The sequence below is a fragment of the Geodermatophilus sp. SYSU D00965 genome, assembly GCF_054050075.1.
In genome coordinates this window covers 1-114,403 of the sequence record NZ_JBJGYQ010000008.1, presented here as the reverse complement: position 1 = coordinate 114,403, position 114,403 = coordinate 1, and the positions used below count along the sequence as shown (strand labels likewise).

Annotated in this window: 107 protein-coding genes and 3 tRNA genes (1 of these 110 cut by a window edge); 64 read left to right on the top strand and 46 right to left on the bottom strand. The window is 74.7% G+C overall.

All coding sequences use genetic code 11. From position 1 onward, the window contains the following. A protein-coding gene (locus ACI789_RS09670) for a MarR family winged helix-turn-helix transcriptional regulator (RefSeq protein ID WP_457008399.1) crosses the window boundary here: on the top strand, positions 1–421 show its 3' portion. It extends 77 nt beyond the left edge of the window; 421 of the gene's 498 nt are visible here — the last part of the coding sequence; its start codon lies beyond the left edge, outside the window; it ends in the stop codon at positions 419–421. Positions 422–541: 120 nt separating this feature from the next. Here the strand turns inward: ACI789_RS09670 and rplI are convergent, their stop codons facing one another. From rplI to rpsF, 4 genes are all read right to left on the bottom strand, one after another. Continuing rightward, positions 542–997: a 50S ribosomal protein L9 gene (gene rplI / locus ACI789_RS09665; RefSeq protein WP_457008397.1), complete on the bottom strand. Its 456-nt coding sequence runs from the start codon at positions 995–997 to the stop codon at positions 542–544. 2 nt (positions 998–999) lie between these two features. Continuing rightward, entirely contained in the window at positions 1,000–1,236 is a 237-nt protein-coding gene (rpsR, locus tag ACI789_RS09660) for a 30S ribosomal protein S18 (RefSeq protein WP_012951016.1), read from the bottom strand. Between the two features lie 71 nt (positions 1,237–1,307). Continuing rightward, complete coding sequence (locus ACI789_RS09655; protein WP_457008395.1) at positions 1,308–1,787, bottom strand: single-stranded DNA-binding protein; 480 nt, start codon at positions 1,785–1,787, stop codon at positions 1,308–1,310. 2 nt (positions 1,788–1,789) lie between these two features. Beyond that, the gene (rpsF, locus tag ACI789_RS09650; protein ID WP_456920295.1) at positions 1,790–2,077 is read right to left on the bottom strand and encodes a 30S ribosomal protein S6; all 288 of its coding nucleotides are present in this window, start codon (positions 2,075–2,077) and stop codon (positions 1,790–1,792) included. Positions 2,078–2,272: 195 nt separating this feature from the next. Here rpsF and ACI789_RS09645 point away from each other — a divergent pair, with 195 nt between their 5' ends. After that, positions 2,273–3,085, top strand: coding sequence for a deoxyribonuclease IV (locus tag ACI789_RS09645; protein WP_457008393.1), 813 nt, complete (start codon positions 2,273–2,275; stop codon positions 3,083–3,085). Between the two features lie 182 nt (positions 3,086–3,267). On the opposite strand, the gene ACI789_RS09640 is transcribed toward ACI789_RS09645, so the two are convergent. The 3 genes from ACI789_RS09640 to ACI789_RS09630 form a co-directional block, all read right to left on the bottom strand. Continuing rightward, the gene (locus ACI789_RS09640) at positions 3,268–4,803 is read right to left on the bottom strand and encodes a glycosyltransferase family 87 protein (protein WP_457008391.1); all 1,536 of its coding nucleotides are present in this window, start codon (positions 4,801–4,803) and stop codon (positions 3,268–3,270) included. 24 nt (positions 4,804–4,827) lie between these two features. Continuing rightward, positions 4,828–7,272, bottom strand: a complete 2,445-nt coding sequence (locus tag ACI789_RS09635; RefSeq protein WP_457008389.1) for a transglycosylase domain-containing protein — start codon at positions 7,270–7,272, stop codon at positions 4,828–4,830. A 167-nt stretch (positions 7,273–7,439) separates the two neighbouring features. Next, positions 7,440–7,853 (bottom strand): DUF5318 family protein, encoded by a 414-nt coding sequence (locus tag ACI789_RS09630; protein WP_457008387.1) that lies wholly within the window; start codon positions 7,851–7,853, stop codon positions 7,440–7,442. Positions 7,854–7,997: 144 nt separating this feature from the next. On the opposite strand from ACI789_RS09630, the gene ACI789_RS09625 reads away from it, so the two are divergent. The 3 genes from ACI789_RS09625 (at position 7,998) to ACI789_RS09615 (ending at position 10,708) form a co-directional block, all read left to right on the top strand. Beyond that, positions 7,998–8,627 (top strand): PadR family transcriptional regulator, encoded by a 630-nt coding sequence (locus tag ACI789_RS09625; protein WP_457008385.1) that lies wholly within the window; start codon positions 7,998–8,000, stop codon positions 8,625–8,627. A 93-nt stretch (positions 8,628–8,720) separates the two neighbouring features. Then, positions 8,721–9,800: an inositol-3-phosphate synthase gene (locus ACI789_RS09620; protein ID WP_456920301.1), complete on the top strand. Its 1,080-nt coding sequence runs from the start codon at positions 8,721–8,723 to the stop codon at positions 9,798–9,800. 146 nt (positions 9,801–9,946) lie between these two features. Then, entirely contained in the window at positions 9,947–10,708 is a 762-nt protein-coding gene (locus tag ACI789_RS09615) for a hypothetical protein (protein ID WP_457008383.1), read from the top strand. A 134-nt stretch (positions 10,709–10,842) separates the two neighbouring features. Here the strand turns inward: ACI789_RS09615 and ACI789_RS09610 are convergent, their stop codons facing one another. Then, complete coding sequence (locus ACI789_RS09610) at positions 10,843–11,415, bottom strand: YqgE/AlgH family protein (protein WP_457008381.1); 573 nt, start codon at positions 11,413–11,415, stop codon at positions 10,843–10,845. 210 nt (positions 11,416–11,625) lie between these two features. Here ACI789_RS09610 and ACI789_RS09605 point away from each other — a divergent pair, with 210 nt between their 5' ends. After that, positions 11,626–12,879 (top strand): MFS transporter, encoded by a 1,254-nt coding sequence (locus ACI789_RS09605; RefSeq protein ID WP_457008379.1) that lies wholly within the window; start codon positions 11,626–11,628, stop codon positions 12,877–12,879. Positions 12,880–12,921: 42 nt separating this feature from the next. Here the strand turns inward: ACI789_RS09605 and ACI789_RS09600 are convergent, their stop codons facing one another. Together ACI789_RS09600 and ACI789_RS09595 are read right to left on the bottom strand one after the other, a co-directional pair. Beyond that, positions 12,922–13,857, bottom strand: a complete 936-nt coding sequence (locus ACI789_RS09600; RefSeq protein WP_457008377.1) for a hypothetical protein — start codon at positions 13,855–13,857, stop codon at positions 12,922–12,924. 90 nt (positions 13,858–13,947) lie between these two features. Beyond that, positions 13,948–15,429: a CCA tRNA nucleotidyltransferase gene (locus ACI789_RS09595; protein WP_457008375.1), complete on the bottom strand. Its 1,482-nt coding sequence runs from the start codon at positions 15,427–15,429 to the stop codon at positions 13,948–13,950. Positions 15,430–15,596: 167 nt separating this feature from the next. On the opposite strand from ACI789_RS09595, the gene ACI789_RS09590 reads away from it, so the two are divergent. From ACI789_RS09590 to ACI789_RS09550, 9 genes are all read left to right on the top strand, one after another. After that, complete coding sequence (locus ACI789_RS09590; protein WP_456920307.1) at positions 15,597–16,073, top strand: NUDIX hydrolase; 477 nt, start codon at positions 15,597–15,599, stop codon at positions 16,071–16,073. 58 nt (positions 16,074–16,131) lie between these two features. Next, positions 16,132–18,501, top strand: coding sequence for a DUF6049 family protein (locus tag ACI789_RS09585; RefSeq protein ID WP_457008373.1), 2,370 nt, complete (start codon positions 16,132–16,134; stop codon positions 18,499–18,501). Further along, positions 18,498–20,633: a murein biosynthesis integral membrane protein MurJ gene (gene murJ / locus ACI789_RS09580; RefSeq protein WP_457008371.1), complete on the top strand. Its 2,136-nt coding sequence runs from the start codon at positions 18,498–18,500 to the stop codon at positions 20,631–20,633. The genes ACI789_RS09585 and murJ overlap by 4 nt, the downstream gene beginning before the upstream one ends. 71 nt (positions 20,634–20,704) lie before the next feature. Further along, positions 20,705–22,351: a hypothetical protein gene (locus tag ACI789_RS09575; protein ID WP_457008369.1), complete on the top strand. Its 1,647-nt coding sequence runs from the start codon at positions 20,705–20,707 to the stop codon at positions 22,349–22,351. Positions 22,352–22,460: 109 nt separating this feature from the next. Further along, a complete protein-coding gene (trxB, locus tag ACI789_RS09570; protein WP_457008367.1) occupies positions 22,461–23,435 on the top strand; it encodes a thioredoxin-disulfide reductase in 975 nt (324 codons plus the stop codon). Positions 23,436–23,542: 107 nt separating this feature from the next. Continuing rightward, the gene (gene trxA, locus ACI789_RS09565; RefSeq protein WP_456920312.1) at positions 23,543–23,869 is read left to right on the top strand and encodes a thioredoxin; all 327 of its coding nucleotides are present in this window, start codon (positions 23,543–23,545) and stop codon (positions 23,867–23,869) included. 267 nt (positions 23,870–24,136) lie between these two features. Next, a complete protein-coding gene (locus tag ACI789_RS09560) occupies positions 24,137–25,237 on the top strand; it encodes an N-acetylmuramoyl-L-alanine amidase (RefSeq protein ID WP_457008365.1) in 1,101 nt (366 codons plus the stop codon). Between the two features lie 316 nt (positions 25,238–25,553). After that, positions 25,554–26,837, top strand: coding sequence for an aminotransferase-like domain-containing protein (locus tag ACI789_RS09555; RefSeq protein WP_457008363.1), 1,284 nt, complete (start codon positions 25,554–25,556; stop codon positions 26,835–26,837). Continuing rightward, positions 26,834–27,823 (top strand): D-alanine--D-alanine ligase family protein, encoded by a 990-nt coding sequence (locus ACI789_RS09550; protein WP_457008361.1) that lies wholly within the window; start codon positions 26,834–26,836, stop codon positions 27,821–27,823. Before ACI789_RS09555 ends, ACI789_RS09550 begins: the two co-directional genes overlap by 4 nt. Before the next feature lie 125 nt (positions 27,824–27,948). Here ACI789_RS09550 and ACI789_RS09545 read toward each other — a convergent pair whose 3' ends face one another. From ACI789_RS09545 to rpmH, 8 genes are all read right to left on the bottom strand, one after another. Further along, entirely contained in the window at positions 27,949–28,995 is a 1,047-nt protein-coding gene (locus tag ACI789_RS09545; RefSeq protein WP_457008359.1) for a ParB/RepB/Spo0J family partition protein, read from the bottom strand. Beyond that, the gene (locus tag ACI789_RS09540) at positions 28,992–30,059 is read right to left on the bottom strand and encodes a ParA family protein (RefSeq protein ID WP_457008357.1); all 1,068 of its coding nucleotides are present in this window, start codon (positions 30,057–30,059) and stop codon (positions 28,992–28,994) included. The genes ACI789_RS09545 and ACI789_RS09540 overlap by 4 nt, the downstream gene beginning before the upstream one ends. 75 nt (positions 30,060–30,134) lie before the next feature. Next, positions 30,135–30,806, bottom strand: a complete 672-nt coding sequence (rsmG, locus tag ACI789_RS09535) for a 16S rRNA (guanine(527)-N(7))-methyltransferase RsmG (protein WP_457008355.1) — start codon at positions 30,804–30,806, stop codon at positions 30,135–30,137. A 74-nt stretch (positions 30,807–30,880) separates the two neighbouring features. After that, the gene (locus tag ACI789_RS09530) at positions 30,881–31,567 is read right to left on the bottom strand and encodes a Jag family protein (RefSeq protein ID WP_457008353.1); all 687 of its coding nucleotides are present in this window, start codon (positions 31,565–31,567) and stop codon (positions 30,881–30,883) included. Between the two features lie 84 nt (positions 31,568–31,651). Next, entirely contained in the window at positions 31,652–32,761 is a 1,110-nt protein-coding gene (gene yidC, locus ACI789_RS09525) for a membrane protein insertase YidC (RefSeq protein WP_457008351.1), read from the bottom strand. Further along, on the bottom strand, positions 32,754–33,101 hold the full coding sequence (gene yidD, locus ACI789_RS09520) for a membrane protein insertion efficiency factor YidD (RefSeq protein WP_457008349.1): 348 nt from the start codon (positions 33,099–33,101) through the stop codon (positions 32,754–32,756). The genes yidC and yidD overlap by 8 nt, the downstream gene beginning before the upstream one ends. Then, a complete protein-coding gene (gene rnpA / locus ACI789_RS09515) occupies positions 33,098–33,481 on the bottom strand; it encodes a ribonuclease P protein component (RefSeq protein WP_457008347.1) in 384 nt (127 codons plus the stop codon). The genes yidD and rnpA overlap by 4 nt, the downstream gene beginning before the upstream one ends. Position 33,482: 1 nt before the next feature. Next, a complete protein-coding gene (gene rpmH, locus ACI789_RS09510; RefSeq protein ID WP_456920323.1) occupies positions 33,483–33,620 on the bottom strand; it encodes a 50S ribosomal protein L34 in 138 nt (45 codons plus the stop codon). Between the two features lie 585 nt (positions 33,621–34,205). On the opposite strand from rpmH, the gene dnaA reads away from it, so the two are divergent. The 7 genes from dnaA to ACI789_RS09475 all read left to right on the top strand — a co-directional run bounded on the left by dnaA (position 34,206) and on the right by ACI789_RS09475 (position 43,672). Next, entirely contained in the window at positions 34,206–35,963 is a 1,758-nt protein-coding gene (gene dnaA / locus ACI789_RS09505) for a chromosomal replication initiator protein DnaA (protein ID WP_456920324.1), read from the top strand. Between the two features lie 959 nt (positions 35,964–36,922). Continuing rightward, positions 36,923–38,083: a DNA polymerase III subunit beta gene (gene dnaN / locus ACI789_RS09500; protein ID WP_456920325.1), complete on the top strand. Its 1,161-nt coding sequence runs from the start codon at positions 36,923–36,925 to the stop codon at positions 38,081–38,083. Positions 38,084–38,219: 136 nt separating this feature from the next. After that, positions 38,220–39,152, top strand: a complete 933-nt coding sequence (gene gnd, locus ACI789_RS09495; RefSeq protein ID WP_457008344.1) for a phosphogluconate dehydrogenase (NAD(+)-dependent, decarboxylating) — start codon at positions 38,220–38,222, stop codon at positions 39,150–39,152. A 65-nt stretch (positions 39,153–39,217) separates the two neighbouring features. Next, positions 39,218–40,420: a DNA replication/repair protein RecF gene (gene recF / locus ACI789_RS09490; protein WP_457008342.1), complete on the top strand. Its 1,203-nt coding sequence runs from the start codon at positions 39,218–39,220 to the stop codon at positions 40,418–40,420. Beyond that, entirely contained in the window at positions 40,420–40,923 is a 504-nt protein-coding gene (locus ACI789_RS09485; RefSeq protein WP_456918006.1) for a DUF721 domain-containing protein, read from the top strand. The genes recF and ACI789_RS09485 overlap by 1 nt, the downstream gene beginning before the upstream one ends. A gap of 44 nt (positions 40,924–40,967) precedes the next feature. Then, positions 40,968–41,906 (top strand): hypothetical protein, encoded by a 939-nt coding sequence (locus ACI789_RS09480; protein WP_457008340.1) that lies wholly within the window; start codon positions 40,968–40,970, stop codon positions 41,904–41,906. Continuing rightward, positions 41,903–43,672, top strand: a complete 1,770-nt coding sequence (locus ACI789_RS09475) for an ABC transporter ATP-binding protein (RefSeq protein ID WP_457008338.1) — start codon at positions 41,903–41,905, stop codon at positions 43,670–43,672. Before ACI789_RS09480 ends, ACI789_RS09475 begins: the two co-directional genes overlap by 4 nt. Before the next feature lie 193 nt (positions 43,673–43,865). Here the strand turns inward: ACI789_RS09475 and ACI789_RS09470 are convergent, their stop codons facing one another. After that, complete coding sequence (locus tag ACI789_RS09470) at positions 43,866–45,449, bottom strand: SDR family oxidoreductase (RefSeq protein ID WP_457008336.1); 1,584 nt, start codon at positions 45,447–45,449, stop codon at positions 43,866–43,868. A 67-nt stretch (positions 45,450–45,516) separates the two neighbouring features. Between ACI789_RS09470 and ACI789_RS09465 the strand changes: the two genes are divergently transcribed. The 7 genes from ACI789_RS09465 to ACI789_RS09435 all read left to right on the top strand — a co-directional run bounded on the left by ACI789_RS09465 (position 45,517) and on the right by ACI789_RS09435 (position 53,210). Next, positions 45,517–46,932, top strand: coding sequence for an APC family permease (locus ACI789_RS09465; protein ID WP_457008334.1), 1,416 nt, complete (start codon positions 45,517–45,519; stop codon positions 46,930–46,932). Positions 46,933–47,224: 292 nt separating this feature from the next. After that, positions 47,225–49,258, top strand: coding sequence for a DNA topoisomerase (ATP-hydrolyzing) subunit B (gyrB, locus tag ACI789_RS09460; protein WP_457008332.1), 2,034 nt, complete (start codon positions 47,225–47,227; stop codon positions 49,256–49,258). 109 nt (positions 49,259–49,367) lie between these two features. After that, a complete protein-coding gene (gene gyrA, locus ACI789_RS09455) occupies positions 49,368–51,836 on the top strand; it encodes a DNA gyrase subunit A (RefSeq protein WP_457008330.1) in 2,469 nt (822 codons plus the stop codon). A 172-nt stretch (positions 51,837–52,008) separates the two neighbouring features. Next, on the top strand, positions 52,009–52,722 hold the full coding sequence (locus ACI789_RS09450) for a DUF3566 domain-containing protein (protein WP_457008328.1): 714 nt from the start codon (positions 52,009–52,011) through the stop codon (positions 52,720–52,722). A gap of 70 nt (positions 52,723–52,792) precedes the next feature. Further along, a tRNA-Ile gene (locus ACI789_RS09445) sits at positions 52,793–52,866 on the top strand. A 101-nt stretch (positions 52,867–52,967) separates the two neighbouring features. Then, on the top strand, positions 52,968–53,108 hold the full coding sequence (locus ACI789_RS09440) for a DLW-39 family protein (RefSeq protein WP_456917998.1): 141 nt from the start codon (positions 52,968–52,970) through the stop codon (positions 53,106–53,108). Between the two features lie 29 nt (positions 53,109–53,137). Continuing rightward, a tRNA-Ala gene (locus tag ACI789_RS09435) sits at positions 53,138–53,210 on the top strand. An 18-nt stretch (positions 53,211–53,228) separates the two neighbouring features. On the opposite strand, the gene ACI789_RS09430 is transcribed toward ACI789_RS09435, so the two are convergent. The 3 genes from ACI789_RS09430 to ACI789_RS09420 all read right to left on the bottom strand — a co-directional run bounded on the left by ACI789_RS09430 (position 53,229) and on the right by ACI789_RS09420 (position 54,433). Beyond that, positions 53,229–53,465, bottom strand: a complete 237-nt coding sequence (locus ACI789_RS09430; protein ID WP_457008326.1) for a hypothetical protein — start codon at positions 53,463–53,465, stop codon at positions 53,229–53,231. An 80-nt stretch (positions 53,466–53,545) separates the two neighbouring features. Next, positions 53,546–53,920 carry a DoxX family protein gene (locus ACI789_RS09425; RefSeq protein WP_457008324.1) on the bottom strand — a complete coding sequence of 125 codons (375 nt, stop codon included), beginning with the start codon at positions 53,918–53,920 and terminating at the stop codon, positions 53,546–53,548. A gap of 66 nt (positions 53,921–53,986) precedes the next feature. Continuing rightward, positions 53,987–54,433 (bottom strand): DUF6223 family protein, encoded by a 447-nt coding sequence (locus ACI789_RS09420; RefSeq protein WP_457008322.1) that lies wholly within the window; start codon positions 54,431–54,433, stop codon positions 53,987–53,989. A gap of 83 nt (positions 54,434–54,516) precedes the next feature. On the opposite strand from ACI789_RS09420, the gene ACI789_RS09415 reads away from it, so the two are divergent. After that, complete coding sequence (locus ACI789_RS09415) at positions 54,517–55,398, top strand: sigma-70 family RNA polymerase sigma factor (RefSeq protein ID WP_457008320.1); 882 nt, start codon at positions 54,517–54,519, stop codon at positions 55,396–55,398. 55 nt (positions 55,399–55,453) lie between these two features. On the opposite strand, the gene ACI789_RS09410 is transcribed toward ACI789_RS09415, so the two are convergent. Both ACI789_RS09410 and ACI789_RS09405 read right to left on the bottom strand, forming a co-directional pair. Continuing rightward, positions 55,454–55,879 carry a cupin domain-containing protein gene (locus ACI789_RS09410; protein ID WP_457008319.1) on the bottom strand — a complete coding sequence of 142 codons (426 nt, stop codon included), beginning with the start codon at positions 55,877–55,879 and terminating at the stop codon, positions 55,454–55,456. A gap of 31 nt (positions 55,880–55,910) precedes the next feature. Then, positions 55,911–56,321: a VOC family protein gene (locus ACI789_RS09405; RefSeq protein ID WP_457008317.1), complete on the bottom strand. Its 411-nt coding sequence runs from the start codon at positions 56,319–56,321 to the stop codon at positions 55,911–55,913. Positions 56,322–56,538: 217 nt separating this feature from the next. On the opposite strand from ACI789_RS09405, the gene ACI789_RS09400 reads away from it, so the two are divergent. From ACI789_RS09400 to ACI789_RS09390, 3 genes are all read left to right on the top strand, one after another. Then, positions 56,539–57,033: a DUF1059 domain-containing protein gene (locus tag ACI789_RS09400; RefSeq protein WP_457008315.1), complete on the top strand. Its 495-nt coding sequence runs from the start codon at positions 56,539–56,541 to the stop codon at positions 57,031–57,033. Between the two features lie 96 nt (positions 57,034–57,129). Next, positions 57,130–57,663 carry a peptidylprolyl isomerase gene (locus ACI789_RS09395; RefSeq protein ID WP_457008313.1) on the top strand — a complete coding sequence of 178 codons (534 nt, stop codon included), beginning with the start codon at positions 57,130–57,132 and terminating at the stop codon, positions 57,661–57,663. Positions 57,664–57,797: 134 nt separating this feature from the next. After that, positions 57,798–58,556, top strand: coding sequence for a rhomboid family intramembrane serine protease (locus ACI789_RS09390; protein WP_456917992.1), 759 nt, complete (start codon positions 57,798–57,800; stop codon positions 58,554–58,556). On the opposite strand, the gene ACI789_RS09385 is transcribed toward ACI789_RS09390, so the two are convergent. Next, positions 58,557–58,991, bottom strand: a complete 435-nt coding sequence (locus ACI789_RS09385) for a PH domain-containing protein (protein WP_457008310.1) — start codon at positions 58,989–58,991, stop codon at positions 58,557–58,559. It lies immediately after the preceding gene. Between the two features lie 94 nt (positions 58,992–59,085). On the opposite strand from ACI789_RS09385, the gene ACI789_RS09380 reads away from it, so the two are divergent. Then, positions 59,086–60,243, top strand: a complete 1,158-nt coding sequence (locus ACI789_RS09380) for a thiolase family protein (RefSeq protein WP_457008308.1) — start codon at positions 59,086–59,088, stop codon at positions 60,241–60,243. Positions 60,244–60,805: 562 nt separating this feature from the next. Here ACI789_RS09380 and crgA read toward each other — a convergent pair. Beyond that, positions 60,806–61,078 carry a cell division protein CrgA gene (gene crgA, locus ACI789_RS09375; RefSeq protein ID WP_456917989.1) on the bottom strand — a complete coding sequence of 91 codons (273 nt, stop codon included), beginning with the start codon at positions 61,076–61,078 and terminating at the stop codon, positions 60,806–60,808. Positions 61,079–61,147: 69 nt separating this feature from the next. Here crgA and ACI789_RS09370 point away from each other — a divergent pair, with 69 nt between their 5' ends. After that, on the top strand, positions 61,148–61,912 hold the full coding sequence (locus ACI789_RS09370; RefSeq protein WP_457008306.1) for a DUF881 domain-containing protein: 765 nt from the start codon (positions 61,148–61,150) through the stop codon (positions 61,910–61,912). Between the two features lie 83 nt (positions 61,913–61,995). After that, positions 61,996–62,652 (top strand): aminodeoxychorismate/anthranilate synthase component II, encoded by a 657-nt coding sequence (locus ACI789_RS09365; RefSeq protein ID WP_457008304.1) that lies wholly within the window; start codon positions 61,996–61,998, stop codon positions 62,650–62,652. Between the two features lie 59 nt (positions 62,653–62,711). On the opposite strand, the gene pknB is transcribed toward ACI789_RS09365, so the two are convergent. The 7 genes from pknB to ACI789_RS09330 all read right to left on the bottom strand — a co-directional run bounded on the left by pknB (position 62,712) and on the right by ACI789_RS09330 (position 72,378). Further along, a complete protein-coding gene (gene pknB, locus ACI789_RS09360; protein ID WP_457008302.1) occupies positions 62,712–64,667 on the bottom strand; it encodes a Stk1 family PASTA domain-containing Ser/Thr kinase in 1,956 nt (651 codons plus the stop codon). Between the two features lie 133 nt (positions 64,668–64,800). Continuing rightward, complete coding sequence (locus ACI789_RS09355) at positions 64,801–66,663, bottom strand: serine/threonine protein kinase (protein WP_457008300.1); 1,863 nt, start codon at positions 66,661–66,663, stop codon at positions 64,801–64,803. Further along, on the bottom strand, positions 66,663–68,105 hold the full coding sequence (locus ACI789_RS09350; protein WP_457008298.1) for a peptidoglycan D,D-transpeptidase FtsI family protein: 1,443 nt from the start codon (positions 68,103–68,105) through the stop codon (positions 66,663–66,665). Before ACI789_RS09350 ends, ACI789_RS09355 begins: the two co-directional genes overlap by 1 nt. Beyond that, entirely contained in the window at positions 68,102–69,520 is a 1,419-nt protein-coding gene (locus tag ACI789_RS09345; RefSeq protein WP_457008296.1) for an FtsW/RodA/SpoVE family cell cycle protein, read from the bottom strand. Before ACI789_RS09345 ends, ACI789_RS09350 begins: the two co-directional genes overlap by 4 nt. A gap of 43 nt (positions 69,521–69,563) precedes the next feature. Then, positions 69,564–70,952, bottom strand: coding sequence for a PP2C family protein-serine/threonine phosphatase (locus tag ACI789_RS09340; RefSeq protein WP_457008294.1), 1,389 nt, complete (start codon positions 70,950–70,952; stop codon positions 69,564–69,566). A 55-nt stretch (positions 70,953–71,007) separates the two neighbouring features. Continuing rightward, positions 71,008–71,469, bottom strand: a complete 462-nt coding sequence (locus tag ACI789_RS09335) for an FHA domain-containing protein FhaB/FipA (RefSeq protein ID WP_456917981.1) — start codon at positions 71,467–71,469, stop codon at positions 71,008–71,010. Between the two features lie 96 nt (positions 71,470–71,565). After that, positions 71,566–72,378: an FhaA domain-containing protein gene (locus ACI789_RS09330; RefSeq protein WP_457008291.1), complete on the bottom strand. Its 813-nt coding sequence runs from the start codon at positions 72,376–72,378 to the stop codon at positions 71,566–71,568. Positions 72,379–72,552: 174 nt separating this feature from the next. Here ACI789_RS09330 and ACI789_RS09325 point away from each other — a divergent pair. After that, positions 72,553–72,635: transfer RNA gene (locus tag ACI789_RS09325), tRNA-Leu, on the top strand. Between the two features lie 70 nt (positions 72,636–72,705). Here ACI789_RS09325 and ACI789_RS09320 read toward each other — a convergent pair. The 3 genes from ACI789_RS09320 to ACI789_RS09310 form a co-directional block, all read right to left on the bottom strand. Beyond that, the gene (locus ACI789_RS09320; protein WP_457008289.1) at positions 72,706–73,188 is read right to left on the bottom strand and encodes a DUF1707 SHOCT-like domain-containing protein; all 483 of its coding nucleotides are present in this window, start codon (positions 73,186–73,188) and stop codon (positions 72,706–72,708) included. Between the two features lie 90 nt (positions 73,189–73,278). Then, positions 73,279–73,758: a pyridoxamine 5'-phosphate oxidase family protein gene (locus ACI789_RS09315; protein WP_457008287.1), complete on the bottom strand. Its 480-nt coding sequence runs from the start codon at positions 73,756–73,758 to the stop codon at positions 73,279–73,281. A 112-nt stretch (positions 73,759–73,870) separates the two neighbouring features. Beyond that, a complete protein-coding gene (locus tag ACI789_RS09310) occupies positions 73,871–75,034 on the bottom strand; it encodes an acyl-CoA dehydrogenase family protein (protein ID WP_457008285.1) in 1,164 nt (387 codons plus the stop codon). An 84-nt stretch (positions 75,035–75,118) separates the two neighbouring features. On the opposite strand from ACI789_RS09310, the gene ACI789_RS09305 reads away from it, so the two are divergent. The 9 genes from ACI789_RS09305 (at position 75,119) to ACI789_RS09265 (ending at position 82,112) form a co-directional block, all read left to right on the top strand. Beyond that, positions 75,119–75,718 (top strand): TetR/AcrR family transcriptional regulator, encoded by a 600-nt coding sequence (locus tag ACI789_RS09305; RefSeq protein ID WP_457008283.1) that lies wholly within the window; start codon positions 75,119–75,121, stop codon positions 75,716–75,718. 10 nt (positions 75,719–75,728) lie between these two features. Continuing rightward, positions 75,729–76,208 (top strand): GNAT family N-acetyltransferase, encoded by a 480-nt coding sequence (locus tag ACI789_RS09300; protein WP_457008281.1) that lies wholly within the window; start codon positions 75,729–75,731, stop codon positions 76,206–76,208. Between the two features lie 141 nt (positions 76,209–76,349). Continuing rightward, positions 76,350–76,925 carry an RNA polymerase sigma factor gene (locus ACI789_RS09295; protein WP_457008534.1) on the top strand — a complete coding sequence of 192 codons (576 nt, stop codon included), beginning with the start codon at positions 76,350–76,352 and terminating at the stop codon, positions 76,923–76,925. Continuing rightward, complete coding sequence (locus tag ACI789_RS09290) at positions 76,915–78,072, top strand: hypothetical protein (RefSeq protein ID WP_457008279.1); 1,158 nt, start codon at positions 76,915–76,917, stop codon at positions 78,070–78,072. The genes ACI789_RS09295 and ACI789_RS09290 overlap by 11 nt, the downstream gene beginning before the upstream one ends. Positions 78,073–78,117: 45 nt before the next feature. After that, positions 78,118–79,041 (top strand): aldose epimerase family protein, encoded by a 924-nt coding sequence (locus ACI789_RS09285; protein WP_457008277.1) that lies wholly within the window; start codon positions 78,118–78,120, stop codon positions 79,039–79,041. 1 nt (position 79,042) lies between these two features. Continuing rightward, positions 79,043–79,762, top strand: coding sequence for an MOSC domain-containing protein (locus ACI789_RS09280; protein ID WP_457008275.1), 720 nt, complete (start codon positions 79,043–79,045; stop codon positions 79,760–79,762). Positions 79,763–79,823: 61 nt separating this feature from the next. Further along, positions 79,824–80,084, top strand: a complete 261-nt coding sequence (locus ACI789_RS09275; RefSeq protein WP_457008273.1) for an RNA-binding S4 domain-containing protein — start codon at positions 79,824–79,826, stop codon at positions 80,082–80,084. A gap of 40 nt (positions 80,085–80,124) precedes the next feature. Then, positions 80,125–81,315 carry a pyridoxal phosphate-dependent aminotransferase gene (locus ACI789_RS09270; protein WP_457008271.1) on the top strand — a complete coding sequence of 397 codons (1,191 nt, stop codon included), beginning with the start codon at positions 80,125–80,127 and terminating at the stop codon, positions 81,313–81,315. After that, positions 81,312–82,112 carry a nitrilase-related carbon-nitrogen hydrolase gene (locus tag ACI789_RS09265; RefSeq protein WP_457008269.1) on the top strand — a complete coding sequence of 267 codons (801 nt, stop codon included), beginning with the start codon at positions 81,312–81,314 and terminating at the stop codon, positions 82,110–82,112. Before ACI789_RS09270 ends, ACI789_RS09265 begins: the two co-directional genes overlap by 4 nt. A 33-nt stretch (positions 82,113–82,145) precedes the next feature. Here ACI789_RS09265 and ACI789_RS09260 read toward each other — a convergent pair whose 3' ends face one another. Then, positions 82,146–83,246 (bottom strand): YsnF/AvaK domain-containing protein, encoded by a 1,101-nt coding sequence (locus ACI789_RS09260; RefSeq protein ID WP_457008267.1) that lies wholly within the window; start codon positions 83,244–83,246, stop codon positions 82,146–82,148. A 143-nt stretch (positions 83,247–83,389) separates the two neighbouring features. On the opposite strand from ACI789_RS09260, the gene ACI789_RS09255 reads away from it, so the two are divergent. Continuing rightward, positions 83,390–85,006 carry a CYTH and CHAD domain-containing protein gene (locus ACI789_RS09255; protein ID WP_457008265.1) on the top strand — a complete coding sequence of 539 codons (1,617 nt, stop codon included), beginning with the start codon at positions 83,390–83,392 and terminating at the stop codon, positions 85,004–85,006. Positions 85,007–85,074: 68 nt separating this feature from the next. Next, entirely contained in the window at positions 85,075–86,268 is a 1,194-nt protein-coding gene (locus ACI789_RS09250) for a metallophosphoesterase (protein ID WP_457008263.1), read from the top strand. A 4-nt stretch (positions 86,269–86,272) separates the two neighbouring features. Here the strand turns inward: ACI789_RS09250 and ACI789_RS09245 are convergent, their stop codons facing one another. Beyond that, complete coding sequence (locus tag ACI789_RS09245) at positions 86,273–86,839, bottom strand: TetR/AcrR family transcriptional regulator (RefSeq protein WP_457008261.1); 567 nt, start codon at positions 86,837–86,839, stop codon at positions 86,273–86,275. A 113-nt stretch (positions 86,840–86,952) separates the two neighbouring features. Between ACI789_RS09245 and ACI789_RS09240 the strand changes: the two genes are divergently transcribed. The 4 genes from ACI789_RS09240 (at position 86,953) to ACI789_RS09225 (ending at position 88,967) form a co-directional block, all read left to right on the top strand. Further along, a complete protein-coding gene (locus ACI789_RS09240) occupies positions 86,953–87,216 on the top strand; it encodes a DUF167 domain-containing protein (protein ID WP_457008259.1) in 264 nt (87 codons plus the stop codon). Positions 87,217–87,267: 51 nt separating this feature from the next. Further along, positions 87,268–88,008, top strand: coding sequence for a GntR family transcriptional regulator (locus ACI789_RS09235; RefSeq protein WP_457008257.1), 741 nt, complete (start codon positions 87,268–87,270; stop codon positions 88,006–88,008). Between the two features lie 34 nt (positions 88,009–88,042). Further along, a complete protein-coding gene (locus ACI789_RS09230; protein ID WP_457008255.1) occupies positions 88,043–88,510 on the top strand; it encodes an SRPBCC family protein in 468 nt (155 codons plus the stop codon). A gap of 187 nt (positions 88,511–88,697) precedes the next feature. Further along, positions 88,698–88,967: a GlsB/YeaQ/YmgE family stress response membrane protein gene (locus ACI789_RS09225; protein WP_456917952.1), complete on the top strand. Its 270-nt coding sequence runs from the start codon at positions 88,698–88,700 to the stop codon at positions 88,965–88,967. A 25-nt stretch (positions 88,968–88,992) separates the two neighbouring features. Here the strand turns inward: ACI789_RS09225 and ACI789_RS09220 are convergent, their stop codons facing one another. Beyond that, positions 88,993–89,631, bottom strand: a complete 639-nt coding sequence (locus ACI789_RS09220; RefSeq protein ID WP_457008253.1) for an MBL fold metallo-hydrolase — start codon at positions 89,629–89,631, stop codon at positions 88,993–88,995. A gap of 117 nt (positions 89,632–89,748) precedes the next feature. On the opposite strand from ACI789_RS09220, the gene ACI789_RS09215 reads away from it, so the two are divergent. Continuing rightward, a complete protein-coding gene (locus ACI789_RS09215; protein WP_457008251.1) occupies positions 89,749–89,979 on the top strand; it encodes a hypothetical protein in 231 nt (76 codons plus the stop codon). A gap of 71 nt (positions 89,980–90,050) precedes the next feature. Here the strand turns inward: ACI789_RS09215 and ACI789_RS09210 are convergent, their stop codons facing one another. Beyond that, complete coding sequence (locus ACI789_RS09210; RefSeq protein ID WP_457008249.1) at positions 90,051–92,615, bottom strand: LuxR C-terminal-related transcriptional regulator; 2,565 nt, start codon at positions 92,613–92,615, stop codon at positions 90,051–90,053. Then, positions 92,612–94,582, bottom strand: coding sequence for an Hsp70 family protein (locus tag ACI789_RS09205; RefSeq protein ID WP_457008247.1), 1,971 nt, complete (start codon positions 94,580–94,582; stop codon positions 92,612–92,614). The genes ACI789_RS09210 and ACI789_RS09205 overlap by 4 nt, the downstream gene beginning before the upstream one ends. A 267-nt stretch (positions 94,583–94,849) precedes the next feature. Here ACI789_RS09205 and ACI789_RS09200 point away from each other — a divergent pair, with 267 nt between their 5' ends. The 3 genes from ACI789_RS09200 to ACI789_RS09190 all read left to right on the top strand — a co-directional run bounded on the left by ACI789_RS09200 (position 94,850) and on the right by ACI789_RS09190 (position 99,499). Next, positions 94,850–95,995 carry an IniB N-terminal domain-containing protein gene (locus ACI789_RS09200; RefSeq protein ID WP_457008245.1) on the top strand — a complete coding sequence of 382 codons (1,146 nt, stop codon included), beginning with the start codon at positions 94,850–94,852 and terminating at the stop codon, positions 95,993–95,995. 109 nt (positions 95,996–96,104) lie between these two features. Then, positions 96,105–97,916 carry a dynamin family protein gene (locus ACI789_RS09195; RefSeq protein ID WP_457008242.1) on the top strand — a complete coding sequence of 604 codons (1,812 nt, stop codon included), beginning with the start codon at positions 96,105–96,107 and terminating at the stop codon, positions 97,914–97,916. Further along, complete coding sequence (locus tag ACI789_RS09190) at positions 97,913–99,499, top strand: dynamin family protein (protein WP_457008240.1); 1,587 nt, start codon at positions 97,913–97,915, stop codon at positions 99,497–99,499. Before ACI789_RS09195 ends, ACI789_RS09190 begins: the two co-directional genes overlap by 4 nt. Here the strand turns inward: ACI789_RS09190 and ACI789_RS09185 are convergent. From ACI789_RS09185 to ACI789_RS09170, 4 genes are all read right to left on the bottom strand, one after another. Next, the gene (locus ACI789_RS09185) at positions 99,404–99,844 is read right to left on the bottom strand and encodes a hypothetical protein (RefSeq protein ID WP_457008238.1); all 441 of its coding nucleotides are present in this window, start codon (positions 99,842–99,844) and stop codon (positions 99,404–99,406) included. The genes ACI789_RS09190 and ACI789_RS09185 overlap by 96 nt on opposite strands. A 377-nt stretch (positions 99,845–100,221) precedes the next feature. Next, a complete protein-coding gene (locus ACI789_RS09180; protein WP_457008236.1) occupies positions 100,222–100,998 on the bottom strand; it encodes an enoyl-CoA hydratase-related protein in 777 nt (258 codons plus the stop codon). Positions 100,999–101,091: 93 nt separating this feature from the next. Further along, complete coding sequence (locus ACI789_RS09175) at positions 101,092–102,756, bottom strand: AMP-binding protein (RefSeq protein WP_457008234.1); 1,665 nt, start codon at positions 102,754–102,756, stop codon at positions 101,092–101,094. A 5-nt stretch (positions 102,757–102,761) separates the two neighbouring features. Then, the gene (locus ACI789_RS09170) at positions 102,762–103,760 is read right to left on the bottom strand and encodes a cyclase family protein (protein ID WP_457008232.1); all 999 of its coding nucleotides are present in this window, start codon (positions 103,758–103,760) and stop codon (positions 102,762–102,764) included. A 309-nt stretch (positions 103,761–104,069) separates the two neighbouring features. Between ACI789_RS09170 and efeU the strand changes: the two genes are divergently transcribed. The 5 genes from efeU to ACI789_RS09145 all read left to right on the top strand — a co-directional run bounded on the left by efeU (position 104,070) and on the right by ACI789_RS09145 (position 111,094). Further along, the gene (gene efeU / locus ACI789_RS09165) at positions 104,070–104,969 is read left to right on the top strand and encodes an iron uptake transporter permease EfeU (protein WP_457008230.1); all 900 of its coding nucleotides are present in this window, start codon (positions 104,070–104,072) and stop codon (positions 104,967–104,969) included. Beyond that, positions 104,956–106,128 carry an iron uptake system protein EfeO gene (gene efeO, locus ACI789_RS09160; RefSeq protein ID WP_457008228.1) on the top strand — a complete coding sequence of 391 codons (1,173 nt, stop codon included), beginning with the start codon at positions 104,956–104,958 and terminating at the stop codon, positions 106,126–106,128. Before efeU ends, efeO begins: the two co-directional genes overlap by 14 nt. Before the next feature lie 78 nt (positions 106,129–106,206). Beyond that, on the top strand, positions 106,207–107,493 hold the full coding sequence (gene efeB / locus ACI789_RS09155) for an iron uptake transporter deferrochelatase/peroxidase subunit (protein WP_457008226.1): 1,287 nt from the start codon (positions 106,207–106,209) through the stop codon (positions 107,491–107,493). Positions 107,494–107,712: 219 nt separating this feature from the next. Beyond that, entirely contained in the window at positions 107,713–109,362 is a 1,650-nt protein-coding gene (locus ACI789_RS09150) for a protein kinase domain-containing protein (protein ID WP_457008224.1), read from the top strand. Positions 109,363–109,438: 76 nt separating this feature from the next. Then, positions 109,439–111,094: a protein kinase domain-containing protein gene (locus tag ACI789_RS09145; RefSeq protein ID WP_457008222.1), complete on the top strand. Its 1,656-nt coding sequence runs from the start codon at positions 109,439–109,441 to the stop codon at positions 111,092–111,094. Between the two features lie 14 nt (positions 111,095–111,108). Here ACI789_RS09145 and ACI789_RS09140 read toward each other — a convergent pair whose 3' ends face one another. After that, positions 111,109–111,807, bottom strand: coding sequence for a hypothetical protein (locus ACI789_RS09140; RefSeq protein ID WP_457008220.1), 699 nt, complete (start codon positions 111,805–111,807; stop codon positions 111,109–111,111). Positions 111,808–111,933: 126 nt separating this feature from the next. Here ACI789_RS09140 and ACI789_RS09135 point away from each other — a divergent pair, with 126 nt between their 5' ends. The 3 genes from ACI789_RS09135 to ACI789_RS09125 all read left to right on the top strand — a co-directional run. Then, a complete protein-coding gene (locus tag ACI789_RS09135) occupies positions 111,934–113,205 on the top strand; it encodes a competence/damage-inducible protein A (protein ID WP_456917934.1) in 1,272 nt (423 codons plus the stop codon). After that, positions 113,202–113,588: an SRPBCC family protein gene (locus ACI789_RS09130; RefSeq protein WP_457008218.1), complete on the top strand. Its 387-nt coding sequence runs from the start codon at positions 113,202–113,204 to the stop codon at positions 113,586–113,588. Before ACI789_RS09135 ends, ACI789_RS09130 begins: the two co-directional genes overlap by 4 nt. Before the next feature lie 397 nt (positions 113,589–113,985). Continuing rightward, positions 113,986–114,403, top strand: a 418-nt coding sequence (locus ACI789_RS09125; RefSeq protein ID WP_457008216.1) for a DUF222 domain-containing protein, incomplete at its 3' end; no start/stop codon positions are given.

Below are 114,403 nucleotides of genomic sequence, written 5' to 3'. Positions count from 1 at the left end.
GGCGGTCAACGACCTCGTCCTCGCACACCTCGCCGAGTGCGGTCACGCCGCGGTCCGGCCGGCCCACGGCGCGGTCTTCCAGTACCTCGACGACGCCGGGACGACGGTGAGCGTGCTCGCCGAGCGGGCGCAGATGACCAAGCAGGCGATGGCGGAGCTCGTCGCCCACCTGGAGCGGCACGGGTACGTCACCCGGGTCCCCGACCCGGCCGACCGGCGGGCGAAGCTGGTCCTGCCCACCGAGCGGGGGCGCGAGGTCGTGACCATCGCGCAGAGCCTGGTCCCCGAGCTGGAGGAACGGGTCACCGGTGCCCTGGGTGCGGAGCGCGTGCACGCGCTCCGCGACGACCTGGAGGCGATCCGCCGGTCGGCCACCGAGGAGCTCGCCCGGCAGTCGGGCCGGCGCGCGGGCGACGGCTGACCCCAGGGACCGACCGCGAGGCTGAGGCCCCAGGAACGCCGTGAGGGGCGCCGGACCGGGGTCCGGCGCCCCTCACGGGCGGTGTCGTGCGGCCCCTGCAGCGGTGGCAGGGGTCCGTGCTCAGCCGGCGACGACCTCGATCGCCAGCTGGGTGGTCACCTCGGGGTGCACCCGCACGGTGACGGTGTGCTGGCCCGTGGTCTTGATGCTGCTGGGCAGCTCCACCCGGCGCCGGTCGAGCTCGGGGCCACCGGCGGCGGTCACGGCGTTGACGACGTCGGCCGTGGTGACCCGGCCGAACAGCCGGCCACCGTCACCGGCGCGGGCCGGCACGCGGACGGTCAGGCCCTTGAGGCGCCCGGCCACGGCCTGGGCCTCCTCGAGCGAGCGCACCTCGCGGACGGCACGCGCCCGGCGCAGGGACTCGACCTGCTTCTCGGCACCGCGGGTGGCGACGATCGCCAGGCCGCGGGGCAGGAGGTAGTTGCGGGCGTACCCGCCCTTGACCTCCACCGTGTCACCGGAGGACCCGAGACCGGTGACCTCCTGCGTCAGGATCAGCTTCTGGGTGCTCATGGTCAGCGCGCCGTCGAGGTGTAGGGCAGCAGGGCCATCTCACGGCTGTTCTTGACGGCCGTGGCGACGTCCCGCTGGTGCTGGCTGCAGTTACCACTCACGCGGCGGGCACGGATCTTGCCGCGGTCGGAGATGAACTTCCGCAGCAGGGTCGTGTCCTTGTAGTCGATGTAGGTCGCCTTGTCCTTGCAGAACTGGCAGACCTTCTTCTTGGGCTTGCGAACGGGGGGCTTGGCCACCGGGGTTCTCCAGATACGAGAGGTTCAGGTAACGAGTGGCCCCGCTGCGGAGGGGGCAGCGGGGTCCTTTCTCAGAAGGGCGGTTCGTCCGACGGCGGGGCCGGGGTCGACCACGGGTCGCTGGACCCGCCGCCACCGCCGAAGCCTCCGCCACCGCCGCCGCCGAAGCCGCCACCGCCCTCGCCGCGCGAGGCCTTGGTGACCTTCGCGGTGGCGTAGCGGAGCGACGGGCCGACCTCGTCGACCTCGAGCTCGACGACGGTGCGCTTCTCGCCTTCCTTCGTCTCGAACGACCGCTGCTTGAGCCGGCCGGAGACGATCACCCGCGAGCCGCGGGTCAGCGACTCGGCGACGTTCTCCGCCGCCTGCCGCCACACGTTGCAGCGCAGGAAGAGCGCCTCGCCGTCCTTCCACTCCTGCGACTGACGGTCGAAGGTCCGCGGCGTGGAGGCCACGGTGAAGTTGGCGACCGCGGCGCCGGACGGCGTGAACCGCAGCTCGGGGTCCGACGTCAGGTTGCCGATGACGGTGATGACGGTCTCGCCGGCCATGGTCAGTGGACCTCGGGCCGCATCAGCTTCGTGCGCAGGACCGACTCGTTCAGGTTGAGCTGACGGTCGAGCTCGGCGACCGCGGCGGGCTCGGCCTGGATGTCGATGACGGCGTAGATGCCCTCGACCTGCTTCTTGATCTCGTAGGCCAGCCGGCGGCGGCCCCAGATCTCGGTCTTCACGGTGCCACCGGAGTTGGTGACGACGGTCAGGAACCGGTCGAGCGAGGGCGCGATGGTGCGCTCCTCGAGATCGGGGTCGAGGATGACCATCAGTTCGTAGTGACGCACGGAGAACCCCACCTCCTCTGGTCTGGCGGCTGCAGTCGGTCTGCAGCAGGAGGGTCGTACACGCGTCGCGCGCCCCGTCCGGTGACAGCCACCGGGGGAACGCGCTCCGACCAGGGTACTCCAGCTGTCAGGTCTGCCGTTGGTCACGTCGTCCACTGGCCCGGGACGGTCAGCAGGGCGAACTAAGGTCGGCGCGTGGCAGTTCACCCGATCGGCGTACACGTCGGCCCCGGCCTCACCGAGGACAACGAGCTCGACGCCGGCGGCCCGCTGGCCCGGGCCGCGGAGATGGACGCCGACGGCGTGCAGGTCTTCCTCGCCGACCCGCAGGGGTGGACCGCGCCCAAGCCGCGCCCGGACGCCGCCGACCTGCTCGCCAGCGACGTCGTGGTCGTCGTCCACGCGCCGTACGTGCTCAACGTGGCGACGACGAACAACCGCATCCGCATCCCCAGCCGCAAGCTGTTGGACAAGCACGCGCAGGCCTCCGCGGCGATCGGCGCGCTGGGGATGGTGGTGCACGGCGGCCACGTGCTGGCCAAGGACGACCCGGCCGTCGGCGTCGACAACTGGCGCAAGACCTTCGCGCGGCAGGCCGAGGACGGCGGGTTCCCCGTTCCGCTGCTCATCGAGAACACCGCCGGCGGCGGCAACGCCATGGCCCGCGACCTCGACGCCATCGCCCGGCTGTGGGAGGCGGTCGGTGAGTTCGGCGCCGGCTTCGTGCTCGACACCTGCCACGCCTGGGCCGCCGGCTGGGACCTCGCCACCGCCGTGGACGACGTCCGGGCGATCACCGGCCGCATCGACCTGGTGCACCTGAACAACAGCCGCGACCCGGCCGGTTCCAGCCGCGACCGGCACGCCCCGCTGACGTCCGGCGAGATCCCGTTCGGCCTGCTGGCCGACGTCGCCCGCGCCGCCGACTGCCCGGTGGTCCTCGAGACCCCCGGCGACCCCGCCGAGCACGCCGCCGAGATCCAGGCGCTCCGGGCGGCCCTGGCCTGACGGGGAGGCCCGGCTCAGCCGGGGGACGGCAGCCGGCCGGCGTGGACCGGTCGCGGGGGCCGGAGGCCTCCCGACCGGGACACGGGCAGCGGCTCCGCTCAACCGGGGGACGGCACCTGACCGGCGTGGACCGGTCGCGGGGGCCGGAGGCCTCCCGACCGGGACACGGGCAGCGGCTCCGCTCAGCCGGGGGACGGCACCTGGCCGCGGTGCGGCCCGGAGGGTCGCAGTGTCATCGCGTCGGGGGCGTGGTCGAGCACGCCGCCGGCCGGGTCGTCGACGCCCGGCCAGCCGGTCCGGACGACGTCCCCGTCGGGGTGCCAGACGTCGCGCACCACCAGCGCCATGAGGACGACGACGGCGGCGTCCCGGATGGTGACCGCGAGGAAGAACCACTCCACCTCGACGCCGCGGTTGTCCGTGCCGAGGTACCAGAGCATCCGCGGCACCCACAGCAGCGCCTCGGTGGCCTGCCAGAGCAACAACGAGCGCCACCGCGGCCGGGCCAGCACCGCCAGCGGCAGCAGCCACAGCGAGTACTGCGGGCTCCACACCTTGTTGACGAGCAGGAACCCGGCGAGCAGCAGGAAGGCCACCTGGGCCACGCGGGGCCGCACCGGGGCGGCGAGGGTCAGCCAGGCCACCGCGGCCACGAGCGCGACGAGCGCGAGGGCGACGACCGCGTTGAGCACCGCCGGCGTCTCGCCCTCGGCCGGGACCCCGCCGAACAGCCGCCCGCCGGTGACGGTGATCGCGATGTTCCACAGCGTGTCCGGATCGGCCGGCCGCTCGCTGTTGAGCCGGAAGAACCGCGCCCAGTTCTCCGGGGCGAGGACGGCCACCGGCACGTCGACCAGCAGCCAGGCGGCGCCCGCCGCGACGGCGGTCCCCAGCCAGGTGCGCAGCCGCCCGGCGCGCAGGCACAGCAGGAACAGGGCGCCGAGCAGCACGACCGGGTAGAGCTTGGCCGCGACGCCCAGGCCCAGCAGCGCCCCGGCCAGCACCGGCCGTCGCCGCGCCCACGCCCACAGGCCGAGGGCGGCCAGCGCCACGGCCAGCAGGTCCCAGTTGGTGAAGGCGTGCACGAACAGCAGCGGGGAGAGGCCGACCATGGCCGCGTCCCAGGGCCGCCGTCCCGACGTGCCGAGGACGGCGCGGGTCACCAGCAGCGCGCACAGCGAGAGCAGCAGGCAGGTGGCGACGTAGTACGACTGCACCGCCGGGACGTCGGGCAGCACACCGACGGCGGCCGCGAGCGCGTCGTAGACCCGGCCCAGACCGGCGGCGACGGCCATGAAGGCGCCGGTGAGGACCGGGTACTCGACGGCGGAGTCGAGGTAGGGCACCTCACCCCGGTCCAGCCCGTGCAGGCCGAACAGCGGCACGGTGTCCGAGTAGCAGAAGTGGGTGTACTGCACCGAGCCGGCCCAGTTGCCGTCGGAGCAGGGCGCCTGCTTGACCCAGGCCACGGCGAGCACGGCCGTGGTGAACAGCAGGCAGACGCGCAGCGGCGTCCAGAACAGCGCGCGCCCGGTGACCGCGTGGCGGCCCCACGGGCCCCCGACGGCCTCGCTGGCCTGGATCGCGACCGGGTCGGTCCAGGTGGGGACGACGCGGTCGGGCCGGCCGGGGTCGGCGTCGACGACCCCCGGAGACGCCGAGGGCCCGTCCGCCGGCTGTGCTGCCGGATCGGACGGGCCCGTCGGGGTGCTGCTCACGGGGCTCAGTCTGCCCCGCGGCGGTCAGCCGGCCGGTTGCACCGGGACGGCGGGTTGACCGTTCTCGGTGTCCGCGTCGTCGCCCTCGGAGGTGTCCTCGCCGGTGTCGCCGGTCTCGTCCTCGGACGGGACGTCGTTGCCGCTGTCGGCGTCGTTGCCGCCGCCGTTGTCGGCGTCCTCGCCCCCGTTGCCGTTGCCGTTCCCGTTGTCGCCGTTGCCGTTCCCGTTGCCGCTGTCCTGGGAGTCGTCCTCGGAGTCGTCCTGCGTCGGCTCGGCGGGCTCGGACGACCGGGTCGGCGCCGAGGAGGTCCGCTGCGGGGTGGACTGCGTCGTGGGCGCGGGCACACCGACGCCGGTGTCGCCCCTGATGAGCGCCCGGTCGGGCAGGTCCTCCTCCGGCGTCCCGTCCAGCACGGTGTTCATGAACTCCTGCCAGATCGCCCCGGGCAGGCCCGAGCCGTAGATGATCTGGCCGCCCGTGGTGACGATCGGGTCGCTGGGGGAGTCGTTGCCCATCCACACCGCGGTCGAGATCGACGGCGTGTAGCCGACCATCCAGGCGTCGGAGTTGTCCTCGCCCTGGCCCTGCGTACCGGTCTTGCTGGCGACCTCGCGGCCGCCGTCGAGCGCCCGCCGCGAGTAGGACGCCACGCCCTTGAGCGCGTAGGTGACGTCGTTGGCGATGTCGGCCGGGATGGCCTGGTCGCCGGTGTCGCCGTTGTAGTCCAGCAGGACGGTGCCCTGGTTATCGGTCACCCGGGTGACGAAGAACGGCTCGTGCTCGACGCCGCCGTTGGCGAAGGTGGCGAAGCCGTGCGCCTGGTCGATCGGGCGCATCTCGTACTCGCCGATGCCGATCGCCGACCCGGTGTACCCGTCGGAGTTGGCCAGCGTGGTCTTGTCCTTGAGCGCACCGCCCTGCCAGGTCTCGGGCAGCCCGGTCGCGGCCAGCGCCGTCTCCCGGACCTTGTCCGGGCCGACCTCGTAGGCCAGCCCGTAGAACGTGGTGTTCAGCGAGCGGGTCATGGCCTCGACGAGGGTGCAGGCGCCGCAGGAGGCGCCGCCGGAGTTGCGCACCAGCGCGTCCCGGTCGGGGAACTTCTGCGGCGAGCTGCCGTCGCGGCGGGCGTTGACGCTGATCCCCTGCTCGAGGGCGGTGGCCAGCGTGTAGGGCTTCATCGACGAGCCGGGCTGCCGCTGGGCCTGCGCGTAGTCGGTGCCGGTGCCGTTGCGCCCACCGAAGTAGGCCTTCACCGCGCCGGTGTGCGGGTCGACCGAGACCAGCGCCTGGCGCAGCCCCTCGGGCTCACCGGCCATCACGGTGTCGACGGCGGCGATCGCGGCGTCCTGGTAGCGCTTGTCGACCGTCGTGGTGATCCGCAGGCCACCGGCGCGGATCTGCTGCTCGGTGTAGCCCTTGGCCTCGAGCTCGGCCATGGCGCGCTGCACGACCAGGCCCTCGGGACCCTCCGGGATGCCCAGCGACGAGCCGCCCTTGGGCAGCACCTGCGGGTAGACCGAGGCGTCCCGCTCGGCCTGGGTGAGCCAGCCCTCCTCGACCATCGCGTCGAGCACCAGGCCCCAGCGGTCCTGCGCGGCCTCGGGGTTGACCTCGGGGTCGTAGTTGCTGGGGCTGCGGACCAGGACGGCGAGGACGGCGCCCTGCTGCGGGGTGAGCTCGGCGGCGGGGACGCCGAAGAAGGTGTTCGCGGCGGCCTCGATGCCGTTGGCGCCGCGCCCGAAGTAGATGGTGTTCAGGTAGTTCTCGAGGATCTCGTCCTTGTCGTAGTTGTTGTCCAACTTGATGGCGAGGAAGAGCTCCTGGAACTTGCGGCTGAACGTCTGCTCCTGGGTCAGGAACGCGTTCTTGACGTACTGCTGGGTGATCGTCGACCCGCCCTGCGTCGAACCGCCCGTGAGGTTGTTCCACGCGGCCCGGACGATGCCGGTGAACGAGATGCCGGGGTCGGAGTAGAAGCTGCGGTTCTCCGCGGCGAGGATCGCGTTGCGGGCCGGCTCGGAGACCCGGTCGAGGGGGACGTTGGTGCGGTTGCCCCCGTCCACGCCCAGCCGGGCCATCTCCGTGGTGCCGTCGGCGTAGTACACGACGGTGGTCTGCGCGTTCTGCACCGAGCTCGGGTCGGGGACCTCGGTGGTGGCGTACACGACGCCGACGAAGACGCCGAGGAGCACCAGCATCCCGGCGAAGGCGGCGGCGAGGACCTTCAGCCGGCGGCGGCGCTTCTGCTTCTTCGTCCGGGCTGCCTTGCCGTTGGCGGCCGGACCCCTGCCGGCCGGCTTCGCGCCTCGTGCGGCGGGAGCGCCGGTGCGCGACGTCGTCGTCCGGGCTCCGCGGCCGGCCGGCGGACGCCGGTTGCCGCCGCTGCCGCCGCCGGTGCGACCGGGCGGCGGTCGGCGGTCCGAGCCGCCAGGCGGCCCGACCGGGGAGGTCTCGTCGTGGGGAGGCACGAAGGGGCCCCTCTCTGACTCGTTGGTGGACACGGGACACACGCGTCCCGCACCAGGGTGTCGTCTTCAGCTGTGGAATCGGGGGAGGACCCGCGACAGCGCCGTCCCACAGCGGTCCCGTGAGACGGAAGGGTCCACCGGGGCGTCTTTGTTCCCCGGCGCGGCGACTACTCCGTCGCCGCGCGCCGGCGGGTGCGGCGGGGCGAGCGCCCCGGCTCCGGCTCGGCGCCCAGGAGGTACGAGCAGTCCAGGTGGTTCCAGCCGCAGCTCCGGCACACCTGGACGGCGTAGACGGTGAACTCCTCCTGCGCAGCATCCATGCGGGCGAGCTCGGCCTGCGTCTTGGCCTGACCCGCCGTGGGCCCGAGGTGCTCGCCGTAGACGTAGCTGACCAGCGTGAGACGGTCCTTGCGGCACACGGGGCAGGTGACGTCGGTCGCCTCACCGTGGTACCTGGCCGCGCGGGTGAGGTAGGGACTGGCGTCGCAGACCTCGAAGAGCCCCGTGCGTCCGGCGTACACGTCGGCGAGGACGGCTCGCCGCTGCAGCGAGTAGTCCACGACGGATCGACGTCCGGGCACGGCGTCAATGTACGCACCGGGGACGACGTCCGACGCCTCCTCGGGTGCTGACCGGCGATCGGACCGCCGTCTCCGGTTGCCGACCCGATCACGAGGAGATGTATCGTCCCGATACATCGGATCGTGGGGCGAAGGGGAGGCGACGTGCTCGAGTTCGCCATCCTGGGCCTGTTGCACCAGCACCCCATGCACGGCTACGAGCTGCGCAAACAGCTCGCCCAACTGCTCGGGGGGCTGCGCAGCATCTCCTACGGGTCGTTGTATCCCGCGCTCAAGCGGCTGCACGCCGCCGGGTACGTCACCACCGAGGACCCGGAGCCGCGTGCACTGCTGCCGGCCGACGCACCGCCGCTCACCGGCCGGCGCGGGAAGGTCGTCTACACGATCACCGCGGAGGGGAAGGAGCGCTTCCACGAGCTGGTCAGCCAGTCCGGCCCGGAGGCGTACGACGACGGCGGGCTCTTCGGCGTCCGCCTGGCGTTCTTCCGGCACACCGCCGCGGACGTGCGGCTGCGGATCCTCGAGGGCCGCCGCCGCACGGTGGAGCGGCAGCGGGAGGGCTTGCGCTCGTCGCTGAGCCGCACCCGCGAACGCCTGGACCGCTACACGCTCGAGCTCCAGCGCCACGGCCTGGAGTCGGTGGACAGAGAGGTCCGCTGGCTCGCCGAGCTGATCGACAAGGAGCGCACCGACGACGAGCGGCGCCGAGCAGCCGGCGTCGACGACGGAGACGCCGTCCCGCCGGACGACTCGGTCCCCCCTCGCCCCGAATGACCCGACGGGGGCCCCGGCCCCCGTCCCCGAGAAGGACCGCCCGCGGTCCGAGAGTCCAGGACCGCACCCCGGTCTGCGAACAAGGAGAGCTCCATGGGTTCTGTGAAGGTCGCCATCGTCGGCGTCGGCAACTGCGCCGCCTCGCTGGTGCAGGGCGTGCACTACTACCGCGACGCCGACGAGACGACGTCGGTGCCGGGCCTGATGCACGTGCGCTTCGGCGAGTACCACGTGTCCGACGTGGAGTTCGTCGCCGCGTTCGACGTCGACGCGAAGAAGGTCGGCCGCGACCTCTCCGAGGCCATCGTCGCCAGCGAGAACAACACCATCAAGATCTGCGACGTCCCGCCGCTGGGCGTCCCGGTGCAGCGCGGCACCACCCTCGACGGGCTGGGCCGGTACTACCGGGAGACCATCGAGGAGTCCGACGAGCAGCCGGTGGACGTCGTCTCCGTGCTGCGCGAGACCGGCGCCGACGTGCTGGTCTGCTACCTGCCGGTCGGCTCGCAGCAGGCCGCCGAGTTCTACGCCCAGTGCGCCCTGGACGCCGGGGTCGCCTTCGTCAACGCCCTCCCGGTGTTCATCGCCGGCACCCAGGAGTGGGCGGACAAGTTCACCGCGGCCGGTGTGCCGATCGTCGGTGACGACATCAAGAGCCAGGTCGGCGCCACCATCACCCACCGGGTGCTGGCCAAGCTCTTCGAGGACCGCGGCGTGCAGCTCGACCGCACCATGCAGCTCAACGTCGGCGGCAACATGGACTTCAAGAACATGCTCGAGCGCGAGCGGCTGGAGTCGAAGAAGATCTCCAAGACCCAGGCCGTCACCAGCCAGGTCGACCGGGACATGGGCAAGGAGAACGTGCACATCGGCCCGTCGGACCACGTGCCGTGGCTGTCGGACCGCAAGTGGGCCTACGTGCGCCTGGAGGGCCGCGCGTTCGGTGACGTCCCGCTGAACCTGGAGTACAAGCTCGAGGTCTGGGACTCCCCGAACTCGGCCGGCATCATCATCGACGCCGTCCGCGCCGCGAAGATCGCCAAGGACCGCGGCATCGGCGGCCCGATCCTGTCGGCGTCCTCCTACTTCATGAAGAGCCCGCCGGTGCAGTACAGCGACAGCGAGGCCCGTGACGCCGTCGAGGCGTTCATCCGGGGCGACGTCGAGCGCTGAGGAAGGACCTCCCTGCAGGGAGGCCGTTCCAGTGCGCTGGCAGGGCCCGTCCCCATCCGGGGGCGGGCCCTGCCGCGTTCCGGGACCCCTGTCGCGTTCCGCGTGGAACACCGCCGCGACCTGCGGCCCTGCCTACGCTGGGCCGCATGCCCCCGCGCCGCCGTCCGCTCGTCCCGGCCCTGGGGCTGGCGCTCGTGCTGGCCGCCGGGTGCTCGGCGGAGGAGACCGAGCGGCCGACCGGGGACCCGGTCACCGCCGAGGAGGCCGGCGTCCTGGCCGCCCTGCTGGCGCGCAACGAGGAGCAGGGCGGCGCGGACTTCGTGGTGACCGCCCCCTACGGGGAGGACACCGTCCTCACCCTCACCGGCGAGGTGGACTTCCCCGGTCAGGTGGGCCGCGCGCAGGCGGTGACGACCTACGGCGGCGGGCGCCCCGACACGGCCCGCACGCTGTTCTTCACCTCCGACACGGTGTGGTTCGGGGACGTCCCGGGGCTCGCCGAGTACCTGACCGGGGCCGGGCTGCCCGAGGCCTCCTACGTGAGCCGGCCGCTGGCGACCGGCGAGGAGTCGCCGCTCACCGACGTCCTGGTCAAGCTGGTGCTCAACCTCGCCGCCGAGGAGCTGGACGACGCCGCCGCCTTCCGCGGCGGGGACTACTCCTGGCAGGGCGAGCGCTCGGTCGACGGCGAGCTCACCGCGGTCTACACCTCGGAGACGGGCTGGTCGGTGGCGGTGGACAGCTCCAGCGACCTGCTGGTCCAGTTCGTCACCCGGCTGCCCGAGCAGGACTTCGACGTGACGGTGACGCTGTCCGACCACGGGGACCGGGCGATCGCGCCGCCGGAGGAGTCGCAGACCGTCGACGGCGACGAGCACCCGGAGGTCGCGGCGGCCGTCGGGCTGTAGCAGGACCCCGTCCGGAGGGGCACCCGGCCCCGGACGTGCGGAAGGGGCGGCCTCTTCCCCAGACCGCCCCTTCCAGGACTCTTCCTACCAGATCCGCCTCGATCGCGCTGCCCGTGCCGGGCGGATCGTGACCTTCAGTTGACCGACGGGTCGGCGGGCGCGGTGGACAGCACGGCCAGCCGCCCGGTCTGCCGGCCCATCACCCGGCGCCACAGCTCCGGACCGGCCAGCGGGCTGAGCACGTCGTCCGGACGGCCCGGGACGCACGCCCACGCGCCCTCGGCGATCTCCCCGGCCAGCTGGCCCGGCGACCAGCCGGCGTAGCCGGCGAACACCCGCAGCCCGCGGACCTGGCCGTCGAGCACGTCGGGGTCGGCGTCGAGGTCGACCAGGTGGACGTCGCCGGCGACCCGGCGCAGGCCGCAGTCGTCCCCGGGGGTCAGGCAGACGGCCAGGCACAGGGCGGTGTCGGTCTCACAGGGGCCGCCCACGTGGAACACGCCCGGCTCGACGGCCAGGTCGCACCAGCCGGGCAGCACGTCGCGGATCTCGACCTGGCTCGGCCGGCCCAGGACCACGCCCAGCGTGCCGGTGTCGCCGTGGTCGAGGACGAAGACCACCGTGCCGGCGAACGTCGGGTCGGTGAGGCTCGGCATCGCCACGAGCAGCGAGCCCGGGCGGACGTCCTCGAGGCTGCCGATCGACATGGCGGGCACCGCTTCCGGACGACGCCGCCCCGTCGCCGGGCGGCCAGGCGGCCCGGATTCGGGTTCGGACGGAGGCGGGGGAGTCATCGCGTCCAGTGTGCCCCACCCGACCGCCCCACGGAGTACGAGGGGAGCCCGCCTGTGAAGGGACGTTGGACCTCGGCTCGTCGTCCACCCTGAGGGAGCGGGCGGCCACCGTAGGGTGACGGCGTGCGGCAGGCGGGGACGACCGTGCGCCGCCTCCTCGGCCGGGCCGACTTCCGCCGGCTCCTCGCCACGCGGCTCGCCTCGCAGGCCGGGGACGGCGTGCTGCAGGCCGCCCTCGCCGGCACGGTCCTGTTCAACCCGCAGCGCGCCGCGGACCCCCTCGACGTGGCGGCCGGGTTCGCCGTCCTGCTGCTGCCCTACTCCCTCGTCGGGCCGTTCGCCGGCGTCCTGCTCGACCGGTGGAGCCGCCGGCAGGTGCTGCTGTGGTGCGGCGTCCTGCGGGCCGGCCTGGTCGCCGTCCTGGCCGCCCTGGTGGCGGGCGGGGTGGCCGGGGGGCCGTTCCTGCTCACCGGGCTGGTGGTGTTCTCGGTCAACCGGTTCGTGCTCTCCGCGCTGTCCGCGGCGCTGCCGCACACCACCGACCAGCCGTCCCTGGTGCCGGCCAACGCGGTGTCGACGACGGCCGGGTCGGTGGCGACGGTCGTCGGTGGGGCGGTCGCGGTGGCGCTGCTCTCGCTGGGCAGCACCGGGGACGGGGCCTACGCGGTGCTGACGGCCGGTGCGGCCGCGCCCTACCTGCTGTCGGCCGTGGCGGTGGCCGGCCTCGGGCGCGGCGCCCTGGGTCCGGACGGCGGCTCCCGGCTCACCCTCCGCGACGTGGTCACGGGGATGCTGGCCGGCGCCCGGCACGTGTGGGGGATCCGCCCGGCCGCCGCCGCGCTGGCCGTCATCACGGTGCACCGGCTGTGCTTCGGGCTGGTCACGCTGATGACGCTGATGCTGTTCCGCAACACCCTCGGCCCGTGGGGTCCCGTGCCCGGGGGACTGGCCGGCCTGGGGGTGGTGGTGGCGGCCGGCGCGGCGGGCACCCTGCTGGCCGCGGTCGTGACCCCGCCGGCGGTGCGGCGCCTGGGCCGGCGGGGCTGGGTGACCCTCGTGCTGGCCCTGCTCGCGCCGGCGACGGTGGCCCTCGGGCTGGCGTTCTCCGCACCGGCGGTGGTCCTGGTCGGCTTCGTGCTGGGATTCGGCGGCCAGGCGGTGAAGATCTGCGTGGACAGCACGCTGCAGGAGACGGTCGAGGACGACGTCCGCGGCCGGGTGTTCGCCGTCTACGACATGCTGGTCAACGTCAGCTACGTGGTGGCGCTGCTGGTCGCGGCGGTGCTGCTGCCTGCGTCGGGGGTCTCGTCCGCGGTCGTGCTCACGGTCGGCGTCCTCTACGCCCTCGCCGCCCTCCTCGCCTCCGCATCGCTCTAGCGGAGTGCCACGAGCGAGGTTTCCTGCGCTCTCGTACTCCGCTCAGGCCACCAGTGGGGCGATCTCCAGACCGCACGCCAGGGGCTCGGCGCGAAGTCGCCGGACGGGGAAGCGCAGGAGCGTGACCCGCACCGACTGCAAGGCGTTCTGACGTCGCAGATCGGCACCCCAGTCGGCCGCGGAGAGGTGGAAGGCCGCGCCGTCGGCCTCCGCCGCGACGCGCTGCCGGCGCCAGTAGGCGTCCACGAAGTACGTGCCCTGGGACGTCTCGATCGCCGCGCCCCACTCCGGTTCCGGCACACCGGCCGCCACGACCGCACGCCGCAGGTCCGCCTCTCCGACCGACCGCATCCCGCGGCGCGCGTCCGCGATCGCCTGCCGCAGCCACGGGCTGAGCCGGCGACCGAGGAGGACGGCCTCCGCCTCGAGGTCGTGGACGGAACAGAGGTCACGCTGCAGGACGTCGGCGATGACGTGGTCGACGTCCGCCCGACGCCTGGCGGTTGTGGCGACGTCCACCGCAGCCCGCGCAGGCGGCGCCACGGGGAGGCGGTCGACGACGTGACCCTCCGGGACAGGTCGCCGGCTCTGGTGCACGACTACGAATCCGCGTGACCGCAGGTGCCGCCCGTGGGGTGCGGTGACCTCGACGACACCACCCTCGGGCGGACCCACGTAGTCCCCTCGCACGCCCGCGACCCGTGGCGCGGACGGCGGTTCCTCGATCCGCGCGCCCCATGCCAGCAGAGCACTGCGATGAGACAGGACGGCGCGGTCACCGGCGTACAGCAGGGCGGCATGCCAACGCTCGCGCCGCGTCAACGGCCCGGAGTGACTGACGAACACGCCCGGCAGTGGCTCCTGCCAGCGCCCGGAGGTCACCGCCGTCCGCAGGCGGTACTGGCTGATCCCCTGGGCCCGGAGGACGCGGCGGGGCGCCACCTGCTGACCGTGGTGTTCGATGCGCGGCAGATGCACCCGCGCAGGCTGGCGGAGCAAGGACTGCGCGCGCTGGCGCCGTCCACAGCGGAGGCTGAGGAGCGAGGTTTCCTGCGCTCTCACACTCCGCTACGAGCGGGCGGCCCACCAGGCGCGGAGCTCGGCCTCGGCCTCCTCGGGGTCCAGCGGGCCGCGCTCCAGCCGCAGGTCCTTGAGGAACTTCCACGCCTCGCCCACCTCCCGGCCCGGCGGGATGCCCAGGATCGCCATGATCGCGTTGCCGTCGAGGTCGGGGCGGACCCGCGCGAGGTCCTCCGCTGCCGACAGCTCGGCGATCCGCTGCTCCAGCGAGTCGTACGTGGCCGACAGCGCCGCGGCCCGGCGCTTGTTGCGGGTCGTGCAGTCCGAGCGGACCAGCTTGTGCAGCCGCGACAGCAGGTCCCCGGCGTCGGTGACGTACCGGCGGACGGCGGAGTCGGTCCACTCGCCGCGGCCGTAGCCGTGGAACCGCAGGTGCAGGAAGGTCAGCCGGGCGACGGCCTCGACGACGTCCTTCGGGTAGCGCAGCGCGGTCAGCCGCTTGCGCACCAGCTTCGCGCCGACCACCTCGTGGTGGTGGAACGACACCCGGCCGCGCGCCTCGTGCCGCCGGGTGGCCGGCTTGCCGACGTCGTGCAGCAGCGCGGCCAACCGCAGCACCAGGTCCGGCGACTCCGCGTCCGGATCCGCCTGCTCCAGCGCGATCGCCCGGTCGAGCACGGTGAGGGAGTGGGCGTAGACGTCCTTGTGCTGGTGGTGCTCGTCGATCTCCATCCGCAGCGCGGGCAGCTCGGGCAGCACGACGTCGGCCAGCCCGGTCGACACGAACAGCTCCAGCGCCGCCCGGGGACGGTCCTGCAGCAGGGTCTTGGACAGCTCCGCCTGCACCCGCTCCGGGGTGATGCGGGCCAGCTGGTCCGACATCGCGGTCATCGCGTCGACGACGTCGTCGGACGGCGTCAGCTCCAGCTGCGCGACGAACCGGACGGCGCGCAGCATCCGCAGCGGGTCGTCGGCGAAGGAGTCGGCCGCGGCGCCGGGCGTGCGCAGCCGCTTGGCGAGCAGGTCGCCGAGGCCGCCGTAGGGGTCGGTGACGGTGCGGTCGGGGCCGAGCGAGACGGCCATCGCGTTGACGGTGAAGTCGCGGCGGGCCAGGTCGTCGACGAGGGAGTCGCCCCAGGCCACCTCGGGGTTGCGCGACTCCCGGTCGTAGCGGTCCGCGCGGAAGGTGGTGATCTCCAGCCGGACGCCGTCCACCTCGGCGCCGACGGTGCCGAAGGCGATCCCGGTGTTCCACGTGGAACTGGCGAAACCGCGCAGCAGCCGCAGCACCTCGACGGGCCGGGCGTCGGTGGTGAGGTCCAGGTCGCCGGGCACGCGCGGCTGCCCCGAGCCGGCGGCGAGCAGCGCGTCGCGGACCGACCCGCCGACCAGGTGGATCTCGAAGCCGGCCTCGGTGAACCGCTCCCCGAGCCGGGTCAGGACGGGGGAGACGTCGACGAGCTCCCGCACGGTCTGCTGGACGGCGGGAGGAACAGCGTCGTCGCCAGGACTCGAGGGGTGATCGGACACGACGGTCCAGGGTAGTGGCGCGCCGGACCGGCCCTGGCGCGGCTCCGCTCTCCACGCGGGGGCCCGCGGCCGCAGGCGCTCGGTGGGACCCTGCGCCGGGGCCGTTCGGGCTCGTTCCCGCTGCGATGCTCACGGAGCTCTCGCCACACGCGCGCTACCCTCCAGGCATGGCTGGGACGGGCGGGCGCGGGCGACCCGGCCGCCGGTTGCGGCGGGTCGACGAGACCTCCGCCGGGGGCCTGGTGGTGGCCGACGACCCGATCACGGGGCCGCGGGCCGCCCTCATCGGCCGCACCGACCGACGCGGCCGGCTGCTCTGGTCGCTGCCCAAGGGGCACATCGAGGAAGGCGAGACCCCGGAGGACACCGCCGTCCGGGAGGTCGCCGAGGAGACCGGCATCATCGGCGAGGTCGTCGCCCCGCTGGGGATCATCGACTTCTGGTTCGTCGCCGACGGTCGCCGCGTGCACAAGACCGTCCACCACTTCCTGCTCCGCGCCGTCGGAGGGGCCCTGTCCGACGCCGACATCGAGGTGACCGAGGTCGCCTGGGTGCCCCTCGACGAGCTGAGCGAGCGGCTCGCCTACGCCGACGAGCGGGCCCTGGTGGAACGGGCTCCCGCGCTCCTCGCCGACAGCGCGTGAGCGGTCGGGACGCCTCCCGCACGGGCTCCGCCACTCCGGGCGCCGGCGGGGAGCTGTCGTGACCCGGGCGGCTGCCGGGAGCGCCGGTGGCCGGTCCGGCGCTCCCGCTCGGACGCCGACCCGTGCCCGCCGGCGGACGACGCTGTGTGCCGCGCTGGCCACCTTGCTCACCGGCCCGCTGCTCGGGCTGGCCGCCCCGGCCGCCACGGCCGCCCCGGGCGACCCCGACCCCGCGGCCGAGGACGACGTCAGCGACACCACCCGCCCGGTCCAGGTGGAGGTCGACCGCCTGGAGCCGCGCACCCTGACGCCCGGCGCGACCGTCACCATCGCCGGCACCCTCAGCAACACCGGCACCGAGACGCTGACCGACCTCGACGTCCGGCTGCAGCGCGGCGAACTGCTCGACACCCGCGCCGAGCTGCAGGCCGCCGACACCGACCCCGACGCGACGACCGCCGTCACCACGCCGTTCCAGGAGGTGCCGGGCGAGCTGGAGCCCGGGGAGGAGCTGTCGTTCGCGCTCACGACCAACACCGGCGAGCTGCGCATCGACCGGGACGGCGTCTACCCGGTGCTGCTCAACCTCAACGCCGCGACCGCCGACGGGGAGCGCCGCCGCGTCGGTGAGCTGTCGACCTTCCTCGTGCAGCCCCCCGCGCAGCCGGCAGCCCCGACCGGCGTCGCCTGGCTGTGGCCGCTGGTGGAGCGGACCCACCGCGACGCCGCCGGGCGGTTCACCGACGACGGCCTGGCCGAGGAGGTGGCCTCCGGCGGCCGCCTGGACCGGGCGCTGGCCGCCGTGGAGCGCCTGCCCGAGACGCCGGCCGCGGCGGGCAGCGAGCCCGCGCCGGTGGTGCGGGTGACCCTGGCGATCGACCCCGCGCTGGTCGAGGAGCTCGAGATCATGGCCGACGGCCCCTACGACGTCGCCGGGCAGGAGGACGCCGGGGAGGGCACGGAGGACGCCGCCGCGTTCCTCGACCGGCTGCGCGCGGTCGCCGCCGACCACCCGGTGGTCGCGCTGCCCTACGGCGACGTCGACGCCGACGCCCTCACCGCGGCCGGGCTGCCCGACGTCGTCACCCGCAGCCTCCCCGGGACCCCCGACGGGACCGCCCAGGACGACCCAGACGCGCCCACCCCCGCGGCGCAGACCACCGGGGCCGCCGGCCCGGCCGAGGACGAGGACGAGGAGGCCACCACCAGCGCCGGCGCGGCCATCCTCGGCGACGCCCTCGGCGTCGAGCCGCGCACCGACCTGGCCTGGGCGGTCGGCGGGTCGCTGCGCGCCGACACCCTCGCCACCCTCCGCGCGGGCGGTGTCGACGAGGTCGTGCTGGCCCCCGGCGGCCTGTCGGAGGGGGACGCGGCGCTCGGCCTGGAGGGCGACGGCGCCGCGGCCCGGACGACGGTGCCCGCCGACGGCGGCGACGTCGACGCGCTGGTCGCCGACAGCGGGCTCGGCGGGCTGGTCGGCGCGGCGGCGAGCTCGCCGGGTGGCACCCGCATCGCCGAGCAGCGCTACCTCGCCGAGCTGGCCCTGCTCGGCCTCCGCACCGGGGGCGACCCGGCCGCCCCGCAGACCGTGCTGGTCGCCCCGCCCCGCGAGGTCGACGTCGACCCGGCGGGGGTGACCTCGATCATCGCCGCCGCGGCCCAGCTGCCGTGGCTGCGTCCGGTGACGGTCGCCCAGCTCGACGACGGCCCCACCGCCGACGCCGGTGAGCTGGTCCCGCCGGCCGAGCCGGGCGGCCTGGCCGCGGGCGGCCTCGCCGACGTCACCACCGCGGTGGGCGTGCGCGACGACCTCGCCGGCGCCGTCGTCGAGGACGCCGGCACGGCGCTGGCCCCCTACGACGCCGCCGTGTCCCGGGCGACGTCCGCGGCGTGGCGGGACGACCCGGAGGGCTTCGGTGCGGCCGCCGCCGACCTGCGGGCGACCCTGTCAGGGCTGCGCGAGCGGGTCACCCTGCTCTCCCCGGCCGACGGCACCTACAGCCTCGCCTCCAGCGACGCCCCGCTCGTGCTCACCGTGCGCAACGACCTGCCCTTCGCCGTCCGCGTGCTGCTGGACCTGCAGACCCGCGGCAGCGCCCTGACCGTCGACGACATCGGGGCCCAGGTCCTCGCCCCCGACCAGCGGACGACGCTGCAGGTGCCCACCGAGGTGCGCCAGTCCGGCCGGTTCGGTGTCGTCGCCACGCTCACCACCCCGGACGGCGGGTCGCTCGGCGAGCCGGTGGAGCTGCAGGTCAAGAGCACCGCGTACGGGTCCATCTCGCTGATCACCACGATCGGCGCGGCGGCCCTGCTGGGGCTGCTCTTCCTGCGCCGCCTGGTGCTGTTCGTGCTGCGCCGCCGCCGCGGGACGCCCGAGGAGGCCGGCGCCCCGGTGCCGCTGCCGCCGACGCGGAGCCCGGTGTGACCGGCGACCGCCCCGTCGGCGAGCAGCAGCGCCGCATCCCCCTGCCCCCGGTACCGCCGCCGGAGCGCACCGGCGGCGACCGCGGGGCACCGCGGGACGGCGCCACGCCGCACGACGCCGGGCGCCGGGTGCCGCCGGTGCCCGCCTCCCCTCCGCCGCCGGTGCCCGGCCCCGGCTCGGCCGCGCTGCGGCTTCCTCCGCCGCCCTATCCGCAGGTGCCCGCCGCCCCGGCCCGTCCGGGCCCGGAGACCGCTGCGCGGCCGGCGTCGGAGACCGCTGCCCGTCCGGGCCCGGAGACCGCTGCGCGGCCGGCGTCGGAGAACGGGGGCCGGCCGGCCGAGGCGCGGCCGACCGCGCCACCCGCGGCCCGCGCCCGACCGCTGCCGCCGGTCCCGCCGCCGCGGCCCCGTGCCCGCTTCGTCCCCGGCCCGGACGACACCCAGCTCATCCCCGTGCTGCCCGCGGTGCCCCGCCGCGTCGACGAGACCGACGAGGAGGTCGAGGCCCGCGAGGGCGCGCCCGGCGCCAGCCGCGGCATCCTGCGGGCCGCCGGGACGATGGCGGTCGCGACGCTGGTCTCCCGCGTCACCGGTCTGCTGCGCACGATGGTGCTGGCCGCGGCGCTGGGCGTGGGCCTGGTCAACGACGCCTACAACACCGCCAACACGCTGCCCAACATCGTCTACGAGCTGCTGCTCGGCGGCGTCCTGACCTCGGTGATCGTGCCGCTGCTGGTGCACGCCCAGGAGCGGGACGCCGACGGCGGCGTCCGGTACGCGCAGCGGCTGTCCACCGTGGCCCTCGCGGGCCTGGTCGGCGTGACGGCGGTGGCCATCGTGGTCGCGCCGTGGCTGACCTCGCTCTACGGCATCCAGGGCGATCCCGACCAGGTCCGGCTGGCCAACTGGCTGGCGCGGATCCTGCTGCTGGAGATCGTCTTCTACGGGCTGGGGGCGCTCGCCCAGGCGGTGCTCAACACCCGCGGGGTGTTCGGCCCGCCGGCGTGGGCGCCGGTCCTCAACAACGTGGTGGTCATCGCCACCGGCCTGCTGTTCGTCGCTGCCAGCGGGCCCGGCGACCTCACCCCCGCCACCATCACCGACGGCCAGGTGTGGCTGCTCGGCGTCGGCACCACGCTGGGCATCGCGCTGCAGGCGCTCGTGCTGCTGCCGTTGCTGCGCAGGGCCGGCGTCCCGCTGCGGCCCCGCTGGAACCTGCGGCAGACGGGCCTGCGCGAGGTGGGCGCCCTGGGGCTGTGGGTCATCGGCTACGTGGCGATCAGCCAGGTCGGCGTCGTCGTCGCCACCCGCATCGCCAACCAGGCGACCCGCGAGGGCGGCCTGGGCTCGAGCGCCTTCGCGATCGCCAGCCTGCTGTTCCAGATGCCCTACGGGATCATCGGCGTCGCCCTGCTCACGGCGCTGCTGCCGCGGATGAGCCGGGCCGCCGCCCGCTCCGACGTCCCGGGCGTGGTGCAGGACCTCTCCCTCGGCACCCGGCTGTCCGCGCTCGGGCTGCTGCCGGTGGCCGCCGCGCTCACCGTGCTCGGCCCGGCGCTGGCCACCGTCGCCTTCGCCCGCGGGAACACCGGCGTCGACGACGCCCGCGCGATCGGCGTGGCCCTCGCCGTGGGCGCCTTCGGGCTGCTGCCGATGGCGGTGACCCTGCTGCAGCTGCGGGTGTTCTACGCGATGAAGGACGCGCGGACGCCGACGCTCCTCCAGCTCGGCATGGTCGCCGTCCGGGTGCCGCTGCTGCTACTGGTCCCCGTCGTCGTCGGCCCGCAGCACGTCGTGGCCGGGCTGATGCTGGTCACCAGCGTCACCTACGTGGCCGGCTGGGCGCTGGGCCACGTGGCACTGCGCCGGCGGCTGGGGAGTCTGGGTGGGGCGCACACGCTCGGGACGGTGCTGCGGGTCGCCGCCGCGTCGGTGGTGGCGGCGCTGGTCGGGTGGGGCGTCGTCCGCGTGACCGACGACGCTCTGGGGACGTCGGTGGGGGGCTCGCTCGCCACCCTGCTGATCGGTACCGTGGTGATCGGCGTCGCGGCTCTGGCAGGGATCGTGCTCGCCCGAGTTCCGGAGACCCGTGCGCCCCTGGCTGCCGTCAGGGCCCGGCTGGGGCGCGGGTGAGCAGCGCGGCGGCGCCCCCGCCGGGGCAATCGAGCCGCCGGCCCGGAGCGAACAGGGGGTCGGCCGCGTCGATGACGTCCACGGCCACCGGACTCCCCGACCGCTACCGCCCCCTCGACGAGGTCGGCGCCCGCGAGACCACCGCGACCGGTGTCATCCGCTGCTGGCGCGCCAAGGACCGCATCCTCAACCGGGACGTCGCCATCCGGGTGCACAGCCCCGGCGGTGCGGCGGCGCGCGAGTGGATCACCCGGGCGCTCACCGCCGGCGGCCTGGCGACCCCCGCCCTGGCGATGGTCTACGACGCCGCCGAGGGCACCGGGGAGGGCGGTGACAGCGCCGCCTACGTGGTCAACGAGTGGATCGAGGGGCAGACGCTGGGCGAGCGGCTCGCCGAGGGCCCGATGCCCGACCGGGAGGTCCGCACCGTCCTGCGGCGGCTCGCCGAGGGCGTCGCCGAGGCGCACCGGGTCGGGCTGGCCGTCGGCGGGATCACCCCCGACACCGTCGTCCTACGGCCCAACGGCCTGGTCGGGCTGCGGTCGGTCCCCGCCGCCAGCGGCGCCATGCAGGGCGACATCGCCGCCCTCGGGGAGCTGCTCGAGTACTGCCTCACCGGCCGCCGCTCCGGCGACACCGTGGTCCCCGGCCGGACCCCCGCGATGGCGCCCGACCTGGCCGCGCTGGTCCGCCGCGCCCGCTCCACGCAGCCCGGCGCGGGGCTGTCCAGCGTCGCGGCCATGGCCGCGCTGCTGGCCGAACGGCCCCGCGGCACCCACCCGTCGGAGCCGCTGCGCGGGCCGGACGAGACCGACAGCGGCTGGCTGCGCCGGCTGCGCGAGCGCCGTGAGGACGGCGCCGACGACCCGGCGCCGACGGTGGACGGCTCCCGCTCCGGCGCCCGCCGGCTGGACCCCCAGGGCCGCCCGCCGGTGCCCGGCACCCGCGCCGACGACGCCGACGAGGACCTGCTGCCGCTGGCGGCCGGCTTCGGGGTGGAGGAGTACGACGGGCCCGCCGACGGGGACGAGGACCTCGTCGACGAGGACGAGGGCGGCGCCGACGACGACGACGAACCGCGCCCCGGGCGCCGCCGGCTGCTCATCGCCGCCCTGGTCGCCGCCACCCTCGCCGTCGTGGTGGGGCTGGCCTGGTGGTTCGGCTCCAGCGTGCTGTCGGTCGCGGACTCCGTGGGCGAGCCCAGCAGCCCGTCGGCGACCTCCCCCACCAGCGCCGCCCCCGCCCCCGAGGAGACGCCGGCCGGCGACGGCACGACGGCCGCGATCACCGCGGCGACGGTCTTCGACCCGTTCGGCGACGGCGAGCCGGAGAACACCGACGAGATCCCGCTCTCCTACGACGGCGACCCGGCCACCTCCTGGTCGACGCTGGAGTACCGGGGCTCGGCCGCCTTCGGCAACCTCAAGGACGGTGTCGGCGTCGTCTACGACCTCGGCTCGGACCAGTCCCTGGCCGGGGTCACGCTGACCACCAACACCCCCGGAGCGGCCGTCGAGATCCGCACCGGCGGGTCGCCCGACGGGTCGCTCGACGACTTCGCGGTGCAGGCCTCCGGCGAGCTCGAGGCCACCACGGACCTGGACTTCACCGCCCCGGTGACCTCCCGCTACGTGCTGGTGTGGATCACCGGCCTGGTGCCCTCCGGCGACGGTTTCTCCGCCGACGTCGCCGAGGTGGAGCTGCGCGCCGCGGGCTGAGCCGCTCCTTCCGCCCCAGGGAATGCGGCCCTCCTGCGCGGGGAATGCGGCCCCTACCATCCTCGTTGTGCCGCCCGTGACCACAGACCACCCGACCCCTGGACCCGCCGTGACCACCGAGGGGAACCCCGCGATCCCGCCGGCGGAGCACGACGGGATCCGCGACCTGATCATCATCGGGTCGGGGCCGGCGGGGTACACCGCCGCCATCTACGCCGCCCGCGCCAACCTCCACCCGCTGGTGTTCGAGGGCTCCCAGTTCGGCGGCGCGCTGATGACCACCACCGAGGTGGAGAACTTCCCCGGCTTCGCCGAGGGCATCCAGGGCCCGCAGCTCATGGACGACATGCGCACCCAGGCCGAGCGCTTCGGCGCTGAGCTGGTCGCCCGGGACGTCACCGAGGTCGACCTCACCGCCGAGCCGAAGATCGTCAAGGTCGGGGACGAGGTGCACCGCGCCCACGCGGTCATCGTCGCGACCGGGTCGAAGTACCGGTACCTGGGCCTGGACAACGAGGCCCGGCTGCTCGGCCGCGGCGTCTCCGCCTGCGCCACCTGCGACGGCTTCTTCTTCCGCGACCAGGACATCATCGTGGTCGGCGGCGGTGACTCGGCGATGGAGGAGGCCACCTTCCTCACCCGCTTCGCCAAGACCGTGACCGTCGTGCACCGCCGCAACGAGCTGCGCGCCTCGAAGATCATGCAGAAGCGCGCCCAGGACAACGAGAAGATCCGCTGGCAGCTGGGCAAGACGGTCAGCGACGTGCTCGGCGAGGACACCGTCTCCGGCGTCCGGCTCACCGACGTCGAGACCGGCGCGACCGAGGAGGTCCCGGTCACCGGCGTCTTCGTCGCCATCGGGCACGACCCGCGCAGCGAGCTGTTCGCCGGCCAGCTGAAGCTCGACGACGAGGGCTACATCCAGGTGGAGCACCCCACCACCCGGACCAACATCGACGGCGTCTTCGCCTGCGGTGACGTGGTCGACCACATCTACCGTCAGGCCATCACCTCGGCCGGCACCGGTGCCTCGGCGGCCATCGACGCCGAGCGCTACCTGGCCGAGAAGTTCCACGAGCGCTGAGCGAGGACCGTGCAGGGGCGTTGCCTGAACCGGGCATAGACCAGGCATCGGGCCGGTTGTCCCTGCCGGGCCCAGTTCCGAGCCACGAAAGACTGAGGAGAACGACCATGGCAGGCAGCACCAAGACGGTCACCGACGCCACCTTCGCCGACGACGTGCTGGGCAGTGACAAGCCCGTCCTCGTCGACTTCTGGGCGGAGTGGTGCGGCCCGTGCAAGATGGTCGCTCCGGTCCTCGAGGAGATCGCCGCGGAGCACGGCGACAAGCTGACGATCGCGAAGCTCAACATCGACGAGAACCCGCAGATCGCGCGTGACTACCAGGTCATGTCGATCCCGACGATGACGGTCTTCCAGGGCGGCAAGCCGGTGAAGAGCATCATCGGGGCCAAGCCCAAGGGCGCGATCCTCTCCGACCTCGCCGACTACCTCTGAAGAAGGACCCCGTCCTCCCCACCCTTCGCAAGCTCAGGGTGAGACCCGGGACGGGGCCGTGACCAGGGCCTCCCCCGCCGCGTGCGGGGGAGGCCCTGGCGCGTTCGGGGTCCCGGCGCCCTGCGCGTTCCGGCCCGGCGCCACGGGGCGCTGGGGGCCGGCGCACGCCCCCGCTGGGCCGGGCCGGGTCCCGGGGACCACAATCGACCCACGATGGGAACCGACAGCCGCATGCACCCTCTGGGGCCGGGGGACCGTGGCCCCGCCGTGGCCGACGTGCACGCCGCCCTGCGCTCGCTGGGGCTGCTGCCCGCCGGGAACGGGAACGTCGAGGAGGAGCCGCTGGAGCAGGCGGTCTACGACTCCTCCACCGAGCTCGCCGTCCGCCACTTCCAGCAGATCCGCGGGCTCAGCGTCGACGGCCGGGTGGGGGAGGAGACCTACCGGGGGCTGTCCGAGGCCCGCTGGTCCCTCGGCGACCGGCTGCTGCACCACGACCCCGAGCGGCCGATCCGGGGCGACGACGTCACCAACCTGCAGGACCGGCTGCACGAGCTCGGCTACGACGCCGGACCGGTGGACGGCGTCTTCGGCCCCGAGACCGAGGTGGGTCTGCGGGCCTTCCAGCGGGACTACGGCCTCACCTCCGACGGCACCTGCGGGCCGGCCACGCTGCGGGCACTGCGCCAGCTCGGCCGCAAGGTCACCGGCGGGCGGCCGCAGCTGCTCCGGCAGAGCGCGAGTTTCGTGGAGAGCGGTCCGCACCTCATCGGCCGGCGGATCGTCCTCGACCCCGGCCACGGCGGCTCCGACCCCGGCAACACCGCGGGGGAGACGACCGAGGCCGACCTGGTCCTCGACCTCGCCTCGCGCATCGAGGGCCAGCTCGCCGCCGCCGGCGCCACGGTGTACCTGACCCGCGGCCGCGACCAGAACCCGACCGACACCGAGCGGACGCGGTTCGCCAACGACGCCCGCGCCGACCTCTTCCTCTCCCTGCACCTCGACGCGCACCCCTCCGAGCACGCCCGCGGGGTGGCCAGCTACCACTACGGCACCGGGTCGGGAGCGTCGTCCACGGTCGGCGAGCAGTTCGCCAACCTGGCCCGCCGGGAGATCATCGCGCGCACCGGCATGCTCGACCTGGGCACGCACCCCAAGACCTGGGACCTGCTGCGCACGTCCCGGATGCCGGCGGTGCGGATCGACTGCGGGTACCTCTCCCACCCGGTCGACCGGCTGCTGCTGCTCGACGCCCGGTTGCGCAGCACCGTCGCCAGCGCCGTCGTCGCCGCCGTCCAGCGGCTGTTCCTGCCCGCCGAGGCCGACCCGCCCACCGGCACCTTCGTCCTCCCCGGCCGGGTCTGAAGAAGCCGCAGGAACACGGGAGCCGCCCTGCGAGGCGTCCTGACGAGCGGGGACCCGGAGGGTTCCCGAGGAAGGACGGGAAGGGCTCAGCGCAGCAGGGGACGACACCTGGCCGCGGTGTCGTCCGGAGGACGACTGGCGGAATGGTCCGTCTCGCCGTGTCCCCGGCGGGGGCGGCCGGAGGGCTCCCTACACTCGACAGGTGGCCTCCCTTACGCCCGGTACGTCCCCGGGCCCCGGTGTGAACCCCCACCCGGCGCCGCGCCACCCGCGGCTGGACCCGCTGGCGGACCGGTACGCAGCACGCACGCACGGGATGAAGACCTCCGAGATCCGTGCGCTGTTCTCCGTCGTCAGCCGGCCGGAGGTCGTGTCGCTGGCCGGCGGCATGCCCGCGGTCACCGCGCTGCCGCTGGACGCGGTGGGCTCGATGATCGGCGAGCTGGTCTCGGGCATGGGCGCGCAGACGCTGCAGTACGGCTCCGGCCAGGGCGACCCCCGGCTGCGCGAGCGGATCTGCGACGTCATGGCGCTGGAGGGCATCACCGACGCCTCGCCCAGCGAGGTCGTGGTGACCGTCGGCTCCCAGCAGGGGCTGGACCTGGTCACCCGGGTGTTCTGCGACCCCGGGGACGTGGTCCTGGCCGAGGGCCCGTCCTACGTCGGCGCGCTGGGCGTCTTCCAGGCGTCCGAGGCGCGGGTCCGGCACGTCCCGATGGACGACGACGGGCTGATCCCCGAGGCGCTGGAGCAGGCGCTCATCGAGTGCCGCTCCAACGGCGACCGGGTGAAGTTCCTCTACACCGTGCCGAACTACCACAACCCGGCCGGGGTCACCCTCTCCGAGCCGCGGCGCGACGCGGTCATGGAGATCGCCGAGCGCTACGACCTGCTGGTCATCGAGGACAACCCCTACGGCCTGCTCGGCTTCGACCGCGACCCGATGCGGGCCCTGCGCGCGCGCGACAACCGTCGGGTCATCTACCTCGGCTCGTTCTCCAAGACGTTCTCCCCGGGCCTGCGGGTCGGCTGGGTGCTGGCCCCGCTCGCCGTCCGGGAGAAGCTGGTGCTGGCCACCGAGGCGCAGGTGCTGTGTCCGCCGTCGCTGACCCAGTACGCCGTCGCGCGCTACCTGGACACCCAGCCGTGGCGCGAGCAGATCAAGCACTTCGTCGAGCTCTACCGCGAGCGGCGGGACGCGACGCTGGAGTCCCTCGAGCAGCTGATGCCCGCCGGCACCACCTGGACCAAGCCGGACGGCGGGTTCTACGTGTGGCTGAAGCTGCCGCACGGCCTCGACGCCAAGCTGATGCAGCCGCGCGCGGTCAACGCGCACGTGGCCTACGTGCCCGGCATCGGGTTCTACGCCGACGGCTCGGGCCGGGAGTACATGCGGCTGTCCTACTGCTACCCCGAGCCGGACCAGATCCGGGAGGGGGTGCGCCGGCTGGCCCGCGTCGTCGAGGCCGAGCTGGACCTGCACTCGACCTTCTCCGGCGTCGACACGGGCTCCTTCACCGCACTCGGGGGGCCGCGCGTCCCCGACGTCGACCCGTTCGTCGGCCCCGCCAACAGCGACCGCTACGAGGACCGCGCATGACCGAGACGGCATCGGCCGCCGACCCCGCCGCCACCCCGCACCCGCTGCGCGCCGTCGTCCTCGCCGGCGGGCTGAACTTCGAACGCGAGGTCAGCCTCTCCTCGGGCACCCAGGTGTGGGAGGAGCTCACCCGCGCCGGCGTGGACGCCGAGGTGCGCGACGCCGACGCCGACCTGCTGCCCGGGCTGTCCGCCGCGCCCGCCGACGCGGTGTTCATCGCGCTGCACGGGGCCACTGGGGAGGACGGCGCGCTGCGGGCCGTCCTCGACCTCGCCGGCGTCCCCTACGTCGGCTCCCCGGCGGCCGCCTGCCGGCTGGCGTGGGACAAGCCGGCGGCCAAGTCCGTCGTCCGCTCCGCCGGCGTGACGACGCCGGACTGGGTGGCACTGCCGCACAGCACCTTCCGGGAGCTGGGGGCCGGCGCGGTCCTGGACCTCATCGTCGCCCGGCTCGGCCTGCCGCTCATGGTCAAGCCGGCCTCCGGCGGGTCCGCCCTGGGCGCGCAGAAGATCACCCGGGTCGAGGACCTCCCCGCCGCGATGGTGAGCTGCTTCGCCTACGGGGACACCGTGCTGGTGGAGCGCTTCGTCGAGGGCGTGGAGCTCGCGCTGTCCGTCGTCGACCTCGGCGAGGGCCCCGAGGCGCTGCCGGCGGTGGAGATCGCCCCGGAGTCCGGCGTCTTCGACTACACCTCCCGCTACACCCCGGGCCTCACCGAGTACCACTCCCCGGCCCGGGTGCCCGACGAGGTGGCGGCCAAGGCAGCCGCGCTCGCCGTCCAGGTGCACCGCGTGCTGGGTCTGCGGGACCTCTCCCGCACCGACGCCATCGTCAGCCCCGACGGCGAGGTCCACTTCCTCGAGGTGAACGTCTCCCCGGGGCTCACCGAGACGTCGATGTTCCCCATGGCCGTCGAGGCGGCCGGCTACTCGCTGGGCGACGTCCTCGCCCGGCTGCTGTCCCGGCGGGCCGCCACCGAGCGCTGAAGGAGGGCCCCGTCCTCCCCACCCCTCGCCCGCTCGGGGCGGGACCCGGGACGGGGCCCGGGGGAGAGTGACGAAGGCCGGGTTCCGTCAGTGACGGAACCCGGCCTTCGTGGCCCGTCGCGGCTTCACTCCTCGGATCGGCGCCCGGTGATGTCCGGGGCCATCTGGCCGATGATCCGCTGGAGGTCGTCGACCGAGCCGAACTCGACGACGATGCGGCCCTTGGCCCGGCCGATCTGGATCTTGACCTTGGTCTCGAAGGCGTCCGACAGCCGCCCGGCGAGGTCCTCGACGCCGGGTGCGCTGATCCGCCGGGTGCGCCGCTTCGCGGCCGGCTGCTCGGCGGCGGCCAGGGCGACCGCCTCCTCGGTCGCCCGCACCGACATCCCCTCGGCGACGATCCGGGTGGCGAGGGCCTCCTGGGCGTCGGTGTCGGCCAGGCCGAGCAGCGCCCGGGCGTGCCCGGCCGAGATGACCCCGGCCGCGACCCGGGTCTGCACCTTCACCGGCAGCTTGAGCAGCCGGATGGTGTTCGTGACCTGCGAGCGGCTGCGGCCGATCCGCTGCGCCAGCTCCTCGTGGGTGGCGCCGAACTCCTCCAGCAGCTGCTGGTAGGCCGCCGCCTCCTCCAGCGGGTTGAGCTGGACGCGGTGGATGTTCTCCAGCAGGGCGTCGCGCAGCAGGGCGTCGTCCGTGGTGTCACGGACGATGGCCGGCACGCTGTCCAGCTCGGCCGCGCGGGCGGCGCGCAGCCGGCGCTCGCCCATGATGAGCTCGTAGCCGCCCTCGCTGCGCTCGCGCACCACGATCGGCTGCAGGAGGCCGAACTCCCGCACCGAGTGGGTGAGCTCCTCCAGCGCCTCGTCGTCGAAGACCTGGCGAGGCTGCTTCGGGTTGGGGACGACGTCGTCGACGGCGACCTCGCGCAGCTGCGCGCCGGGGACGCCGACCGCGGCCTCCTCCACCTGGCGGGCGACCGAGGCGGCCGCCTCCGCCGCCGGCGGCAGCAGGTGCACCGGAGGAGCGGCCGGGGTCTCCGCGGGGGCGGCCGGCGCGGTGCCCTCCGGGCGCTCCCCGCCGTCCCCGGTCTCCGGCAGCGTCGGCTGCTCGACCGGCGGGGCGGTGGGGATCAGCGCCGCGAGCCCCCGGCCGAGACCGCCACGCTTGCTCATGCTCTCTCCTCAGGAGACGGGGGGACGGGCACGGTGGCCGCGTCGGTGTCGGGGAAGGCCAGGGAGGTCGCCGGTGGGGGAGCGGCGGGGGTGCCCGGCCCGGTCCGCGTGGCCAGGGGCGGCAGGGAGACCCCTCGCTGGGCGAGCTCGCGGGCGGCCTCGACGTAGCTGGTCGAGCCGCGCGAGCCGGGGTCGTAGGTGAGCACCGACTGTCCGTACCCGGGCGCCTCCGAGACGCGCACGTTGCGGGGGATGACCGCGTCGAGCACCAGGTCGCCGAAGTGGTTGCGGACCTCCTCGGCCACCTGGTCGGCGAGCTTGGTGCGGGCGTCGTACATCGTCAGCAGGATCGTCCGGACGGCGATGCCCGGGTTGAGGTGCTGGCGGACCAGGTCGATGTTGTTGAGCAGCTGGCCCAGCCCCTCCAGCGCGTAGTACTCGCACTGGATGGGGATGAGCACCTCGTCGCCGGCGACCAGCGCGTTGAGCGTCAGCAGCCCCAGCGACGGCGGGCAGTCGATCAGCACGTACCACGGCCGCTGCTCGGGCGGGAGCGCCTGCAGGTAGGCCTCGATCGCGCGGCGCAGCCGGTACTCGCGGGCCACGACGGAGACGAGCTCGATCTCGGCGCCGGCCAGGTCGATCGTCGCCGGCACGCAGTGCAGCAGCGGACTGGCCGTCGTCGGGTGGACGACCTCCGACAGCGAGCTGTCGCTGACCAGGGCGTCGTAGACCGACGGCGTCCCCACGGTGTGCTCGACCCCGAGCGCGGTGCTGGTGTTGCCCTGCGGGTCCAGGTCGATGACCAGCGTGCGCAGGCCGTAGAGGGACAGAGCGACGCCCAGGTTCACCGCGCTCGTGGTCTTGCCGACGCCACCCTTCTGGTTGGCGATGGTGATGACCCGGATCCGGCCGGGAACCGGGAAGGGCTCCTGGTTCGCGGCGTGCAGCACGCGGGTGGCCCGCAGCGCCTCCATCGCGATCGGGCTGTCGAACTCCACTCCGGCGCCGGCCGCCTGGTCGGCGGCGAGGCTGGATCGCAGCCGCTCGCCGGGGTCGGTCATCGCAGGTCCTTCCTGCCGAGCCGTTTCACGTGGAACGGGTTCGGGAAGCGGTACGGGTTCCACGTGGAACAGGGCTCACCGTGCTCCACGCGTCATCACCACCACGGTAGTGGCAGCCTCTCCGAGGTCTGCGCCGACAGCCCGGACGTGCACGTCGCGCATCCCCGCGGACTCCAGCTCGGGCACCAGGCCCGGCAGCTCCTCGACGGCGCGGGCGCCGACGAGCGCCACGAGCTGGGCGCCGGGCCGCATCAGGCCGCGGCACCAGGTCACCAACCGGGGGAGGGCGGCGACCGCCCGCGCGGTGACGACGTCGACCGGGCCGACGGCCGCCCGCACGGAGCGCTCCTCCGCCCGCCCCCGCACGACCCGCCACGGGACGCCGAGCTCGGCGACGACCTCCTCGAGGAACTCCACCCGCCGGGCCATCGGCTCGACCAGGGTCAGGCGGACGTCCGGGCGGGCCAGCGCCAGCGGTACCCCGGGCAGGCCGGCGCCGCTGCCGACGTCCACCACCCGGGCCTCCGCCGGGACCGCCTCGGCGACCGCCGCGCTGTTGAGCACGTGCCGTTCCCACAGCCGCGGCACCTCGCGCGGGCCGATCAGGCCGCGGACCACGCCGTCGGTGGCCAGCCGGGCCACGTAGCGCTCGGCGTCGGGGAGCGCGTCCCCGAAGACGGTGCGCGCGGCGGGTGGGGCCGGCGGGACGGGAGGTGCGCCGGCGTCGGGAGTGGCCGGACCGGTCACGCGTCCTCCTCGCTGGCGCTCGTCGGTCACGTGCCCGGCGGTGCCGTGTTCCCGGGGTGAGCTCGCGAGCTCGCTCACCTATCGGGCAGGACGACGACCCGGCGGTTGGGCTCCTCGCCCTCGGACTCGCTGCGCACCCCGGACATCCCGGCGACGACGTCGTGGACGACCTTGCGCTCGAACGGGTTCATCGCGACCAACCGCTCGGGCTGCCGGCTCTGGGCCACCCGGCGGGCCGCCTCCGCGGCCAGCGAGGTCAGGTCAGCGCGACGCCTGGCACGGTAGCCGCCGATGTCGAGCATCAGCCGGCTGCGGACGCCGGTGGACTGGGCCACGGCCAGGCGGGTCAGCTCCTGCAGCGCCTCCAGCACCGCGCCGTCCGGCCCGACCAGGTCGCGCAGCTCGCCGCCGACGATGGCGACCGACGCCCGGTCACCCTCGACGTCGAGGTCGATGTCACCGTCGACGTCGAGGATGTCGAGCAGCCGCTCCAGGTAGTCACCGGCCACGTCGCCCTCGCGGACGAGCAGGTCGTCCCCGTCGGCGTCCTCGGCGTCCTCGTCCGCCGTGTCCTCGTCAGCCGTGTCCTCGTCGTCCGCGGGGTCGACGACGGCGTCCGCGCTGTCGGCGTCCGGGTCCGGCAGGTCGGGCTGGTCCGGGCCGGCGGCCGCGTCGGGCACGGGGCTGAGGACGGCGCCGGAGGTGGCCTCCGCCGTCGCGGCGGTCTCGGCCGTGTCAGTGGGGTGCTGCGGGGCGCTCATCGCGTTTCCTCCCAGTCAGTGCGGGCGTCCGGGCTTCCCCGGTGGTCGATGGCCGGCGGGCGTCCGCAGCGGACGCCGGCGGTGTCAGCGGCGCTTGCGCTTCCCCCGGTTGGCCGGGCCCGGGCTGCCGCCGCGCGCGCCACCGCTGCGCGGACGGTTCCCGGCCGGACCGGCCGCGCCCGGCGGCTGGCCGTTGGACCCGGCGGCGGAGGCGCCGGGCGGCTGCACGCCGTCGGCCGGGGTGGTGTCGCCGGTGGGGTTGGAGGTGTCGACCGTCGACGCGGGCGCCGCGGGGCGGCCGGGCTTGCGCCGCACCGGCTTGGCGCCGGGCTTGGGCGCGAGCGTCTTCGGGTCGATCGCCGGCTTGTCGGCCTCGGCCTTCGCCTTGGCGGCGGGGGACCCGGGCGGGGGCATCTTGCGCAGGATGAAGAACTGCTGGCCCAGCGTCCACAGGTTGTTGGTGAACCAGTAGAGGAGGACGCCGATGGGGAAGAAGAAGCCGGTGACGAAGAGGCTGATCGGCATGCCGTAGAGCAGCAGCTTCTGGACGGTGGCCGCCTGGCCCTCGACCGGGCCCGAGCGCTTCATCGTCTGCTTCTGGGTGACGTACGTCGTCGTGCACATCACCACGATGAGCAGGAACGCGACGATCCGGATGCTCGTGTAGCTGACCCCCGGCAGGGCGAGGATCGCCTCCTCCTTCGCCCCGGTCATGTTGAACGAGGACGAGATGGGGGCCCCGAAGAACGGCGCGCGGGCCGCCTCGTCGGTGAGCTCGTCGCTCCAGCCGTAGAGGCCGGGCGCACCAGGGGCGAGCCGGCGCAGCACGTGGAACAGCGAGAGGAAGACCGGGATCTGCGGCAGGATCGGCAGGCAGCCGGCCAGCGGGTTGACCCCGCGCTCCTTCTGCAGCGCCATCATCGCCTGGCTGAAGCCCTGCTTGTCGCTGCCGTACTGCTTCCGCAGACGCTGGATCTCCGGCTGGATCTCCTGCATCGCCCGCTGCGACTTGATCTGCTTGACGAACAGCGGGAACAGGATCAGCCGGACGGTGACGACCAGGAAGACGATCGACAGCGCCCAGGCCAGGCCGGACAGGCCCGTCCCGGCGGCCGGGTCACCGAAGACCCAGTCCCACAGCGAGTGCCATTGGGCCATGACCCAGGAGATGGCGGTGTAGAGCCAGTCAAGCAACGCCAGCCTCCTGCTGCGCGGCCCGGCGGGGTGCCGGAGGGTGAGCTCGGTCTGATGTGGGGGGTGCCGTGCGCGCCGGTGGCACCGGGTCGAAGCCACCGGGGTGCCAGGGCGCGCACTTGAGCAACCGCCGCAGCGCCAGCCAGGTTCCGCGACCGGCGCCGTGCACCGCGATCGCCTCGGCGGCGTAGGCGCTGCAGGTGGGGGCGAAGCGGCAGCGCGGGGGCAGGGCCGGGCTGATCGCCCGCTGGTAGAAGCCCACCGCGGCCAGCAGCGCCCGGCCCACCCGCCCGCGCGCGGCGGGGGCGGAGGGTCCGGCGGGGCCGGGGACGGCGGTCACGGGGTGCGGACCCGCTGGCCGAGGAGCCGGTCCAGGCCCGCGGCCAGGTCGCGCCCCAGGTCGGCCGAGGTGGCTGCCGCGGCCTCGGGCCGGGCCCGCACCACCAGGTCGGCCGACGGCGGGAGACGGTGCAGCTGGTCGCGGACCACCGCGCGCAGCCGCCGGGTGACCCGGTGCCGGACGACGGAGTTGCCCACGGCCTTGCCCACCACGAAGCCGGCCCGTGGACCGCCGTCCCCTCCGGCGTCGCCGGGGGTCGGGGTCACGGGCCGTTCGGAGAGGTAGTGGAGCACCATGGTCGGCCGTCCGGCACGCCTACCGGACCGGACGACCGCGGTGAACTCCGGACGCCGGCGCAGGCGTGCCTGCGCGGGCAGCACCTCAGGCGGAGAGCTTCTCGCGCCCCTTGCGCCGACGGCCGGCGATGATCGCCCGGCCCGCGCGGGTGCGCATCCGCAGCCGGAAGCCGTGGGTCTTGGCCCGGCGGCGGTTGTTCGGCTGGAACGTGCGCTTGCTCACGAGGTACTCCCACTACACGACGTCGACGGTGCGCACCCACCGGTGGGCGGGCACGCGCGGAGGGACGGGTGGAACTCGGCAGGACCGGCTCCCCGTCCACAGACTCCCGCCAGCATAGCCGAGGAATCGCGGACACCGGAGGGTCGGTCTGACGCCGACTCCCCAGGGTCCACCACGCCCCGCAGCAGAGGGCAGCGACGCGCCGCGCCCCGCGGGCGACGCGCCCGTCGGCACGCCGTCGAGCAGTGCCGCCGTCGTTGCCGGGCTGTGGACGAGGCTGTTAGCGTCGCCGTCGCTCCACACCGGACACCCGAGTCCGGCGCAGGGGCCGCACCGCTCGGTCGACCGACCACCGCGCCCTCCGGACCATCTCCCAGAACGACCTCCGACCAGCGACGACGCCTCTGCCCGATTCACTCGATCGGATGCCGGTCCCGTGCGTCGCCAGTCGTGCACAGCCTGTGGACACTGGTGTGGACAGCGCGTGTCCGGATGTCCACAGCGGGGGACTGATCGGGGGACGAAGCCCGGCTGCGGACGGTCGCGGCAGGGGCGACGCACACACGGTTTGGGGAGGACAGGGCCATGGCCGATGCCACGGTGGACCTGGCGACGGTCTGGGACCAGATCCGCGAGCGGCTGGCCACGAGCCTGTCCCCGCAGCAGAACGCGATGCTCAACCTCACCCGCCCGGTGGGTGTGTTCGAGGACACCGCGGTGCTGTCGGCGCCGAACGAGTTCACCCAGACCGTGCTCGAGTCGCGGATGCGCCGCGTGCTCGCCGAGGCACTGTCCGAGCACCTCGGCCGCGACATCCGGGTCGCCGTCCAGGTGGAGGACACACCGGCCGAGCCCGAGCCACCGCGCCCGGAGGTCCCCACCCGGCGTCGGTGGTCGGCGGTCGAGGCCCAGCGGGCCGAGGAGGACCGCGAGACCCGGGACCGCGCCGACGACGGGCGCAGCGCGTTCGGCGTGCGCACGGACGTCACCTCGCCGCTGACCTGGGAGCGCGACGCCGCGGAGCGGCAGTCCCCGCCCGAGCCGCCGGCCGCCGAGCGCGAGGAGGAGTGGTCGCCCACCGACTGGAGCCCGCCGGCCCGCCGGGCCGCCGCCCGGGGCGGGCGGGCACCGCGCGACTGGGGTGGTGAGGACGGCGCCGCCGTCCTGCCCTTCGACATCGACCCCGGCCCCGAGCCGCAGGAGGACGAGCCGGCCGCGCCGGCCGGCCGCGGCCGCCGGGTGGCCCCGCCCCGCGGTGGGGACGCCGTCCCGCTGTTCGGCGACCGCCGGGCACCGACCGGCGCGCAGGACCCGGGCCTGAACCCCAAGTACGTCTTCGACAGTTTCGTCATCGGCAACAGCAACCGGTTCGCCCACGCCGCGGCCGTCGCGGTGGCCGAGGCGCCGGCCCGCGCCTACAACCCGCTGTTCATCTACGGCGACTCCGGGCTGGGCAAGACCCACCTGCTGCACGCCATCGGCCACTACGCGGCACGGATGTTCCCCAACGTCCGGGTGCGGTACGTGAGCACCGAGGAGTTCACCAACGAGTTCATCAACCTGGTGCACTCCGGCCGGGCCGAGGACTTCCGCCGCCGCTACCGGGACATCGACTTCCTGCTCATCGACGACATCCAGTTCCTGGAGCGCGCCGAGCGGACGCAGGAGGAGTTCTTCCACACGTTCAACACGCTGCACAACGCCAGCAAGCAGATCGTCATCACCTCCGACCGGGCGCCGAAGAAGCTGACGACGCTGGAGGACCGGCTGCGCACCCGCTTCGAGTGGGGGCTGATCACCGACGTCCAGGCGCCGGACCTGGAGACCCGCATCGCCATCCTGCGCAAGAAGGCCTACGGCGAGCGGCTGCAGGTGCCCGACGCGGTGCTGGAGTTCATCGCCAGCAAGGTGCAGACCAACATCCGCGAGCTCGAGGGCGCGCTGATCCGGGTCACCGCCTTCGCCAGCCTCAACAAGCAGCAGGTCGACCTGCCGCTGGCCGAGCTGGTGCTCAAGGACCTGATCAGCGACGAGCAGGGCCCGCAGATCACCGCGGCGATCATCATGGCCGCCACCGCCGAGTACTTCTCCGTGACGATGGAGGAGCTGCAGGGCTCCAACCGCAGCCGCACGCTGGTCAACGCCCGCCAGATCGCGATGTACCTGTGCCGGGAGCTCACCGAGCTGTCCCTGCCGCGGATCGGTGCCTCCTTCGGCGGCAAGGACCACACCACGGTCATGCACGCGGTCAAGAAGATCACCAACCTGATGAGCGAGCGCCGGGCCACCTACACGCAGGTCACCGAGCTCACCGCCCGGATCAAGAGCCGCGCCCGGCAGTAGGAGGACCCCGTCCCCCTCACCGCTCGCACGCTCGCGGCGAGCCTCCGGACGGGGCCGCCGGACGACACCGCGGCCAACGGCCGTTCCCCCGTGGCGTTGAGCCGCTGCCCATGTCCCCGTCGGGAGGGCCTCCGGCCCCCCCGCGACGGGTCCACGCCCGGCTCCCTGCCGTCCCCGGCTCTGCCGCGGCCTGTCGCGCGTCGTCCGCTGGGCTCGTCGAACCCCATCAGGCCTCGGCCGTGCACGGCGACGTCCCATCCGCCAGGGCCGCAGGCCCCGCTCGTCCTCCGGGGTGTCCCGCTCGTTGTCCACAGACCTGTGGGCGGTCGTGTGTGCGTCGTCCCCGCGTGGACGGCGGTCTGGTGGTCACCCGAACCGGTGACCTCGGTCGACTCGTCGAGAAGTTGTCCCCAGGAATGTGCACAGCCTGGGGAGATCTCACGCCGACCGCTCACACGCGGTCACGACCTGCGCAGGACGGCGTCGGATCCCCGAGGCGGTGTGATTCCCGCCGTTGGCCCCCTGACCTGCACGTTCTCCCGTCCGCGCTGGTGAGTGCCGGCGTCGTCCCCGGCCGGCGCCGGCGGGGCTGGGTACGGACTGGGGACGGGGGCGGGACGGACCGGGGACAGGACGTGGACGGACGGCGGTGGGTGTGCACGGCCGTCGAGATGTCCACGTGTCGACAACAGCTGGTGCTCGTCCACCCACAGCGGGCCAACATGTCGACTTCGGGCCTGACCTGCGGGTTCGGCCTCGATCCCCAGGTTCCACACCAGTGATGACGAGGATGAGGGAGAGAGATCGAGGTTTTCTCGAACCACATTCAGGGTGGGGAAGCTGCGGCTCGAGGGGCGGGAGCGGTCCGTCGGAGGGACTGCGGTTACCCCCTTGTCGCCGGTAGAAGGCACGATGAGCACCGCAGCAGGAGGAGTACGGAAGCTGGGGTGGATCAGGTCATGAAGTTCCGGGTGGCACGTGAGGTGCTCGCCGATGCCGTCGCCTGGACGGCGCGCAGCCTGCCGCCCCGGCCGTCGGTGCCGGTCCTGGCCGGGATCCTGCTGGAGGTCGACGGCAGTCAGCTGTCGGTCTCCGGCTTCGACTACGAGGTGTCCGCCCGGGCGGAGGTCGACGTCCAGGCCACCGAGAGCGGGCGCACGCTGGTGCCGGGTCGGCTGCTGGCCGAGATCACCCGCGCCCTGCCGCCGCACCCGGTCGACATCACCGCCGAGGGCCCGCGGCTGTCGATCGCCTGCGGCAACGCGCGGTTCAGCCTGCCGACGCTGCCGGTGGAGGACTACCCGTCCCTGCCGGCCATGCCGTCGTCGGCAGGGACGGTCGACAGCGACGTCTTCGCCGAGGCGGTCGGGCAGGTCGCCGTCGCAGCGGGCCGGGACGACACCCTGCCGATGCTGACCGGCGTCCGGCTCGAGATCGAGGACGACCTGGTCACCCTCGCCGCGACCGACCGCTACCGGCTGGCGGTGCGCGAGTTCGCCTGGCGGCCGGAGACCCCGGGGCTGTCGGCGGCGGTGCTGGTGCCCGCGCGCACCCTGGCCGACGCCGCGCGCACGCTGACCAGCGGTCCGGAGATCACGATCTCGCTGTCCTCCGGCGGCGCCGGCGAGGGCATCCTGGGCCTGTCCGGCAAGGACCGGCAGACCACGACCCGCCTGCTGGACGCGGAGTTCGTCAAGTACCGGGCGATCATGCCCAACGAGTCGCTCGCCAACGCGACGCTGCCGGTCGGGCTGTTCACCGACGCCGCCAAGCGCGTGGCCCTGGTCGCCGAGCGCGGCACGCCGCTGCGCTGCGAGTTCACCCCGGGTCAGGTGACCCTGCGCGCCGGCGGCACCGACGACGAGGGACAGGCCGAGGAGCGCTGCGACGTCGAGTTCGACGGCGAGCCGTTGACCATCGGCTTCAACCCGACGTTCCTGCTCGACGGCCTGGCCTCGGTGCACACCAGCCGCGCGCGGATGGACTTCACCAGCCCGCTCAAGCCCGCCGTCCTCTCCGGCGTGGAGGAGCCGGCGGCCGACGACGAGGGCGAGGCCCGACCTGCCGAGCGGCCGGGCAGTTACCGCTACCTGATCATGCCGGTGCGCCTGCCCGGGTGATGCGAGGGCTCTCCTGCCGCTCGCGCGCGGGCTCCGGCAGGAGAGCCACCGGGGCCGTCGCGCGGCGGCCGCCCCGGTCCACCACGATGGGGTCGAGGACGTGCGGGCCGGATGGCCGTCGAGAAGGGACACAGTCGTGCAGCTGGGGCTGATCGGGCTGGGCAAGATGGGCGGCAACATGCGCGAGCGGCTGCGCCGCGCGGGTCACGAGGTCGTCGGCTTCGACCACCACCCGGAGAAGCGGGACGTCGACGACCTGCCCGCGCTGGTCCAGGCGCTGCAGGCGCCGCGGGTGGTGTGGGTCATGGTGCCCGCGGGTGAGCCCACCCGGGCCACGGTCAAGGAGCTGGCCGAGCTGCTGAGCCCCGGCGACGTGATCGTCGACGGCGGCAACTCCAAGTACACCGACGACCAGATCCACGACGTGATGTGCCGCGAGAAGGGCGTCGGCTACGTCGACGCCGGCGTCTCCGGCGGGGTCTGGGGCCTGGAGAACGGCTACGCGCTCATGGTGGGCGGCACCAAGGAGGACGTCGCCAAGGTGCAGCCGGTCTTCGACGCGCTCAAGCCCCCGGCGCCGAAGGACGAGTCGGGCCAGGAGCTGCCCGGCGCCGGTTTCGTGCACGCCGGTCCGGTGGGCGCCGGGCACTTCTCCAAGATGGTCCACAACGGCATCGAGTACGCGATGATGCAGGCCTACGGCGAGGGCTACGAGCTGCTGGCCGCCGTCGACCTGATCGAGGACGTGCCCGGCGTCGTGAAGTCCTGGACGCAGGGCACGGTCATCCGCTCCTGGCTGCTGGACCTGCTGGTCCGCGCGCTGGAGGAGGACCCGGCGCTGGAGAAGATCACCGGCTACGCCGAGGACTCCGGCGAGGGCCGCTGGACCGTCGAGCAGGCCATCGAGAACGCCGTCCCGATGCCGGCGATCGCCGCCTCGCTGTTCGCGCGGTTCTCCTCCCGGCAGACCGACTCGCCGACGATGAAGGCCGTCGCCGCGCTGCGCCAGCAGTTCGGCGGCCACGCGGTGCACGCCGTGCAGGCGCAGGAGGCCGAGCGCCCCGCGTGAGCACGCTCCTCCCGACCTCTCCGAGGGGCAGAAAAGGCCATTTCTGCCCCTCGAGGGCCTGACAGGTGTACGTCCGGCACCTGCAGCTCGGCTCGTTCCGCAACTGGGAGCGGGTGGACCTGGCCCTGCGGCCCGGCCCGACGGTCTTCGTCGGCCGCAACGGGGAGGGCAAGACCAACCTGGTCGAGGCGGTCGGGTACCTCGCCACGATGAGCAGCCACCGGGTCACCGGCGACGCCGCGCTGGTGCGGCAGGGCGCGGGCCAGGCGGTGGTCCGCGCGGCGCTGCGCCGCGAGGACCGGGAACTGCTCGTCGAGATCGAGATCAACCCCGGCCGGTCCAACCGGGTGCGGGTCAACCGGGCCCCGTTGCCCCGCCCCCGGGAACTGCTCGGCCTGGTGAAGAGCGTGCTCTTCGCGCCCGAGGACCTCGTCCTGGTCCGCGGCGACCCGGCTGAGCGGCGGCGGTTCCTCGACGACCTGCTGGTCAGCCGCACGCCACGGCTGGCCGGCGTGCGCAGCGACTACGACCGGGTGCTCAAGCAGCGCAACGCACTGCTCAAGACCGCCCGGCTGGCCCGCGGTGACGCGCTGGCCACGCTCGACGTCTGGGACGGCCACCTCATCGACCTCGGCGGCCAACTGCTCGCAGCCCGGCTCCGGCTGGTCGCCGACCTCGCCCCGCACGTCGCCCGCGCGTACGCCGGCGTGGCCGGAGCCGACGCCGCCGTCGCCGCCCTCGGCTACACCAGCACGGTGCCGCTGGCCGGCGACGGGACGCCGCTCGCGCCCGACTCCCGGCTGCCCGACATCGCGGAGCTGAGCACGGCGCTGCGCGAGCGGGTCGCCGAGCGCCGCGCCGAGGAGGTCGACCGGGGGATGACGCTGGTCGGGCCGCACCGCGACGACCTGGTCATCTCCCTCGGGGCGCTGCCGGCCAAGGGCTTCGCCAGCCACGGGGAGTCCTGGTCTCTGGCGCTCGCGCTCAAGCTGGGCTGCTTCGAGCTGCTCCGGGCCGACGGCGACGAACCGATCCTGGTGCTCGACGACGTCTTCGCCACCCTGGACGCCGACCGGCGCGCCGCGCTGGCGACCGTGGCCCGGTCCGCGGAGCAGACGCTGATCACCGCGGCCGTCCTCGACGACGTCCCACCGGAGCTGCGTCGCACCGTGGTGCAGGTCGCCGGCGGGCAGGCGGTTCCGCTGACGCCGCCGGGTGCCGAGGATGGGGCCGTGGACGGCGCGGTGCTCGAGGAGGGGGCGCGGTGATGTCGGACGGCGAACGCCCCGGCCGGCCCAGCGACATCGCACGGGCGGCGCTGGAGGCGGCCCGGGCGGCCTCCGCGGCGCGCCCCCGGCCCACCCGGCGGCGGATCGCCGGCCCGCGCCGCAGCTGGACCGGCCCGAGGCCCGGGGACGACGACCCGCAGCCGCTGGGCCGGCTGGTCGACTCGCTGGTGCAGTCGCAGGACTGGACCGAGCACACCAAGGTCGGCGCGGTGTTCGGCCGGTGGTCGGCGCTGGTCGGGCCGGAGATCGCCGCGCACTGCACACCGCAGACGCTCACCGAGGGGGAGCTGCTGGTCGTCGCGGAGTCGACGGCCTGGGCAACCCAGCTGCGGCTGCTGGCGCCGACGATCCTCGGCAAGCTGCGCGCCTCGGTCGGCGGGGACGTCGTGACCCGCCTGCGCGTTGTGGGACCGACGGCCCCCAGCTGGAAGAAGGGTCCGCGGTCGGTCCGCGGGCGGGGGCCCCGGGACACGTACGGATAGGAGCACCGCCCACGGCCGGGCCGCTCCGGGAGGACGATGCAGCGATGACCAGCCCCCGTGACCGCGACCGCGACGGCTTCGACGACCGCCGCGACGAGGGCAGCGGCTGGCGCGAGCCCTCGCACCTGGGCGGGGGCGACCCCTCCGACCCGCAGCCGCCGCGCGACGAGCCCACGCCGTGGCAGCCCCCCGGCTGGGACCTGCCCGCGGCCCAGCCCGAGCGCCCGCAGCCGTCGGCGGACCGGCCGTCCGGGGAACCGACCCCCGGGGAGCGGCCGGAGTGGGAGCCGCCCGCGGGCTGGCAGCCACCGGTCGGGGCGCCCCCGGCCGAGGCGCCGCCGGCGCGCGGCGGGCTCTTCGGCGGGCGGCGTCCCCGCACCCCGGGCGAGGTCGAGCGGGTCTTCGCCTACCAGGGCGACCCGGTCGGCGCCCAGGGCTGGGCGCTCCAGCACGGCTGGGCGATCTCCGACGGCACCGCGCCCGAGGACGCCGTCCTCGCCGAGCTGGTGCGCACCGCGCCGGTCCGCGCCACGAAGGACCACCGGCCGGCCGGCGTCATGCGCGGGCGGTACGGCTCGCTCGAGCTGGTCGCCTTCGACGTGCTCTACGCGTCCGGTCGCACCGTCGTCCCCGAGTACGCGATCACCGCAGCACCGGTGCTGGCCGCCGTCCCGCCGCTGCGGCTCTCGCCCGCCCGGTTCTGGAAGCACCGCACCGGCGGGCTGGTCCAGGTGCCCAGCGGCGACCCGGAGTTCGACACCCGGTGGGTGCTGCTGGCCGCCGACGACGGCCCGGCGACCCGGCGGCTGGTGGAGGACGCGACCGTGCGCGGCCTGCTGCTCGGTACCGACGACGGGGACGAGTTCTGGACCGCGGCCGGTTTCGTCGCCGCCATCCGGCCCGACGGCCACCGTCCCGAGCTCATCGAGCACCACGCCCGGCTGCTCACGGCGATCGTCGGCGCCCTCGCCGTCGTCCCGTGACCGAGCCGGCCGGTCCGCCGGCGCCGGCGGCCGGCCTGCGCGAGCTGCTCCCGCTGCTGCGCCCCCACCGCGGGCCGCTGCTGGGGGCGGCGGCGCTGTCCCTGGTCGCCGCGGCCGGGGCGCTGGCCCAGCCCGCGCTGGTCGCCGCCGTCATCGACGCCGTCGGTGCCGGGCGGGCGCTGCTGCCGCCGGTGCTGCTGCTGGTCGCCGTGCTGGCCGCGGCCTCGGCGCTGAGCGCGGCCCAGCAGTTCCTGCTGCAGCGCACCGGGGAGGGCGTGGTGCTCTCCACCCGCCGGACGCTGGCCGACCGGCTGCTGCGGCTGACCGTCGCCGAGTACGACCGGCGGCGGACCGGCGACCTGATGTCGCGGGTGGGCGCGGACACCACGCTGCTGCGGGCCACGGTGACCTCCGGCGTGGTCGACATCGCCGGCTCCGTCGTCGTCGGGGTGGGCGCCCTGGTGGCGATGGCGGTCGTCGACGGCTGGCTGCTGCTGGTCACGGTGCTCTCGGTCGCCTTCGGCGTCGCGGTCGTCGTCTCGGTGTCCCGCCGGGTGCGGAAGCTGTCGCAGCGGGCGCAGGAGGAGGTCGGCGCGATGACCGCCGCCGTGGAGCGGGCGCTGACGGCGGTCCGGACCATCCGCGCCAGCGGCGCCACCGCGCGCGAGGTCGAGGTCGTCGGCGCCAGCGCGGGCCGGGCCTACGCGGCCGGGGTGCGGGTGGCGCGGCTGGAGGCGCTGGTCTCCCCGGCCGGGGCCATCGCCGTCCAGGGCGCGTTCCTCGCCGTCCTCGGCCTGGGCGGGTACCGGGTCGCCACCGGCTCGATCGCCGTCGCCGACCTGGTCGCGTTCATCCTGTACCTGTTCCTGCTGGTCATGCCGCTGGGCCGGGCGATCGGCGCCTGGAACCAGATCCAGATGGGGCTCGGGGCGCTCGCCCGGATCCAGGAGGTGCTCGCCCTCCCGCCGGAGGTGGACGACCGGTCCGAGCGCGGCGGCGCGACCGTCGCCGTCCCGGCGTCCCCACCGCGGGCCGACGTCCCCCTGCTCGAGCTCGACGACGTGACCTTCGCCTATCCCGACGGCACCCAGGTGCTGCACGGGGTGTCGCTGGCCGTGCCCGCCGGCTCGCGGGTCGCGCTCGTCGGGCCCTCGGGGGCGGGCAAGTCCACGGTGCTGGCCCTGGTCGAGGGCTTCTACCCGCTGACCGGCGGGGCGATCCGGTGGGCCGGCACCGACGTCCGCGACCTGCCGCGCGCCGGGCTGCGGGCGCGGCTGGGCTACGTCGAGCAGGAGGCGCCGGTGCTGGCCGGGTCGGTGCGCGACAACCTGCTGCTGACCGCGCCCGGCGCCACAGACCCGGAGCTGTGGGCGGTGCTCGCCGACGTCGGGCTGACCGACGTGGTGCAGCGCTCGCCGCGCGGGCTGGACGTGCCGGTCGGCGACGAGGGCGTGCTGCTGTCCGGCGGGGAGCGCCAGCGGCTGGCGATCGCCCGCTCGCTGCTCGCCCGACCCGCCCTGCTGCTGCTCGACGAGCCGACCGCCAGCCTCGACGCCCGCAACGAGCAGCTGCTGCGCACCACGCTGGCCGCGGCCGCCGCCGACCGGGCGCTGCTGGTGGTCGCCCACCGGCTGTCGACCGTGCTCGACAGCGACCAGATCGTGGTGCTCGACGGCGGCCGGGTGGTCGCCCGCGGCACGCACCAGGAGCTGGTGGAGACCAGCCCCCTCTACCGCGAGCTCGCCGCCGCCCAGCTGTTGGTGTAGCTCCCCGGCGCCTGAGGTGAGACGCCCTGCGGGGCGGTGCGAGGAGTGGGGCCGGAGGCTCCGCGATCGAGTGCCGGGCAGGGCTCAGCGCGTCGATCGGCCGCGGTGCAGGGGCCCGCGCCGAGCATGCGAGGCGTGGGGGCACGGGGTCCTTCCCGGCACCTGGCCGCGGTGTCGTCCGGAGGACGACAGATCACACCGCCCGGGCCCGCTGCTCCCCCACGGCGGCGGCGGTGCCCTCCTCCGCCGCGCGGCAGATGTTGCGCACCATCCCCCCGAAGACGAACCCGTGGAACGGGACCAACGCCCACCAGTAGAGGTGACCGAACAGCCCGTGCGGCCGGAAGGTCGCCTTCTGGCGCAGCCGGGTGCGGCCGTCCTCCTGTTCCACGTGGAACTCCAGCCAGGCCAGCCCCGGCACCCGCATCTCCGCGCGCAGCCGCAGCAGCCGGCCCTCGTCGAGCTCCTCGACCCGCCAGAAGTCCAGGGCGTCACCGACGTAGAGGTCCTCCGGCGACCGGCGGCCGCGCCGCAGCCCCACCCCGCCGACCGCGCGGTCGAGCCAGCCGCGCACCTCCCAGGCCAGCGGGAAGGAGTACCAGCCGGTCTCCCCGCCGATCCCCTCGACCACCCGCCAGAGGGCGGCCGGCGCGGCGTCGGTCTCGCGGGTCCGCTCGTCGACGTAGAGGCTGCCGCCGGCCCAGTCCGGGTCGGTGGGCAGCGGGTCGGACGGCGCCCCCGGCACCGACGCCGAGGACCACCGGGTCGCGACGGCGGAGTCGCGGGTGCGCTGGATCGCCAGCCGCACCGCGTCGTCGAACCCGAGCAGCCCCTCCGGCGGGTCGGGCAGGTAGCGGGCGATGTCGTGCTCGCCGCAGACGACGGTGTTGCGCAGCGACTCCACCAGCGGGCGGGCGATCCCGGCCGGTACCGGCGTGACCAGCCCGACCCAGTGGCTGGACAGGGACGGCGTGAACAGCGGCACCGGCAGGATCCGCCGCCGGGGCAGGCCGGCCACGACCGCGAAGCGCTGCATCATCTGCTCGTAGTCCATGACGTCGGGGCCGCCGATGTCGAAGCAGCGGTGGACGTCGGGCGGCAGCGTCGCGCAGCCGACGAGGTACCGCAGCACGTCGCGGATGGCGATCGGCTGGATGCGGCTGTGCACCCACCGCGGCGTGACCATGACAGGCAGCCGCTCGGTCAGGTACCGGAGCATCTCGAACGACGCCGACCCCGAGCCGAGGACGACGGCCGCTCGTAGCACGACGGTCGGGACGCCGGAGCCCAGCAGGATCTCCGCGACCTCGGCGCGGGAGCGCAGGTGCGGGGAGAGCTCCTCGTTGCGCGGCTCGAGACCGCCGAGGTAGACCAGCCGGCCGACCCCGGCCTCGCGCGCGGCCCGGGCCATCACGCGGGCGGTCCGCCGGTCGGTCTCCTCGAACGCCGGGCCGGTGCCCAGCGCGTGGACCAGGTAGTAGACGACATCGACGCCGGCGCAGGCGGCGGCGACCGCCGCGGCGTCCCCGGCGTCGGCCCGGGCGATCTCCACCTGCCCGGCCCACGGGTGGTCGCGCAGCCGCTCCGGCGAGCGGGTCATCACGCGGACCCGGTGGCCGGCCGCGAGCAGCTCGGGGACCAGCCGGCCCCCGATGTAGCCGGTGGCACCGGTGACGAGGCAGGTCATGGGGGTGGCGGCGGGGTCGGCCATGCCCCAGTGTCCGGCGTCCGGACCGGCGGTGCTCGGGTCGCGCGCGATCGGGCCGGGGTCCACCATCGGCTGAGCCTGGCCAACGGCGGTCGGACACGACAGTGACCCGGCACGAGCTGAGCAGGAGGCCCGCATGGCCGACGCGACCGAGGCACCGGAACGGACCGAGGACGGTCAGCCCACCCTCAAGCGGGTCATGGGCCCCGGGCTCCTGCTGCTGTTCATCGTCGGCGACATCCTCGGCACCGGGATCTACGCGCTGACCGGCCAGGTCGCCGCGCAGGTGGGCGGGGTCGTCTGGCTGCCGTTCCTCGTCGCGTTCCTGGTCGCGCTGGTCACCGCGTTCAGCTACCTGGAGCTGGTGACGAAGTACCCGCAGGCCGCGGGTGCGGCGCTGTACACGCACAAGGCGTTCGGCGTCCACTTCGTCACGTTCCTCGTCGCCTTCGCGGTGATGAGCTCCGGCATCACGTCGGCGTCCACGGCCGCGCGGGCGTTCAGCGCCAACGCGGCCAGCGTGTTCGGCCTCGGCATCGAGGACGGCATCGGGATCACCCTGATCGGCCTGGGCTTCATGGCGCTGGTCGCCCTGGTCAACCACCGGGGGGTCGGCGAGAGCGTCAAGGCCAACGTGGTCCTCACCTGCGTCGAGCTGTCCGGCCTGCTGATCGTCATCGGGGTCGGCGTGTGGGCGCTGGGGCTGGGGGAGGGCGACTTCTCCCGGGTCACCGAGTTCGACACCGGGGAACGGTCCGTGCTCGGCGGGGTCATCGCCGCGACCGGGCTGGCCTTCTTCGCCATGGTCGGGTTCGAGGACTCGGTGAACATGGCCGAGGAGTGCAAGGAGCCGCGGCGGATCTTCCCCAAGGTGCTGCTGGCGGGGCTGTGCCTGACCGGCCTGATCTACGTGCTGGTGTCCATCTCGGCCATCGCGCTGGTGCCGGCCGGTGACCTCAGCGAGGGCGACACCCCGCTGCTGCAGGTGGTGCAGGCCGGCGCGCCCGGCTTCCCGATCGGGATCTTCGGCGTCATCACCATGTTCGCCGTCGCCAACTCCGCGCTGATCAACATGCTCATGGCCAGCCGGCTGGTCTACGGGATGAGCCGCCAGCACGTGCTGCCGCCGCTGCTGGGCCGGGTGCACCCGCGGCGGCGCACACCCACCACCGCGATCCTGTTCACCACCGCGCTGGCCTTCGGCCTGATCACCTTCGTCGGCGCGGTGCCGGCCCTCGGCGGGACGACGGCGCTGCTGCTGCTCGTCGTCTTCACCGTCGTCAACGTCGCCGTCCTGGTGCTGCGCCGGGACACGGTGGACGCCGACCACTTCCGCACCCCCACCGTGCTGCCCGTCATCGGCGCCCTGGCCTGCGGTTTCCTCGCCACGCCGTGGGCCGGCCGGCCTCCCGAGCAGTACCGGATCGCGGGCATCCTGCTGGCCATCGGCGTCGTGCTGTGGGGCGTGACGGTGCTCGTCAACCGGCGGACCGGGCCCGCCGTCCCGCCGCTGGACCCCGACCGGTTCACCAAGGGCGGCCCGGTCAACTGAGGAAGGACCACCCTTCCCCCACGCCTCGCACGCTCGTGGCGGGGCCCGGCACCGGGCCACCCAGCGGCCGCGGGACGGCGTGTCGACCCGGGGTCCACCATCGGGGGTGGCTGACGAGTCGCGAGTGGCGCAGATCCCTCCTCAGGGCGTGGACGGCGGCATTCCTGTCGTAGGACCCGGTATCCTGGGAGGCAGGAACCGCCAGCAACCGGCTCAGCGCCTCTCTACGCCGTCCTGCCCCCCGCCGCTCGCGGGGGAGCCGTGCGCCGGTTGCGCGACAGAAGGGCCCCACGTGGTCGCTCGACCTCAGACTGACAACGCGTACTCCGGCAGCTCCATCACCGTCCTCGAGGGTCTCGAGGCCGTCCGCAAGCGTCCCGGTATGTACATCGGGTCGACCGGTGAGCGGGGTCTGCACCACATGGTGTGGGAGGTCGTCGACAACTCCGTCGACGAGGCCCTCGCCGGCCACTGCGACACCGTGAAGGTCACCCTGCTCGCCGACGGCGGCGTCCGGGTCGAGGACAACGGCCGTGGCATCCCGGTCGACATGCACCCGGTCGAGAAGCGCCCCACTGTCGAGGTCGTCCTCACCGTGCTGCACGCCGGCGGCAAGTTCGACGGCAAGAGCTACGCGGTCTCCGGCGGCCTGCACGGCGTCGGCGTCACCGTCGTCAACGCGCTGTCCACGAAGCTCGACGTCCGCATCAAGCGGGACGGCTTCGAGTGGTTCCAGCACTACGACATGGCCAAGCCCGGCCCGCTGGAGAAGGTGGGCCCCACCGACGGGACCGGCACCACCACGACGTTCTGGGCCGACGGCTCCATCTTCGAGACGACGACCTACTCGTTCGACACGATCAGCCGCCGGCTGCAGGAGATGGCCTTCCTCAACAAGGGCTTGACCATCGTGCTGCGCGACGAGCGGCCCGGGCAGGGCAAGGTCGAGACGGGCATGGCCGAGGAGGTCACCCTCGCCGAGGCCGCGCCGGAGCCCGGTGCCGAGGCCGAGGCGTTCGAGGCCACCGAGATCACCTACCGGTACGACGGCGGTCTCGAGGACTACGTCAAGCACATCAACGCCAAGAAGACGGCGATCCACCGCTCGATCATCAGCTTCGGCGCCGAGGGCGTCGGCAAGAACGACATGCGGATGAGCGTGGACGTCGCGATGCAGTGGTCCGACGCGTACTCCGAGTCGGTCTACTCGTTCGCCAACACGATCAACACGCACGAGGGCGGCACCCACGAGGAGGGCTTCCGCACGGCGCTCACCTCGATCGTCAACCGGTACGCCGAGGAGAAGAAGCTCTTCAAGCCCAAGGACGAGAAGCTCACCGGCGAAGACATCCGCGAGGGCCTGGCCGCGATCGTCTCGGTGAAGATCGGCGACCCGCAGTTCGAGGGCCAGACGAAGACCAAGCTCGGCAACACCGAGGTCAAGGGCTTCGTGCAGCGGGTGTGCAACGAGCAGATCGCGCACTGGTTCGAGGCCAACCCGACCGAGGCCAAGACGATCATCAACAAGGCCTCGTCCGCGGCCCGTGCCCGCCGCGCCGCGCAGGACGCGCGCAAGCTGGCCCGCAAGAACCTGCTGAGCAACAACTCGCTGCCCGGCAAGCTGGCCGACTGCCGCTCGACCGACCCGCGCAACTCCGAGATCTACATCGTCGAGGGTGACTCCGCCGGCGGTTCGGCCAAGTCCGGCCGCGACTCGATGTTCCAGGCGATCCTGCCCATCCGCGGCAAGATCATCAACGTCGAGAAGGCACGCATCGACCGGGTCCTCAAGAACAACGAGGTCCAGTCGATGATCACCGCGTTCGGCACCGGCATCCACGACGAGTTCGACCTGTCGAAGCTGCGGTACCACAAGATCGTGCTGATGGCCGACGCCGACGTCGACGGCCAGCACATCCGCACCCTGCTGCTGACCCTGCTGTTCCGCTTCATGCGGCCGCTGGTCGAGGCCGGTCACGTGTACCTGGCACAGCCGCCGCTCTACAAGATCAAGTGGGGCGGCAAGCACGGCGACGACTACGCCTACTCCGACCGCGAGCGCGACGCGCTGGTCGAGGCCGGCAAGCAGGAGGGCCGCAAGGTCCGCGAGGAGATGATCCAGCGGTTCAAGGGGCTCGGCGAGATGAACGCCACCGAGCTGTGGGAGACCACCATGGACCCGGAGACCCGCATCCTGCTGCAGGTCACCCTCGAGGACGCCGCCACCGCCGACGAGCTGTTCAGCGTGCTGATGGGCGAGGACGTCGAGGCCCGCCGCAGCTTCATCACCCGCAACGCCAAGGACGTCCGCTTCCTCGACGTCTAGAAGGACCCCCTCGCTCCCCACGCCTCGCTCCGCTCGGCGCGGGCCCCTGCGAGGGGGCCGACGGTGGATCGCGCCCGACGTCCGCTCCCGAACCTGAAGGACCTGAACCGTGACCGAGACCCCTGCCCGCGACCGCGTCGAACCGGTCGACCTCCAGCAGGAGATGCAGCGCAGCTACATCGACTACGCGATGTCGGTCATCGTCGGCCGCGCGCTCCCCGAGGTCCGTGACGGCCTCAAGCCCGTGCACCGGCGCGTGCTGTTCGCCATGTACGACCAGGGCTTCCGCCCCGACCGCGGGTACGTCAAGTGCGCCCGCGTCGTCGGTGAGGTCATGGGTAACTACCACCCGCACGGCGACTCGGCGATCTACGACGCCCTCGTGCGGCTGGCCCAGCCCTGGTCGATGCGCTACCCGCTCATCGACGGCCAGGGCAACTTCGGCTCCCCGGGCAACGACCCGGCGGCGGCCATGCGCTACACCGAGGCCCGGCTGACCCCGCTGGCCATGGAGATGATGGCCGGGATCGACGAGGAGACCGTCGACTTCCAGGCCAACTACGACGGGCGCAACCAGGAGCCGCTGGTCCTGCCCTCGCGCGTCCCCAACCTGCTGATCAACGGCTCGGCCGGCATCGCCGTCGGCATGGCCACCAACATGCCGCCGCACAACCTCCGCGAGGTCGCCGACGCGGTGTTCTGGATGCTCGAGCACCCGGACGCCGAGCACGAGGAGGCCCTCACCGCGTGCATGGAGCGGATCAAGGGCCCCGACTTCCCGACCCACGGCCTGATCGTCGGCCGCGAGGGGATCGAGGAGGCTTACCGCACCGGCCGCGGCTCGGTCCGCATGCGCGCGGTGGTCACCGTCGAGGAGGACGCCAAGGGCCGGGTCCAGCTCGTCGTCACCGAGCTGCCCTACCAGGTCAACCCCGACAACCTGGCCGAGGCGATCGCCGAGGCGGTCAAGGACGGCCGGCTCCAGGGCATCAGCGAGATCGCCGACGAGTCCAGCGACCGCGTCGGCCGCCGCCTGGTGATCACCCTGCGCCGTGACGCCGTGGCCAAGGTCGTGCTGAACAACCTCTACAAGCACACCCAGTTGCAGACGTCGTTCGGCTGCAACATGCTCTCGATCGTCGACGGCGTTCCGCGGACGCTGCGGCTCGACGAGCTGGTCCGGCTGTGGGTCACCCACCAGGTCGACGTCATCCAGCGGCGCACCCGCTACCGGCTGCGCAAGGCCGAGGAGCGCGCGCACATCCTGCGCGGCTACGCCAAGGCCCTCGACCAGCTCGACGCGGTCATCGCGCTCATCCGCAACAGCCCCTCGGCCGACACCGCCCGGACCGGCCTCATGGAGCTGCTCGACGTCGACGAGATCCAGGCGACGGCGATCCTCGACCTGCAGCTGCGCCGGCTGGCCGCCCTCGAGCGGCAGCGGATCATGGACGAGCTGGCCGAGATCGAGGCCCGCATCGCCGACCTGCAGGCGATCCTCGCCTCGCCCGAGCGGCAGCGGCAGATCATCCGCGACGAGCTCACCGAGATCGTGGAGAAGTACGGCGACGACCGGCGCACGAAGTTCGTGGCCAACGACGGCGACGTCTCCATGGAGGACCTCATCGCCGAGGAGGAGGTCGTCGTCACCATCACCCGCACCGGCTACGCCAAGCGGACCAAGAGCGACCTCTACCGGTCGCAGCGGCGCGGCGGCAAGGGCGTCATGGGTGCGGCGCTGAAGCAGGACGACATCGTCGACCACTTCTTCGTGGGCTCCACCCACGACTGGATCCTGTTCTTCACCAACAAGGGCCGGGTGTACCGGGCCAAGGCCTACGAGCTGCCCGAGGCCAACCGCACCGCCCGAGGCGCGCACGTGGCCAACATCCTGGCCTTCCAGCCGGACGAGCGGATCGCCCAGGTCATGCAGATCAAGGACTACGGGGTCGCCCCGTACCTGGTGCTGGCCACCGCGCGTGGCCAGGTGAAGAAGACCCGGCTGACCGACTTCGACTCCCCGCGCAGCGGCGGCGTCATCGCGATCAACCTGCGCGACAACGACGAGCTGGTCGGCGCCGCGCTGATCGACCCGGAGCAGGACCTGCTGCTGGTCACCCGCAAGGCGATGTCGATCCGGTTCAAGGCCGACGACGCCGCGCTGCGGCCGATGGGTCGCGCCACCGAGGGCGTGCGCGGCATCTCCCTCGCCGACGACGACGCCCTGCTGTCGATGATCGTGGTCGAGGAGGGCGTCGACGTCCTCGTCGCCACCGAACGGGGGTTCGCCAAGCGGACCGGGATCGAGAACTACCCGAACCAGGGCCGCGGCGGCAAGGGCGTCCTGACCGCCGACCCCAAGGCCCGCAAGGGGTCGCTGGTCGGTGCCCTCGCGGTGCGGCTCGGCGACGAGCTGTACGCGATCACCTCCGGCGGTGGCGTCATCCGCACGCCGGTCAACGGGGTCCGGCACAACAAGGACCGCGCCACCATGGGTGTCAAGCTCATGAACTTGCCCGAAGACGTCTCGATCGTGGCGATCGCGCGTACGACGGACAACGACGAGCCCTCCGCCTAGTCTGGGGAGCGATGTCGGAGGAGGCGCGGCGCCCGGGCCCCCGGGAACGGGCGCCGCGCCCCGTCCGGCACCACCACCACTGATCTGAACGGCGCCCGGGCGCCCTCGGCGGCGTGCCGGGCCACCCGGGCACGAGAGAGCGGCGCGGGCCGCTGGGGGACGGGAGACTCGCATGAGCGACCGGACGCAGGGTTCGGTGCGCACCGGGTCCCGGCCCGGGGACACCTCCGCGGCGAAGGGGACGGCGACCGATCGGCAGGCCGACGGGACGGCGCCGGTCACGGCGACCCAGGCCATCCCCGACACGGGCACCCAGCGGGCACAGGCCGCGGAGACCGACGACGGGACGGCGCCGGTCGCGGCCGAGCCGCTGTCGAGCGGTGCAGGCGCCTCCGCGGCGACCTCCGCGCCGGCGGCCCAGGGCACCGCGGTCGTCCCCGTACCGGACAGCGCCCCGTCCGCGGGTCAGCCCGCGGTCACCCCCGCCGCCAAGGGCGCCGGCAAGCAGAAGGCCGCCCGCGGCCCGCGGCGCGCCCGCCTCCAGCTCCGGCACGTCGACACCTGGTCGGCGCTGAAGATCTCGCTGGTGCTGTCCATCGCGATGTTCTTCATCTGGATGGTGGCCGTCGGCGTCCTCTACGGCGTCCTCTCCGGCCTCGGCGTCTTCGAGACCCTCAACGACCTGTTCGGCCAGCTCGGCACCGCCTCCGGCGGCGAGGGCGGCAGCGAGGTCATCACCCCGGGCATCGTCTTCGGCGGCGCCGCGGTCATCGGTGCGATCAACATCGTGCTGATGACGGCGCTGTGCACCGTCGCGGCGTTCATCTACAACATGTGCTCGGACCTCGTCGGCGGCCTGGAGGTGACCCTCTCGGAGCGGGACTGAGGGAGGACCCCGTCCTCCGCACCCCCCTGCGATCGCCTCGGGCAGGCCAGGTAAGCTGTTCGAGGTTCACGGGCCTGTAGCTCAGGCGGTTAGAGCGCATCCCTGATAAGGATGAGGCCGGAGGTTCAAGTCCTCCCAGGCCCACCCGTGTGCCGGCGCCCCAGGTGCCGTCGGAACGCCCCGTCCGGGGCCGCTCCGCCCCCTCCCTCCCGGAGGCGGGAACCCCCCTCGAGGAGGTACACCGCGTGCTGAAGAAGCTGGCGCTGGCCGCCGCCGCGGCCGGGGCGCTCGCCCTGGTCCGCAAGCGCTCGGCCGGCCGGGCCGAGGCCGACCTCTGGGCCGAGGCCACCCGCGGCTCCCGGTCGGTGAGCACGCCCACCCGCTGACCCGCCGGGGGTTCTCCCCCCGGACACCCGGGGACGTAGCTCAATTGGCAGAGCACCGCCTTTGCAAGGCGGGGGTTAGGGGTTCGATTCCCCTCGTCTCCACTCCTCTCACCTGTGGTCTCACCTCCGTCGGAGGCTCAGGCGAGCCCTCCAGCGGGCTGTCGGTCCGCAGAGAGTCCGCAACCCGTCCGTGGGTTGCGGCCCGCAGCGTGTCCAGCCGGTCGGCGACGTCGTCCAGGTCGGCGACGTCCGGTCGGCGTCGTCCAGGTCGGCGTAGCGGTCCAGGGTCATGGCCGCCGAGGCGTGCCCGAGCATCCGCTGCACCGCCTTGACGTCGGCGCCGGCCTTGATCGTCAACGAGGCGGCGGTGTGCCGCAGCTCGTGCGGCGTGAGCCCGGGTTCCCCGCACTGCCCCGACGAGAGGCAGCCCTGCTGATCTAGATCGCGACGGGTGTCCGCGCAGCGTTCGCAACTGCCAGAGCGAGGGAAGCGGCGGCCAAGGCGAGGTAGAGGCCAGGGAATGCCAGGTTGTACAGCACCCGGGCGCGAAGATGCGCGAGGACCGCGCCGATGTAGAAGGCGACCAGGCCGGTGGCCGCGGCGATGTCGAGGTAGGGCACCACCAGGATCCCGAGGGCGAGTCCCGCTGCGCCAGCGAGTTTGAGAGTGGCCAGTAGCGGCAGCCACGAACGCGGCACGCCGACCTCGGCGGAGTTCGCCAGGACGAAGTCCGCCTTGGCGTAGTCGGCGATCGCGATGGCGCTGTTCGCCAGGATCGTGACGAGTGCGACGGCGACGTAGGCAGGCAGCATGCCGATGCTCCTCGAAGCGCCGCCCAGCCGGGAGATGGTCCTCACTCAGACCCGACGTGTTGCTCCTCACTGCTGGCGAGTGGTCAGCCGGTCAGCCGGTGCGGCAGCGCGGCGGGACCGGGTGAGGACCAGTCCGCCGAGGACGGCGGCGGTGAGCCCGACCGCCGAGGCCAGGAGGCCTCCGACGATCCCGGAGCCAGTGCCAGGGCCTCCGTCGGCGGCGGCCACGACCAGTCCGCCGACGACCGCCCCGGCCAGCCCCGTCACCAGGGCCACCACGCCGCCCCTCCCGCTGCGGGTGCCGGGACGACCAGGGGAACGGACCAGGGCCAGCCCTCCGACGATCGCGCCGGTCAGCCCCAGCAACACGGCCACCACGGACCAGGAACGCCCAGGGGTGAAGGCGCCGGCGCCGGTCGACCGGACCACGACCTGGGCGGTTGCCGGCGCGGCAGACCCCAGGAGCGCGAGCGTGGCAGACATCGCTGAGGCGATCAGGTGAGTGACGGACATGGTGCATCTCCTCTGCTGCTCGTCACGTCGCCGTGGTCGGCGCCGTCACTGCAGTGACGGGCGTCGACGGGAGGATGTGACCGATGGACGAGGGAGCGGCAGGAGCGCAGCCGCTGGCCGAGCAGTTCGAGGCGCACCGCGCGCACCTGCGGGCGGTCGCACACCGGATGCTCGGCTCGGCGGAGGAGGCCGACGACGCCGTGCAGGAGGCGTGGCTGCGCCTGCAGCGCCACGGGTCCACCGACGTGGCCAACCTCGGTGGGTGGTTGACCACGGTCGTCGGTCGGGTGTGCCTGGACGTGCTGCGCCGCCGGAGGGCTCGCCGCGAGGAGCCACTGGACCTGCACGCGCCGAACCTCGAGGGCGGGCCCGAGCCGGAGCACGAGGCGGAGCTGGCCGACTCTGTCGGCCTGGCACTGCTCGTCGTGCTGGACACCCTGACGCCGCCGGAGCGCCTCGCCTTCGTGCTGCACGACCTGTTCGCCGTCCCCTTCGACGAGGTCGCGGCCGTCCTCGACCGCACTCCGGCCGCGGCACGACAACTGGCGAGCCGCGCTCGGCGCCGGGTGCAGGGTGTGCCGGCGGGCACCGCCGACCCTACGGACGCCCGGCGCCGCCAGGAGGTGGTGCGGGCGTTCTTGGCCGCCGCACGCGGGGGCGACTTCGCGGGGCTACTGGCCGTGCTGGACCCGGATGTCGTGTTGCGCGCAGACGCCGCCGTTCCCGATCTCGGTGGGCTGCAGCGGCTCAGCGGCGACCAGGCGATCGCCCGCGCCTTCCTGGGCAAGGCGCGAGCCACACGAGCAGCGCTGCTCGACGGAGCCCCCGGGGCGGTGTTCCTGCTCGGTGGACGGCTGCGCGGGGCGCTGGAGTTCGTCGTCTCCGGCGGCCGGATCACCGCCGTGGACGTCGTCTTCGACCCCCTCGTCCTCGACGCGCTCGACGTGGTGCTCCTCGAGGACTGATCCCTGGCACCCGTCCCAGCTCCGGCCCTCCATCGACGGATCGCGCCCGGGCACGTCACTCCACGCGGTCGAGAACCTCCCGGAGGATGGATGGGCCGAGTAGCACGACCTCGGGGATCGGCTGCAGCGCCCAGGGTGGCGGCTCGGTGCCGTGCGCCTGCGCGGCCATTCGGGCGAACTGGCGCTCGAAGCCAGCGGGGGTGCACACGAGCAGGTACCGCGCCGGGGCATCGCGGCGGTTGACGAGCGCGTGCGCGGCACCGCGCGGGGCGAAGGCCAGCTGTCCCCCGGTGCGGGCGAGGAGCGCGTCGCCGACGCGGAAGACGAGCTCGCCTTCCAGTACGTAGAAGGCTTCGTCGAAGTCGTGCCTGTGCAGCGGAGGTCCCGCGCTGCGCGCCGGGACGACGTTCTCCACCACGGACACGTGGCCACTGCTGTCCTCGCTGCGCAGCAGGACAGTGCTGCGGAGGTCGGGGGGCATGGCTTTCCTCTCGGTGTCGACTGGGGCGCGGTCAGGCGCCGGCGGGTTGGAAGAGCTCGACGGGGTTGCCGCAGGGGTCCTCGATGAGGACCTGTCGCCCTCCGGGGCCGCTGACGACGTCGTTGCGGAAGGTGACACTGGCGGCGCGCAGCCGGCTCACCTCGGCGTCGAGGTCGTCGACGACGAGGTGCATGCGGTTCCAGCCGCCCGGCACGGGCGTGCGGCCGTCGGGCATGGGCCGCCCAGCCGTGCTGGCCGGGCCGCTGAGGAGTAGCCGCAGCGGGCCGCGCACCAGCTCGGCGAAGGCCGGCCGGGCGTCGGCTCGCAGGGCGAAGCCGAGCTGGCCGGCGTAGAAGGCGACGGCGGTGTCGACGTCGTCGACCAGGTAGCGGACGCTGCCGAGCCCCTCGAGCGGGGCGGGGATCTGCGTTCGAGCGTTCACGGCGGTTCTCCTCTGCTTCCTGTCACATCGCCGCGGGCGGCGCCGTCACAGCACTGACGGACCGCGACTGGAGGATGTGACCGGGGAGCGACGCCTCGGCACGAGCAGACGTCCAGGGACCTCGGCCCCTGGACGGTCGCCGTCCTCAGGGCCACTGTCGGCGCCGCCCGTGGCCCACCGGCCGGTCGGGCCAGGGCTCGGCCCCTGAGGAGGAGTCATGGCTCGGAAGTCGATCGACTGCCGGGTGATGCCGAGCGAGAGCAACTGCACCGTCTTCGTCTCCGGTGAGGAGGACGACGTCCTCGAACTGGCCGTCCAGCACGCGGTCTCCGCGCACGGCCACACCGACAGCCCGCAGCTGCGGGATCAGTTGCGTGCCGCGATGGGGGACGAGCAGGCCCTGCAGCTGGAGGAGGGCGCCTTCGTCCAGCTGATCGAGTTCCGCACCCGCGACCTCGACGGGTTCCGCCGGATGGGCGACGAGTGGCAGGAGCGGATGGGGCGGGAGACGACCGCCCGCTGGATCGCCGTCACGGCCGACCACGACCGTGCCGACACCTACGTCCAGATCGTCGCCTTCCCCGACCACGCGTCCGCGATGCGGAACTCGGAGCACCCGGTGACCTCGGAGATCTCGAAGCGGATGCAGGAGGTCACCGAGGGGGAGGCGTCCTTCCGCAACCTCGACGTCGCCGAGGTCCGCCGCATGTAGCAGTCCCCCGGGCAGGCTCCCGGCGGGACCCTGCCCGGGGGCCGCGGTCGGCTCCCCGTGCCTCGCGGGGAGCCGACCAGTGGGAGAGTGGACGTCGTGACCGAAGCGACTCCCGCACGCCGTGCCGTGCTGCACACCAACCACGGCGACATCACCGTCGACCTGTTCCCCGACCACGCGCCCAGGACCGTGGCGAACTTCGCCGACCTGGCCGAGGGCCGCCGGGAGTGGACCCACCCGCAGACCCGGGAGAAGACCACCGACCGCCTCTACGACGGCACGGTCTTCCACCGGATCATCGACGGCTTCATGATCCAGGGCGGCGACCCGCTGGGTCAGGGCATCGGCGGCCCCGGGTACCAGTTCGGCGACGAGATCCACCCCGAGCTGGCCTTCACCAAGCCGTACCTGCTCGCCATGGCCAACGCCGGCCCCGGCACCAACGGCTCGCAGTTCTTCATCACCGTCGCCCCCACCACGTGGCTGACCGGCAAGCACACGATCTTCGGCGAGGTGGCCGACCAGGCCAGCCGCGACGTCGTGGACCGCATCGCCAAGGTGCGCACCGCCCGCGGGGACCGGCCGGTGGAGGACGTCGTCCTGCAGTCGGTCGAGGTGCAGCGCAGCTGACCACCAGCCCCGACGACGGGGGCGCCGGCCCCGGCCAGCCGCAGCCGGCGCCCCCGACCACGTGCTACCGGCACCCGGACCGGCCCACCCGCATCACCTGCACCCGCTGCGAGCGGCCCATCTGCCCGGAGTGCATGACCCCCGCCTCGGTGGGGTTCCAGTGCCCGGAGTGCGTCCGCGCGGGCAACGCCACCGTGCGCCGGCCCCGCCAGGCGCCGCTGCTGCGCCGGGCCGGCCGCCGGTTCGGCGCGGTCACGGTGACCCTCATCGGGCTCAACGTCGCGTTGTTCGTGGTCACCGCGGTCTCCGCGGGGCTTGCCGGGGCCAACCCGCTGGACAACCAGTTCTCGCCGCTGTTCGTCCGGCTGGCGCAGATCCCCGTCCTGGTCGAGCTCGGGGAGGACTGGCGGCTGGTCACCGCGGCCTTCCTGCACATCGGCGTCGTGCACCTGGTGCTCAACATGCTCGCGCTGCTGGTCTTCGGCTCCGAGCTCGAGCGGCAGCTGGGCCGCTGGCGCTACCTCGCCGTCTACCTGGTCTCGCTGCTCGGCGGTGCAGTGGCGCTGCAGCTGTTCGGTGAGCCCGGGCGTCCGGTCGCCGGCGCGTCGGCGGCCATCTACGGCCTGCTGGGCGGCCTGGCGGTGCTGATGATCGCCCGCCGCGAGGACCTGCGCGGCCTGCTCACCCTGCTGGCGATCAACGTCGTCATCAGCTTCCTGCCCGGCGTCTCGCTGCTCGGCCACCTCGGCGGTCTGGTGGCCGGGTTCGTCGCCACCGGCATCGTGGTGCTGGCCCGCCGGCGCACGGAGTTCCAGGTGCTCGGACTCATGCTGCTGGCCGCCGCCCTCGTCGTGGTGGCGCTGACCGTGCCGACGCTGGTCGTCCTGGGTTAGTCAGCGGACCCCGTCGTCCGCACCGCCTGGACGGGGCCGCAGCACGCCCAGCGCCCGCGCGACCTCGCCCGGGTCGGTGCCCAGGTCGCGCCGGCCGAGGAGGACCAGCACGCCGTCCTCGGCCGGACCGGCGGCCGTGTCCAGCTCGAGCAGCCGGGAGCGGACGCCCAGCCGGCGCGTCTCGCGCACCCGCACCCGCAGCCCGGTCCAGGGCAGCTGCCGTCGGCCGCCCAGCGTCCGCAGGACGACCCCCGCCGGCCCGGCCGACAACCGCGGCCGCAGCAGCAGGTCCCGCACGGCCAGGGCCAGCAGCAGCAGCGCGGCACCGCCGACCAGCACCCGGCCCGCGGCGTCCAGCACGACGGTCGCCAGGGCCAGGACGGCCGCGGCGACGGCGAGCGCGGCCGTCTCACCCCGTCGCGCCGACCACTCCACGCCCCCAGCCTGGCATCGGTGCTGGGGAACCGATGCGTGGACGTCCTACGATCGCCGGTGGGCGTGATCCCGCCCACGTCGACGAGGAGGACCCATGCGAGATGCCGTCATCTGCGCCGCCGTGCGCACGCCGGTGGGCAAGCGGGGCGGTGGGCTGTCGGGCGTGCACGCCGTCGACCTCTCCGCCCACGTGCTCGAGGCCCTGGCTCAGCGCGCCGGTATCGACCCGGCCGCGGTGGACGACGTCTTCTGGGGCTGTGTCAGCCAGATCGGCGAGCAGACCTACAACGTCGCCCGCAACGCCGTCCTCGCCGCCGGCTGGCCCGAGACGGTGCCCGGCACGACCGTCGACCGGCAGTGCGGCTCCTCGCAGCAGGCCGTGGCCTTCGCCGCCGCAGCCGTCGTCAGCGGCCAGGCCGACGTCGTCGTCGCCGGTGGGGTCGAGTCGATGAGCCGGGTACCGATGGGCTCCTCGGTCGGGGACGGCTCGACCGGCCGCCCCCTGGGCCCGCGCTTCATGGAGCGCTACGGCGTGGCCCCCAACCAGGGCATCGGCGCCGAGATGATCGCCGAGCGGTGGGGCTTCTCCCGCACCCAGCTCGACGAGTACTCGCTGTCCTCGCACGAGCGGGCGGCCAAGGCCCAGGCCGACGGCGCGTTCGACGAGGAGATCGTCCCCGTGACGACCCCGGACGGCACCGTGGTCCGGGCCGACGAGGGCGTGCGGCCCGGCGGCTCGCTGGAGAAGCTGGCCTCGCTGAAGACGCCCTTCAAGGCCGACGGGGTCATCAGCGCCGGCAACGCCAGCCAGATCTCCGACGGGTCGGCCGCGCTGCTGGTCACCACGTCCGAGAAGGCCCGCGAGCTCGGGCTGCGCCCGCTGGTGCGCATCCACACCACGGTCGTGGCCGGGGACGACCCGGTGATCATGCTGACCGCCCCCATCCCGGCGACGCAGAAGGTGCTGCAGCGCTCCGGGCTGTCGATCGGCGACATCGGCGTCTTCGAGGTCAACGAGGCGTTCGCGCCCGTGCCGCTGGCCTGGCAGGCGGAGACCGGGGCGCCGGCCGAGCGACTCAACCCCCGCGGTGGCGCGATCGCCCTGGGCCACCCGCTGGGCGCCTCGGGCGCCCGCATCATGGCCACGCTCGTCCACACCATGGTGGGCACCGGGACGCGCTACGGCCTGCAGACCATGTGCGAGGGCGGCGGGATGGCGAACGCCACGATCCTCGAACTGATCGACGGCTGACGTCGCCGTCCCGTGTCATAGCGGCTGAAGAAGGACCCCTCTGCCCCCCGCCACTCGCAGGCTCGCGGCGGGACCCTGCAGAGGGGCCATCGACAGTCCCCGGCCGACGGCCCCCGGTCCCCTGCGGACCGGGGGCCGTCGGCGTCCTGGGGACGACCGGTCCTCGCCGGACATCTGCCGTGCTCAGATCGCGTGTCGCCGGCTCCTTCCCGGGGTACGCGGGCGGCGAGGTCGCCATCCGGCGGCTGCCGCCAAGTCGACTCATCCACAGCTGTGTGCACAGCTGGGGATGGAGTCACAGTCGTGTAGTTACTCGGCTGCCCTTCTCGTCACACGAGTCTCACACCCGGCAGATGCCGAGGTCAGCGGCGTGCGGTCGAACACCCGTTCTCCACACTCGGTGGACAAACCTGGGGAGTTCGCGCTTTGTCGACCTGTGGACGGCGCCGATCGGCTGTGCACAGCGGCGCCTGTGCACAACACGGTGTGTGCGCGGACGGTGACAAGCGACGAGGCCCCCGTCCCGGGTGGGACGAGGGCCTCGATCTCGGGGCTGCGGCGTTCAGCGCCAGCGCATCGACATGACCAGCCCGGCGACCATGAGGCCGAAGCCGATCGCGAAGTTCCACGCCGACAGCGAGACCATGAACGGGATCTGGTCGCCGGCCACGTAGTAGACGACGATCCACAGCAGCCCCAGCACCATGAGGGCGACCATCAGCGGCGCGTACCAGCGCGGGCTGGGCTGGACGGCCCGGGCGGCCGCCGTCCCCGACTGCAGGGTGCCCTGCGGCGGCGTGTAGACCGACTTCTTGCGCACCTTGGACTTGGGCACCGTGCGAACTCCCTCCGGGGCCGGATCGTCGCGGCCGGCCGTGACCTCTCCCCAGCCTAAGCTGCGGACGTGGCCGGAGCCCGCACCGTGACCCTTCGGGGTACCCGCCGCCCCTCGGGGTGGGCGGTGCTGGTGCCCGTGGTGGCGCTCGCGGCCGGCCTGCTGTTCGCCACCTCCAGCCAGACGGCCCAGGGCACCGACCTGCGCGGCGGGGAGGTCACCGAGCTCTCCACCCTGATCGCCGCGCGGGAGGACGCCCTGCGCGCCCAGGAGGAGGAGCTGGCCGGGCTGCGCGCCCAGGCGCAGGCGCTGACCGACGAGGCCGCCTCCCGGGACGGCGCGGTGGCCGCCGCCCAGCAGGAGGGCTCCGGTGGTGAGCTGTCGGCCGGGCTGGTCCCCCTCACCGGTCGCGGCGTGGAGATCACCCTGGACGACGCCCCGCGGCGCCCCGACGGCTCGCTGCCGATGGGTGCGCGCCCCGACGACGTGGTCATCCACCAGTCCGACGTCCAGGCGGTGGTCAACGCGGTGTGGGCCGCCGGGGCCGACGCGGTCGCGATCATGGACCAGCGGCTGATCGCCACCAGCGCCGTCCGCTGCGTGGGCAACGTGCTGCTGCTCCAGGGGCGCACCTACTCGCCGCCGTTCGTGGTCACCGCGATCGGTGACGCCGAGGCCATCCGCGCCCAGCTCGCCGCCTCCCCGCAGGTGGCGGTGTTCCAGCAGGCGGTGGAGGACTTCGGGCTCGGCTTCGCCGTCCGGGAGCGCGCGGTCGACCTGCCCGCCTACGACGGACCGCTGGACATGGAGTACGCCACGACGGCCGATGGCTGACGCTGCTGGCCGGCCCCGTCCCGGGTCCCGCCCTGAGCCTGCGAAGGGTGGGGAGGACGGTGTCCTCCTGGTACACAGAGATCGTGAGTCGTCCCGTCCTCGTCGTCGACAACTTCGACAGCTTCGTCTACAACCTGGTCCAGTACCTGGGTCAGCTGGGCGTGCGCTGCATCGTCCGCCGCAACGACGCGGTCACCGTCGACGAGCTCGCCGGCCTCGACGTCGCCGGGGTGCTGCTCTCGCCCGGACCGGGCACGCCGGCCGACGCCGGCGTGACGGTGCCGATGGTGCGCGCCGCCGCCGAGGCCGGGACGCCGGTGCTCGGCGTCTGCCTCGGCCACCAGGCGATCGCCGAGGCCTTCGGCGCGGAGGTCGTGCGGGCGCCGGAGCTGCTGCACGGCAAGACCAGCCAGGTCGTGCACGACGGGGTCGGCGTGCTGGCCGGCCTGCCGTCGCCGTTCACCGCCACCCGCTACCACTCCCTGGCCGTGGACCGGGACACCGTGCCCGACGAGCTGGAGGTCACCGGGACGACGCGCTCGGGGATCGTCATGGCGTTGCGGCACCGCGCGCTGCCGATCGAGGGCGTGCAGTTCCACCCCGAGTCGGTGCTCACCGAGGGCGGGCACCGGATGCTGGCCACCTGGCTGGAGACCTGCGGCCTGGCCCCCGACCCGGCGGCCGTCGAGGCCGCCAGCGCCGCCGCCCACCGGCTCACCACGGTCGCCACGCCCGGCTGAGCCCCCCAGACGCACGAAGGGCCCCTCCCGCGCCGGGAGGGGCCCTTCGTGCGTCTGCGTCAGTTGTCGCCGGAGCCGCCGCCCCCGCCGCCACCGCCGGGGCCCGAGTCGTCGTCCTCGTCCCCGGTCCCGCCGGCCGGCTCCTCGCCGACGGTGAGGGTGACCGTGCCGTCGGGGGCCACGGAGCCGCCGGCCCGCGGCGAGACGGCGAGCACGACGCCGACGTCGCCGGGGTCGGAGGCCTCCGTGGTCTCCACCGTCACCGTGCCGGTGAAGCCGGCCTGCTGCAGTGCCGCCCGGGCCTCGGCCTCGGTCGAGCCGACCACGTCGGGCACCTCGACCTCGCCCGGCCCGCTGGAGACCTGCAGCGTGATCCCGTCACCGGCCGACGCCTGGGTGTTCGCGGCGGGGTCCATGGCGATCACGGTGCCCTCGGGCTGGTCGGACTCGGTCTGCTCGGGGGTGACGTTGGTGAAGCCCGCGTCCCGCAGCGCCTGCGTGGCGGCCGCCTGCTGCTGGCCCACGACGTCGGGCAGCGGGGCGTTGCCGTCGGAGACCGACAGGGTCACCGCGGTGCTCGGGTCGACGGCGCTGCCCTCGGCCGGGTTCACGTCGACGACGGTGCCCTCGGCCTGCAGCGAGTCGACGTCGTCGGTGTTGACCCGCTGGAAGCCGGCGTTCCCGAGGGTGGTCTGGGCACGGTCGGCGTCCAGGCCGATGACCGCCGGCACCTCGATGGTGTCCACGCCGCCGCCGATGACCAGCGCGACCTCGAAGTCGGGGGCGACCTGCGCGCCGCCGGCCGGGTCGGTGCTGATCACCAGCCCCTCCTGCTCCTCCGAGCTCGGCGCGGTCGTCACGTCGCCGACGCGCAGGCCGGCGGCCTCGAGCGACTGGGTGGCCGTGGCCTCGTCCTTGCCGACCAGGTCGGAGGGCACCGCGACCTGGGCGACGGCCGGCGGCTCCTCGTCGTCCCCGGAGTTGAGGACCAGTGCCAGGGTGACCACGCCGCCGATGAGCAGCACCGCCGCGACGACGGCCGCGATGACCCGGTTGCGCTTCTTCTTGCGGGCCGCGTCGTCCTCGTCGTCCCAGTCGGCCTGGCCGTAGCCGGCGGGCGCGCCGAGGATCGTGGTCTTCTCGGCGTCGCCCATCACCGGCGTGGCCTCGACCTGCTGGCCGGCCAGTGCACGGAGCAGGTCGTTGCGCATGTCCGCGGCCGACTGGTAGCGGTTGGCCGGGTTCTTGCTCATCGCCTTGAGCAGGATCGCGTCGAGCTCCGGCGGGATGGCCGGGTTGATCGACGACGGCAGGCGCGGGTCCTCCCGCACGTGCTGGTAGGCCACCGAGACCGGCGAGTCGCCGGTGAACGGCGGCGCCCCGGTCACGAGCTCGTAGAGCAGGCAGCCCACCGAGTAGACGTCGGAGCGGGCGTCGACGCCCTCGCCGCGCGCCTGCTCGGGGGAGAGGTACTGCGCGGTGCCGATGACCGCCGCGGTGGAGGTCATCGTCGCGGCGGAGTCCGAGACCGCCCGCGCGATGCCGAAGTCCATGACCTTGACCGTGCCCTGGGGCGTGATCATCACGTTCCCGGGCTTCACGTCGCGGTGGACGATGCCGTTGCGGTGGCTGAAGTCGAGGGCGCCGCAGATGTCGGCCGACAGGCTCATGGCCCGCTCGGGGGAGAGCACGCCCTCTCGGCGGAGCACGTCGCGCAGCGTCTGGCCCTCGACGTACTCCATGACGATGTACGGGGTGGCGCCGTTGGCGGTGCGGTCCTCGCCGGTGTCGTACACCGCGACGATCGCCGGGTGGTTCAGCGACGCGGCCGCCTGCGCCTCGCGCCGGAAGCGGACCTGGAAGGAGGGGTCGCGGGCGAGGTCGCTGCGCAGGACCTTGACGGCGACCTCGCGGCCCAGCCGCAGGTCGCGGCCGCGGTGCACCTCGGCCATGCCGCCGCGGCCGAGCACCCCGCCGATCTCGTACCGCTCACCGAGCACCTGCGGCGTGGTCATCAGGGGTCCTCTCGGGCGGTGCGGTCCTGCGTCCAGGGGGGAGGGAGGCACGGGGGAGCACTGTGGACGGATGGGCCGCCGGGGAGCCTAACCGCTCCGGTGGCCCGGATCCGGGCGGCGCGGGGGAGTGCGATCACGCCGTCCCGTCCGGTGCGCCCGCCCCCAGCACCGTGCCCTGCTCCTCCGCCTGGGGCTCGTCGGGCGCGGGTTCCTCCACCGGCGGCGTGACCGGGCTCCCCGGCGCGGGCTCGGTCGTCGTGTCGCCCCCGTTGTCTCCGTCGCCCTGGTCGTTGCCGCCGTTGTCGCCGTCGTTGTTGCCGCCGGTGTCGCCCTGGTCCTCGTCGTCGTCCGCCGGAGGGGGCGTCGTCGTCCGCCGGGTCGTGGGCGCCGGCGCCTGGGAGGTCTGCTCGTCCTCGGTGGGCTCGGCCGTGGTCGTCGGGGCCGTGGTGGTCTCGGGGGCCTGGGAGGGCTCCTCCTCACCGCTGTCGGGCGCGAAGTCCTGCGGTGCGTAGAAGAGGGTCACCGTGTCGCCCTGCCCGACCGTGCCGCCGCTCGGGTCGAGGGCGGCGACGTCGCCCCGGTCCAGGGCGAGGCCGGCCGCGGCCAGCCGGGCGGCGTCGGCCGGCTCCTGCTGGACGACCAGCCCCAGGCCCAGGCCCTCGAGCTCGGCCTGGACGTCGTCGGCGGGCCGGCCGACGAACCGGGCCGGGTCGATGGTGAAGGTGCCGGCCGACGTCGTGGCGGGAGGCGCCGACGTGGTCGTCGCCCCGGGGGTGCCCGCGCCCGGGTCGTCGTCGCCGGCGAGCAGGAACCAGGTGCCCCCGCCCACCAGCGCGAGCAGCACCAAACCGACGACCAGCCAGGTCCAGCGGTTGCGGGACGGCTGCGCGGAGGCGTGCCGGCCGCCGGTGTAGCGGTCCTCCCGGTCCTCGTCGTCGTCCGGACGGCGCAGCGGGGGCATGGTCCCCGGGGCCGTCCCCGGTCCGCCCGCCCCGCCGGTGGAGGCGCCGAACACCTGGGTGCGGTCCTCGGCCATGTCGGGGACGAGCGCGGTGCGGTCGTCGTCGATGTCGGAGACGACCTGGGTGCGGTCGGTGGCCAGGGGGACCGGGGCGGCGGCCAGCCCGGCGCCGGAGGCGGCCCCGTTGCCGGGGGTCAGCCTGTTGCCCGCGGCCACGGAGCGGACGGCGGCGGCGAACGCGGCGCCGTCGGCGAAGCGATCGGCGGGGTCCTTGGCCAGGGCGCGCTCGATGAGCAGCCGCACCGCGGGCGGCACGTTGGCCGGCAGCGGGGGCGGCGGCCGGTTGATGTGCGCCAGCGCGACGGCGACCTGCGAGGTGCCGTCGAAGGGCCGGCCGCCGGTCAGGCACTCGTAGCCGACGACGCCGAGGGAGTAGACGTCGGAGGCGGACGTGACGTCGAAGCCCTGCGCCTGCTCGGGGGAGAGGTACTGGGCGGTGCCGACGACCATGCCGGTGCGGGTGAGCGGCGTGGCGTCGCGGGCGCGGGCGATGCCGAAGTCGGTCAGCTTCACCACGCCGTCCGGGCGCACGATGAGGTTGCCCGGCTTGATGTCGCGGTGGACGACGCCGGCCTTGTGCGCCGCCGAGAGCCCGTCGGCGGCCTGGCCCAGGACGTGCAGCGTCCAGTCGACGGGGAGCTTGCCCTCCTCGTGGAGGATCGTGACCAGCGGCTTGCCCTCGACCAGCTCCATGACGAGGAACGCCAGCTGGGCGCCGCGCTCGTCCTGGGTCTCCCCGTAGTCGTAGACCGAGGCGATGTTGGGGTGGCTGAGGGCCGCGGTGTGCCGCGCCTCGTTGCGGAACCGCGCGACGAAGCTCGGGTCGCCGGTGAACTCGCTGCGCAGCACCTTGGCTGCGACGACGCGGTCGAGCACGCGGTCCCGGGCCCGCCAGACCTCGCCCATGCCGCCGGTGGCGATCGGGGCGGTGATCTCGTAGCGGCCGGCGAGGATCGTGCCGGTGGAGAGAGCCATCAGCCGCCCTGTCCCTCGAGGTAGGCCTGCATGACCTGACGGGCGATGGGTGCGGACACGTCCCCACCCGTACCCCCGCCGTTGGCGACGAAGACCGCGACCGCGATCTGCGGGTCGTCGGCGGGGGCGAAGCCGATGAACCAGTTGTGGTCGGGGCCGGCGTTCTCCGCCGTCCCGGTCTTGCCGGCGACGGTGACGCCGGGGATGCGGGCGGCGCGGCCCGAGCCGTTGGTGACGACGCTCTCCATCATCTCGGTGAGCTGGTCGGCCACCTCGGGGGTGACCGGCTCGCTCAGCTCCTCCGGGTCGGTCTCGTCGATGACGGACAGGTCCGGTGCGCGCAGCTGGTCGACCAGGTACGGCTGCATGAGCGTGCCGTCGTTGGCGACCGCGGCGGCGATCATCGCGGCCTGCAGCGGGGTCACCACCACGCTCTGCTGGCCGATCGAGCTCACCCCCAGCTGGGCGTCGTTCTCCGGGTCGCCCATGGTGCTGGGCTCCACCGTGAGCGGGATCTGCCGCTGCTCGCCGTCCATGCCGAACGCCTCGGCCATGTCCCGCACCGCGTCCTCACCGAGGTCGATGCCCAGCTGGGCGAAGGCGGTGTTGCAGGAGATGGTCAGCGCGTCGATCAGCGGCTGCTCGCCGGTGCTGCTGCAGCTCGAGCCGCCGAAGTTCTCCAGCTCGGTGGAGGTGCCGGGGAGGGTCAGCGTGTCCGGCGCCGGGATGACGGTGTCCGGGGTGTAGTCCCCGCTGGCCAGCGCGGCCGCCGAGACGACCACCTTGAACACCGAGCCCGGCGGGTAGTTGTCGCTGATCGCCCGGTTCAGCCGCGGGTCGCGGTCGGCGTCGTTGAGCTGCGCCCAGTAGTCCCGGATCGCCTGGGGGTCGTGGCTGGAGAGCAGGTTCGGGTCGTAGGTGGGCTGGCTGGCCATGCCCAGCACCGCGCCGGTCGACGGGTCGAGCGCGACCACCGCGCCGGTGACGCCGTCGAGGGCGGACATCGCCGCCTCCTGGGTGGCCGGGTCCAGGGTGAGGACGACGTCGCCGCCGCTGGGGTCGCGCCCGGTGAACAGGTCGGCGATGCGCCGGGCGAACAGCCGCGCGTCGTTGCCGGAGAGGACGTCGTTCTCCGCCCGCTCGGTCTGCGCGTTGCCGTACACCAGCGAGTAGTAGCCGGTGACCGGCGCGTACACCGGCCCCTGCGAGTACTGCCGCAGGTAGGTGAGCCGGTCGTCGGTGGCCACCGACGTCGCGACCTCGGTGCCGGCCACCACGATCGAGCCCCGCTCGCGGTCGTACTCCTCGGTGAGCACGCGGGTGTTGCCGGGGTCGTCGCGCAGCTCGTCGGAGCGCACGACCTGGATGTAGTTGACGTTGACGATCAGCAGCGTGAACAGGACGAGCACGCTGATCGCCACGCGGCGCAAGGGGGCGTTCACGGTGTCACGACCTCGGTCGGGGCGTCGCCGAGCGCCGGCTTCGGCGGTCCGGCGGGGGCGGCCGGGCGGCGGGCGGCGTCACTGATCCGCACCAGGAGGGCGACCAGCACGAAGTTGGCCACCAGCGAGGACCCGCCGTAGGCGACGAACGGGGTGGTCAGGCCGGTCAGCGGCAGCAGCCCGGTGACGCCGCCCAGGACGACGAACACCTGCCAGGCGATGGCGAAGGCCAGGCCCGCGGCGAGCAGCTTGCCGAAGGCGTCGCGGACGATCAGCGACGTCCGCAGGCCGCGCTCGACGAGGATCAGGTACAGGATGATCACCGCGACCAGGCCGAAGAGCCCCAGCTCCTCACCGATCGCCGCGGCGATGAAGTCGCTCTTGGCCACCGGCACCTGGTCGGGGCGGCCGCCGCCCAGGCCCGCGCCGAACAGCCCGCCGGTGCCCAGCCCGAACAGCGACTGGACCAGCTGGTAGCCGCCCTCGTCGCGGTAGGCGAACGGGTCCAGCCAGGTGTCGACGCGGACGCGGACGTGGCCGAACAGCTGGTAGGCCAGGAACGCGCCGGCGGCGAACAGGCCGACGCCGATGAGCAGCCAGCTGGCCCGCTCCGTGGCGACGTAGAGCATCACGACGAAGATGCCGAACAGCAGCAGCGAGCTGCCCAGGTCGCGCTCGAAGACCAGCACGAGGATCGACATCGCCCAGGCGACGAGCACCGGCCCGAGGTCGCGGGCGCGCGGCACCTCCAGGCCCATCACCCGCCGGCTGGCCAGCGCCAGCACGTCGCGCTTGTCGACCAGGTAGGCGGCGAAGAAGACGACCAGGCAGATCTTGGCGAACTCGCCGGGCTGGATGCTGAAGCCGGCCACCCGGATCCAGATCTTGGCGCCGTACACCTCGGAGATCGAGGCGGGCAGCACCGCCGGCAGGGCGAGCAGCACCAGGCCGACCAGGGCCAGGGTGTAGGCGAAGCGGGACAGCAGCCGGTGGTCCCGCAGGACGACCAGCACGGCCACGAACAGCGCCGCGCCCAGGGTGGCCCAGACCAGCTGGACCGGCGCGTCCTCCCGGGTGACGGCGGCGTCGACCTGCTCCGCGGCGAGGTCGAGCCGGTGGATCATGGTCAGCCCGAGCCCGCTGAGCAGGGCCACGGCGGGCAGCAGCAGCGGGTCGGCGTACGGCGCGAACTTCCGGACGACGACGTGCAGCACCGCCCACAGCGCGGTGAACCAGCCCCCGAACGTGGCCAGCTCCGCGCGCAGCGACCCGGTGATGGTCAGGTCGACGATGCACTGAGCGGCCAGCGTGATGAGGACGGCGAAGCCGAGCATCGCCAGCTCCGTGTTGCGCCGTGTGGGCGGGGCCGAGCCCGCCGCGGCGGCCCGGGGGTCGGTCGAGGGGGCCGCGGTCACGCGACCACCTCCTCTCCCGCCCGGCCGCCTCCTCGGAGCTCGCTCACTGGGCCTCCCGGCAGTCGACTCCGGGCTCGGGCGTCTGCGTCCGCTCGGCGGGAGACCGCTCGGCGGACCCGGTGGGCTCGGGGCTCTCCGACGGTGACTCGGAACCGTTGTCGGGCGCCGGTGACGTCGGGCTGGCCGACGTCGACAGCGACCGGTCGCTCTCCTCGTCGGCCGCCGGGCAGACCGGCAGGCGGGAGTCGCGCAACATCGCGACGATCCGGTCGGCGTGGTCGCCGTCGGTGGCCTCGATGCCCCGCCGGACCTTGGTCGCGTCGGCCTGGGTGAGGTCGGTGACGGCGAGGTCGGTCACGTCGGCGACCCGGTTGAGGTCGACCCCCATCACCGAGGTGTCGATGCCCCGGAAGACGGCGACCTGCTCGCCGTCGGAGGTCTCCTGCACACCGACGAACCAGTTGGACAGCACCCACACGTAGGCGCCGATGGCGGCCGCGACGAGCACGACCAGCGCGCCCAGGAGCCACAGCAACCGCCGCCGGCGACGGCGCGGCGCCGGAGCGGTGGCCACCGACACCGCTGTCGACGACGGAGGCGGCGGCGGGTCGGCCAGGGCGGCCCGCCCGGCGGCCGACCGCGGGTCGACCTCGCGCTGCCCGACGTTGTCGCCGGCCGCGCCGTCGACGACCGGGTCCAGCGGGTAGTCGTGGCCGCCGTCCTCCACGACGTCGGCGACGATGACGGTGATGTTGTCCGGGCCGCCGCTGCGCAGGGCCAGCTCGATCAGCCGGTCGGCGGTCGACTGCGGGTCGGGGTCCTTGAGCGCCTCGCCGAGGGTCTCCTCGCTGACCACGCCGGAGAGCCCGTCGGAGCACAGCAGGTAGCGGTCGCCGGCGCGGGCCTCCCGCATCGACAGGTCGGGGTCGACCTCCTGCCCGTTCAGCGCGCGCAGCAGCAGCGAGCGCTGGGGGTGGTGGTTGGCCTCCTCGGGCGTGATCCGGCCGTCGTCGATGAGGGTCTGCACGAACGTGTCGTCGTGGGTGATCTGGGTGAGGACGCCGTCGCGCAGCAGGTAGGCGCGGGAGTCGCCGATGTGGCACAGCGCCAGCCGGCCGCCGGCGAAGAGGACGGCGGTCAGCGTCGTCCCCATGCCCTCCAGCTGCGGGGACTCGCGGATGACCTCGCGCAGGTGCTCGCTGCCGTCGAACACCGCCGACCGCAGCGCCTGCAGCATGTCGCCGGAGGGGGCGTCGTCGTCGAGGTGCTCGAGGGCGGCGATGACGACCTTGCTGGCGACGTCGCCGGCCGCGTGGCCGCCCATGCCGTCGGCGACGGCGAGCAGCCGGGGCCCGGCGTACACCGAGTCCTGGTTGTTGCCGCGGACCAGGCCGCGGTCGGACCGGGCCGCGTAGCGCAGCGCGAGGCTCATCGGATCGTGCTCCCGGAGGTGCCGGCGCTCCACGGGGTGCACGCGCGGGCGAGGGTCATGTGCGCAGCTCCAGGGCCGTCTGGCCGATGCGGATCGGCTGGCCCGGGGACACCAGCAGCGGGCCCTGGACGCGCTGCTGGTCCAGGTAGGTGCCGTTGGTGGAGCCGAGGTCCTCGACGTACCACTGGCCGCCGCGGTTGGTCAGCCGGGCGTGCCGCGAGCTGGCGAAGTCGTCGGTCAGCACGAGGGTTGAGTCGTCGGCGCGGCCGATGAGGATCGGCTGGTCCCCGAGGGTGATCTTGGTCCCGGTCAGCGGGCCGGCGGTGACGACCAGCGTCTTCGGGCCGCGGGTCTTCCGCTTGCCGGCCGCGGCAGCCCGCGGCGGCACCGACGCCACCCGGCCGGCGCGGCCGCCGAACAGGTCCGCCCGGACCACGCGGAAGGCCGCGAAGATGAACAGCCACAACAGCAGCAGGAAGCCGAAGCGGAAGATCTGCAGGACGATCTCGGCCGTCACGGAGCTCCCTCGCTGGCGCTCGTCCGCCCCGCGCCGGGCCGTGCCGTGGTGTCGCGTGACCTCGCCGGCCCGGTCACGTCCCGTCCTCGCGGGGGCTCACGCGCCGTCCTGCCGGTAGACCAGCACCGAGTGGCCGATGCGGATGACGTCGCCGTCGCTCAGCGGCTGACGGGTGATCCGGCGGCCGTTGACCAGGGTGCCGTTGGTGGAGCCGAGGTCCTCGGCGATGGCGGTGCCGTTGTCGAGCACGACGTCGACGTGCTTGCGGCTGACCCCGGTGTCGGGCAGCCGGATGTCGGCGTCGGTGCCGCGGCCGATCACGTTGCGCCCGGTGGTCAGTTCGTGGCGCGTGCCCGGACCGTCGACGAGCAGCACGTGGGTGACGCCGGGCTTCGACCCCGCCCGGCCCACGACGGACGACGGCACCTGCCGGCCGGTGTCGGTGGCCATGCGGCCGCGCAGCGAGGGCAGCGGGGGGATCGCGTCGCTGCCGGTCACCGGGGCGGCGGCCTCGTCGGCGCGGGTGCCCGGACGGGCCGGGTCGGCGACGTGCGAGCTGACCTCGAACACGCCGGTGGGCAGCTCCTCGTCCCGCTGCAGGCGGACCTGCACCGCGTCGAAGACCTGGTAGCCCTCGCCCTCGATGTGCTCGGCGACCATGTCGGCCAGCTGGCCGGCCAGCTGCTCGGACCACTCGGCCAGGTGCTCGTAGTCGGTGGGCCCCAGTCGGACGTCGTAGACGTTGGGCGCCAGCACCCGGCCCTCACCGAGCACCGAGCGCTGCTCGTCGGCCTCGCGGGTCAGCGCCTTGGCGATCTCGGCGGGGTGGACCTTGCCCTTGAAGATCCGGGCGAAGGCCAGGCCGACCATGCCTTCCAGCCGTCGCTCGAAGCGCTGCAGCACACCCACAGTCGCTCCCTTGCGTTCGCCCGGCGGTCCCGATCTACCGCCGTTGATCGTAGCCGGGTGCGGCGCGGCTGACCGTCGCGCAACGCCCCAGGCGCCCCACCCGGCACAGCCGTGCGGAGCGGACCGCCCCCCTGCCAGGCGGTCCTCGCCGGGCTGCTACTGTTCTCGGCGCCAGGGCAAGTGGCGGAATGGCAGACGCGCACGGTTCAGGTCCGTGTGTCCGAAAGGACGTGGGGGTTCAACTCCCCCCTTGCCCACAGGTACGACGACGAGCCGGTCCCCGAGGGGGCCGGCTCGTTGCGTTCGGCGGCCTCGGGCTGACGCCGGTCAGCGCAGCCGGCGCCGCCCGCCGTCGTCCCCGCGGCCGGTGATCGACTGCGCCAGCAGCACCGCGCCCCACGGGCCGATCACCCAGACCGGCCACGGGTAGAGCAGGTCGCCGGCCGCGATCGAGGTGGCCAGCCAGATGGTGAGCACGATGACGGCGGTGCCCAGCCAGCTCGCCCACGCCGCCCGTCGGCTGTCCCCACCGGCCCAGCCGCCCCAGGCCGAACCGGCGCCGCAGATCCCCGTCGCGCCGGAGTGGACGGCGGGGGTGGCGGCAGCCGGGGACGTCGGCGGGGTCGGCTTCGGCACCGGCAGGTCGGCGGTGATCTCCGCCAGCTCGCCGTAGGTGCGGGCGGCGTAGGTGCGGGCCAGGCGCTCGTCGTACTCGGCGACGGTCAGCCGGCCGGCGGACATGTGCTCGCCCAGCTGGTCGGCGACAGCTGCGCGGTCGGTGTCGGCGGCGCGCAGGTGCGGGTCGGGCATCGGGGACCTTCCTGGAACGGGGAGTCCAGTCTCGACCGGGACGGGACCCCCGGTCCACTGACGTTCGTCATGGCTTGCCCGTGGAAGAGGTCATGTGCGCTCGGTCCGCGTCAGCCCCCTGCCCGGCCGCCACGAGGAGATGACCAGCGCCGTCTTCTCGTCGTTGAGCGCGGTGAGCACCACCTGGTCGAGGTCGACGCGGAAGAGGTCGTAGTCGACCGACTCCTCCGGCACGCCCGCCGCGGCCGCGTACCGCCGCCGCTCCTCGGGCTCGGTCACCTCGGTCGCGCGCCCGGAGAGCTTGGCGTCGGCGGTGAAGGTGTCGGGCTCGTCGCTGCCGCAGTGCAGCGCGAACCGCGGGTCGCGGCGCAGGTCGGCGAACTTCACCGACGCGGGCATGCCGGCCAGCCACGGCTCGCCGGCCACGAACTGCATCTCGATGCCGCTCACCCGCGGCGACCCGTCGGCGCGCAGCGTGGCGAGGACCTTGTGCCGGTGCGCGTCGAACGCCGCCCGCACCCGCGCGGCGAACTCCGGTTCGGCTGCTTCCACGTCCGCGAACGAGCCCATGGGCGCGATCGTGCACCCGGCCACCGACGGATCGGACCCCCGGACGCGCCCGGCGCTCGCCACCCGGTTCCGGGAGCACCCGGGCCGGTTCCGGGAGCACCCGGGGACGGCGTCAGTGCGCGGCGGGGGTGCCCTCGGAGGCCAGGTGCCGGCCGATGACCATCCGCTGGATCTGGTTGGTGCCCTCGAAGATCTGCATGACCTTCGCCTCGCGCATGAACCGCTCGGCGGGGTGGTCGCGGGTGTAGCCGGCCCCGCCGAGCACCTGGACGGCGTCGGTGGTCACCTTCATCGCGGCGTCCGTGGCCACGAGCTTGGCGATGCTGGCCTGCCGCGAGTAGGGCTTGCCGGCGTCCTTGCGGCGCGCGGCGACCAGGTAGGTGGCGCGGGCGGACTCGACCGCGGCGGCCATGTCGGCGAGCAGGAAGGCCACGCCCTGGTGCTCGACGATCGGCCGCCCGAACGTCTCCCGCTCCCGGGCGTAGGCCACCGCCACGTCCAGCGCCGACTGGGCCAGCCCGACGGCGACCGCGCTCACCCCGAGGCGGCCGGAGTCCAGGGCGGCCAGCGCGATGCCCAGCCCGTGGCCGGGCTCCCCGACCAGCCGGTCGGCCGGGACGGCGACGTCGTCCAGCCGGATCGCAGAGGTCGTCGACGCGGTCAGCCCCATCTTCTCCTCGGGCCTGGCGGCGGAGAGGCCGGCGAGGTCGGGGGTCAGGTGGAAGCAGGAGATGCCGCGCTCCCCGTCGTCCGGCGTGCGGAGGAAGGTCGAGTAGAAGTCCGCGTGCCCGCCGTGGGTGACCCAGGCCTTCTCGCCGGTCGCCAGCCAGCCGGAGTCGGTGGCCTTCGCGCTCGCCCGCATCGCGCGGGGGTCGGAGCCGGCGTGGGCCTCCGAGAGGCAGTACGCGCCGAGCAGTTCGCCGCCGACCATCGCCGGCAGCAGGTCGCGGCGCTGCGCCTCGCTGCCGAACCGGTCGACCGGGAAGCAGGCGAGGGTGTGCACGCTGACGCCGAGGGCGACGCTGGCCCAGCGCGCGGCGAGTTCCTCGACGACCTGCAGGTAGACGGCGTAGGGCTGGCCGCCGCCGCCGACGTCCTCCCCGAACGGCAGGCCCAGCAGGCCGGCCTCGCCGAGCAGGCGGAACACCTCGCGGGGGAACCGCTCCTCGCGCTCGTACCGCGCGGCCTTCGGCGCCAGCTCCGCGTCGGCGATCTCGCGGGTGAGGGCGAGGAGGTCGGCGGCCTCCTCGGTGGGCAGTTCACGGTCGACCCGCACGGCATCTCCTCGTCGAGACAGTACCGGCGACGATACCGCAGTACTGTTTCCGGTCCAGGGGGATGCTGGTCCGCCGGAGGTGCCATGACGACGACCGTCCCGCAGTCCGAGGCCGGGGGCGCACGGCTGACCCGGCGACAGGCCGAGCTGCTCGACCAGCTGGAGGCGCTGTTCCTGGCCGAGGGCTTCAGCGGCTTCACCCTCGAGGACCTCGCCGTCCGGCTGCACTGCTCCAAGAGCACGCTCTACGCCCTGGCCGAGAGCAAGGAGCAGCTCGCCGCCCGCGTGATCCGGCACTTCTTCCGCAAGGCCACCGCCGAGGTCGAGGCGCGGACGGCGACCGAGGGCGACCCCGCGCTGCGGGTGACCGCCTACCTGACCGCCGTCGCGCGGGCCCTGGCGCCGGCCGGGCCGGCGTTCTACCGGGACCTGGACTCCTTCGCGCCCGGGCGGGCGGTCTACGAGCAGAACACCGCGCGGGCCGCCGAGCGGGTGCGGGAGCTGATCGCCGAGGGGGTGGCTCGGGGCCGCTTCCGCGAGGTGCACCCGGCGCTGGTCGCCGACACGGTCAGCACGCTGGTGTTCCGGATCGGCCGCGGCGACACCGCCCGGGCCACCGGGCTGGACGACGCCGCCGCCTACCGCGAGCTGGCCGCCCTCCTGCTGCACGGCATCAGCCTGTGATCATGAGGTGGTGTCCGCCTCCACCTGTTCCGTCGTCGCCGCCGCCTGGGACGACCCGGAGGTCCGCGCCCTCACCACGGCGCAGCAGGCCGAGCTGCGGGCGCGCTACGACGGGGTCGGGGAGCCGGGGACGCCGCCGTCGTCCGCCGACGTGAGCGTCGTGCTCGTGGCCCGCGACGCCGACGGGACGGCGATCGGGTGCGGCGCGCTGCGGGCGCTGGAGCCCGGGGTCGCCGAGGTCAAGCGGATGTACGTGGTGCCCTCGGCGCGCGGCCGCGGCGTGTCCCGCCGGGTGCTCGCCGCCCTGGAGGCCGCGGCGCTGGAGCGGGGCTGGACCACCCTGCGGTTGGAGACCGGTCCGCGGCAGCCCGAGGCCGTCGGGCTGTACGAGAGCGCCGGGTACCGGGCGATCCCGGCGTTCGGCGGCTACGTCGACGAGCCCGACGCCGGCTGCTCCCTGTACTACGAGCGGGTGCTCGGCCCGGCGTGACCCGGGCGTGGACCCGATCCGGCACGCCGGACACCCGGATCGCCGACCGGTGACCTACACGCCGTGACGCGGGCGCGCGAGGCCGGTGGGGCCGGCGCTGTAACGCCCGGCCCCACCCGGACATGTGCAGGTGTGATCGCGATGCACGGGCCGCCGCTGCCCACCGAGGACGACCCGCCCGTGTCCGCCGAGGGCCTCTTCGAGGAGGTCTACCGGTCCTGCGGCACCGCCGTCCTCGGCTACGCCCTGCGCCGGGCGGCCTCCCGCGAGGACGCGCTCGACGTCGTCGCGGAGACCTTCGCGACCGCCTGGCGACGGCGGGCCGACCTGCCGGCCGATCCGGAGGAGGCCCGTCCCTGGCTGTTCGGCATCGCCCGGCTGTGCCTGGCCAACGCCGCGCGCAGCACCTCCCGGGCCGGCCGCCTCGGTGCCCGCCTGGCCGAGGCGTTCGTCGAGACGGCGGTGCCCGACCCGGCGACGCTCTCCGAGCACCGCGCCGAGAACCGGCAGGTGCGCGCGGCGCTGGGTCGGCTCGCCCCCGAGGACCGCGAGCTGCTGACGCTCATCGCGTGGGAGGGGCTGACCCCGTCGCAGGCGGCGGCCGCGCTCGGCCTGACGGCCGGCACGGCCCGCGTCCGGCTGCACCGCGCCCGCACCCGCCTGCGAGCCCTCCTCTCCACCCCCGTCGACGTCCAGGAGGCCGACCGTGATCGATGACCGCGAACTCGACGCCCGGCTCGCCGCTGCGGCCGGCCCGTCCGACGCCGACCTGCCCGCCCTCCCCGACGCCTTCCTCGCGCACCTGGTGGCCGACGCCGGGCTGTCGCTGGTCACGGACGAGGACGCCGCGGAGGAGCCCGCCTCGGTGGTGGCCTCCCGCCAGCTCGTGGCCGACGCCCGCCAGGCCCGGACGGCACCGCGGCCGCGCCGCCGGCGACCGGGCCGCACGGCCCTGCTGCGCATCGGCACGGCGCTGGTCGCGGTCGCCGCGGCGTGGACGACGGCGGTCGTCGTGACCTCGCCGGACCCCACGACGCCGCCGGGGGCCACCGCGACGCCGAGCGCGCCGTCCCCTGCCGGCGGGGTCCAGCTGGTCGCCGCCGAGGAGGCCACCTTCCCGCTGTCGCTGGACCCCGCCCCCGAGGGCCTGACGCCCGCCTTCAGCTGGTGGGGAGGCGTGCCCTACCACGGGGACCAGCCGACGGTGTTCGCGGCCGACTACACCTCCGCCGAGGGCGACCGGGTCCTCGTCCAGCTCTTCGCCGAGGACCCGCGGCAGCTGCCCGACGTCGGGTGGTGGGAGCCGGAGGACCTGACCGGGACGGTGGACGTCGACGGCGCGCCGGCCGTGCTCGCCCGCGCCGACTCCTCCGCCGCTGTCCTCTGGCAGCGGCCGGACGGTCGGTGGGTCGGGCTGGCGGGGGAGGGGATCTACGCCGATCCCGGGGCGCTCGTCGCCGTGGCCGAGACCGTCGTCGACCGCCCCCAGCCGGTCGGGCTGCAGTTCGGCCTGGCCCCGGCCGGGTGGTCGCTGGGCGGCTACGAGGAGAGCCGCAGCCTGGACCTGGTCGACGACGCCCACCCGGAGCAGCCGCCGCTGCGGCTCAGCGTGTACGGGGGACCGGGCTTCCCCGCGACGGTCGACTCCCCGTTCGAGGGGACGCCCCTGGCCGGTCCGGTGGAGCCGGTGACCATCCAGGAGCTGCCGGGCCGGGTGGCGCTCGCGGACGGCGGGTCGGACCCCGACCGGTGGCTGGTCACCGGACAGCTCCCCGGCGGGCCGTTCTTCCTGCTGGTCGCCCCGCAGGTGCTGACCCGGGAGCAGGTGCTCCAGATGGCCGAGCAGGTGACCTACGCGCCCTGAGCGGTCCGGCTGACCGGGGCAGTCCCGGTGTGGTGGGCTGGCGGCATGACGATGGTGCCGCCGCAGACCGCCTGGCCGCCGACCGACCCGCTCGACGTCGACCTGGTCGCCGGGGACGCCCGCCTCGCCGTCGACCTGCGCGGCGGCGGCCTGCGGGCCCTGGCGGTCGGCGGCTGGGCTGTGCTGGACGGCTACCCCACCGGCACCGTGCCCGCCGGCCGCCGCGGCGGGGTGCTGCTGCCCTGGCCCAACCGGCTGCGCGACGGCCGCTGGGCGTGGGCCGGCCGGGAGCTCCAGCTCGACGTCGCCGCCCCGGGCAAGCCGGCCGCGCACGGGCTGGTCTCCTGGCAGCCGTTCGCGGTGCTGTCCCGCTTCTCCGACGCGGTCACCGTCGGCACCGTGGTCGAGCCGCGGCCGGGCTACCCGTTCCGGCTGGCCGTCGCGATCGACTACGCCCTGCGGCCCGACCGGCTCACCGTGACCGTGCGGGTGCGCAACGCCGGCGGGGAGCCCGCGCCGTTCGGTGTCGGCATGCACCCCTACCTCGCCGTCGGCGCCACCGAGGACGGCGGGATCGCCGACGCCGAGCTGACCGTGCCGGCGCGGACCGCGCTGGTCACCGACGGCGGCCTGCCGACGGGGGAGCGGGCGCCCTTCGACGGCGCCGTCGGCGGGATCGGGGACCGCGCGATCGACACCCCGCTCACCGACCTGGTCCGCGACGACGACGGCTGGGCGCGGGTGCGACTGGCCGGCCCCGCCGGCCGGGTCGAGCTCGCCGTCGACGGTTCGTGGCCCTGGCTGCAGGTCTACACCGGGGACACGCTGCCCGAGGGCCAGCGCCGGCGCAGCGTCGCGGTCGAGCCGATGACCTGCCCGCCCAACGCGCTGGCCGACGGCGTCGACCTCGTCGTCCTCGACCCCGGGATGGCGTGGGCGGGCAGCTGGACGCTCGGCTGGGAGATCTGACGTGCAGGTCGCGGAGCTGTGGCGGTACCCGGTCAAGTCCCTGCAGGGGGAGCGGCTGGCCGGGGTGGACGTCGGCCCGGAGGGGCTGGCCGGTGACCGGCAGTGGGCGCTGTTCGACGTCGACAGCGGCCTGGGCCTCACCGCCCGGCGGGTGCCCGACCTGCTGTTCGCCTCCGGCCGGCTGCGTGCCGACGGCGGGGTGGCCGTCGTGCTGCCGGACGGCACGGTCACCGCCGACGACGCCGTCCTGTCGAGGTGGCTGGGCCGACCGGTGGAGCTGCGCGCCGCCGCGGACGCTCCCGGGGAGCGCCGCTACGAGAACCCCGCCGAGGTGGGAGAGGACGACGAGTACGACTGGGACGCCTTCACCGGCGCCCGCGGGGCGTTCCACGACAGCTCCCGCACCCGCGTCTCGCTGGTGTCCACCGGGACGCTGGGCACCTGGGACCGGCGCCGGTTCCGCGCCAACGTCGTCCTGTCCGGAGAGGGGGAGGACGCGCTGGTCGGGGGCCGGGTGCGGCTGGGCGGGGCCGAGCTGGACGTCGTCAAGCCGATCGACCGGTGCGTGATGGTGACCCGCCCGCAGCCCGGCGGGATCGGCCGGGACACCGGCGTGCTCAAGACGGTGCACCGCGAGCGCGGCGGCACGCTGGCGGTCGGCGCGCTGGTGGTGCGGCCGGGGCGGGTGGCCGTGGGCGACGAGCTGACCGCCGCCGGCTGAGTCCCACCGCGACAGCTCGTGCTCTGCGTCTCCGGCGCACGCAGAGCACGACCGTCCGCAGGTGCCGAGTGGCGCCCTCGACGACGCGATGGTCGAGGATGGCCGGGTGCGCACCGTCGACCTGCGTCCCGGCGAGGACTCCATCCGCCTCGGTCAGCTGCTCAAGCTGGTCGACGCCGTCCCGACCGGCGCGCAGGTGAAGGACGTCCTGCTCACCGGCGCGGTGCGGGTCAACGGCGAGCCCGAGGAGCGCCGCGGTCGGCAGCTGCGCACGGGCGACGTCGTGGCGATCGAGGGCATGGAGGACGTCCGCATCGGCTGATCGGCGTTCCACGTGGAACGTCGTCTGCCAGGCTGGGGGCATGACCCGCGCGCCGTACCTGTCGGCCCGCCTGCAGGGCTTCGGGACGACGATCTTCGCCGAGATGAGCGCGCTCGCCGTCGCCACCGGATCGATCAACCTCGGCCAGGGGTTCCCCGACTACCCCGGCCCGCCCGAGGTGCTGGAGGTGGCCCGCGCCGCGATCGGCACCCCGCACGACCAGTACCCGCCCGGGCCGGGCATCCCGGTGCTGCGCGAGGCGATCGCCGCGCACGGGAAGCGGTTCGGCGGCCACGCGTACGACCCGGCCGACGAGGTGCTGGTCACCGCGGGCGCCACGGAGGCGCTCACCGCGGCGCTGCTGGCCCTGCTCGAGCCCGGCGACGAGGTCGTCCTCTTCGAGCCGATGTACGACAGCTACCCCGCGGGCATCGCCATGGCCGGCGGCGTGGCGCGGCCGGTGCCGCTGCGGCCGCCGGCGTCGGGCGCGGGCCCGTGGACCTTCGACCCCGCCGAGCTGCGCGCCGCGGTGACGCCGCGGGCGCGGCTGCTGCTGCTCAACACCCCGCACAACCCGACCGGCAAGGTCTTCACGCGGGCCGAGCTGGCCACGCTGGCCGCCCTCGCCATGGAGCACGAGCTGCTCGTGCTCACCGACGAGGTCTACGAGCACCTGGTCTTCGCGGGAGCCCGGCACACCTCGATCGCCACGTTCCCGGGCATGCGCGAGCGCACCCTCGTGGTGGGCAGCGCGGGCAAGACGTTCAACGTCACCGGCTGGAAGGTGGGCTGGATCTGCGGCCCGGCGGAGCTGGTGGCCGCCGTCCGCACGGCCAAGCAGTTCCTGACCTACGTCAACGGCGGGCCGTTCCAGCCGGCCGTCGCCGCGGGGCTGCAGCTGCCCGACGAGTACTTCGCCGGGATCGCCCGCGACCTGGAGTACCGCCGCGACGTGCTGGTCCAGGGACTCACCGCCGCTGGTCTGCCGGTCGTCTGCCCCGAGGCGACCTACTTCGCCACGGTCGACGTCCGGCCGGTGCAGCCCGACGGGGACGGCGTGGCGTTCTGCCGCTCGCTGCCGCAGCGGGCCGGCGTCGTCGCCATCCCGACCGTGGTGTTCTACGACCCCGCGCACGCGCACCTGGGCCGGCACCTGGTCCGGTTCGCCTTCTGCAAGGGCGACGACGTGCTGGGGGAAGCGGTCGAGCGACTGGGGAGGATGCACCGATGAGGATCGCGGCGGTCCAGCACGACATCGTCTGGGAGGACCGGGCGGCCAACTTCGCCCGGCTGGCCCCGCAGGTGGCCCGCGCGGTCGGCGCCGGGGCGGAGTTCGTGCTGCTCAGCGAGACGTTCTCCACCGGGTTCACCATGACGCCGGGGATCGGCGAGCCCGAGGGCGGCCCGTCCTCGCGGTGGCTCGCCGAGCAGGCGGCCGAGCACGGCGTGTGGGTGGCCGGCAGCTGCCCGGAGATCTCGGCGGACCCCGATGGCGGGACCAGCGGTGGGGCGGGCGGGGGGACTGAGGCCCTGCCGCACAACTCGCTGGTGCTGGCCGGGCCCGACGGCACGGTGCACCGCTACCGGAAGCTCCACCCGTTCACGCACGGCGGCGAGCACGAGCGGTTCCGGGCCGGCGAGAAGCCGCTGACCGTGGACATCGGTGGGCTGCGGGTCACCCCCTTCATCTGCTACGACCTGCGCTTCGCCGACGTGTTCTGGGCCGCGGCGCAGGACACCGACGTCTACCTGGTGACGGCGAACTGGCCCGCCGCCCGCCGGCACCACTGGCAGACGTTGCTGCAGGCGCGGGCGATCGAGAACCAGGCCTACGTCGTGGGCTGCAACCGGGTGGGCGCCGCCGGCGACGGCACCGAGCACGCCGGCGACAGCCGCATCGTCAGCCCCATGGGGGAGCTGCTGGCCACCGCCGCCGGGGTGGAGACGCTGGTCGTCGCCGACGTCGACGCCGCGGAGGTCGCCGCCGTCCGCGAGCGGCTGCCCTTCCTCGCCGACCGCCGCAGCTGAGCGGAGTGGGACGGCGCGGAGAACGCGCCCCTCTCACTCCACTCGGCCGCGCGGGGGGTCCTGGTCGACGACGACCTGCTCGCGCTGCACCTGCTCGGTCACCTGCTCCTGGCCGGTGACCACGTCGGTCCGCAGCCGCACCCGCTCCACCGGGACGACCTCGACCGTCACCACCGGGCGCTCGGCGTGCAGCACGATCTCCTCGGGCAGCCCGGACGACGGTCCGCCGGCCGGGACCTCGTCCGGCGCCAGGGACTCCCTGGGCGCCGGGTCGGGGGCGTCGACCGGCACCTGCTCGACCCGGATCTCCTCCCGGCGGATGGGGACGGTGAGGGTCACCTCCTCGGTCACCACGTACTTGACCAGCCGGGCGCGGGTGGTGGCGACCCGCTCGGTGCCCACCCGCAACTGCTCCTCGCTGCGGGTCATCGCGTTGTCGCCGGCCCCGGCGGTCGCACCTCCCCCGCGGGTCCCTGCGGAGCCGGTCTCCACGGCGCCGGCCTCCGCGGGGCCGGCCCCTGCCGAACCGGCCCCCGCGGGCGCCACCTCGGCCACGCGCACGGTGTCCCCGGCGCGCCCGCTCTCCTCGACCCGCACGGTGTCGCTGGCGTGGGCGGTCGGGTCCACCCGCTCGGTCCGCTCGTCCGGCCCGGCGCCGGTCGGCGCGGCTGCCGCAGCCTGTGCCGTCCCGGCCCGCGCCTCCGGAGCGGCCGCCGTCCCGGCGTCCGAGCTCCCGGCGTCCGGGCTCCCGGCGTCCCGTGCCCCGCCCCCGACGGCCCCGCCCTCAGCGGCCCTGCCCTCGACGGCCCCGCCCTCAGCGGGCGCGCTCTCCCCGGAGTAGTGCCGGCGCAGCAGTTCCTCGGCGTCGGGGTCGAGGTGCTCGTCGGAGACGTGTGGCGCGTTGCGGACGGCGTCCCGCGTCACCGGCAACCGCAGGCCGTCGCCGTCGAAGGTGGCCTCCGCCGCCGGGACGACGGAGCGGCGGGTCCCGAACAGGCCGGTGGACACCGCGACCCAGGTCGGCGCCCCCGTGCGGTCGTCGGTGAAGAAGTGCTCGACCGTGCCGATCTTGTGCCCGTCCGGGCCGTAGGCCGTCGCGCCGATCGCTGCCGACAACTCCCGCTCGCTCAACATCTGGGCCGGCTCCCCTCCTGACAGGAGGCCCCGACGGGGCGCTCTCCTCGGCGGGGAGCGTGCCCAGACCGGACCTCCGGCGAACATGGACGGGCGCCCGGCGGTGTGCTGACCAGCCCGTACCTGGCCTACCGTGAGCGGTCGTGACCACCGAGCACCTGGAGATCGAGCGCAAGTTCGAGGCCGACGAGGCCTTCGCCCTGCCGAGCCTCGAGGTGGACGGCGTGGCCACGGTCGCATCGCCGGACGAGCAGGAGCTCGAGGCCACCTACTTCGACACCCCCGACCTCCGGCTGCTGCGCTCCCGGGTCACCCTGCGGCGGCGCACCGGCGGCTCGGACGCCGGCTGGCACGTGAAGCTGCCCGCCTCCGCGGGCGCCCGTCGCGAGCTGCACCAGCCGCTCGGGCGGGCCGGCCGGACGGTGCCCAAGGCCGTCGTCGCGCCGGTCCTGGGCCTGCTCGGGACGGCGTCCCCGGGTCCGGTCGCCACCCTGCGCACCCGCCGCGTCGTGCACCGCCTGCTCGACGGTGAGGAGCGCGTGCTGGCCGAGGTCGCCGACGACAGCGTCGTCGGCACCGCCCTGGCGAGGAACGACGGCGAGCCGGCGACGGTCACCACCTGGCGCGAGGTCGAGGTCGAGCTGGTCGACGGCGACGAGGCGCTGCTCGAGGCGGTCACCGAGCGGCTGGTGGCGGCCGGAGCGCGGGTCTCCGAGGTGCCGTCCAAGGTCGGCCGGGTGCTCGACGGTCGCGTCCAGGAGGCCCGCAGCGCGGAGGCGGGGGCCGGCGCGGAAGCCGCGGACCAGGACGAGGCCACCACGGGCAAGAAGGGCAAGAAGGGGAAGAAGAAGGCCGCGCAGAAGGCCGCCGAGCAGCAGGGCCCTGCCGCCGGGGACGTCGTCCTCGCCGCGGTGGCCGCCCAGCTGGCCGCGTTGCGCCGAGCCGACCTCGACGTGCGGACCGAGCAGCCCGAGGGCGTGCACGACGTCCGCGTCGCCTGCCGCCGGCTGCGCAGCATCCTCGCCGCCTTCCGGCCCGTGCTGGACCGCGAGCAGACCGACCCCCTGCGCGAGGAGCTGCGCTGGGTGGGCGAGCAGCTGTCCGCCGCGCGGGACGGCGAGGTCGCCCTCCAGCACCTGCGCGAGCTGGTCGACGCGCAGCCGGCGGAGCTGGTGCTCGGGCCGGTCGTCGCCCGCATCCAGCAGACCACCGTCAAGGACCACGAGGCCGGGTCGCGGAAGGTGACCCGGGCCCTCACCGACCGCCGCTACCTGCTCCTGCTCGACGCCCTCGACGCCCTGCTGGCCGACCCGCCGGTCACCGACGCCGCCGCGGCCCCGGCACCGACGGTGCTCGCCGACGCCGTCCGGCGGGCCGGCAAGCGGCTGCGCCGGGCCGTCGCGGTGGCCCAGGACGCCGACGGCGCCGACCGGGAGCACGCACTGCACGACGCCCGCAAGGCCGCCAAGCGGGTCCGGTACACCGCCGAGGTGGCCGCCGACGTGCTCGGCGCCCCGACGGCGGAGCTGGTCGACTGCATGAAGCAGGTCCAGGACGTGCTGGGCGCCTCGCAGGACACCGTCGTCACCCGCGAGTACTGCACCCGCCTCGGTCGGGCCGCCTTCGCGGCGGGGGAGAACGCCTGGACCTACGGCCGGCTGCACGGCCTCGAGGAGGCCCGCGCCGCTGCCGCCCAGGCGCAGTTCTGGACGATCGAGCCGACCCTGCGCCGCGCCGTCCGCGCCGCCGCCCAGGCCTGACCCCGGCCGGTCCCGCGAGAAACGAGGCTCCGCTGTCCCTCATCGGCCTGCTCGGCTTCGGCACGGTCGTGCTGCTGGCCCTGGTCCTCCTGCACGGCTACCTGTGGTGGCGGCTGGTCCGAAGCACCACCCGACCGGGGCCGGTGCGTCGCCGGCTCACCCTGGCCACCGTCGTCCTCGCCCTCCTGCCGGCCGCGGCGGTGCTCCTCCGCCGTGAGGACTCCGCCGCCGCCACGGTGCTCGCGTGGGTCGGGTTCTGCTGGCTGGGGATCGCGTTCTACCTGTTCCTGACGCTGCTGGTCCTCGAGCCGGTGCGCCTGGCGCTGCGGCGGTGGGCCCGCCGGCCGCAGCCCGAACCGGTCCTCGCCGGGACGCCGGCACCCCCGCCCGTCGATGCGCCGGCCGACGACACCGTCGCCGACCCCTCCCGGAGGCTGCTGCTGGCCCGCGGGCTCGCCGCCACCGCCGGGGTGGTGGCGCTCGGGACGGCGGGCACCGGCGCCTACCTGGCCAACTCCGCGCCCGTCGTCCGCCGGGTGCCGGTGACCCTGGCCGGGCTGGACCCGGCGCTGGACGGCCTGCGGATCGTCACCTTCTCCGACGGCCACCTGTCCTCGACGTACGGCGGACGGCGGTTCGAGCGGCTGGTCGAGGTCGTCAACGCGCAGCGCCCGGACGTCGTGGCGATCGTCGGCGACCTGGTCGACGGCGACGTCGCCGAGTTGCGCGAGGACGTCGCCCCGCTGGCCGACCTGGTCAGCGAGCAGGGGGTCTACTTCGTCACCGGCAACCACGAGTACTTCGTCGACACCACCGCCTGGCTGCACCACCTGCCGACCCTGGGCGTGCAGGTGCTGCGCAACGAGCGGGTCGCCATCCACCGCGGCGGCGCCTCGGTCGACCTCGCCGGCATCGACGACCGGACGGCCGCGCGTTCCGGCGTCCCCGGGCACGGCGCCGACCTCGACGCCGCGCTGGACGGCCGGGACGACGCCGTCCCGCTGGTGCTGATGGCCCACCAGCCGTGGATGGTCGACCAGGCCGCCGCCGCCGGTGTCGGGCTGCAGCTGTCCGGCCACACCCACGGCGGCCAGCTGTGGCCGTTCGACTACGCCATCCGGCTCGACCAGCCGGTGGTGGAGGGGCTCGCCCGGTTCGGTGACACCCAGCTCTACGTGACCACCGGCGCCGGCTACTGGGGCCCGCCGATGCGCATCGACGCGCGCCCCGAGGTCGCCGTCGTGGAGCTCCGGGCGCCCTGAGGCGTTACAACTCGCGGAGGGCGGCGAGGACCTGCTCCGCGATCTCCTCCAGCGGCACCCGGCCGTCGGCCTCGGCCCAGCGCAGCAGGATCTGGGTGTAGGCCGACAGGCTGGCCGCGACCACCACGTCGGGGAGGCCGGAGGTGGACTCCTCGGCCTTCACCAGGGCGAGCACCATCTCGGCGGTGGCCCGCTCGAAGGTCGCCGCGCGGGTCCGCAGCCCCGGCGTCCGGACGACGATCCGCCACCGCTCGAGGAGGTCCTCGCGCTCGGGCCCCTGGTAGCTGGCCAGCCAGCCGACGATGCCCCGGCGCAGCCGCTCGGCGACGGTCAGCCCCTCGCCCACGGAGAGCAGCACCTGCTCGACCTCACCGGGCGTCGGCATCGGCAGGACGATGTGCTCCTTGCTCGGGAAGTGGTCGTAGAAGGTCGGCACCGAGACGCCCGCGGCGGCCACGATGTGGGCGACGGTGACCTCGTCGTAGCCGTTCTCCCGGAACAACCGCATGGCGCAGGCGTAGATGCGCCGGTGGGTCTCCTGGCGGCGCCGGGTTCGGGCGTCCTGCGACACGGTCACAACCTGCCATCTTCGGTCATCCCGCGCGGCAGATTCGTCGCCCCCACGGTGCTCGTCCCGTCCACGATCTCATCGCGCCCCGCAGGGCGGGACACTGCGGTGTGCGCGTGACGATCCGGGTGCGCCCCGGTGCGGGCCGGACGGCGGTCGGGGGCGCCCACGACGGTGCGCTCGTCGTCCGGGTGGCGGCCCGGCCGGTGGAGGGCCAGGCCACCGAGGCGGCGCTGGCTGCGGTGGCGACGGCTCTGGGCGTGCGGCGCCGGCAGGTGTCCCTCGTCACCGGGGCGACCAGCCGGACCAAGGTGGTCGAGGTCGAGGGCGCCGACCCCGCCCGGCTGGCCGCTCTGCTGGGTGATGACCCGACCGGTTGAGACAGACGTCTCAGACGACCAGACGTCTACCTGTCCAGTACCTTTGCTCCCGTGACCAGTGCCGTGTCGGGACCGAAGTACCTGTCGGTCCGCGAGCACCTGCGCCGCCGGGTGTCCGCGCTCCCCGAGCACACACTGCTCCCGCCCGAACCTGTGCTGTGCGCCGAGTACGGGGTCAGCCGGATCACCCTGCGGCGCGCCGTCGACGGCCTGGTCGCCGACGGTCACCTGGTGCGCGAGCAGGGCCGCGGCACCTACGTCACCCGCCCCGCCATCCGGCACGAGTACCGCGAGAGCTTCGTGCACCGGATCGCCGGCTTCAGCTCGGTGATGACCGAGCAGGGCGCCCAGGTGGGGACCACGGTGCTCACCCAGCGGGTCGTGCCGGTGCAGCCGCCGGTCGCGGCCGAGCTGGGCCTGGAGCCGGCGACCGACGTGGTCGAGCTGGTCCGGCTGCGCAGCCTCGACGGGGTGCCCAACCACGTGGCGCACAGCTTCATGGCCGCGTCGGCCTATCCGCGCGCGGCCGAGGCGGACTTCAGCGAGGGCTCGCTGTACGACTTCCTGCGGCGCGAGTACTCCGCCGACCTGGCCCACGCGCGGATCGTGGTGGACGTCGGCACGGCGGCGCCCGACGAGGCCGACGTGCTGGGCGTCGTCGCGGGCTCGCCGCTGCTCGTCGTCCGGACGACGGTGCGCGACAGCTCCGGCCAGCCGCAGGTGCACAGCTTCTCGCGGTTGCGGCCGGACGTCAGCCAGGTGGAGTTCGAGGTCTCCGTCGGCGGCCGGTGAGGGCGGAGCCGGGAGCCGACTACCGTCGTCGGCGATGACCACCGCCAGCGGCACCCGCGAGGTGCCCTTCGACCGCGCCCGGGTGTGGCGCGCCCTCGCCGTCCTCGCCCCGTACTGCACCGTCTGCGACGTCTCCTACGTCGTCGACGGCTCCGGAGCGCCGAGGGTGGGGACGACGTTCCTCTGCGTGCCGGGGCGGCTGGACGCCGACGCGCAGCCGCCCGCGGGGGCGCCGCGCGGCGAGATCGTCGAGTGGGACCCCGAGCGGACGGTGGCCACCCGCCTGGAGCTCACCCCCGAGACGTGGACGACGCGCATCGAGCTGGCCGACGCCGGCCCCGGTGCCACCCGCGTCACGATCACCCTCACCCACGAGCCCCGGTCCGGTGGCCGGCTGGTGCGGCGGCTGCAGCGCGGCGCGGTCCGGCAGATGGTGCAGCGGACCGTCGACGGCGAGCTGGACAAGCTGCCCGCCCACGTCGAGCAGCTGATCGCGGGCTGAGGCGCCGGGAGCAACGCACACCACCGACCGCTGACCGCCGGGGCCGGCCGGGGCACCTGCCTGGGCTGACCGGCTGGTCGGTCGCCCGTTCGGGGGAGCGTCAGGTGTGCCGGGGTGATCTTGCGGGTAGCCACCTGCCGACCGGGTGCGCCGACTGGGGCGTGCCCGAGGACGCAAGGAGGAAGACGTGCAGATCCTCGGTCTCATCGTCGTCGGCCTGATCATCGGGGCGCTGGCTCGCCTCATCAAGCCGGGCAAGCAGCGGCTGAGCATCCTGGCGACGCTGCTCCTCGGTGTGGTCGGCGCGCTCATCGGGGGCATCGTGGCCAGCCTGCTGGGCACCGGCGACATCTTCGAGCTGAACGTGCTGGGCTTCATCGTGGCGGTGATCGCCGCCGTGCTGCTCATCGGCGTCGCCGAGGGCCTGTCGGGCGGTCGCAACCGCGCCGTCCGGTGACCCGCGCCGGGGGACCCGGTCGCCCTCAGAGGTCGACCGAGTCCCCCGGGGCGAGCCGGCTGTACGGGGTGGGCGTGCCGGGGCCGCGCTCGCCCAGCATGCCGCCGTAGACGCCCAGCCCCGTCTCGTTGAGCAACCCGTCGTGGACGGCGTACGCCTGGTCGGCGTCGACCGCGCGGACGTAGTCGATCACGTCGGAGACCTTCGACCAGGGTGCGTGCACCGGCAGCAGCAGCGTGGGGACCGGCACCTCCGGCACGGTGAGGGCGTCGCCAGGGTGGAAGACCTGGCCGTCGACCAGGAACCCGACGTTCGGGATCCGCGGGATGTCGGGGTGGAGAACCTCGTGCAGCTCCCCGTGCACGGTCACGTCGAAGCCGGCCACCGTGACCGCGTCCCCGTGCCCGACCACGTGCACCCGCCCGCCCAGCCCGTCGAGCTGACCGGCCACCGAGCGGTTGGTCCACACCTCCAGCCCCGGGTCGGCGTCCATCGCCACGCGCAGCGCGTCGGGCGCGAAGTGGTCGAAGTGCTCGTGCGTCACCAGGACGGCACTGGCCCCCTCGAGGACGGCCGGGTCGGTGAAGGCGCCGGGGTCGATGACCAGCCGGCGTTCCCCCTCGCTGAGGACGACGCAGGCGTGGCCCTGCTTGGTCAGCTCCATGCCCGCATCCTGCCGCGCCTGTTCCCGACCGGCGATCGGGCGTCTGTCTCACCCGTCCGGGGGAGGGGGACCGGCGCATCCGTATCCCCCGGCGGACGCCGTGCCGACCGTTCTGGCATGCGCTCCTCGACCCTCGCTCCCGCCCCCACCATCGTCTCGGCCCGCAGCCGCGCCCACGGCCCGACGGCCGCCCTGTGGCACGCGGTCGAGCTGCACCGCCCCACCGCCGAGCTCGACGGCGCCTGCGAGCTGACCCTGTGCGGGTCCCTGGCCCGCGTCACCGTCGACGAGCCGTGGCCGACCCCCGCCCGCGACGTCTGCCCCGCCTGCGTCGTCCTCGCTCGCTGATCGGCCCCCAGCAGTCGGCCCCCTGCAGGGTCCCGCCGCGAGCCTGCGAGTGGCGGGGGGCAGGGGGTCCTTCACGCCTCGGCGAGCTCCGCACGCAGGCGGGCCAGCAGGTCCGACCGGTTGCTCGCGCCCAGCCGCTGCCGCATCCGGGACACGTGGTGCTCCACCGTCTTCGCCGAGATGTAGAGCCGGCCGCCGATCTCCCGGTAGGTCTGCCCGGCCACGACCAGCCGGGCCACCTCCCGTTCGCGCTCGCTGAGCGCACCCCCGGGGGCCGGCGCGGCAGCGCCCTCCCCGGCCGGACGGGGAGCGGGCACCGCGGGTGCGCCCTCGCACCCGGCGCTGTCGGCCAGTGACCGGGCACAACCCAGCAGCAGCGCCCGGGCCTTCTGGTCGGTGGCCCGCGCCGCGGCCTGACCGGCCAGCCGGGACCCGTCCCAGCCCAGCCCCACCGCGGTGAGCTCCTCGGCCGCGCTCACCACGCCGGCCGCGTCCACGTCGCCGGCCAGCACGCGCATCCAGGTCCGTCCCGCCCGGGCCAGGGTGGCCGCGTAGGGGCTCGTCCTCGACGCCGCGACCAGGGCCGCCGCGTGCGGCCGCAGCCGGTCGGGGTCGTCGGCGAGGATCGCGGCCTGCGCGCCGCTCCAGTGCAGCGACGTCGCCCACAGCTGCGGATCGCCCAGCCGCCCCAGCAGCGCCTGCGCCTCGGCCAGGTGCGGGCGGAGCCGGTCGTCGTCCTGCAGCTTGGTCGCGGCCACGACGAGCTCGCCCAGGGGCAGCAGGGTGAACAGGTCCACCGGGTGGCGCACCACCGCCTCGCGCGCCCGCACCCAGGCGCGCACCAGCGCCGGGACGTCGCTGCTGCGGCGGGCCAGCCCGACCTCCAGCGCCTGCAGGAACACGTCGTCGCGCGGCTCGAGGGCTGCCGTGCCCTCCCGGGCGGACTCCATGAGCTCGCGGGCCCGGGTCATGCGCCCGCCCAGCATCGCGATCCAGGCCAGCAGCAGCCGGTGCCGCGGCCGGCACGGCGGGCCGCCCAGGTCGGCGTCCACCGCCCGCTGCAGCACCGACTCGGCCACCCCCAGCTCGCCGCTGTGCAGCGCCACCAGCGCGGCCAGGGCGGCGGGGGTGTCCAGCAGCAGCGCCGTGCGCCCCACCGGCTCGAGCAGCGCCGCGGCCCGGGTGAGGGTGGACAGCGCCGCGCTGATGTCGTCGGCGGCGTTCTCGCCGGTCCGCAGGGACTGCGCGATGCCCTGGGCCGTCAGCTCCTCGCTGACCGACAGCATCGTGGGCACCCCGCGCACCGTCCGCGCGTCGGCGAGGACGGCGTCGGCCTCGGCCGGCTCCCCGGTGGCCAGCAGCGCCAGCGCCGCGGCCCCGGTCCGCTCCGGGCCGGCCAGGCGGCACAGGTCGGCCGCCCGGGCGAGCAGTCCGCGCTGCGCCAGCACGGCCGCGGTCACCCCGGCCGCGCGGGCCCGGTCCGGCGCGGCCGGGTCGGCGAGGGCGGTGTCGGCCCACTGCAGGGCGCCGTCGAGGTCCCCGGCGAGCGCGGCGGCCTGGGCGCGACGGGCGGCCAGCCCGGCCACCGGAGCGCCGGTCCGCGCGGCCTCGCCCAGGAGCTCCCCGGCCAGCGCGGGGTCCGCGGCCAGCGCGGCCTCCCCGTGCCGTTCCAGCAACTGCGCCGCCCGCGGGTCGCGCACCCGCTCGGCCGCCAGCCGCCGGGCCAGCTCCAGCGGCTCCTCGCCGCGCTCGAGCAGCAGCGCCAGCAGCTGCCGGCGGGTCCGGCGGGTGATGTCGGGCGGCGTGGACGCGAGCAGCACGTGCGCCACGACCGGCACCACCGCGCCGGTGCCCAGCAGCAGCCCGGTGGCCCGCGCGGCGCTGATCAGCTCGGCCGCGTCGAGGGCCGGCACGCCGAGGAGGTCGCCGAGCACCTCGTCGTCCAGCGGAGCGCCGGCGGCGACGGCGTGCAGCAGGGCCCGGGTGCCCTCGTCGACCGACGCCAGGCCGGCGCGGGCCCGGTCGGCGACCTCCTCGGGGACGACGAGCCGGGCCGGCTGTCCGGGGGTGGCCGACCCGGGTCCGCGGCGGGCCAGCGACCGCAGCAGGGGGTGGACCAGCGCGGGGAGCCCGCCGGTCTGCGCCAGGACGGCGTCCACCAGCGCCGGGGACACCGCCTGGCCCAGGTGCTCCCGCGCCCAGCCGCGCACCTGGGCGCGGTCGGCGTGGCCCACGACGACGGCGCGCCGGTCGGCGCCCAGCTCGGCGAGCAGCGCGGTCAGCGGCCGCGGCCGCGGCCACGGCCGGTAGGCGATCGACACCCGGGCACCGGGGTGCCGCAGCAGGTCGATCAGCCCGGCCGCGGTGGCCTCGGTCAGCCGGTGGGCGTCGTCGACCACGACGGCGAACGCGTCCGGGAGGACGGCGGGATCGGCCGGCGCGGCGTCGAGGACCGGCAGCCCGGCCCGCCGGTGCGCCGCGGCCAGCTCCTCCAGCAGCCGGGTCTTGCCCGTCCCCCCGGGGCCCTGGACGGTCACCGGGACGGCGGACCGGCCGGCGTGCCCGGCCAGCTCGCGGACCACGTCGGGCCCGCAGTCGGCCAGCAGCGTCCCCCCGGCGCCGATGTCGGCGATCACAGGTCCGCCGCCGCGAGCACGATCCCGGCGGGGTCGGGCGCGGGCTCGGGGGCCGGGTCGGGGACGGGGTCGGGAGTGGGGTCGGGCTCGGGTGTGGGGTCGGGCACGGGCTCGGGGTCCGGCACCGGGTCGGGGACCGGGTCCGGGTCGGGGACCGGGTCGGGCTCGGTCACCGGCGCCGGGTCGGTCGGCGGCGTGGTGGTGGGCGGGTCGGTTGTCGGCGGCGTGGTCACCGGCGGCGTCGTCGTGCCCTGGCTCGGCGTGGTCACCGGCGGCGTCGTCGTGCCCTGGCTCGGCGTGGTGGGCGGCGTGGCGCCGGGACGGGGCGGGTTCGTCGTCGTCCCGCCGCCGGGGGAGGTGGTCGTGCCGGGCGCCCGCGGGGTGCCGGCCGCGGAGGTGCCCGGAGCGGGCCGGGTGGTGTCCTGGGTGCCCGTGGGAGCGCCGGCGCTCAGCCCGCCGCCCGGGAGCACGCTGCCCGGGTCGGCCGCGGGGGCGCGACCCGTGCCCGCGCCCTGCCCGCGGTCCTCGGGGGCGGCCTCGCGGGGCGCCGAGCTGCCGTCGACCGCCGCGCTGCCGGAGGCCACGACCGCCCGGTCCTGCGCGTCGGAGACCACGCTGTCGCTCGGGAGGCTGGTGAGGTCCACGCCGAGCACCCCGGCCAGGGCCGGGGGCAGCACGACCAGGCCGAGGAAGCCCCCGGCCACGACTGCCCCCCGCCGGAGGCGGGAGCTGCGGTGGCTCCGTGCGGGGCGCTGCGTGCCGCGCGGCCGCCGGGGAACCAGCCGGCCCGGCGCGTCCTCCTCGAGGTCGGCGGACTCCGGAGCGGTGGCGGCCGGGACGGCGACGACGGCGCCCCCGGCAGCGGTGGCGTCCTCGGCAGCGGTGGCGAGCAGCTGCACCGCCAGGAGGGCGTCGGCGGCGAGGGCGGCCGCACCGAGGGTCGGGGTGAGGGCGGGGTCGGGCGCGACGACGAGGGGCCGGCCGAGCTCGCCGGAGAGCACCTCGGCGACCAGCGGGACGCGGACCCCGCCGCCGGCCAGGACGACCGCGTCCAGGTCCGCCAGGTCGACCCCGGCGGCCGCGAGCGCCTCGACGACGGCCGGCACCGACGCCCGCGTGGGCCCGTCGAGGACCTCGTCGAGCTCCTCGCGGGTGAGTCGGACCGGTCCGTCCGCACCGTCCACCGCGACCAGGACGGTCGTCTCGGTCGACAGGGCCTCCTTGGCCGCGGTGCACGCGGCGCGCAGCGCGCGGGCCGCGGCGGCGTCGGCGGGCGTCCCCACGTAGCGGACGACGTGCGCGACGACGGCGTCGTCGACGTCCCGCCCGCCCCAGGGCCGGGGAGCCGGGGGGACCCCCAGGTGGCCGAGCGGCTCGTCGGGGGTGGGGCCCACCACCGCGGTGTCCAGCGTGCTGGCGCCGAGGTCGTAGACGGCCACGGTGGCGTCGGGCCGGAGGTCCCCGCAGGTCACGTGGTGGTGGGCCGCCGCGACCGCGCTGGAGACCAGGGAGAACCGGGGCACGCCGGCGGTCTCGAGCGCGCGGGCGAGCACCGACCGGCGGTGCCCGCCCCACGACGGCGGCACCGTGACCACGGTCCAGGAGTCCGGCCGCCCCGCGTGCCGGGCGGCCGCCTCGCGGATGCGCTGCACCGCGCCGGCCGCGAGCTCGGCGGCCCCCACGGGGCGGTCGCCCACGTAGAGGGGAGCGGGGTCGCCCACGAGGGCCAGGACGTGCCCCACGGGGGTCGCGCCCTCGCCCTCGCCGAACGTCACCCGGCCGTCGTCGCCGACGGCCAGCGCCGCCGGCGCCGTGCTGCCGCACCCCTCGATGACCAGCGTCTCCGCGGTCGCCGCGCCCTCCTCGTCGCTCCCCGACACCGCGGCGGAGATGGTTCCGTCGCCGATGTCGATCCCCAACCCGTACTCGCCGTTGCGCACAGGTGCCCCCTGGTCCGCATCGCTCACACCCCGGGGCCACGTCTTCGACCTGCCGGCCCTGCGAACGTATGGCCCGCTCCACCATCTGTCCCGCCAGCCACACGCCACGGACGGATGCGGTGCGTAAGTGGGGGGCGACACCCCGCAGCCCCTAACGGTCCGTCAACCGACACCCCCTAATCGGGTGACGAGGATGGGGGGATCGGACCCGATGCCGGGGGCGCTCCCCGGGAGGTGGACTGCACTCGCCAGCCGGCCGATGGCGGACCGGCCCCAGACCCAGGAGTGCCAGCCATGTCGACTCTCGCCAGCTCGTTGCTCGACTTCATCCTCGACCTGTTCCGTGACCCGGAGAAGGCCGCGGCCTACGAGGAGGACCCCCGGGGCGCGCTCGACGCGGCCGGGCTGACCGACGTCTCCCCGGACGACGTCGCCGACCTGCTGCCGATGGTCTCGGACTACTCCACGGTCGGCGGCTGGAACGGCGGCGGCGGGGACTCGTGCGACAGCGACGGGGGCGGCCGGCCCTCGGGCGTCCACTCGGGCCGCGACCGCGACGAGGACGACGACCGCCCCACCGGCGTCTCCTCCGGCCGGGACGAGGACGAGGACGACGACGAGGACGACGACTCCGGCGACCACGGCCACTCGGGGTCGGGCGGGGGGCACGAGACGGTCGTGATCACCCACCTGCAGGAGATCCAGTACACCAACCACGAGACCCACGTCTCGGTCGACGCCTCGCACAGCATCTGGGTCAGCGGCGACGCGCAGGCGATCTTCGGGGACGACAACGTGCTCGTCGGCGGGGACGGCGTGGCCGCCGGCGGCGACGTCGAGGACGTGGTGAACAACACCGGCGACGGTGTGGCCGTGGGCGGCGACGTGGAGGACTCCGGGATCGAGATCGACAACAGCACCACCGAGAACGAGATCGGTGGTGACGGGATCATCGGGAACGGCAACGACGACAACGAGATCGGCAACTCCGAGACCGACGTCGACGTCGACCTGGAGGACGTGAACGTCAACACCGGCGACGGCGCGCTCGTCGACGAGTCCGAGAACGTGGGCAACGCCACCAACAGCTTCAACGAGGACACCGCGATCGCCGACCGCGGCGGCCAGGTGGGCGACGACGTGGACGTCGAGGTCAACGACTCCTTCGACGACGAGTCGGTGGACGTCGACGTCGAGGACTCCTTCCAGGACAACTCCGACAACTCCGACAACTCCGACAACTCCACGAACTACGACGTCGAGGTCGAGGACTCCTTCCAGGACAACTCGGACAACTCGATCAACGACTCCTTCCAGGCCGACCTCGAGGACTCCTTCACCTCCGAGGACAACGACTTCAACAACAACGACGAGAACGCGTTCGCGGCGGACGAGGCGCTGGCCAACACCGGCCCGGTCGAGGTCACCGTCGAGGACTGACCCCGACACGCCGACGCACCCGGTCCCGGCTGCCCGCCCAGGGCGTCCGGGACCGGGTGCACGGCTGTCGTCCTCACGGGTGGTAGGACCGGGGTACCAGGAGGTGATCGTGGCCACGTCAGCACAGGTGATCGACCGGGCGCTGGCGCTCGCGGAGGTCTGCGAGCGGCCGGACCTGCACCGGCGGCTGCTGCAGGCGCGGGCGCGCTCGCAGTCCCCCGGGGTTCGCGTCCTGGTGGTGGGGGAGCCCAAGCAGGGCAAGAGCTCGCTGGTCAACGCGCTGGTGGGGGCGCCGGTCTGCCCGGTGGCCGACGACGTCGCGACCGTCGTCCCCACGGTGGTGCGCAACGGGGAGGCGCCGCGCGCGACCCTCGTGCTGGCCACCGGTCCGGCCGGCGCGGCGGGGGAGGACGTCCCCACCGAGCGGGTGCCGGTGCCGATCGAGCAGGTCGCCGCCCGGGTGACCGGTCCCGACGAGCGGCTGGTGCAGGCGGAGGTGGAGCTGCCGCGGCGGCTGCTGGACGGCGGCCTGGAGCTCGTCGACACCGCCGGGGTGGGCGGCGTGGGCACGGTGCGGGCGCTGCGCACGGTGGACCTGCTGCCCACCGCGGACGCGGTCCTGCTGGTGTCCGACGCCAGCCAGGAGTTCACCGCCCCGGAGATGGCCTTCCTGGAGCAGGCCCGCGCGCTGTGCCCGACGGTGATCTGCGTCCTCACCAAGACCGACGCCTGCCCGCAGTGGCGCACGGTCGTCGAGCTCGACCGCGCCCACCTGGCCGGCCGCGGCGTCGAGGCGCCGCTGTTCGCGGTCTCCTCCGCCCTGGCCCAGCTGGCGGTGCAGCACCGCGACCGCGAGCTGCACGAGGAATCGGGCATCGGCGCGCTGGTCACGCACCTGCGCCGCGAGGTGGTCGACCGCGCCGAGGTCCTCGCGCGGCGCTCGCTGGTGCACGACCTGGGCGCGGTGACCGACCACCTCGCCCTCGCCGTCCGATCGGAGCTGGCCGGCCTGGAGGACCCCGCCGGCCGGGAGGAGCTGCTGCGCGGGCTGGAGGAGGCCAAGGCCGCCGCCGACGACCTGCGGCGCCGGTCCTCCCGCTGGCAGCAGGTGCTCGCCGACGGCGTCACCGACCTGATGAGCGACATCGACTTCGACCTGCGCGACCGCTCCCGGGTGGTGACGCGCGAGGCCGAGGAGGCGATCGACGCCCAGGACCCCGGCCCGGCCTGGCCCGAGCTGGCCGAGTGGCTGGACCGGCGGATCGCCGCCGCTGTCGCCGACAGCTACGTCTGGGCCGAGCAGCGCTCGGAGTGGCTCGCCGAGCGGGTGATCGAGCAGTTCTCCCGGGACGGCGGCGCGGCGGTCCCGGCACTGTCGGTCGGGGCCGCCGGCGACGCCCTGGAGAACCTGGTCGACCTGCCGGAGATCGACGACGGCGCGATGACCCTGCGGGAGCGGACGCTGATCGGCCTGCGCGGCTCCTACACCGGCGTCCTGATGACCGGGCTGGTCACCAGCCTGGCCGGGATGGCGATCATCAACCCGATCTCGCTGGCCGCCGGCGTCCTGCTCGGCCGCAAGGCCTACAACGACGACCGCAAGCAGCGGGTGCAGCGGCGGCAGTCCGAGGCGAAGGCCGTCGTCCGCCGGCACCTCGACGAGGTGGTGTTCCAGGTCGGCAAGCAGCTCAAGGACCGGCTGCGCACGGTCCAGCGCACCCTGCGCGACCTGATCAGCGACACCGCCGAGGAGATGTCCCGCTCGCTGGCCGACGCCGTGGCCGCCGCCCAGCGGTCGACGAAGGAGGCCACCGCCGAGCGCGACGCCCGCATCCGCTCGCTGCGGCTGCGGCTGGACCAGCTGGAGCGGCTCGCCGCCGAGGTGCGGCAGCTCAACCGGGCGGCGGTGGCCGTCCCGTGACGCTCACCGCGGCCGCGCCGGCGACCGTCCTGGACGACGTCCGCGCCCTGCTGGACGAGGCGCTGGAGCGCTACGCGGACGAGCCGGCGGTCGCCGAGCTGCTCCGGGCGCAGCGGCGGCGGCTGGACGAGCCGCTGCGCCTGGCGCTGGTCGGGCGGGTCAAGTCGGGGAAGTCCACGCTGCTCAACGCGTTGGTGGGCGCCCGGATCGCGCCCACCGACGCCGGCGAGTGCACCCGCGTGGTGACCCTCTACCTGCACGGGGCCACCCCCCGGGTGGTCCTGCACGGCACCGACGGCGAGGCGCGCGCCCTGCCGGTCCGCCGGGCCGACGGTGGCCTGCAGCTGGAGCTGGAGGGCACCCCGCCCGAGGAGGTGGACCGGCTGGTGGTGGAGTGGCCGGCCCCCGACCTGCAGCCGGCGACGGTGATCGACACCCCCGGCATCTCCTCGCTGTCCACGGGGACCAGCGCCCGCACCCGCACCTTCCTCGACGCCGACGAGGGGCTCTCCGGCGCCGACGCGGTCGTGTTCCTCACCCGCCAGCCCCAGCCCGAGGACGTCGCCGTCCTCGCCGCGTTCCAGGCCGGCACGGCCGCCGGCGCGCACACCACCACGATCACCGTGCTCTCCCGCGCCGACGAGGTCGGCGCCGGGCGGCTGGACGCGATGCACGCCGCCGGCGCGGTGGCCCGGCGCATGTCGGAGGACCCCGCGGTCCGGGCGGTGAGCGCGGCCGTGGTGCCCGTCGCGGGGCTGCTCGCCCTGGCCGCCCGCACGCTGCGGCACGGGGACTTCGTCGCGCTGCGCACCCTGGCCGGCGCCGACCAGGCGCAGGTCGCCGCGATGCTGCTGACCCCCGACCGGTTCTGCCGCCCCGAGGCGCCCGTGCCGGTCGCGCCCGACGTGCGCGCCTCGCTGCTGGACCGGCTGGGCCTGTTCGGCATCCGGCTGTCGCTGACGCTGATCCGGGCCGGGGTGCCCGACGCCTCCGCCCTGGCCGAGGAGCTGCTGCGGCGCAGCGGCCTGGCCGAGCTGCAGCGGCTGATGCGGGTCCACCTGACCGACCGCGGCGCCCACGTGAAGGCCGGGACGGCGCTGCGGCTGCTGCAGACGGTGCTGGACCAGCACCCGGTGGACGGCGCCGACGCGCTGCGCGCCGGGGTGGAGCGGGTCCGCCTGACCGCGCCGGGCCTGGCCGAGCTGGAGCTGCTGGCCCGGACGCGGTCGGCCGACAGCCCGCTGCCGGAGGAGCGGCGGCCGGACGCCGAGCGGCTGCTGGGGGCCGACGGGACCGGCCCCGCCGCCCGCCTCGGGCTGCCGGAGGACACCGCGCACGCCGACCTGCGGGCCGCGGCGCGGGCGGCGCTGGACCGCTGGCGTGCGGTCGCCGGCGACCCGCTGGCCGGCCGGGCGAGCGCCGACGCCGCCGCGGTCGTCGTCCGCTCCTGCGAGGCGGTGCTCGCCGAGCTGGACGGCTGGCCGGGGTCAGCGCCGGGCGCTCCGGCAGAAGGCGCGGGCCGAGCGGCTGAGCAGCGGGACGAGCGCGACGACGAGCAGCCCGGCGGCGGCGACCAGCGCTAGCCGGTCGGTGTCGGCGTCGCCGGCGACCACGCTCTGCGCCACGTCCAGGGCCAGCAGGGTCGGCAGCGCGGTGACCACCAGCGCCCATCTGGCCCACGACCGGGCGCGCAGCAGCAGGCCCACCCACACCAGGGAGACCGTCACCAGCACGGCGACGCTCGCCAGGACGAGGACCATCGTGGCCCGCACCCCGTCGGCGACGAGGTCGGCGGCGGCGGTGGGGTCCGCGGCGGTGGCCGTCTCGGTCAGCCGGGCCCGCAGCGCCTCGGAGTCCAGCAGCGCTGCGCCCAGGCCGGTCAGCGCCGCCAGGCAGCCGGCCCACCACAGGGCGGCGGTGGCGCGCACGGTGCCGGGCACCTCCGGCCGGGTCCGGCCGATCGGCGGGGCGATGTCACTGGTCGTCGCCGGGCGCGGGGGCGGCGGTGGCGGGAGCTGGGCGACGACGTTGCCCGTGAAGACGACCGGCCGCGGCCGCGGTCCCCGGTCGTGCGCCGTCGGCGGCTGCGGCCCCCGGTCCCGCGCCGTCCGCGGCGCCGGCGCGGGGCGCGGGGACGGCGACCTCCCGGCCGGACCTCCTGCTGCTGTGCTCCGCGTCCCCCGGGACCCCGCCAGCTCCGTCACGTCTCCCCCTCCTGACGACCTGGGCGGAGCCTGTCATCGCCGACCGGCAGTGACCGTCCCCCTACGGCGTGCGGCGGGCGGTGTCGGCCGTGTCGACACCGTCAGTGACCGGTGAACCGCGGGGTGCGCTTCTCCAGGAACGCCTCGACGGCCTCCCGGTGGTCGGCGGTCTGCCCGAGCTCCTTCTGCAGCCGGGCCTCCAGGGCGAGGGTGTCCTCGAGGGAGTCGGTGGCCGCGGTGGCCAGCACGGTCTTGAGCGCCCGGTAGGCGGCCGTGGGCCCCGCGGCGAGCCGCGCGGCCAGCGCCTGGGCCTCGGGCAGCACCTGCTCGGGCTCGACCACCCGGTGCACCAGGCCCCACATCGCCGCGGTCTCGGCCGGGAAGGGGTCGGGCAGCAGGAGGATCTCGGCGGCCCGCGAGCCGCCGACGCAGTGCACCAGGCGGGAGGCCAGGCCCGAGTCGCTGGACAGCCCGATGCCGGCGAAGGCGGTGGTGAACTTCGCGCCGGCGGCGGCGATGCGCAGGTCGCCGGCGAGCGCGAGGCCGAGGCCCGCGCCGGCGCACGCGCCGTTGACGGCGACGACGACCGGCACGCGCAGCGCGGCCAGCGCCAGGACCAGCGGGTTGTACTCGTCCTCGACCACCGACAGCGAGCCCGCCGCGTCGTCCTTCAACGCCTCGACGTGCTGGGCGAGGTCCTGGCCCACGCAGAACGCCCGGCCGGTCCCGGTGAGGACGACCGCCCGCACCGACCCGTCGGCGCCGACCTCGCGGACGACGTCGAGCAGCTCGCGGCGCGACTGGTGGGTGAGCCCCGCCCGCAGCATGGTGATCGTGGCGACGCCGTCGGCGTCCTCGCGGGTCACGGTCTCGGGCATCGTCGCCCTCCCTCCCTGTCGGGGCGAGATCGCGCGCTCTCGCCGTCTCCCGGGGCGGGAGCGTACGAGATCGCGCGATCTCGACCCGGCGGGTCAGCCGGTCGGCGGCTTGTCCCGCAACTCGCGGCGGAGGATCTTCCCCGTCGTCGTCTTCGGCAGCTCGTCGACCAGCTCCACCGACCGCGGGTACTTGTAGGCGGCCATGCGCTCCTTGGCGAAGGCGATGACCTCCTCGGGGGTCGCGGTCATGCCCGGCTTGAGCGACACGAAGGCCTTCACCGACTCGCCGCGGTAGGCGTCCGGGACGCCGACCACCGCCGCCTCGCGCACCGCGGGGTGCCCGTACAGGACGTCCTCGACCTCGCGGGGCCACACCTTGTAGCCCGCCGCGTTGATCATGTCCTTCTTGCGGTCGACGATGTAGAACCAGCCCTGCTCGTCCATGAACCCCACGTCGCCGGTGCGCAGCTCGCCGCCGGGCAGGGACTCCGCCGTCGCCTCGGGCTTGTTCCAGTACCCCGGCACGACCTGCGGCCCCGCGGTGGCGATCTCCCCGATCTCGCCGGGCGGCAGCTCCTTGCCGTCCTCGTCGAGGATGCGGACGACCGTGTTGTAGACCGGCACCCCGACCGACAGCGCACCCGAGTCGGCGTCCACCGGCGCCCTGCGGCCCAGCGGGACCAGGTGCGACGGGGAGTTGGTCTCGGTGAGCCCGTAGGCGTTGTGGATGTAGTGCCCGGTCAGCGCCTCGAACTGGTCGGTCACCGCGGGGGCGATCGGGGCGCCGCCGGAGTAGATGGCGCGGAACGACGCGAAGTCGTCCCGGGACACCCCCGGCACCCCCATCAGGGAGATGAACACGGTGATCGACCCGATGGTGAACGTCGGTCGCTGCTCCCGGATGGTGTCGAGCACCGCCTCCGGGTGGAAGCGGTGCGCCAGCACCAGGGGGCAGCCGACCAGCAGCGCGACCGCGACGTGCGCGACGAGCCCCGTGATGTGGAACAGCGGCGCGATGCCCAGGACGCTGTCCTGCGGCGTCAGGCCGACCCAGTCCCGGTAGGTGTAGGCGTTGAACACCATCGTGCGGTGGGTGTTCATCGCGCCCTTGGGCACGCCCGTCGTCCCCGACGTGTAGGTCAGGATCGCCACGTCGTCCCCGGACGGCGCCGGGGCGCTCGGCTCCTTGCCGGCGTGCGTGGCGAGCAGCTCCTCGAGGTCGAGGGTGCCCTCCGGCCGGGACCGGACGACGTCGCCGAGCACGCGCGGGTCGTCGCGGCTCTGCCGGTCCAGCGCCGAGCAGGTGACCACCGTGCGCACCTGCGTCTCGGGCAGGACGTCGCGGGCCACCGACTCGTACAGGTCGTCCAGGCACAGCAGCGCCGTGGCACCGGAGTCGCCGAGCAGGTAGGTCAGCTCGCGGGCCTTGTTCATCGGGTTGATCGCCACCGCCGCGCCGCCGGCCTTCCACGCGCCGAGCAGCCCGATGACGAACGCCGGGTCGTTCTGCACGTAGACGCCCATCCGGTCGCCCGGGGCGAACCCGGCCTCGGCCAGCCCCACGGCCAGCGCGTCGGAGGCGGCGTCGAGGTCGGCGAAGGTGAGGACGCCGTCGAAGTAGCGGATCGCGACGGCGTCCGGCGCGGCCGCGAGGGCGGCCTCGAAGACCGCCAGCACCGAGTCGTGCTCGGGGGTGATGTCCGCGGGCTGGCCCTCCGCGTAGAGGGCCAGCCACGGACGCTGCTCGTAGACAGACATCGTGCCTACTTGACGGCGAGCGGGTTGACCGGCGAGCCGGTGGCCTGGTGCACCTTCAGCGGCGCGGCGGCGTACAGGAACGTGTACTGCTGGTCCTGCGCGCAGTCCTCGGCCAGCCGCTCCAGGTCGCAGATCTCGGTGAGGGTGACGCCGAGGTTGCGCATCAGCGCGCAGTGCAGCGGCAGGGCGGTGCCGTTGTTCGGGTCGTAGGTGACCTCGTTGGCGATGGTGTCGGTGACCAGGTTCGGGATCTCCATGTCCTGGAACCAGCGCACCAGCTCGGGGCTGTAGACCAGGCCGGGCTCGTTGAAGCCGTCGTAGAACTTCTCGCCCTGGTCGTAGAAGAGCTGGAGGAAGTTGGTCCGGATGACGAGGATGTCGTGCTTCTCGATCCGGGTGCCCTGGGCCTCCGCGCAGGCCACGAGGTCCTCGTGGGTGAACGTCTCGCCCTTGTCGAGGGTCTTCTTCCCGCGGAAGCGGGCCATGTCCAGCAGCACGCCGCGGCCCACGACCCCGCGCTGGGCGATCGGCTCGACGCTGGCCCGGTCCATCCCGCCGACCGTCGTCCGGGCGTCGTAGCCGTTCCAGATCTGCCCGCCGTACCAGACGTGCCCCAGGGCGTCGTACTGCGTGGAGCCCTGCAGGAAGGCGTTGATCTTGTCGTCGGCGTAGTGCAGGCCGCCGGGGAACTGCGGGGCGTCGGGGGAGTCCCAGCTGGACTCGTCGAGGATCATCGTCCGCTCCGCCGGTGAGCGCCCCGGCCAGACCGGGTCGCCCTTCGGGTCGCCGATCAGCCGCTGCAGCGTGAAGACCTTGCCCTGCTTCACGTGCTGGATGCCGCGCAGCACCTCCTCGGCGGTGAGGTAGTTGAGCGACCCGACCTCGTCGTCCGGCCCCCACTTGCCCCAGTTGGTGGGCGCGTCGGCCAGGACCTCGGTCATGTCCGGGACGGCACGGGGCGCAGTGGGAGCCTGCTCCTCGGCCTGCTCGGCAGGGTTGGTCATCGATGGACCGTCCTCTCGGCTCTGGGAGGTGACCGGCGACCCTGACCGGCCGCCGACGTGTCCACCGTCACAGTCGGCGGTTGCGCCTGGCAAGCGTTCGCCGCGTACCGGCCGGTACCGCTGCAACGTCGGCGCAACGCCGACCCGCCACACCCCCGGGCGCCGGCCCGCGACACCCACCGTCCCGGGACCTCCGGCGGCCGGAACCGGGACGGATGACCGAGGCAACGATCCCGGGCGGCGTGAGTAAGGTGAGCCTGCCCTACGACGCCGTCGCGGGGCTTCGTCGCGTCACGGATGGGGTCCCGCATGGACCAGGCGTTCCTCGCCAGCTACCTGATCGGTCTCCGCGAGGGGCTCGAGGCGACCCTGGTGGTCAGCATCCTGGTGGCGTACCTGGTGAAGTCCGGCCGCCGGCGGCAGCTGTGGCCGCTGTGGGCCGGCGTCGCCCTCGCCGTCGCGCTGTCGGTGCTGTTCGGCGCCCTGCTCACCTACACCGAGACGACGCTCCTGGCCGACTTCCGGTCCCAGGAGCTGTTCGAGGCGATCACCTCGGTGCTGGCCGTCGGCCTGGTGACCTGGATGGTCTTCTGGATGCGGCGGACCGCCCGCAGGCTGAAGGGCGAGCTGACCGGGCAGCTGGAGCACGCCCTGGGCCTGGGCGCGCTGGCCGTCGCCGGCGTCGCCTTCCTCTCCGTCGTCCGCGAGGGCCTGGAGACGACGCTGCTCTTCTACGCCGCCGCGCAGGGGGCCACGACCACCGCGACGCCGCTGGTCGCGATCACCGTCGGCGTGCTCAGCGCCGTCCTCATCGGCTTCGGGCTCTACGCCGGCGCGATCCGCGTCGACCTGTCGAGGTTCTTCACGGTCAGCGGCGTGCTGCTGGTCTTCGTCGCGGCCGGGATCCTCAAGTACGGCGTCCACGACTTCCAGGAGGCGGGCGTGCTGCCCGGCCTGGACACGCTGGCCTTCGACGTGTCCGGCGTCCTCGACCCGAACAGCTGGTACGGCGCGGCGCTGGCCGGGATGTTCAACATCACCCCGGCCCCGACCGTCCTCGAGTCGATCGCCTGGGTCGTCTACGTCGTCCCGGTGCTCGTCGCCTTCCTCTGGCCGGCCCGCCCACGGGTGGCCGCCACAACCTCGTCCCCCGGCGCCGTGCCGGGGAACCCGTCGAAGCCGGAGACCCACGAGAATGTCCGCGCATAGTCCCCGCCTCCGTGGCCGTCGCCTCCCCCTCCTCACCGCGGCCCTGCTCGCGGCCCTGACCACCGCGGCCTGCGGCAGCAGCGGGAGCGACGCCGGCGGTGAGGGCGCCTCCGGCTCCGCGGCGGCGGACACGATCACGGTGGCCTCCACCGACGACGCCTGCGACGTCGCGGAGTCCGAGCTGCCGGCCGGCACCCACTCGTTCGAGGTCACCAACCAGGGCAGCAGGGTCACCGAGTTCTACGTCTACGCCGAGGGCGACCGGGTCATGGGCGAGGTCGAGAACATCGCGCCCGGGCTCACCCGCGAGCTGCTGGTCGAGCTGCCGGCCGGGGACTACGAGACCGCCTGCAAGCCCGGCATGGTCGGCGACGGGATCCGCAACGCGCTCACCGTCACCGGTGACGCGCCGCAGCTGTCCGAGGACGAGACCCTCGCCCAGGCCTCGGCGGACTACCAGCGCTACGTGCAGAGCCAGACCGGCGCCCTGCTGGAGCAGACCAAGGCCTTCACCGACGCCGTCCGGGCCGGGGACGTCGAGGGCGCCAAGGCGCTGTTCCCGGTGGCGCGCACCTACTGGGAGCGGATCGAGCCGGTGGCCGAGAGCTTCGGCGACCTCGACCCGCTCATCGACGGCCGCGAGGGTGACCAGGCGCCGGGGGAGGACTTCACCGGCTACCACCGCATCGAGCAGGCGCTGTGGGAGACCGGCGACGTCTCGGCGATGGGCCCGTACGCCGACCAGCTCGACGCCGACGTGCAGGAGGTCGTCGACCTCGCCAACGACGTGGTCCTCGACCCGCTGCAGCTGGCCAACGGCGCCAAGGCGCTGCTCGACGAGATCGCGACCGGCAAGATCACCGGCGAGGAGGACCGCTACTCGCACACCGACCTGTGGGACTTCGCGGCCAACCTCGAGGGCTCCGAGGCCGCCGTCCAGGCGCTCCGGCCCTACCTCGAGGAGGCCGACCCCGACCTGGTGGCCCAGATCGACGAGCGGTTCGCGGCCACCGAGGCGGAGCTGGAACAGTACCGGGCCGGCGACGGTTGGGTCCTCTACGACCAGCTCACGCAGGAGCAGCTGCGCGGCCTGAGCGACAGCGTCACCGCGCTCAGCGAGTCCGTCAGCCAGGTCGCCGCGGTCGTCGCCGACCGCTGACCAGCAGCGCGGTCGTCCCCGGCCGCTGATCGTCGTCCGCGGCCGTGCCCGGCCGCGGACCAGTGCAGTGAGGCAGCCATGAGCCAACCGACCCCACCTGCCCGGGGCCTGTCCCGGCGACGCCTGTTCGGCCTCTTCGGGGCCGGCACGGCGGGGGTCCTCGCTGCCGGGGCCGCCGGCGGCGCGATCGGCCGGGCCACGGCGGGGTCCGCGCCCGGCACGGACGTCAGCGACGTCGTCGAGTTCTCCGGTGCCCACCAGGCCGGCATCGTCACGCCGGCGCAGGACCGGCTGCACTTCGTCGCGCTCGACGTCACCACCGACAGCCGCGAGGAGCTCGTCGCGCTGCTCCAGGCCTGGACGGCGGCCGCCCGCCGGATGACCGCCGGACAGGACGCCGGGCCCGAGGGCGCCCTGGGCGGTGGCCGGTACGCCGTGCCGGACGACACCGGCGAGGCGCTGGGCCTGCCCGCCTCGCGGCTCACGCTCACCATCGGCTTCGGCCCGACCCTGTTCACCACCGCCGACGGGCGCGACCGCTTCGGGCTGGCCGCCCGCCGTCCCGGGCCGCTCGCCGAGCTGCCCCCGTTCGCCAACGAGTCGATCGACCCGGCGATCAGTGGTGGGGACCTGTGCATCCAGGCCTGCGCCGACGACCCGCAGGTGGCGGTGCACGCCGTCCGCAACCTGGTCCGCATCGGCGCGGGGAAGGTCAGCGTCCGCTGGTCGCAGCTCGGCTTCGGCCGGACGTCGTCCACGACGACCGACCAGGCCACCCCGCGCAACCTGTTCGGGTTCAAGGACGGCACCGCGAACCTCAAGGCGGAGAACGCCACCGCGATCGACCGGTTCGTGTGGGTGGCCGACGGGGACAGCGGCTCGGACTGGCTGGCCGGCGGCAGCTACCTGGTCACCCGGCGGATCCGGATGCACATCGAGGTCTGGGACAGCTCGACGCTCGACGACCAGGAGAAGACCATCGGCCGGACCAAGGGCGAGGGGGCGCCGCTGGGGCAGCAGCGCGAGTTCGACCCGGTCGACTTCACCGCGCAGGTCGACGGCGAGTTCGCGATCCCCGAGACCAGCCACGTCTTCCTCGCCCACCCGACCAACGCGGGGACGGCGATCCTGCGGCGCGGCTACAGCTTCGTCGACGGCTCCGACCAGCTGGGTCGCCTCGACGCCGGGCTGTTCTTCATCGCCTTCCAGCGCAACCCCGAGACGGGGTTCGTCCAGGTGCAGCGCAACCTGCAGGACGACGAGCTCAACGAGTACGTCGTCCACACCTCCTCGGCCGTGTTCGCCTGCCCGCCCGGGGTCCGCGGGGACGACGACTGGTGGGGGCGCGCCCTCTTCGAGGGGTGACGAACGACCCCGTCCCACGCTGCCGCCGCCCTGGGATGATGGAGGCGGTTCCCGTCGGGGGAACCGGACGCGTTCTCCGGACTGCGACACGCCCGGGATGCGACCGGCGAGCCCGTGCATGTGTAGTCGCAGGCGAGGCGGGACATCTTCTGACCAGGGGCACCGGCAGTCCCTGGGGCTGAGACGGGGCGGCCGGTCGCAGGCGAGGGGTGAGCCACCGTGGTGGAGCCGGGACGGCGCAGCCTGGGTGACCGCTACGAGCTCGCCGCCCTGATCGCCGCCGGCGGCATGGGACAGGTGTGGCGCGGGGTCGACAACCTGCTGGGCCGGCCCGTCGCGGTCAAGGTGCTGCGCAGCGAGTACACCGCCGACCCCACGTTCCGGGCCCGCTTCCGCGCCGAGGCGCAGCACGCCGCCGCGCTCAGCCACCCGAACATCGCCGCCGTCTTCGACTACGGCGAGACCGAGACCCCCGACGGCGAGGCGCTGTCCTACCTGGTCATGGAGCTGGTCGAGGGCGAGCCGCTGTCGGCGGTGCTGCACCGGGAGGGCCGGCTCGACGCCGAGGCCACGCTCTGCCTGCTCGAGCAGACCGCCTCCGCGCTGGCCGAGGCGCACCGCGTCGGCCTGGTCCACCGGGACGTCAAGCCGGGCAACATCCTGATCCGCGTCGACGGCAGCGTGAAGATCACCGACTTCGGCATCGCCTGGTCGGCCGACAGCGTGCCGCTCACCCGCACCGGCCAGGTCATCGGCACCCCGCAGTACCTCGCGCCCGAGGTCGCCGAGGGCAAGCACGCCACCCCCGCCAGCGACGTCTACGCCCTCGGCCTGGTCGGCTACGAGTGCCTGTGCGGGCACCCGGCCTTCGAGGGCGACAACGCCGTCACGATCGCGCTCAAGCAGGTGCGGGAGGACCCCCGCCCGATGCCCGACGAGCTGCCGGGCGAGGTCCGCACGCTGATCCGCCGGGCGCTGAGCAAGGACCCCGCGGCGCGGATGCCCGACGGCGCGGCGTTCGTGGCGGCGATCGGCGACATCCGGGCCGGCCGCCCGCAGGTCGAGCCCCCGGCCACCCGCGCGGTCGCCGTCCCCCCGGCCCCGCCCGGCAGCGGGGAGCAGCCCGCCGTCGCGCCGTCGCTGCCGAGCCCGCGGACGGACAGCACGCCCGCGCCGCACACGATCAGCCCGCCGGTCCGTCGCCGGCACCGCGCGGCGGCGGTGCTCGTGCCGCTGCTGACGCTGCTGCTCGGGGCGGGGGTCGCCGCTGGCGTCTTCGTCGCCGTGAACAACGACCCGTCCCCGTCGCCGCGGCCGGCGGCGCAGACCGAGGACGCGACGATCGCGCTCGACTCGGCCGACTACGTGGGCCGCCCCGTCGACGAGGTGGCGCTCGCGCTGTCCGCGCTGGGGCTGCTGGTCTCCCGGCAGCAGCAGGTCAGCCCGGACTCGGTGCCCGGCCTGGTCACCGGGCTCGAGCCGCCCCGCGGGTCGCTGCGGCCCGGCGACGAGGTGGTCGTCCGCTACGCCGTCGCGCCGCCCAGCCCCGCGACGTCGCAGCGCACGTCCACGCCGCAGACCGGCCACGCCGGGGGCGAGACCACCGCCGCGGCCCCGGCTCCGCAGGAGGACGCCGCCCCGGCCGCGCCGCCGAGCTCCTCCGAGGCCCCGCAGACGACCCAGCTGCCCGGCAGCGCGGCGCCGACGTCCGCCCCGCCCACCACGTCGGCGCCCACCACGACGACCGCGCCGACGACCACGACGACCGCGCCGACGACCACCACGGCTCCGTCGTCGACCACGTCCTCCGACGAGGACTCCTGGTCGCCGGACGAGGACTCCTGGTCGCCCGACGAGGACGAGGACTGACCGCTCCGGGAGGCCGGCCACCGCGCGCGGTGGCACGCTGGCAGACCGCTGAGCACGGGCGAGGTCGGGGGGCAGGGTGACGGGACCGCAGGGACGCACGCTCGGCGACCGCTACGAGCTGCAGACCCTGCTCGCCACCGGCGGCATGGGACAGGTGTGGCGGGCCCGCGACCGGCTGCTCGACCGGGTCGTCGCGGTGAAGGTGCTGCGCAGCGAGTACACCGGCGACCCGACCTTCCTCGCCCGCTTCCGCGCCGAGGCCCACCACACCGCCCGGCTGCTGCACCCGGCCATCGCCGCGCTGCACGACTACGGCGAGGAGGTGTCGGCGGAGGGGGAGACGCTCGCCTACCTGGTCATGGAGCTGGTGGAGGGCGAGCCGCTCTCCGCCCTGCTCGCCCGGGAGGGCCGGCTCGACGCCGAGCGCACGCTGGACGTCGTCGGGCAGGCGGCGGCCGCGCTGGCGGTGGCGCACGCCGCGGGGGTGGTGCACCGCGACGTCAAGCCCGGCAACCTGCTGCTGGGAGTGGACGGCCGGGTCAAGGTCACCGACTTCGGCATCGCCTGGTCGGCGTCGAGCGTGCCGCTCACCCGCACCGGCCAGGTCGTCGGCACCGCCCACTACCTGTCCCCGGAGCAGGCCGCCGGCGGGCGGGCGGGCCCGGCCAGCGACGTCTACGCCCTCGGGGTGATCGCCTACGAGTGCCTCGCCGGGCGGCGTCCGTTCGACGGAGACAACGCGGTGCAGATCGCGCTCATGCAGATCCGCGAGGAGCCCGAGCCGCTGCCCGCCGACGTCCCCGGGCCGCTGCGCACCCTGGTCGCCACCGCGCTGGTCAAGGACCCGGCCGCCCGGTTCCCCGACGGTGCCGCCGTCGGGGACGCCGTCGCCGACGTCCGGGCCGGGCGGACCCTCCCGCCGCCCCCGACGGCGCCGCTGTCGCTGACCGGGCTCACGCCCGTGCCGCGCCGCCGTCGGCTGCTGGTGCCGGTCGCCGCGCTGCTGGCCGGTGTCGGCATCGGGATCGCCGCGTTCCAGGTCGCCGGCGACGAGCCAGTGGCGGGGACCGTGGCGCCGCCGGCCGCCCCGTCCGACCCGGCGTCCGCGGGGGTGCTGGTGGCCGCCGCCGACCACCTCGGCCGGCCCGTCGACGAGGTGGAGGCTGCGCTGGCTGCGCTCGGCCTGCGGGTGGAGCGGGTGACGCAGGAGCGCGGCGACGTCCCGGCCGGCCAGGTGGTCGGCCTCGGCCCGGTCGGCGCGCTCGCGCCGGGTGACCTCGTGACGCTCACCGTGGCCGTGGCGCCGCCGGAGCCGGTCGTGGTGGAGCGGGTGGTGGGGACGGTTGTCCCGCCGCCTGCGCCGGCTCCCGTCGTGGACGTCGTGGACGACCCGGCCGAGGGCGCGTCGGGGCCGGGCTCGGGCTCGGGCTCCGGTTCGGGGTCGGACTCGGCGTCGGGGTCGGACTCGGGGTCGGACTCGGCGCCGGACGACCTCGCGGGTGACGACGCCGACGGCTCCGAGGACTCCGGCGACTCCGGGGACTCGGACGACTCGGACGACTCAGGGGACGCCGACGACTCCGGGGACGCCGACGACTCCGGGGACGCCGACGACTCAGGGGGCTCCGACGACGGGGCGGACTCCGGCGGGAACCCGGGCAACGGCGGGAACCCGGGCAACGGGAACTCGGGCAACGGGAACGGCAACGGCCGGGGGAACGGCCGCGGCTGACCCGTGCCCGGGGGTCACCGCCGGCGGGCCGGGGCGATCCAGAGCGCCGCGCCCAGCGCGGCCAGCGCGACGGTGAGGACGAAGCCGCGGTTGCTGGCCACCTCCGGCAGCACCACGAGCACCCAGAAGACCGCCAGGCCGGTCAGGCCGGCCGCGGCCACCCGCCACGCGCCCTCGGGGCGCACCCGGACGCCGGGGACGACGCGGCCGGCGAAGGGCAGCAGGCCGAGCAGGGCGCCCAGCGTGGCGAACACCGACCACAGCGGGACCGTCGACCAGAGCGGGCTGTCCCCGAAGCCCAGCGTCAGCCCGACCTCGAGCAGGAGCAGGCAGAGGGCGGCCAGGCCGGCGCCGGCGAGCCCGGTCTGCTGGCGGGGCAGGCGGGGGGTGGTGCGGGCGGTGCGGTCCTCGCGGGGGGCGCGCCGCGTGCGCGTCCGTTCGCCCTGCCGCCCTCCCTTGCGGGGACGCGGCGCCGAGGCCCCGGGGGGCGACGCGAACCCGGGGGGCGGCGTGGCCCCGGGCGGCGGCGTGGCCCCGGGCGGCAGCGGGGCGCCGGGCGGCAGCGGGGCGCCGACGCCGGGCAGTCCGGGGACGAAGTCCACGGGGCCGGTGGGCTGGACCGGCGGTCCGGGAGGCACCGGTGCCTCGGCGACGCCGCGGACCGGTGTCTCCGGCAGGGTCGCGGGCTCGGGGCTGGTGGTCGGCTGGTGCACGGTTCCTCCTCGCTCACGCGCGGCGTCCGGAAGCGGACCGGTCCGTCCCCCGGCACGCTAGCGGGGTGAGCAGCGTGTTCCCCGCAAGCGACGCGGCGGGTCTCGGACCTCACTAGGGTCGGCCGGGTGGGCGTGCGCGCGGGGATCGTCGTCACCGGGACCGAGGTGCTCACCGGGCGGGTGACCGACCGGAACGGCCCGTGGCTGGCCGAGCAGTTGCGGCTCCTGGGTGTGGACGTCGGTGCCGTCCTCGTGGTGGGGGACCGGCCCGACGACCTGCGCGGGGCGCTGCGGTACCTCGCCGGCGAGGACCTCGTCATCACCACCGGGGGCCTCGGGCCGACGGCCGACGACCTGACCGCGCAACTCGTGGGCGAGGTGCAGGGCCGGCCGTCCGCGGTCGACCCGGAGCTGGAGCGGCGGATCGGCGCGATCGTCGAGGGGCTCATGGAGGGCCGCGGCTGGCGGGCCGACGCCGAGGCGACCGCGGCCGGCGTCCGGAAGCAGGCGCTGGTCCCCGCGGGCGCCACCGTGCTGCCGCCGGTCGGGACCGCACCCGGTCTCGTCGTCCCCCCGGCCGAGGGCCGCACCGGGCCGGTGGTCGTCGTGCTGCCCGGCCCGCCGTCGGAGCTGCAGGGCATGTGGCCCGCCGCGCTGGCCGACGCGCAGGTGCAGCGGGCGCTGGCCGACCGCGTCGAGCTGCGGCAGGAGACGGTCCGGCTGTGGGGGACGCTGGAGTCGCAGCTGGCGGCGACGCTGCGGCAGCACGAGTTCCCCGGCCTGGAGATCACCACCTGCCTCCGGGAGGGCGAGCTGGAGATCGTCAGCCGGTTCGGGCCCTCGGCGCAGCCCGAGTACGACCGGCTGGTCGACGTCCTGCGCGAGGCGCACGGCGGGCAGCTGTTCTCCACCGGCCCGACCGTCGACGACCTGGTCGCCGAGGCGCTCGGCTCGCGCGGGCTGACGGTGGCCACCGCGGAGTCCTGCACGAGCGGATTGCTCGTGGCGCGGCTGACCGAGCGGGCGGGGTCGTCGGCGTGGGTCCTCGGCGGGGTGGCCTCGTACGCGAACTCGGCCAAGGAGCAGCTGGTCGGCGTGCCGGCGGAGATGCTGGCCGAGCACGGCGCGGTGAGCACCCAGGTGGCGGCGGCGCTGGCGGAGGGGGCGCGGGCCCGCTTCGGTGCCGACGTCGGCGTCGGCATCACCGGGATCGCCGGCCCCGGCGGCGGGTCGCCGGAGAAGCCGGTCGGCACGGTGCACCTGTGCGCCGTCGGCCCGGACGGGCACCAGCCGCGGTCGGTGGTGCTGCCGGGGTCGCGGTCGGCGGTCCGGCAGCGGGCCGTGTCGCTGGCGATGCACATGCTGCGCCAGCTGCTCCTCGGCGGCCCGCCGGCGTGAGCGTCCTGACGCTGCACGCGACCGGTCCGGAGGCGCCGGCGGAGGTCTGGGAGCGCTACGCCGTGCCGGCGCGCTGGCCGGAGTGGGCGCCGCAGATCACCGGGGTGGAGCTGCCCGTTCCCCGGCTGGCCGCCGGCGTGCACGGCCGGGTGCGCGGCCCGCTGGGGGTGGCGCTGCCCTTCGTGGTGGACGCCGTGGACGAGCCGGCCCGCCGGTGGTCCTGGACCGTGGCGCTCGGGCCGGTGCGGCTGCACCTGCTGCACTGGGTGGCCGAGGGTCCGGACGGCGGCAGCACGACCGGGCTGCGGATGGCGGGCCCGGCGCCGCTGGTGCTCGGGTACGCCCCGCTGGCCCGGTGGGCGATCGGCCGCCTGGTCCGCTGAGGCACGGGTGGCCACCGGACTCCGCCGTCCGAGCCACGCGCGGATGCCGGCGGGCGGTCCGTGGCCGCGCTGTCCTCCGCGCCCACCCTGACGGCGACGAATCGCGCGCTGTCCTCTGCGCCGGCTCGGGCGGCGACGAACCGGCTCCGCGCCGGCTCGGGCGGGGACGAACCACGCGCTGTGGCCGCCGAACCCGCGGTGTGGCGCGTGTTCGGCGACCACACGGCGAGGACGGTGCCGAGGGCCACCGGACTCCGCCGCCAGGACTCCGCCAGAGCGTGGCCGTCAACCGCTCCCGTGGATCTGTGGACAGCGTCTTGACCTGGGGATTCACTCTGCGCCAGGCCCCTCGTAGCGGTAGGCTTCGAACGCCTGATCGAACCGCTGGGGAGGTGTCGTGGACGAGCTGCCGGAGGTGCTGCGGGCGCTGGCCGACGACCTCGACGCCCTGGGCGGGGAGGAGCTGGCGCCGTTGTTCGGGCCGGCGCTGCTGGTGCGGCTGCGCGGGCTGTTGTGCGCGCAGAACCGGCTGGCCGCCGAGGTGGCGCGCACGGTGGCCGCGTGCGAGGGCACCGGCGCGGCGGAGTTCGACGGGCTCAAGTCGATGGCGTCGTGGCTGCGCGGGCACGGGCACCTGTCGGTGGCCGAGGCCGGCCGGGTGGTCCGCGCCGGCCGGGCGTGCGCGCAGCTGCCGGCGGTGGCGGCGGCGTTCGCCGCCGGCGCGGTGACCGAGGGCCAGGTCGCGCTCATCGAGCCGGTCACCCGCCCGCAGCCGCAGGCCGCCGCGGCCGCCGCCGGCGTCGACCTCGGCGAGG

Excerpts from the sequence above, each read along its gene's own strand:
- ACI789_RS09610 (WP_457008381.1), bottom strand. The coding sequence starts at position 11,415 with ATGTCGATCGGCAGCCTCGAGGACGTCCGCCCGGGCTCGCTGCTCGTG.
- ACI789_RS09220 (WP_457008253.1), bottom strand. The coding sequence starts at position 89,631 with ATGGAGCTGACCAAGCAGGGCCACGCCTGCGTCGTCCTCAGCGAGGGG.
- ACI789_RS09285 (WP_457008277.1), top strand. The coding sequence starts at position 78,118 with ATGACGATGGTGCCGCCGCAGACCGCCTGGCCGCCGACCGACCCGCTC.
- ACI789_RS09180 (WP_457008236.1), bottom strand. The coding sequence starts at position 100,998 with ATGCCCGAGACCGTGACCCGCGAGGACGCCGACGGCGTCGCCACGATC.
- ACI789_RS09380 (WP_457008308.1), top strand. The coding sequence starts at position 59,086 with ATGCGAGATGCCGTCATCTGCGCCGCCGTGCGCACGCCGGTGGGCAAG.
- pknB (WP_457008302.1), bottom strand. The coding sequence starts at position 64,667 with ATGACCACGCCGCAGGTGCTCGGTGAGCGGTACGAGATCGGCGGGGTG.
- efeO (WP_457008228.1), top strand. The coding sequence starts at position 104,956 with ATGTCCGCGCATAGTCCCCGCCTCCGTGGCCGTCGCCTCCCCCTCCTC.
- ACI789_RS09410 (WP_457008319.1), bottom strand. The coding sequence starts at position 55,879 with ATGCCCCCCGACCTCCGCAGCACTGTCCTGCTGCGCAGCGAGGACAGC.
- ACI789_RS09400 (WP_457008315.1), top strand. The coding sequence starts at position 56,539 with ATGGCTCGGAAGTCGATCGACTGCCGGGTGATGCCGAGCGAGAGCAAC.
- ACI789_RS09590 (WP_456920307.1), top strand. The coding sequence starts at position 15,597 with ATGGCTGGGACGGGCGGGCGCGGGCGACCCGGCCGCCGGTTGCGGCGG.
- ACI789_RS09540 (WP_457008357.1), bottom strand. The coding sequence starts at position 30,059 with ATGACCGACCCCGGCGAGCGGCTGCGATCCAGCCTCGCCGCCGACCAG.
- ACI789_RS09530 (WP_457008353.1), bottom strand. The coding sequence starts at position 31,567 with ATGAGCGCCCCGCAGCACCCCACTGACACGGCCGAGACCGCCGCGACG.
- ACI789_RS09175 (WP_457008234.1), bottom strand. The coding sequence starts at position 102,756 with ATGTCTGTCTACGAGCAGCGTCCGTGGCTGGCCCTCTACGCGGAGGGC.
- ACI789_RS09655 (WP_457008395.1), bottom strand. The coding sequence starts at position 1,787 with ATGGCCGGCGAGACCGTCATCACCGTCATCGGCAACCTGACGTCGGAC.
- ACI789_RS09485 (WP_456918006.1), top strand. The coding sequence starts at position 40,420 with ATGTCGGACGGCGAACGCCCCGGCCGGCCCAGCGACATCGCACGGGCG.
- ACI789_RS09420 (WP_457008322.1), bottom strand. The coding sequence starts at position 54,433 with ATGTCCGTCACTCACCTGATCGCCTCAGCGATGTCTGCCACGCTCGCG.
- ACI789_RS09450 (WP_457008328.1), top strand. The coding sequence starts at position 52,009 with ATGAGCGACCGGACGCAGGGTTCGGTGCGCACCGGGTCCCGGCCCGGG.
- dnaN (WP_456920325.1), top strand. The coding sequence starts at position 36,923 with ATGAAGTTCCGGGTGGCACGTGAGGTGCTCGCCGATGCCGTCGCCTGG.
- ACI789_RS09320 (WP_457008289.1), bottom strand. The coding sequence starts at position 73,188 with ATGCCCGACCCGCACCTGCGCGCCGCCGACACCGACCGCGCAGCTGTC.
- ACI789_RS09615 (WP_457008383.1), top strand. The coding sequence starts at position 9,947 with ATGCCCCCGCGCCGCCGTCCGCTCGTCCCGGCCCTGGGGCTGGCGCTC.
- ACI789_RS09425 (WP_457008324.1), bottom strand. The coding sequence starts at position 53,920 with ATGCTGCCTGCCTACGTCGCCGTCGCACTCGTCACGATCCTGGCGAAC.
- ACI789_RS09230 (WP_457008255.1), top strand. The coding sequence starts at position 88,043 with ATGACCACCGCCAGCGGCACCCGCGAGGTGCCCTTCGACCGCGCCCGG.
- ACI789_RS09315 (WP_457008287.1), bottom strand. The coding sequence starts at position 73,758 with ATGGGCTCGTTCGCGGACGTGGAAGCAGCCGAACCGGAGTTCGCCGCG.
- ACI789_RS09550 (WP_457008361.1), top strand. The coding sequence starts at position 26,834 with ATGACCGAGACGGCATCGGCCGCCGACCCCGCCGCCACCCCGCACCCG.
- ACI789_RS09200 (WP_457008245.1), top strand. The coding sequence starts at position 94,850 with ATGTCGACTCTCGCCAGCTCGTTGCTCGACTTCATCCTCGACCTGTTC.
- ACI789_RS09265 (WP_457008269.1), top strand. The coding sequence starts at position 81,312 with ATGAGGATCGCGGCGGTCCAGCACGACATCGTCTGGGAGGACCGGGCG.
- trxA (WP_456920312.1), top strand. The coding sequence starts at position 23,543 with ATGGCAGGCAGCACCAAGACGGTCACCGACGCCACCTTCGCCGACGAC.
- efeB (WP_457008226.1), top strand. The coding sequence starts at position 106,207 with ATGAGCCAACCGACCCCACCTGCCCGGGGCCTGTCCCGGCGACGCCTG.
- ACI789_RS09340 (WP_457008294.1), bottom strand. The coding sequence starts at position 70,952 with ATGAGCCTCGCGCTGCGCTACGCGGCCCGGTCCGACCGCGGCCTGGTC.
- ACI789_RS09295 (WP_457008534.1), top strand. The coding sequence starts at position 76,350 with ATGCACGGGCCGCCGCTGCCCACCGAGGACGACCCGCCCGTGTCCGCC.
- dnaA (WP_456920324.1), top strand. The coding sequence starts at position 34,206 with ATGGCCGATGCCACGGTGGACCTGGCGACGGTCTGGGACCAGATCCGC.
- ACI789_RS09305 (WP_457008283.1), top strand. The coding sequence starts at position 75,119 with ATGACGACGACCGTCCCGCAGTCCGAGGCCGGGGGCGCACGGCTGACC.
- ACI789_RS09170 (WP_457008232.1), bottom strand. The coding sequence starts at position 103,760 with ATGACCAACCCTGCCGAGCAGGCCGAGGAGCAGGCTCCCACTGCGCCC.
- ACI789_RS09620 (WP_456920301.1), top strand. The coding sequence starts at position 8,721 with ATGGGTTCTGTGAAGGTCGCCATCGTCGGCGTCGGCAACTGCGCCGCC.
- ACI789_RS09260 (WP_457008267.1), bottom strand. The coding sequence starts at position 83,246 with ATGTTGAGCGAGCGGGAGTTGTCGGCAGCGATCGGCGCGACGGCCTAC.
- ACI789_RS09555 (WP_457008363.1), top strand. The coding sequence starts at position 25,554 with ATGAAGACCTCCGAGATCCGTGCGCTGTTCTCCGTCGTCAGCCGGCCG.
- ACI789_RS09390 (WP_456917992.1), top strand. The coding sequence starts at position 57,798 with ATGACCCCCGCCTCGGTGGGGTTCCAGTGCCCGGAGTGCGTCCGCGCG.
- ACI789_RS09215 (WP_457008251.1), top strand. The coding sequence starts at position 89,749 with ATGCGCTCCTCGACCCTCGCTCCCGCCCCCACCATCGTCTCGGCCCGC.
- ACI789_RS09545 (WP_457008359.1), bottom strand. The coding sequence starts at position 28,995 with ATGAGCAAGCGTGGCGGTCTCGGCCGGGGGCTCGCGGCGCTGATCCCC.
- ACI789_RS09270 (WP_457008271.1), top strand. The coding sequence starts at position 80,125 with ATGACCCGCGCGCCGTACCTGTCGGCCCGCCTGCAGGGCTTCGGGACG.
- ACI789_RS09470 (WP_457008336.1), bottom strand. The coding sequence starts at position 45,449 with ATGGTGGACCCCGGCCCGATCGCGCGCGACCCGAGCACCGCCGGTCCG.
- ACI789_RS09415 (WP_457008320.1), top strand. The coding sequence starts at position 54,517 with ATGGACGAGGGAGCGGCAGGAGCGCAGCCGCTGGCCGAGCAGTTCGAG.
- ACI789_RS09575 (WP_457008369.1), top strand. The coding sequence starts at position 20,705 with ATGACGTCCACGGCCACCGGACTCCCCGACCGCTACCGCCCCCTCGAC.
- rplI (WP_457008397.1), bottom strand. The coding sequence starts at position 997 with ATGAGCACCCAGAAGCTGATCCTGACGCAGGAGGTCACCGGTCTCGGG.
- ACI789_RS09465 (WP_457008334.1), top strand. The coding sequence starts at position 45,517 with ATGGCCGACGCGACCGAGGCACCGGAACGGACCGAGGACGGTCAGCCC.
- ACI789_RS09480 (WP_457008340.1), top strand. The coding sequence starts at position 40,968 with ATGACCAGCCCCCGTGACCGCGACCGCGACGGCTTCGACGACCGCCGC.
- efeU (WP_457008230.1), top strand. The coding sequence starts at position 104,070 with ATGGACCAGGCGTTCCTCGCCAGCTACCTGATCGGTCTCCGCGAGGGG.
- ACI789_RS09355 (WP_457008300.1), bottom strand. The coding sequence starts at position 66,663 with ATGGCTCTCTCCACCGGCACGATCCTCGCCGGCCGCTACGAGATCACC.